This is a genomic window from Burkholderia sp. BDU5 (assembly GCF_001522845.1).
In the GTDB taxonomy this organism is placed as follows: domain Bacteria; phylum Pseudomonadota; class Gammaproteobacteria; order Burkholderiales; family Burkholderiaceae; genus Burkholderia; species Burkholderia mayonis.
The window spans coordinates 55793-171135 of the sequence record NZ_LOWC01000159.1; the positions used below are offsets into that span (position 1 = coordinate 55793).

97 protein-coding genes and 2 pseudogenes (1 of these 99 cut by a window edge) are annotated in these 115343 nt (G+C 66.6%); 37 read left to right on the forward strand and 62 right to left on the reverse strand.

Going from position 1 to position 115343, the window contains the following annotated elements:
• The 6 genes from gcvP to WS69_RS25380 form a co-directional block, all read left to right on the forward strand.
• Positions 1-1273, forward strand: partial view of an aminomethyl-transferring glycine dehydrogenase gene (gcvP, locus tag WS69_RS25350; protein WP_059473405.1) — the end only. The gene continues 1655 nt to the left of window position 1, outside the view; the window shows 1273 of its 2928 coding nt (coding positions 1656-2928); its start codon lies beyond the left edge, outside the window; its stop codon occupies positions 1271-1273.
• 151 nt (positions 1274-1424) lie between these two features.
• Positions 1425-2543 carry an alginate lyase family protein gene (locus WS69_RS25360; RefSeq protein ID WP_059473407.1) on the forward strand — a complete coding sequence of 373 codons (1119 nt, stop codon included), beginning with the start codon at positions 1425-1427 and terminating at the stop codon, positions 2541-2543.
• Between the two features lie 33 nt (positions 2544-2576).
• On the forward strand, positions 2577-3965 hold the full coding sequence (locus tag WS69_RS25365; RefSeq protein ID WP_059473408.1) for an L-serine ammonia-lyase: 1389 nt from the start codon (positions 2577-2579) through the stop codon (positions 3963-3965).
• Between the two features lie 439 nt (positions 3966-4404).
• Positions 4405-5103: an endonuclease/exonuclease/phosphatase family protein gene (locus WS69_RS25370; RefSeq protein WP_159082848.1), complete on the forward strand. Its 699-nt coding sequence runs from the start codon at positions 4405-4407 to the stop codon at positions 5101-5103.
• Positions 5104-5198: 95 nt separating this feature from the next.
• Complete coding sequence (locus tag WS69_RS25375; protein WP_059473410.1) at positions 5199-6902, forward strand: thiamine pyrophosphate-binding protein; 1704 nt, start codon at positions 5199-5201, stop codon at positions 6900-6902.
• Positions 6903-6931: 29 nt separating this feature from the next.
• Entirely contained in the window at positions 6932-7996 is a 1065-nt protein-coding gene (locus tag WS69_RS25380) for a glycosyltransferase family 9 protein (protein WP_059473411.1), read from the forward strand.
• Positions 7997-8277: 281 nt separating this feature from the next.
• On the opposite strand, the gene WS69_RS25385 is transcribed toward WS69_RS25380, so the two are convergent.
• The gene (locus WS69_RS25385; RefSeq protein WP_059473412.1) at positions 8278-9303 is read right to left on the reverse strand and encodes a helix-turn-helix domain-containing protein; all 1026 of its coding nucleotides are present in this window, start codon (positions 9301-9303) and stop codon (positions 8278-8280) included.
• 305 nt (positions 9304-9608) lie between these two features.
• Between WS69_RS25385 and adh the strand changes: the two genes are divergently transcribed.
• Entirely contained in the window at positions 9609-11129 is a 1521-nt protein-coding gene (gene adh, locus WS69_RS25390) for an aldehyde dehydrogenase (RefSeq protein ID WP_059473569.1), read from the forward strand.
• Positions 11130-11457: 328 nt separating this feature from the next.
• Here the strand turns inward: adh and WS69_RS25395 are convergent, their stop codons facing one another.
• Positions 11458-13026 (reverse strand): MFS transporter, encoded by a 1569-nt coding sequence (locus WS69_RS25395; RefSeq protein ID WP_156438397.1) that lies wholly within the window; start codon positions 13024-13026, stop codon positions 11458-11460.
• A gap of 169 nt (positions 13027-13195) precedes the next feature.
• Here WS69_RS25395 and WS69_RS25400 point away from each other — a divergent pair, with 169 nt between their 5' ends.
• Together WS69_RS25400 and WS69_RS35380 are read left to right on the forward strand one after the other, a co-directional pair.
• Positions 13196-14086 (forward strand): LysR family transcriptional regulator, encoded by an 891-nt coding sequence (locus WS69_RS25400; RefSeq protein ID WP_059473413.1) that lies wholly within the window; start codon positions 13196-13198, stop codon positions 14084-14086.
• Positions 14087-14303: 217 nt separating this feature from the next.
• Entirely contained in the window at positions 14304-15395 is a 1092-nt protein-coding gene (locus WS69_RS35380; protein WP_059473414.1) for a bifunctional transcriptional activator/DNA repair enzyme AdaA, read from the forward strand.
• Between the two features lie 82 nt (positions 15396-15477).
• Here the strand turns inward: WS69_RS35380 and eutC are convergent, their stop codons facing one another.
• The 3 genes from eutC to eat are packed head-to-tail and all read right to left on the reverse strand — an operon-like array spanning position 15478 to position 19126.
• Entirely contained in the window at positions 15478-16263 is a 786-nt protein-coding gene (gene eutC / locus WS69_RS25410; protein WP_059473415.1) for an ethanolamine ammonia-lyase subunit EutC, read from the reverse strand.
• Positions 16260-17657, reverse strand: a complete 1398-nt coding sequence (locus WS69_RS25415; protein ID WP_059473416.1) for an ethanolamine ammonia-lyase subunit EutB — start codon at positions 17655-17657, stop codon at positions 16260-16262. The genes eutC and WS69_RS25415 overlap by 4 nt, the downstream gene beginning before the upstream one ends.
• Before the next feature lie 56 nt (positions 17658-17713).
• Positions 17714-19126 (reverse strand): ethanolamine permease, encoded by a 1413-nt coding sequence (gene eat, locus WS69_RS25420; protein ID WP_059473417.1) that lies wholly within the window; start codon positions 19124-19126, stop codon positions 17714-17716.
• Between the two features lie 463 nt (positions 19127-19589).
• Between eat and WS69_RS25425 the strand changes: the two genes are divergently transcribed.
• Complete coding sequence (locus tag WS69_RS25425) at positions 19590-20699, forward strand: acyltransferase family protein (protein WP_059473418.1); 1110 nt, start codon at positions 19590-19592, stop codon at positions 20697-20699.
• Positions 20700-20723: 24 nt separating this feature from the next.
• Here the strand turns inward: WS69_RS25425 and WS69_RS25430 are convergent, their stop codons facing one another.
• Positions 20724-21062, reverse strand: coding sequence for an antibiotic biosynthesis monooxygenase family protein (locus WS69_RS25430; protein WP_059473419.1), 339 nt, complete (start codon positions 21060-21062; stop codon positions 20724-20726).
• A gap of 55 nt (positions 21063-21117) precedes the next feature.
• Positions 21118-21732 (reverse strand): LysE family translocator, encoded by a 615-nt coding sequence (locus WS69_RS25435; protein ID WP_059473571.1) that lies wholly within the window; start codon positions 21730-21732, stop codon positions 21118-21120.
• Between the two features lie 84 nt (positions 21733-21816).
• Here WS69_RS25435 and WS69_RS25440 point away from each other — a divergent pair, with 84 nt between their 5' ends.
• The gene (locus WS69_RS25440) at positions 21817-23145 is read left to right on the forward strand and encodes an aminotransferase-like domain-containing protein (RefSeq protein ID WP_059473420.1); all 1329 of its coding nucleotides are present in this window, start codon (positions 21817-21819) and stop codon (positions 23143-23145) included.
• 107 nt (positions 23146-23252) lie between these two features.
• Here the strand turns inward: WS69_RS25440 and WS69_RS25445 are convergent, their stop codons facing one another.
• The 3 genes from WS69_RS25445 to WS69_RS25455 form a co-directional block, all read right to left on the reverse strand.
• Entirely contained in the window at positions 23253-24716 is a 1464-nt protein-coding gene (locus WS69_RS25445; protein WP_059473421.1) for a mechanosensitive ion channel, read from the reverse strand.
• A gap of 695 nt (positions 24717-25411) precedes the next feature.
• The gene (locus WS69_RS25450; protein WP_059473422.1) at positions 25412-25813 is read right to left on the reverse strand and encodes a zinc ribbon domain-containing protein; all 402 of its coding nucleotides are present in this window, start codon (positions 25811-25813) and stop codon (positions 25412-25414) included.
• Positions 25814-25825: 12 nt separating this feature from the next.
• Positions 25826-28591 carry a heavy metal translocating P-type ATPase gene (locus tag WS69_RS25455; protein ID WP_442854924.1) on the reverse strand — a complete coding sequence of 922 codons (2766 nt, stop codon included), beginning with the start codon at positions 28589-28591 and terminating at the stop codon, positions 25826-25828.
• An 81-nt stretch (positions 28592-28672) separates the two neighbouring features.
• Here WS69_RS25455 and cadR point away from each other — a divergent pair, with 81 nt between their 5' ends.
• Together cadR and WS69_RS25465 are read left to right on the forward strand one after the other, a co-directional pair.
• Positions 28673-29104, forward strand: coding sequence for a Cd(II)/Pb(II)-responsive transcriptional regulator (cadR, locus tag WS69_RS25460; protein ID WP_059473423.1), 432 nt, complete (start codon positions 28673-28675; stop codon positions 29102-29104).
• Positions 29105-29204: 100 nt separating this feature from the next.
• Positions 29205-29825 (forward strand): PadR family transcriptional regulator, encoded by a 621-nt coding sequence (locus WS69_RS25465; RefSeq protein WP_059473424.1) that lies wholly within the window; start codon positions 29205-29207, stop codon positions 29823-29825.
• Positions 29826-30089: 264 nt separating this feature from the next.
• Here WS69_RS25465 and WS69_RS32245 read toward each other — a convergent pair.
• From WS69_RS32245 to WS69_RS25495, 4 genes and pseudogenes are all read right to left on the reverse strand, one after another.
• A pseudogene (locus tag WS69_RS32245) lies at positions 30090-31160 on the reverse strand (FAD-binding oxidoreductase); the annotation flags it as partial.
• Between the two features lie 7 nt (positions 31161-31167).
• Positions 31168-31962, reverse strand: a complete 795-nt coding sequence (locus WS69_RS25485; protein WP_059473428.1) for an ABC transporter substrate-binding protein — start codon at positions 31960-31962, stop codon at positions 31168-31170.
• A gap of 54 nt (positions 31963-32016) precedes the next feature.
• Complete coding sequence (locus tag WS69_RS25490; RefSeq protein ID WP_059473429.1) at positions 32017-33171, reverse strand: pyridoxal phosphate-dependent aminotransferase; 1155 nt, start codon at positions 33169-33171, stop codon at positions 32017-32019.
• Between the two features lie 424 nt (positions 33172-33595).
• Positions 33596-34294: a TetR/AcrR family transcriptional regulator gene (locus WS69_RS25495; protein WP_059473573.1), complete on the reverse strand. Its 699-nt coding sequence runs from the start codon at positions 34292-34294 to the stop codon at positions 33596-33598.
• A 46-nt stretch (positions 34295-34340) separates the two neighbouring features.
• Between WS69_RS25495 and WS69_RS25500 the strand changes: the two genes are divergently transcribed.
• Together WS69_RS25500 and WS69_RS25505 are read left to right on the forward strand one after the other, a co-directional pair.
• Positions 34341-35981: an acyl-CoA dehydrogenase family protein gene (locus tag WS69_RS25500; protein ID WP_059473430.1), complete on the forward strand. Its 1641-nt coding sequence runs from the start codon at positions 34341-34343 to the stop codon at positions 35979-35981.
• 73 nt (positions 35982-36054) lie between these two features.
• Complete coding sequence (locus tag WS69_RS25505) at positions 36055-37575, forward strand: class I adenylate-forming enzyme family protein (RefSeq protein WP_059473431.1); 1521 nt, start codon at positions 36055-36057, stop codon at positions 37573-37575.
• A 281-nt stretch (positions 37576-37856) separates the two neighbouring features.
• Here WS69_RS25505 and WS69_RS25510 read toward each other — a convergent pair whose 3' ends face one another.
• Positions 37857-38996 (reverse strand): branched-chain amino acid ABC transporter substrate-binding protein, encoded by a 1140-nt coding sequence (locus tag WS69_RS25510; RefSeq protein ID WP_059473432.1) that lies wholly within the window; start codon positions 38994-38996, stop codon positions 37857-37859.
• Between the two features lie 84 nt (positions 38997-39080).
• The gene (gene putA, locus WS69_RS25515; protein ID WP_059473433.1) at positions 39081-43010 is read right to left on the reverse strand and encodes a trifunctional transcriptional regulator/proline dehydrogenase/L-glutamate gamma-semialdehyde dehydrogenase; all 3930 of its coding nucleotides are present in this window, start codon (positions 43008-43010) and stop codon (positions 39081-39083) included.
• A gap of 283 nt (positions 43011-43293) precedes the next feature.
• Here putA and WS69_RS32260 point away from each other — a divergent pair, with 283 nt between their 5' ends.
• Positions 43294-43464 carry a hypothetical protein gene (locus WS69_RS32260; RefSeq protein WP_082716472.1) on the forward strand — a complete coding sequence of 57 codons (171 nt, stop codon included), beginning with the start codon at positions 43294-43296 and terminating at the stop codon, positions 43462-43464.
• 4 nt (positions 43465-43468) lie between these two features.
• Here the strand turns inward: WS69_RS32260 and WS69_RS25520 are convergent, their stop codons facing one another.
• On the reverse strand, positions 43469-45736 hold the full coding sequence (locus WS69_RS25520; RefSeq protein ID WP_059473574.1) for a primosomal protein N': 2268 nt from the start codon (positions 45734-45736) through the stop codon (positions 43469-43471).
• A gap of 440 nt (positions 45737-46176) precedes the next feature.
• Complete coding sequence (gene hemE / locus WS69_RS25525) at positions 46177-47271, reverse strand: uroporphyrinogen decarboxylase (RefSeq protein WP_059473575.1); 1095 nt, start codon at positions 47269-47271, stop codon at positions 46177-46179.
• Between the two features lie 139 nt (positions 47272-47410).
• On the opposite strand from hemE, the gene WS69_RS25530 reads away from it, so the two are divergent.
• Positions 47411-48190 carry a transporter substrate-binding domain-containing protein gene (locus WS69_RS25530; protein ID WP_059473434.1) on the forward strand — a complete coding sequence of 260 codons (780 nt, stop codon included), beginning with the start codon at positions 47411-47413 and terminating at the stop codon, positions 48188-48190.
• A gap of 157 nt (positions 48191-48347) precedes the next feature.
• Here WS69_RS25530 and WS69_RS25535 read toward each other — a convergent pair whose 3' ends face one another.
• From WS69_RS25535 to WS69_RS25670, 30 genes and pseudogenes are all read right to left on the reverse strand, one after another.
• Positions 48348-48788 carry a CoA-binding protein gene (locus WS69_RS25535; RefSeq protein WP_082716474.1) on the reverse strand — a complete coding sequence of 147 codons (441 nt, stop codon included), beginning with the start codon at positions 48786-48788 and terminating at the stop codon, positions 48348-48350.
• 221 nt (positions 48789-49009) lie between these two features.
• Positions 49010-49205, reverse strand: a pseudogene (locus WS69_RS35565) (hypothetical protein).
• Between the two features lie 41 nt (positions 49206-49246).
• Entirely contained in the window at positions 49247-50974 is a 1728-nt protein-coding gene (locus tag WS69_RS25540; protein ID WP_059473436.1) for an AMP-binding protein, read from the reverse strand.
• A 199-nt stretch (positions 50975-51173) separates the two neighbouring features.
• Positions 51174-51599: a F0F1 ATP synthase subunit epsilon gene (locus WS69_RS25545; protein ID WP_059473437.1), complete on the reverse strand. Its 426-nt coding sequence runs from the start codon at positions 51597-51599 to the stop codon at positions 51174-51176.
• A gap of 706 nt (positions 51600-52305) precedes the next feature.
• On the reverse strand, positions 52306-53700 hold the full coding sequence (atpD, locus tag WS69_RS25550; RefSeq protein WP_059473438.1) for a F0F1 ATP synthase subunit beta: 1395 nt from the start codon (positions 53698-53700) through the stop codon (positions 52306-52308).
• Positions 53701-53804: 104 nt separating this feature from the next.
• A complete protein-coding gene (atpG, locus tag WS69_RS25555; RefSeq protein ID WP_059473439.1) occupies positions 53805-54680 on the reverse strand; it encodes a F0F1 ATP synthase subunit gamma in 876 nt (291 codons plus the stop codon).
• Positions 54681-54751: 71 nt separating this feature from the next.
• Positions 54752-56293, reverse strand: a complete 1542-nt coding sequence (atpA, locus tag WS69_RS25560; RefSeq protein ID WP_010107219.1) for a F0F1 ATP synthase subunit alpha — start codon at positions 56291-56293, stop codon at positions 54752-54754.
• Positions 56294-56341: 48 nt separating this feature from the next.
• Positions 56342-56881, reverse strand: coding sequence for a F0F1 ATP synthase subunit delta (locus tag WS69_RS25565; protein ID WP_059473440.1), 540 nt, complete (start codon positions 56879-56881; stop codon positions 56342-56344).
• 2 nt (positions 56882-56883) lie between these two features.
• Positions 56884-57354, reverse strand: coding sequence for a F0F1 ATP synthase subunit B (locus WS69_RS25570; RefSeq protein WP_059473441.1), 471 nt, complete (start codon positions 57352-57354; stop codon positions 56884-56886).
• 133 nt (positions 57355-57487) lie between these two features.
• Positions 57488-57757 carry a F0F1 ATP synthase subunit C gene (atpE, locus tag WS69_RS25575; RefSeq protein WP_025990054.1) on the reverse strand — a complete coding sequence of 90 codons (270 nt, stop codon included), beginning with the start codon at positions 57755-57757 and terminating at the stop codon, positions 57488-57490.
• Between the two features lie 75 nt (positions 57758-57832).
• Positions 57833-58684, reverse strand: coding sequence for a F0F1 ATP synthase subunit A (atpB, locus tag WS69_RS25580; protein WP_059473442.1), 852 nt, complete (start codon positions 58682-58684; stop codon positions 57833-57835).
• Positions 58685-58799: 115 nt separating this feature from the next.
• The gene (locus WS69_RS25585) at positions 58800-59327 is read right to left on the reverse strand and encodes an ATP synthase subunit I (protein WP_059473443.1); all 528 of its coding nucleotides are present in this window, start codon (positions 59325-59327) and stop codon (positions 58800-58802) included.
• Positions 59328-59597: 270 nt separating this feature from the next.
• A complete protein-coding gene (locus WS69_RS25590) occupies positions 59598-60731 on the reverse strand; it encodes an SLC13 family permease (protein WP_059473444.1) in 1134 nt (377 codons plus the stop codon).
• Positions 60732-60738: 7 nt separating this feature from the next.
• The gene (locus WS69_RS25595; RefSeq protein WP_059473445.1) at positions 60739-61626 is read right to left on the reverse strand and encodes a ParB/RepB/Spo0J family partition protein; all 888 of its coding nucleotides are present in this window, start codon (positions 61624-61626) and stop codon (positions 60739-60741) included.
• A gap of 35 nt (positions 61627-61661) precedes the next feature.
• Positions 61662-62432: a ParA family protein gene (locus WS69_RS25600; RefSeq protein ID WP_059473446.1), complete on the reverse strand. Its 771-nt coding sequence runs from the start codon at positions 62430-62432 to the stop codon at positions 61662-61664.
• A gap of 52 nt (positions 62433-62484) precedes the next feature.
• On the reverse strand, positions 62485-63180 hold the full coding sequence (gene rsmG / locus WS69_RS25605; RefSeq protein ID WP_082716475.1) for a 16S rRNA (guanine(527)-N(7))-methyltransferase RsmG: 696 nt from the start codon (positions 63178-63180) through the stop codon (positions 62485-62487).
• The gene (gene mnmG, locus WS69_RS25610; protein ID WP_059473448.1) at positions 63177-65150 is read right to left on the reverse strand and encodes a tRNA uridine-5-carboxymethylaminomethyl(34) synthesis enzyme MnmG; all 1974 of its coding nucleotides are present in this window, start codon (positions 65148-65150) and stop codon (positions 63177-63179) included. The genes rsmG and mnmG overlap by 4 nt, the downstream gene beginning before the upstream one ends.
• 162 nt (positions 65151-65312) lie before the next feature.
• Positions 65313-66068, reverse strand: coding sequence for an ABC transporter ATP-binding protein (locus WS69_RS25615; protein WP_059473449.1), 756 nt, complete (start codon positions 66066-66068; stop codon positions 65313-65315).
• Positions 66068-67852, reverse strand: coding sequence for a branched-chain amino acid ABC transporter ATP-binding protein/permease (locus tag WS69_RS25620; protein WP_059473450.1), 1785 nt, complete (start codon positions 67850-67852; stop codon positions 66068-66070). Before WS69_RS25620 ends, WS69_RS25615 begins: the two co-directional genes overlap by 1 nt.
• Positions 67853-67856: 4 nt before the next feature.
• Positions 67857-68912: a branched-chain amino acid ABC transporter permease gene (locus WS69_RS25625; protein WP_059473451.1), complete on the reverse strand. Its 1056-nt coding sequence runs from the start codon at positions 68910-68912 to the stop codon at positions 67857-67859.
• Between the two features lie 298 nt (positions 68913-69210).
• Positions 69211-70368 carry an ABC transporter substrate-binding protein gene (locus WS69_RS25630; RefSeq protein ID WP_059473452.1) on the reverse strand — a complete coding sequence of 386 codons (1158 nt, stop codon included), beginning with the start codon at positions 70366-70368 and terminating at the stop codon, positions 69211-69213.
• 297 nt (positions 70369-70665) lie between these two features.
• Positions 70666-71808: an ABC transporter substrate-binding protein gene (locus tag WS69_RS25635; protein WP_059473453.1), complete on the reverse strand. Its 1143-nt coding sequence runs from the start codon at positions 71806-71808 to the stop codon at positions 70666-70668.
• 473 nt (positions 71809-72281) lie between these two features.
• Positions 72282-73256 carry a branched-chain amino acid ABC transporter permease gene (locus WS69_RS25640; protein ID WP_059473576.1) on the reverse strand — a complete coding sequence of 325 codons (975 nt, stop codon included), beginning with the start codon at positions 73254-73256 and terminating at the stop codon, positions 72282-72284.
• Positions 73256-74140, reverse strand: a complete 885-nt coding sequence (locus WS69_RS25645; protein WP_059473454.1) for a branched-chain amino acid ABC transporter permease — start codon at positions 74138-74140, stop codon at positions 73256-73258. Before WS69_RS25645 ends, WS69_RS25640 begins: the two co-directional genes overlap by 1 nt.
• Before the next feature lie 127 nt (positions 74141-74267).
• A complete protein-coding gene (locus WS69_RS25650; RefSeq protein WP_059473455.1) occupies positions 74268-75464 on the reverse strand; it encodes a beta-hydroxybutyrate-binding protein in 1197 nt (398 codons plus the stop codon).
• A 69-nt stretch (positions 75465-75533) separates the two neighbouring features.
• Positions 75534-76289, reverse strand: a complete 756-nt coding sequence (locus tag WS69_RS25655; protein WP_059473456.1) for an ABC transporter ATP-binding protein — start codon at positions 76287-76289, stop codon at positions 75534-75536.
• Positions 76286-77065: an ABC transporter ATP-binding protein gene (locus WS69_RS25660; protein ID WP_059473457.1), complete on the reverse strand. Its 780-nt coding sequence runs from the start codon at positions 77063-77065 to the stop codon at positions 76286-76288. Before WS69_RS25660 ends, WS69_RS25655 begins: the two co-directional genes overlap by 4 nt.
• 219 nt (positions 77066-77284) lie before the next feature.
• On the reverse strand, positions 77285-77476 hold the full coding sequence (locus WS69_RS33795) for a hypothetical protein (protein WP_156438401.1): 192 nt from the start codon (positions 77474-77476) through the stop codon (positions 77285-77287).
• Between the two features lie 91 nt (positions 77477-77567).
• Positions 77568-79253 carry a GMC family oxidoreductase gene (locus tag WS69_RS25665; RefSeq protein ID WP_059473458.1) on the reverse strand — a complete coding sequence of 562 codons (1686 nt, stop codon included), beginning with the start codon at positions 79251-79253 and terminating at the stop codon, positions 77568-77570.
• A 164-nt stretch (positions 79254-79417) separates the two neighbouring features.
• Positions 79418-80941, reverse strand: a complete 1524-nt coding sequence (locus WS69_RS25670; RefSeq protein ID WP_059473577.1) for a CoA-acylating methylmalonate-semialdehyde dehydrogenase — start codon at positions 80939-80941, stop codon at positions 79418-79420.
• A 161-nt stretch (positions 80942-81102) separates the two neighbouring features.
• Here WS69_RS25670 and WS69_RS25675 point away from each other — a divergent pair, with 161 nt between their 5' ends.
• Together WS69_RS25675 and WS69_RS25685 are read left to right on the forward strand one after the other, a co-directional pair.
• Positions 81103-82002, forward strand: coding sequence for a LysR family transcriptional regulator (locus tag WS69_RS25675; protein WP_059473459.1), 900 nt, complete (start codon positions 81103-81105; stop codon positions 82000-82002).
• 368 nt (positions 82003-82370) lie between these two features.
• A complete protein-coding gene (locus WS69_RS25685; RefSeq protein WP_059473461.1) occupies positions 82371-82901 on the forward strand; it encodes a class IV adenylate cyclase in 531 nt (176 codons plus the stop codon).
• Between the two features lie 78 nt (positions 82902-82979).
• On the opposite strand, the gene WS69_RS25690 is transcribed toward WS69_RS25685, so the two are convergent.
• On the reverse strand, positions 82980-83471 hold the full coding sequence (locus WS69_RS25690; protein ID WP_010107250.1) for an Lrp/AsnC family transcriptional regulator: 492 nt from the start codon (positions 83469-83471) through the stop codon (positions 82980-82982).
• A gap of 140 nt (positions 83472-83611) precedes the next feature.
• Here WS69_RS25690 and phhA point away from each other — a divergent pair, with 140 nt between their 5' ends.
• Together phhA and WS69_RS25700 are read left to right on the forward strand one after the other, a co-directional pair.
• The gene (phhA, locus tag WS69_RS25695) at positions 83612-84505 is read left to right on the forward strand and encodes a phenylalanine 4-monooxygenase (protein WP_059473462.1); all 894 of its coding nucleotides are present in this window, start codon (positions 83612-83614) and stop codon (positions 84503-84505) included.
• A gap of 83 nt (positions 84506-84588) precedes the next feature.
• Positions 84589-84894, forward strand: coding sequence for a 4a-hydroxytetrahydrobiopterin dehydratase (locus tag WS69_RS25700; protein ID WP_010107252.1), 306 nt, complete (start codon positions 84589-84591; stop codon positions 84892-84894).
• A gap of 82 nt (positions 84895-84976) precedes the next feature.
• Here WS69_RS25700 and WS69_RS25705 read toward each other — a convergent pair whose 3' ends face one another.
• On the reverse strand, positions 84977-85207 hold the full coding sequence (locus tag WS69_RS25705) for a DUF3717 domain-containing protein (protein ID WP_059473578.1): 231 nt from the start codon (positions 85205-85207) through the stop codon (positions 84977-84979).
• 120 nt (positions 85208-85327) lie between these two features.
• On the opposite strand from WS69_RS25705, the gene WS69_RS25710 reads away from it, so the two are divergent.
• Entirely contained in the window at positions 85328-86020 is a 693-nt protein-coding gene (locus WS69_RS25710; protein ID WP_004195796.1) for a response regulator transcription factor, read from the forward strand.
• 116 nt (positions 86021-86136) lie between these two features.
• Positions 86137-87603: a sensor histidine kinase gene (locus WS69_RS25715; RefSeq protein ID WP_059473463.1), complete on the forward strand. Its 1467-nt coding sequence runs from the start codon at positions 86137-86139 to the stop codon at positions 87601-87603.
• A 373-nt stretch (positions 87604-87976) separates the two neighbouring features.
• Here the strand turns inward: WS69_RS25715 and WS69_RS25720 are convergent, their stop codons facing one another.
• The 4 genes from WS69_RS25720 to WS69_RS25740 all read right to left on the reverse strand — a co-directional run bounded on the left by WS69_RS25720 (position 87977) and on the right by WS69_RS25740 (position 91450).
• Complete coding sequence (locus WS69_RS25720) at positions 87977-88483, reverse strand: SET domain-containing protein (protein WP_059473464.1); 507 nt, start codon at positions 88481-88483, stop codon at positions 87977-87979.
• A gap of 291 nt (positions 88484-88774) precedes the next feature.
• A complete protein-coding gene (locus WS69_RS25730) occupies positions 88775-89887 on the reverse strand; it encodes an NADH:flavin oxidoreductase/NADH oxidase (protein WP_059473465.1) in 1113 nt (370 codons plus the stop codon).
• 171 nt (positions 89888-90058) lie between these two features.
• Positions 90059-90769: a glutamine amidotransferase gene (locus tag WS69_RS25735; protein ID WP_059473466.1), complete on the reverse strand. Its 711-nt coding sequence runs from the start codon at positions 90767-90769 to the stop codon at positions 90059-90061.
• Between the two features lie 39 nt (positions 90770-90808).
• On the reverse strand, positions 90809-91450 hold the full coding sequence (locus tag WS69_RS25740; RefSeq protein ID WP_059473579.1) for a MarR family winged helix-turn-helix transcriptional regulator: 642 nt from the start codon (positions 91448-91450) through the stop codon (positions 90809-90811).
• On the opposite strand from WS69_RS25740, the gene WS69_RS32285 reads away from it, so the two are divergent.
• Complete coding sequence (locus tag WS69_RS32285) at positions 91403-91666, forward strand: diguanylate cyclase (RefSeq protein WP_082716480.1); 264 nt, start codon at positions 91403-91405, stop codon at positions 91664-91666. The genes WS69_RS25740 and WS69_RS32285 overlap by 48 nt on opposite strands.
• Positions 91667-91963: 297 nt before the next feature.
• Here WS69_RS32285 and WS69_RS25745 read toward each other — a convergent pair whose 3' ends face one another.
• The 3 genes from WS69_RS25745 to mnmC all read right to left on the reverse strand — a co-directional run bounded on the left by WS69_RS25745 (position 91964) and on the right by mnmC (position 97048).
• Positions 91964-93079 carry a YbdK family carboxylate-amine ligase gene (locus tag WS69_RS25745; RefSeq protein WP_059473467.1) on the reverse strand — a complete coding sequence of 372 codons (1116 nt, stop codon included), beginning with the start codon at positions 93077-93079 and terminating at the stop codon, positions 91964-91966.
• A 44-nt stretch (positions 93080-93123) separates the two neighbouring features.
• Positions 93124-94338 (reverse strand): cation:proton antiporter, encoded by a 1215-nt coding sequence (locus WS69_RS25750; protein WP_059473468.1) that lies wholly within the window; start codon positions 94336-94338, stop codon positions 93124-93126.
• Positions 94339-95080: 742 nt separating this feature from the next.
• Positions 95081-97048, reverse strand: coding sequence for a bifunctional tRNA (5-methylaminomethyl-2-thiouridine)(34)-methyltransferase MnmD/FAD-dependent 5-carboxymethylaminomethyl-2-thiouridine(34) oxidoreductase MnmC (gene mnmC, locus WS69_RS25755; RefSeq protein WP_059473469.1), 1968 nt, complete (start codon positions 97046-97048; stop codon positions 95081-95083).
• 390 nt (positions 97049-97438) lie between these two features.
• On the opposite strand from mnmC, the gene WS69_RS25760 reads away from it, so the two are divergent.
• Positions 97439-97717: an HU family DNA-binding protein gene (locus WS69_RS25760; protein ID WP_010100512.1), complete on the forward strand. Its 279-nt coding sequence runs from the start codon at positions 97439-97441 to the stop codon at positions 97715-97717.
• Between the two features lie 103 nt (positions 97718-97820).
• On the opposite strand, the gene WS69_RS25765 is transcribed toward WS69_RS25760, so the two are convergent.
• Together WS69_RS25765 and WS69_RS25770 are read right to left on the reverse strand one after the other, a co-directional pair.
• The gene (locus WS69_RS25765) at positions 97821-99131 is read right to left on the reverse strand and encodes a GTP-binding protein (RefSeq protein WP_059473470.1); all 1311 of its coding nucleotides are present in this window, start codon (positions 99129-99131) and stop codon (positions 97821-97823) included.
• Between the two features lie 307 nt (positions 99132-99438).
• Positions 99439-99915 (reverse strand): lytic transglycosylase domain-containing protein, encoded by a 477-nt coding sequence (locus WS69_RS25770; RefSeq protein WP_059473471.1) that lies wholly within the window; start codon positions 99913-99915, stop codon positions 99439-99441.
• Between the two features lie 386 nt (positions 99916-100301).
• Between WS69_RS25770 and gspD the strand changes: the two genes are divergently transcribed.
• Genes gspD through gspF form a run of 3 tightly spaced genes read left to right on the forward strand, consistent with a single transcriptional unit; the run spans position 100302 to position 105290 of the window.
• Positions 100302-102578, forward strand: a complete 2277-nt coding sequence (gene gspD / locus WS69_RS25775) for a type II secretion system secretin GspD (protein ID WP_059473472.1) — start codon at positions 100302-100304, stop codon at positions 102576-102578.
• Positions 102575-104068: a type II secretion system ATPase GspE gene (gene gspE, locus WS69_RS25780; RefSeq protein WP_059473473.1), complete on the forward strand. Its 1494-nt coding sequence runs from the start codon at positions 102575-102577 to the stop codon at positions 104066-104068. Before gspD ends, gspE begins: the two co-directional genes overlap by 4 nt.
• Before the next feature lie 4 nt (positions 104069-104072).
• Complete coding sequence (gspF, locus tag WS69_RS25785) at positions 104073-105290, forward strand: type II secretion system inner membrane protein GspF (protein ID WP_059473474.1); 1218 nt, start codon at positions 104073-104075, stop codon at positions 105288-105290.
• 70 nt (positions 105291-105360) lie between these two features.
• On the opposite strand, the gene WS69_RS25790 is transcribed toward gspF, so the two are convergent.
• Positions 105361-105771, reverse strand: a complete 411-nt coding sequence (locus tag WS69_RS25790; protein ID WP_059473475.1) for a hypothetical protein — start codon at positions 105769-105771, stop codon at positions 105361-105363.
• 155 nt (positions 105772-105926) lie between these two features.
• Between WS69_RS25790 and gspG the strand changes: the two genes are divergently transcribed.
• The 8 genes from gspG to WS69_RS25830 are packed head-to-tail and all read left to right on the forward strand — an operon-like array spanning position 105927 to position 112194.
• Positions 105927-106379: a type II secretion system major pseudopilin GspG gene (gene gspG, locus WS69_RS25795; RefSeq protein ID WP_059473476.1), complete on the forward strand. Its 453-nt coding sequence runs from the start codon at positions 105927-105929 to the stop codon at positions 106377-106379.
• A 41-nt stretch (positions 106380-106420) separates the two neighbouring features.
• Positions 106421-107059, forward strand: coding sequence for a GspH/FimT family pseudopilin (locus WS69_RS25800; protein WP_059473477.1), 639 nt, complete (start codon positions 106421-106423; stop codon positions 107057-107059).
• Positions 107056-107466 carry a type II secretion system minor pseudopilin GspI gene (gene gspI, locus WS69_RS25805; RefSeq protein ID WP_197419317.1) on the forward strand — a complete coding sequence of 137 codons (411 nt, stop codon included), beginning with the start codon at positions 107056-107058 and terminating at the stop codon, positions 107464-107466. The genes WS69_RS25800 and gspI overlap by 4 nt, the downstream gene beginning before the upstream one ends.
• Entirely contained in the window at positions 107444-108172 is a 729-nt protein-coding gene (locus WS69_RS25810) for a PulJ/GspJ family protein (protein WP_059473479.1), read from the forward strand. Before gspI ends, WS69_RS25810 begins: the two co-directional genes overlap by 23 nt.
• Before the next feature lies 1 nt (position 108173).
• Positions 108174-109400: a type II secretion system minor pseudopilin GspK gene (gene gspK, locus WS69_RS25815; protein ID WP_059473480.1), complete on the forward strand. Its 1227-nt coding sequence runs from the start codon at positions 108174-108176 to the stop codon at positions 109398-109400.
• A 24-nt stretch (positions 109401-109424) separates the two neighbouring features.
• Complete coding sequence (gspL, locus tag WS69_RS25820) at positions 109425-110861, forward strand: type II secretion system protein GspL (protein ID WP_059473481.1); 1437 nt, start codon at positions 109425-109427, stop codon at positions 110859-110861.
• Entirely contained in the window at positions 110858-111361 is a 504-nt protein-coding gene (gene gspM / locus WS69_RS25825; RefSeq protein ID WP_059473580.1) for a type II secretion system protein GspM, read from the forward strand. The genes gspL and gspM overlap by 4 nt, the downstream gene beginning before the upstream one ends.
• Before the next feature lie 41 nt (positions 111362-111402).
• Positions 111403-112194, forward strand: a complete 792-nt coding sequence (locus WS69_RS25830) for a type II secretion system protein N (RefSeq protein WP_059473482.1) — start codon at positions 111403-111405, stop codon at positions 112192-112194.
• 264 nt (positions 112195-112458) lie between these two features.
• On the opposite strand, the gene WS69_RS25835 is transcribed toward WS69_RS25830, so the two are convergent.
• Both WS69_RS25835 and WS69_RS25840 read right to left on the reverse strand, forming a co-directional pair.
• Complete coding sequence (locus tag WS69_RS25835) at positions 112459-114060, reverse strand: efflux transporter outer membrane subunit (RefSeq protein ID WP_059473483.1); 1602 nt, start codon at positions 114058-114060, stop codon at positions 112459-112461.
• A 210-nt stretch (positions 114061-114270) separates the two neighbouring features.
• The gene (locus WS69_RS25840) at positions 114271-114552 is read right to left on the reverse strand and encodes a hypothetical protein (protein WP_059473484.1); all 282 of its coding nucleotides are present in this window, start codon (positions 114550-114552) and stop codon (positions 114271-114273) included.
• 203 nt (positions 114553-114755) lie between these two features.
• Here WS69_RS25840 and WS69_RS25845 point away from each other — a divergent pair, with 203 nt between their 5' ends.
• On the forward strand, positions 114756-115250 hold the full coding sequence (locus WS69_RS25845) for a MarR family winged helix-turn-helix transcriptional regulator (RefSeq protein ID WP_059473485.1): 495 nt from the start codon (positions 114756-114758) through the stop codon (positions 115248-115250).
• Positions 115251-115343 lie beyond the last annotated feature (93 nt).

The following is a 115343-nucleotide window of genomic DNA, read 5'->3' on the forward strand; positions in this document are numbered from 1 at the left end:
GCCCGCCGAGCAGACGGTCGGCTATCGCGAGATGATCGGCCAGCTCGAAGAAATGCTGGTGGCGGCAACTGGCTACGCAGCCGTGTCGCTGCAGCCGAACGCCGGCTCGCAGGGCGAGTACGCGGGCCTCTTGATCATCCACGCGTATCACGAATCGCGCGGCGAAAGCCACCGCAACATCTGCCTGATCCCGGCGTCCGCGCACGGCACGAACCCGGCGTCCGCGCACATGGCGGGCATGAAGGTCGTCGTCGTCGCGTGCGACGCGCAGGGCAACGTCGACATCGCCGATCTGAAGGCGAAGGCCGACGCGCATTCGAACGATCTCGCCGCGATCATGATCACGTATCCGTCGACGCACGGCGTGTTCGAGCAGAACGTGCGCGAAATCTGCGAGATCGTCCACGCGCACGGCGGCCAGGTGTACGTCGACGGCGCGAACATGAACGCGATGGTCGGCCTGACCGCGCCCGGCCAATTCGGCGGCGACGTGTCGCACCTGAACCTGCACAAGACCTTCTGCATCCCGCACGGCGGCGGCGGCCCGGGCGTCGGCCCGGTCGCGGTCGGCGCGCACCTCGCGAAGTTCCTGCCGAACCAGCGCTCGACCGGCTACGCGCGCGGCGACGAAGGCATCGGCTCGGTGTCGGCGGCGCCTTACGGCTCGGCGTCGATCCTGCCGATCTCGTGGATGTACATCGCGATGATGGGCGCGAAGAACCTGACCGCCGCGACCGAAACCGCGATCCTCAACGCGAACTACATCGCAAAGCGTCTCGCGCCGCACTACCCGGTGCTGTATTCGGGCCCGGGCGGGCTCGTTGCGCACGAGTGCATTCTCGACCTGCGTCCGATCAAGGACGCGAGCGGCATCAGTGTCGACGACGTCGCGAAACGCCTGATGGACTACGGCTTCCACGCGCCGACGATGAGCTTCCCGGTGCCGGGCACGCTGATGGTCGAGCCGACCGAATCGGAATCGCAGGAGGAACTCGACCGCTTCATCGCCGCGATGATCGCGATCCGCGACGAAATCCGCGCGGTCGAGGAAGGCCGCGCCGACCGCGAGGACAACCCGCTGCGTCACGCACCGCACACGGCAGCCGTCGTCACCGCGAACGACTGGCCGCATGCGTACTCGCGCGAAGAGGCCGCGTTCCCGGTCGCATCGCTCGTCGCGAACAAGTACTGGCCGCCCGTCGGCCGCGCGGACAACGCATATGGCGACCGCAATCTGTTCTGCTCCTGCGTGCCGGTCTCGGAATACGCATGACGCGCCGGCGCGGCCTGCGCGCCGTGCCGTGTTCCTTTCATCGGCGACGCGCCGTCCGCAATATGCTGTTGCGGACGGCGCGCGCGTTCGCATTCGCCCGCAAGTCCGGCTAACATCTCACACCGCGATCCAGCCATTAAAGGAGTTCTGCATGGTGCGTCAGACGTTTCCGGGCCGCGCGCAGGCGACGCGGCGGCGCTTGAGCGCGCTCGCGCCGGCGCTTCTCGCCGCCGCCGCGCTGACGGCGGCCGGCCCCGCCCGGGCGGCGATGAATTTCTGCGCCGCGCCCGCGCTGCAGAGCAGCGAGGCGACGCACGCCGAGCCGGGCGTGCAGGCGCTCATCAAGAGCGTCGACGCGCATCTGAACGACGAGCCGAAGGCGTTGCCGCACGTGCACACCGAAGGCACGCTGCCGCACGAAGGCATCTACGACCAGAGCGCCGAGGCGCTCAACGACATGGAGCTGATGCGCAACGCGGCGCTCGCGTGGCGCGTGACGAACCAGAGCCGCTATCTGGCGCTCGTCGACCGCTTCCTGTCGGCGTGGGTGAACACTTACCGTCCGAGCTTCAATCCGATCGACGAGACGCGGTTCGAAAGCCTGATCCTCGCGTACGACATGACGGCGAGCGTGCTGCCCGTGAAGACGCGCAACGCGACGGCCGCGTTCATCGCGTCGCTCGGCAACGGCTACGTGCAGCAGATCGACGCGCAGAAGCGCCCGCTCAACGGCACATGGCGCAACAACTGGCAAAGCCACCGAATCAAGCTGATCGCGCTCGCCGCATTCACGCTCGGCGATCGCAAGATGATGAACGCCGCGCAGCGGCTCTTCGTCGAGCATCTCGCCGACAACGTCGAGCCGGACGGCACCACGTACGATTTTCTCGAACGCGACGCGCTGCACTACGCGGTCTACGATCTGCAGCCGCTCGTGACAGCGGCGCTCGCCGCGCGGCGCTTCAACCGCAACTGGCTGCGCGAGCGCGCGTCGAACGGCGCGACGCTCGCTGCCGCGCTCGACTGGCTCGTGCCGTACGCGCGCGGCGAAAAGACGCACGAAGAATTCGTCCGTTCGCCGGTGCCGTTCGATGCAAAGCGCCGTGAGGCGGGCCTGCCCGGCTATTCGGGCATGTGGGAGCCGAAGAACGCGACCGAGCTGTTCCACCTCGCCGCGCGCCTCGACGGCCGCTACACGAGCGTCGCCCAACAACTCTCGCCGATGCCGCCTGCGTGGCTGGCCGCGTGCTTGCCGCTGCCGGCGCGGTGATCCCCCAATACTTCTAGCAATTCAGGAAAGGAAATGGCAGTCAGCGTGTTCGATCTTTTCAAAATCGGCATCGGTCCGTCGAGCTCGCATACGGTCGGTCCGATGCGGGCCGCGCTGATGTTCGCGCAAGGGCTCGAACGCGACGCGCTGCTCGCCGCGACCGCGAGCGTGAAGGTCGAGCTGTACGGCTCGCTCGGCGCGACGGGCAAGGGCCACGGCACCGATCGCGGCGTGATGCTCGGCCTGATGGGCGACGCGCCCGACACCGTCGAGCCGTCGACGATCGCCGCGCGGCTCGACGCCGTGCGCGACTCGAAGACGCTCGCGCTGCTCGGCACGCATCCGGTGCCGTTCGTGCCGAAGGAGCACGTCGCGTTCTACCGGCAGGCGCTGCCCGAGCATCCGAACGCGATGAAGCTGCGCGCGGCCGACGCGAACGGCGCGGTGCTGCGCGAGGCGATCTATCTGTCAGTGGGCGGCGGCTTCGTCGTCACCGCGGGCGCACCGAACACGAAGGTGCTCGCCGCCGTCGAGCAGATGGCGCATCCGTTTCGCACGAGCGCCGAGCTGCTCGCGCTCACCGAATCGACCGGCAAGTCGATCGCGCAGCTGATGTGGGAAAACGAGCGCGCATGGCACACCGAGGAGGAAACGCGCACGGGCCTCCTGAAGATCTGGGACGCGATGCAGTCGTGCGTCGCGCGCGGCTGCGGCATCGACAACCCGGACGCCGACGGCAACCTGCCCGGCCCGTTCCAGGTCAAGCGCCGCGCGCCGCAGCTCTATCGGACGCTCACGGGCAACCCGGAGCAGGCGCTGCGCGATCCGCTGTCGATGATCGACTGGATCAACCTGTACGCGATCGCCGTCAATGAAGAGAACGCGGCGGGCGGACGCGTCGTCACCGCGCCGACCAACGGCGCTGCAGGCATCATCCCGGCCGTCCTCCATTACTACACGCGTTTCACGCCGGGGGCGAACGAGCAAGGCGTGATCGACTTCCTGATGACGGCGGCGGCGATCGGCATCCTGTACAAGCTCAACGCGTCGATCTCGGGCGCCGAAGTCGGCTGCCAGGGCGAAGTCGGCGTCGCGTGCTCGATGGCGGCGGGCGCGCTCGCGGCCGTGCTGGGCGGCACGCCGCAACAGGTCGAGAACGCGGCCGAAATCGGCATGGAGCACAACCTCGGCCTCACCTGCGATCCGGTCGGCGGGATGGTGCAGATTCCGTGCATCGAGCGCAACGCGATGGCGTCGGTGAAGGCCGTCAACGCCGCGCGCATGGCGCTGCGCGGCGACGGCACGCACTACGTGTCGCTCGACTCCGTGATCAAGACGATGCGCGAGACGGGCGCGGACATGAAGACGAAGTACAAGGAAACGTCGCGCGGCGGGCTGGCGGTGAATATCGTCGAGTGCTGATGCGGGGGCGGCCGAACGCCGCCTCCCGGTTTTCTTCGCGCCGCGCTCGCGGCCATCCGGCCACGCAACTCGCGCGGCGCATGGCCGGCTCACGTGCGGCGAAGCGGCGCGCTTACGGCATTTTTACGCGTCCACAACCGGTACTCGGCGTATCTCGCTCTTGCCGCAAGCAGCGCTCGGATCTCTCCCCTACCTCAAGCAACACCCTAACGACAAAAAAACCGCCTGCCGCCCGTGGCACCAGCTCGCGAGCGCGCAATGCCGACCAGCGCGCAGCGCGTCGACGCCGCCGCGCGCCTACCATTCCTGTCAGTATCGCGCCCGCCCGCCAATCGATATCTTGATCGGCGGGACTACCGTCCGAGCGGCCGCGTCGCCCGACGTTCGCCGCCGCAGCCGTGCTCGTCTCCGACTCCCCATGTCGCTCAAAGGAGAAAAAATGATCATCGCTACGTGGAACATGCTGGGCGCAACCAATGCCGTCTATTTGGACCCGGTACTGCAACAAACCCGCGCAAACGTGCTGTGCCTGCAGGAATGCGGGTCGAACTTCGCGACGTTGCTGGAGGAAAGGGCGCCGATCATCGGCAACGACGGCGCAATCATCGGCTACACGGGTAACTTCAGAGTCCGCGCGGACTTCATGGAATGCGTGTACTGGGAAGCGCCCCAAGACCGGCTCGGCCTCGCCGTGCTCAGCAACATCGCCCCGAGCGAGCGCCATATCCTGATGCCCGCCGCCGCGGGCTTCAATCCGAACAGCCCGCGCGCGATGCCGTGGTGCACGGTCACCGATCCCCAAACGCGTAACGCCATCACGATTTATTCGATTCACAGCCCGCCGGTATCCCGCAACGTCACGCTGGCCAATGTCTGCACGTGGAACAATGCGCAGATCGGACAGATCAGTCAGCTCGGCGGAACCTGGGCATGCGTCGGTGACTTCAATGCGCCGCCGAATGCGGCGGGATTCGTTCCACCGCCGCAAGGCGCCGTCGTGAGCAGCAACCGCGCGACGCAACAAGGCGGCGGCATTCTCGACTATGCGATCACCAACGCGCCTGGATTCACCTTTTCTCAGGCCGGAACTCAATTGGTCGGCGCATCGGATCACTACCCGCAGTCGTTCCGCTGGTAATCGCCATCGGGCGCGCCATAGGTAATGGCGCGCCTTCCGCCACCTTCCCTTCCGGCGTAAGCTGTACGTCCCGCCACGAAGGGAGTCCGTCTTACATGTCGATTTCCCCGGACCTCGAGCAGCGCGCCACCACCGGCGCACGCCTGCTCGTCGACGCCCTGCTCGCGAATCACGTCGAGCGCGTGTTCTGCGTGCCCGGCGAGAGCTTTCTCGCCGTCCTCGATTCCCTCGCCGACGAAACCGAACGCATCCAGACCGTCGTCTGCCGGCACGAAGCCGCCGCCGCGAACATGGCGGAAGCGGTCGGCAAGCTGACCGGCCGGCCAGGCATCGCGTTCGTCACGCGCGGCCCCGGCGCGACGCACGCATCGATCGGCGTGCACACCGCATTCCAGGATTCGACGCCGATGATCCTCTTCATCGGCCAATGCGCGCGCGAGCATCTCGATCGCGAGGCATTCCAGGAAATCGACTATCGGCGGATGTTCGGCCAGCTCGCGAAGTGGGTTGCGCAGATCGACGATCCGCGCCGCATCCCCGAATATCTGAGCCACGCGTTTCACGTCGCGATGTCGGGCCGGCCTGGCCCCGTCGTGCTCGCGCTGCCCGAGGACGTGCTGTCCGAGTCGTGCGCGCCGCAACCCGTCGCGCCCGCGGCGAAGCGCATCGCCGCTGCGCCGTCCGCCGCGCAGATGAACGAGCTGCGCGAGCGGCTCGCGCGCGCCGAGCGGCCGCTCGTGGTCGCGGGCGGCAGCGGCTGGACGCCCGAGGCGGGCGCGGATCTGCGCACGTTCGTCGAGCGCTGGCAGTTGCCGATCGCGTGCGCGTTCCGCTATCAGGACACGTTCGACAACGAGCATCCGCAATACGCGGGCGACGTCGGCCTCGGCGTGAATCCGGCGCTCGCGCGCCGCATCCAGGATGCGGACCTGCTGTTCGCGCTCGGCCCGCGACTCGGCGAAGCGACGACGGGCGGCTATACGCTGATCGACATTCCGAAGCCGAAGCAAGTGCTCATTCACGCGCACCAGGGCGCGGACGAACTGGGGCGGGTCTATGCGGCGGATCTGCCGATCGCGTCGGGGATGCCCGAGATCGCCGCGCAGCTCGCCGCGCTCGAGCCGCCGGCATCGCCCGCGTGGACGGGCAGCGCCGCCGACGCGCATCGCGCCTATCTCGACTGGCGCACGCCGCGCCCGATGCCGGGCGGCGTGCAGCTCGGCGAGCTGATGCTGCAATTGCGCGAACGGCTGCCGCACGACGCGATCGTCACGAACGGCGCGGGCAATTACGCGGCGTGGCTGCATCGCCATTTCGCGTACCGGCATTTCCGCTCGCAGCTCGCACCGACGAGCGGCGCGATGGGCTACGGCGTGCCGGCCGCGCTCGCGGCGAAGTCGCTGTATCCGCAGCGCACGGTCGTCGCGCTCGCGGGCGACGGCTGCTTCATGATGGCGGGCAGCGAGCTCGCGACCGCGATCCAATATGGGCTCGCGATCGTCGTACTCGTCGTGAACAACGGTCATTTCGGCACGATCCGCATGCATCAGGAGCGCAACTATCCTGGGCGTGTGCACGGCACGGGGCTGACGAACCCGGATTTCGCCGCGTACGCGCGCGCGTTCGGCGCGCACGGCGAAACGGTCGAGCGCACCGCAGATTTCCTGCCCGCGCTCGATCGCGCGCTCGCGAGCGGGCTGCCCGCGCTGATCGAGATCCGCGTGCCGCAGGACGCCTGCACGCCCGCCGCGACGCTCGAGCAGGTGCGTGAGCAGGGCCTGCGTGCGCGTCGCGCTTGACGCGTCGTCCTGCACCGCACCCCGCATCGATGACGACGCACGCCGCAGCCACGTTGTCGCCCGCCGACGCGCTCGCCTACCCCGGCACGCTGCTCGCGCCGGACGGGCGGCTCGTCGCGCCATACGATCTCGAGCGCACGGCGGCCGACGCGCACGGCTACGTCGGCGCGGCGGCCCGCCTCGGCCTGTTGCACGCGGCAAGCCGTCCGTTCACGCTCGATTACGCGACGTTATCGACCGTTCACGTGATCAACGGGATGGGCGTCACACTCGGCGACTCGGTGATCGGCCTCACGGCGCTCGCGGCGATCGAGACGCGTCACCCGCACGCGCGCTTCGTGCTGTACCGGCCCGCGCATGCGCCCGCCTACGTCGACGCGCTGTACCGGCTCGCGGCCGACGTGATCGCGCCGATCCGCCCGCTGCCGTGGCCTGCCGCCGCGCTGCCGGCCGGCGACACGCGCATCGATCTCGGCAATCACCTGTACTGGCCCGCGTTCGCGACACTGCCGATGATCGACTTCTTCCTCGCGGCGCTCGGCGTACCGCCCGAATCGGTCGCCGCCGGCGCGAAGCGCAATCATTGGCTCGCCCGGCTGGCGCTGCCCGAGCCGCCGCGCGAATGGCGCGGCCGGCGCTACGCGCTGTTCTGCCCGCAGGCAAGCACCCCGCTGCGCAGCATTCCGCCGGCACTGCGCGCCGCGCTCGTCGACCGGCTCGCGCGGACCTACCGGCTGCCCGTGGTCGGCTTCGAGCCGATCGATCATCCGGATTACGTCGACGTGAGCGACCACTCCGGCGATACCGCGCAGTTCATTCGCTGGGTCAAGCACGCGAGCGTCGCGCTGTGCGCGGACACGTCGGCCGTACACATCGCGGCCGGGTTCGACGTGCCGACGCTCGCGTGCTTTTCCAGCATCGCGCCCGACTTGCGGGTGCGCGACTATCCGTTCTGCACGGCGATCGCGCTCGACGTGCCGGAGACGCTGCGCAATCGCCACAAGAGCGACGCGGCCGGCGATATCGCACTGGTCGAGGCTGCGTATCGGCGGGTCGATTGGGACGCGATCGCTTGGCCGCCGGCGCGGGGGTGAGCGCGGCGAAGCCGTTGAGCAAGCGGTAAGCGGAAGTGGTAAGCGATGAGCACGGAGCAGCGCGCGGGCGCCGGTACGCACGGTCGGGCACGCTTGCGATAGTACTTGCTTGCCGCCTTTCCACAAGCGCCATGCGATCCGCTGCTGCCGCGCTTCGTCGCGCAAGTGACGGCAATCCGCCGACATCTCACTCGCCCGGCATCGCAAGCAAGCCGCCGCATCGTGCGATGCCGCGTCAAGCCGGCACAAGCGCCAGCCGCCCCGCTCGCAACCGTCCTTTTTCAGCAAGCGAGCGCGTCGCGCAAGGTCTCGGACGGCCGCGCGCCGAACATCCGCCGATAGTCGGTCGCGAACTGGCTCAAATGCCAGAACCCCCACGCGGCCGCGACGTCCTGCACCGAATCCGCCGCGCGTCCGCGCAGGTCGCGCCGCACGCCGTTCAGCCGCAGCGCGCGCAGGTAGGTCGCGGGCGCCATCCCGAGCACGTCCTGGAAGCAGTACTGCAGCGTGCGCCGGCTCACGTGCAGCTGCTCGCACAGCTCGGGCACGCCGACGGGCCGCGAACGATGCGCAAGCACGTAGTCGCGCGCGGCCGCGACGATCTTGCGCCGCCGCGACGAATGCTCGACGGTCGCGTCGGCGGCAGGCGACACGCACAGGTCGAACAGCGCCGCGAGCACTTCCGCCTGCAAGTCGTTGCGCGCGCAGTCGGACAGCGGCGCGCCCGCCGCGCTCATCGCGTCCGCGTCGTCGAGCCGCTGGGCGAGCAGCGCGCAAAGCCGCGTGAGCCGCGCCTCGCCGACGCGCACGACGGGCACGAGCGGCAACCGCTCGTCGAGCCCGCAGCGCTCGACCTCCTCCGCGTAGCGGCGCAGCACCGCACCGCGCACGACGAGCCCGTAGATCGAGAATTGCGCGGGCGTCAACAGCTCGAATTCGACGTTGCCGGGCCGGAACGCGAGCGCATCGGCGGCGATCGGCCGCGCGTCGATGCGCGCCGCGCCGTCGCGCGCGACCGGAATGCCGAACCAGTACGCGTCCCCGCGCACCTCGCACGCCTGCCGCAGCGTGTGGCTCGTCGTCTCCCGAAACACCTTCATCGTGTCGAGCGGCAGCTCGGTCAGCGTGCCGACGAAGCGGCCCGCCGCGAGCTGGTCGTAGGTCTGGCGCCAGCCGATCAGGTTGCGCGCCTGCTCGTCGGCGTCGTGCGCGACGCTGACGACGGCGCGCCCGGCCGTGCCGTCGCCGTCCGCGCTGCGCCCCGTGTCCTCCGCCGTCGTCTCGGCGCCGGTGTGCTCGTGATCCATCGCGCCCTCTTTTGCGTCGCTGAAGCTGAAACGATCCGTTCGATTACGCAATTCCCATGCCGAAGCGTAGCGTCGCCAAAATCGCCGGTCTCGTCTTCGCGCTGCGCCGCATTTGAACAATCCGCATGCGGCGGCTGTTCAACGACGGCGCAGTCGCGCGCGCCAGGCGGCGGCGCCCGCGCGCCGAGCCCCGCGCCGGGGCCCCGATGCACCGCCGCGCAGCCGGCTGGCACGGTTTTGGCGTAACGACGGGCGTCGCGCACGTCGCGCGACGCATCACCGATACCGACATGCGAGGAGCAACGATGAATCACGCGGACATGCAACACCTGAACATCGAATTTCCGTACCGCAAGCAATACGGGAATTTCATCGGCGGCGAATGGGTCGCCCCGGTCGGCGGCGAGTATTTCGACAACGTCTCGCCCGTGACCGGCCAGCCGTTCACCGCGATCCCTCGCTCGCGCGCAGCGGATGTCGAGCTCGCGCTCGACGCCGCGCACGCCGCGAAAGCCGGCTGGGCCGCGGCGAGCGCGGGCGAGCGCGCGAACGTGCTGCTCAAGATCGCCGACCGGATGGAGGCGAACCTCGCGCGTCTCGCGGTCGCCGAGACGATCGACAACGGCAAGCCGCTGCGCGAGACGACCGCGGCCGACGTGCCGCTCGCGATCGACCACTTCCGCTACTTCGCGGGCTGCATCCGCGCGCAGGAAGGCTCGATCGCCGACATCGGCGGCGACATGGTCGCCTATCACTTCCACGAGCCGCTCGGCGTCGTCGGCCAGATCATCCCGTGGAACTTCCCGCTCCTGATGGCCGCGTGGAAGCTCGCGCCCGCGATCGCGGCCGGCAACTGCGTCGTGCTGAAGCCGGCCGAGCAGACGCCCGCGTCGATCCTCGTGTTCGCCGAGCTGATCCAGTATCTGCTGCCGCCCGGCGTGCTCAACATCGTCAACGGCTTCGGGCTCGAGGCAGGCAAGCCGCTTGCATCGAGCAAGCGGATCGCGAAGATCGCGTTCACGGGCGAGACGTCGACGGGCCGCCTCATCATGCAGTACGCAAGCGAGAACCTGATCCCCGTCACGCTCGAGCTCGGCGGCAAGAGCCCGAACATCTTCTTCGCCGACGTGATGGACCGCGACGACAGCTACTTCGACAAGGCGCTCGAAGGCTTCGCGATGTTCGCGCTCAACCAGGGCGAGGTCTGCACGTGCCCGTCGCGCGCGCTCGTCGAGGAGAGCATCTACGAGCGCTTCATGGAGCGCGCGCTCAAGCGCGTCGAATCGATCAAGCAAGGCCACCCGCTCGACGCGCAGACGATGATCGGCGCGCAGGCGTCGTCCGAGCAGCTCGAAAAGATCCTGTCGTACATCGACATCGGCCGCAAGGAAGGCGCGCAGTGCCTGACGGGCGGCGAGCGCAACGTGCTCGGCGGCGAGCTGTCGGAAGGCTATTACGTGAAGCCGACCGTGTTTCGCGGCCACAACAAGATGCGCATCTTCCAGGAAGAGATCTTCGGGCCGGTGCTTGCGGTAACGACGTTCAAGTCCGAGGAAGAGGCGCTCGAGATCGCGAACGACACGCTGTACGGCCTGGGCGCGGGCGTCTGGACACGCGACGGCAACCGCGCATACCGCGTCGGCCGCGGCATCCAGGCGGGCCGCGTGTGGACGAACTGCTATCACGCGTATCCGGCGCACGCGGCGTTCGGCGGCTACAAGCAGTCGGGGATCGGCCGCGAGACGCACAAGATGATGCTCGACCACTACCAGCAGACGAAGAATCTGCTCGTCAGCTACAGCGAGAAGCCGCTCGGGTTCTTCTGATCCCGCACGCGGGCGATGCGCGACCGATACGCGTCGCATGAACGGCTTGGCCCGGCTCGGTGGATTCGCGTCTCGATGCGGATCCGCCGGGCGTTCTTGCGACTGGGATGTCGAATCGGTCGAGCGGGCGAGCGGCTCGCGCGTCGTCACATCGTCGCGTCGTCGCGTCGCGGCACTAGGCGCGACTCGGCGCAGTGCGACGTAGAGTCTCATCTCGCGCACCTCGTTCGCAGGGCGCACGTCTTCCATCGTCGCGTCAATCGTCGTCGCATCATTCATTGGCCGCACGCTCTTCACACCAAGTCGGCCGGGCGATCGTCGCGTCGACTCAACCGCATTCGCGATCGAGCGTCAGCGTGCGCGGCTGCCGAGCGGGTCCGGCCGCCGGCTCTTCATGCGCGCGGGTCCGGCTCAGGAACGCGAACGCGGCGAGCGCGCACAACAGCGTGACGACCGTCAGCCCTTCGAGCACGCTGCCGAACGCTGCCGCATAGCTTTGCCGCAGCGTCGCGCGCGCGACGCCCGGCAACAGTGCGGCTGCATGCGCGAGATCGCCCGTCGCGAGCCGCGCGGCGGCCTCGTGCACGGCGGCCGGCGCGGCGAGCGACGCTGTCGCCGAACACACGTGCGACTGCGCGAACGTCGCCAGGATCGCATTGACGATCGCGAGCGCGATCCCCTCGCCCGCGACCCGCGTCGTGCTGAAAATCCCCGTCGCCATCCCGGCGCGCGCCTTCGGCACGACGCTCACCGACAAGCCGTCCATCAGCCCCCACGGCATCCCCGCGCCGACGCCGATCGCAAGCATCGGCGCGATCGCCGCGGGACCCGCGCCGTCGTGCAGCGCGCGGCCCAGCCACCAGAGGCCCGCGGCGGCGATCACAAGGCCGATGCCCGAGATCACGCCCGCCGACATCCGGCGCGTGAGCGTCGCGGCGATCATCGGCACGACGAGCATCGGCGCCGACAGCGCGAGCATCAGCCAGCCTGCGTCGACTTCGCTGAAGCCGTCGACGCCGATGAAGCGCAGCGGCAGCACGACGAGCAGCACGATGTAGCAGCAGCAGGTCGCGATCGGCAGCACCTGCACGCCAACGAAGCGCGGGTAGCGAAACAGCGCCAGGTCGAGCATCGGCCGCGCGACGCGCGTCTCGATCGCCGCGAACGCGATCGCGAAAAGCGCCGCGCCCGCGAGCAGCCCCGCGACGAGTGGGCTCGCCCAGCCGCTTTCAGGCGCCTGGATCACGCCGAACGTGAGGCTCGACAGCATCGCGGTGAACGCGAGCGTCCCCGCCCAGTCGAGGCCTTGCGCGTTCGGATCGCGCGATTCGCGCATCCGCGGCACGCCGACCGCGAGCGACAGCGCGCCGGCCGCCGCGCCGGTCGCGAAGATCGCGCGCCAGCCGAAGCGCTCGATCAGCACGCCCGCGAGCACCGGCCCGAATGCAAGCCCGAGCCCGAACGTCGTGCCGAGCAGGCTGAACGCGCGGGTGCGCGCGGCGCCGTCGAATTCCTGCGCGAGCGCGGCCGTGCCGCCCGCGAGCGCCGCCGCCGCCGCGACGCCTTGCGCCGCGCGCAGCAGATCGACGACGACGATCGACGGCGCGAAGCCGAGCGCGAGCGAGCACGCGGTGAAGCCGCCGACGCCGAGCGCGAACACGCGCTTGCGGCCGAACTGGTCGGCGAGCGCGCCCGCCGCCATCAGCAGGCTGCCGAACGTCAGCATGAACGCGTTCGTGATCCAGCTCATCGCGATCGGGCCGCCGCCGAGATCGCGGCCGATCGCGGGCGTCGCGACCGCGCCGCCCGAAAAGCCGAGCGGCAGCGCGAGCGCGGCAAGACAGACGGCCGCGAGTATCGCGAGCCGCGCGGCAGAAAAAGATCGATCCATCGTCATCGCTCCGTTCGGAAAGCGTCGGTCGTCGCCGCGCCGCGGCGGGCGCGGCGAGCAAGCCGGCAGAGCGACGAACGATAATCCGGATTCAATCGACGAAAAACAACGCAAGATTCCGTATATTGCGGATTTCAATTCCTGAATTTCAGCGAACGAAGAGACTCGGAGCGATATGGACAACCTGAATGGCATCGTCGCGTTCGTGCGCACGGCGGAGACGCTCAGCTTCGTCGCGGCCGGGCGCAAGCTCGGCGTGTCGGCGTCGGCGGTCGGCAAGACGATCGCGAAGCTCGAGCGCACGCTCGGCGTGCGGCTCTTTCACCGGACGACACGCAAGGTCATGCTGACCGACGAAGGACGCCACTTCTACGAGCGCTGCCACCGCGTGCTCGAAGAGCTGCGCGACGCGGAGGCGACCGTGTCGCAGAGCGCGCAGACGCCGCGCGGCCGGTTGCGCGTGAGCCTGCCCGTGATCGGCTACCGGTTCCTGCTGCCCGTCTTGCCGGAATTCAAGCGCCGCTATCCGGACGTCGAGCTGGATCTCGATTTCAACGACCGGCTCGTCGACGTCGTCGAAGGCGGCTTCGACGCGGTGATCAGGAGCGGCGCGCTCAGCGATTCAAGCCTGATGTCACGCCGCCTCGGTCCGTTCTGCTTCGTGCTGTGCGCATCGCCCGCGTATCTCGCGCTGGCGGGCACGCCGCGCACGCTGCGCGACCTCGACGCGCACGCGTGCGTGCGCTACCGCTTTCCGACGACGGGCAAGCTGCAGCCGTGGGCGCTGCTCGCCGACGGCTGCGAGCCGCCGAACCTGCACACGGCGATGACGTGCAACAACATCGAGGCGCTGCGCGCCGCGGTGATGGCGGGATTCGGCATCGGCTACATGCCGGACTTCCTCGCACGCGACGCGCTCGCCGAAGGTGCGCTCACGACCGTGCTCGACGATTATCGGATCGGCCCCGGACAGTTCTCGATCCTGTGGCCGTCGAATCGGCAGTTGTCGCCGAAGGTGAGAGTGTTCGTCGATTTCGTCTGCGAACGGCTGTTTCGCGACGCGTGATGCACGACGCACGACATCCGACGCCTGACGCCTGACGCCTGACGCCTGACGCCTGACGCCTGACGCCTGACGCCTGACGCCTGACGCCTGACGCCTGACGCCAAAAGCGTGACACATCGGACGCCGTCCGGCCCGAAAAAATACTCGTCCGATTTTCGGTTGCCGCCCGCGCGCGACGCGCGCTATCGTCGTTCCATCGCATTCGCTGGAGCCTGCCATGCGCATCGCCGACCCGCGGCGGATCGACGTCTATTACCGTGCGCTCGTCGAACGGTCGCCCGAATACGCGGGCACGTTCTTCGTCGGCGTGAAGACGACGTCGGTGTTCTGCATCTCGACCTGCCGCGCGCGCAAGCCGAAGCGCGAGAACGTCGAATTCTTCACGACGCTCGACGACGCGCTCGCGGCCGGCTATCGCCCGTGCAAGATCTGCCGGCCGACGCGCCCGGCGAGCGAGCCGCCGCCCGCCGTCGCGCGGGCGCTCGCGCTCGTCGATGCGCATCCGCACGAACGGATCTCCGACGACGCGCTGCGTGCGCACGGCATCGGCCCGGAAAGCCTGCGCCGCTGGTTCGCGCGGCACTACGGGATGACGTTTCACGCATACCAGCGGATGCTCAGGATCGACGCCGCGCGACAGACGATGCGGGACGGCGCCCGCACGACCGATGCCGCAGTCGACGCCGGCTACGGCTCGCTGAGCGGCTTCGCACACACGTTCAGGAAAATTCTCGGAGACACGCCGATGCAAGGCGCTCATACGAACACGATCGTCACTGCCCGCTTTACGACGCCGCTCGGCCCGATGTTCGTCGGCGCGACGGACAAGGGCGTCTGCCTGCTCGAATTCGTCGATCGCCGCACGCTCGCGGCCGAATTCGCCGATCTCGAGCGTTTGCTCGGCGCGCGCGTGCTCGTCGGCGAGAATCGGCACACGCGGCAAGCGCAGCGGGAGATCGCCGAATACTTCACTGGCAGGCGGCAGCGCTTCGACGTCGCGCTCGACGCGCCCGGCACCGCGTTCCAGCGCGCCGCGTGGCGGCAACTGCTGACCGTGCCGTACGGACGCACCGCGGCGTATCAGCAGCAGGCGCGCAAGCTCGGCAGCCCGCTCGCCGTGCGCGCGGTTGCCGCGGCGAACGGCGCGAACCGCATCTCGATCATCGTGCCGTGCCATCGGATCATCGGCAAGGACGGCTCGCTCACGGGCTACGGCGGCGGAATCGAGCGCAAGCGGTGGCTGCTCGAGCACGAGCGGCGGCATGCGGATGTGCCGGTCGAGACAATCGAGGCAAGCGCGGCGGGATAAGGCCGGCGCTTCCGCGCGCGGGCGCAGCCGCACCGCCCTCTGCCGGCGCCGCACGAGCGCGTTTCACCGCACCACGGCCGAACTACGCCGCCGCGATCCGCTCCGCGTCCGCCGAAGACAACAACGCATCGCTGTCGTCCTTGAGTCCGACGCCCGTCAGCCCGAGCCGCCGCGCATGCGTCATCAGATAGTGCAGCTTGTGCGCGGCCGCATCGTGCGGCAGCCCTTCGGGACGCACGTTCGAGATGCAGTTGCGCTGCGCGTCGTGGCAGCCGACCTTCGGCGCGTACGTCAGATACACGCCGAGGCTGTCGGGCGAGCTCAAACCCGGCCGCTCGCCGATCAGCATCGCGACGAGGCCCGCGCCGAGCAGCTCGCCGATCTCGTCGCCGAGCGCGACGCGCGCCTGCCGCGCGACGACGACAGGCCCGATCCGCCAGCCGTCGAGCTTCGGCCGCATCGCATTCAGGAGCGGCAGCGCCTGCTTCGCGGCCGCGAACGCCGACAGCCCGTCGCCGACGACGAACACGACGTCCGGCGCGGCGTCGAGCGCCGCGCCGTAGCCGGCGAGCAGCGCGCGGCCGTCGTCGGACAGCTTGCGGCCGAGGTCCGGCCGGCGCAGGTAATGCTGCCGGTCCGGCGCGGCGCTCTGCACGCCGAGCGTCGGGAGTCCGGCCGCTTCGATCTCGCGCCGCAGCGCGTCGGCGTCGAGCGGCTGGTGGACGGCATCGCGCGCCTGCGCGTGCGACAGGTTGAACGCAAGGAGCGGCGCGGTCGGCAAGCTGTTACCCGCGCGTCCGAGCGCGATCCGCGCGTTCGTGAACGTCTTGAGCTGCCCCCACGGGTTCTTTTCGACCGCGTCGCTCATGCGGAAAGCCCCATCCAGTCGTTCGCGCCGGCGAGGAGCGGCACGCGCGCCGACGCGGCGCGCAGCGCGCCGTGCGCATCCGCGATCTCCATCGCCTCCAGCCATTCCTCGAACTCGGGCGCGCGGCGCAGGCCGAGCACCTCGCGCACGTAGAGCTGATCGTGAAACGACGTGCTCTGGTAGTTGAGCATCACGTCGTCCGCGCCCGGAATGCCCATGATGAAGTTGATGCCCGCGGCGCCGAGCAGCGTCAGCAGGTTGTCCATGTCGTCCTGGTCGGCTTCCGCATGGTTCGTGTAGCAGATGTCGCAGCCCATCGGCACGCCGAGCAGCTTGCCGCAGAAGTGATCCTCGAGCCCCGCGCGAATGATCTGCTTGCCGTCGTACAGATATTCGGGGCCGATGAAACCGACCACCGTATTGACGAGAAACGGCTCGTACGCGCGCGCGACCGCGTAGGCGCGCACCTCGCAGGTCTGCTGATCGACGCCGTGATGCGCGTTCGCCGACAGCGCGCTGCCCTGACCCGTCTCGAAGTACATCAGGTTGTTGCCGACCGTGCCGCGCTCGAGCGCCAGCGCCGCCTCGCGCGCTTCGGCGAGCAGCGACAGCGAAATGCCGAAGCTCGCGTTCGCCTTCTCGGTACCCGCGATCGACTGGAACACGAGATCGACGGGCGCGCCCTTCTCGATCGCCGCGATCGTGTTCGTCACGTGCGTGAGCACGCACGACTGCGTCGGCACGCGGTAGCGCTCGCGGAACGCGTCGATCATCGCGAGCAGCTTCGTGATCGCGGCGAGGCTGTCGGTCGCCGGATTGATGCCGATCATCGCGTCGCCGCAGCCGTACATCAGGCCGTCGAGCATCGAGGCGGCGATCCCTTTCACGTCGTCGGTCGGATGGTTCGGCTGCAGCCGCACCGACATCCGTCCCGGCAGCCCGACCGTGTTCCGGAAGCGCGTGACGACGCGGCGCTTTCTCGCGGCCGCGATCAGATCCTGATTGCGCATCAGCTTCGACACCGCCGCGACCATCTCCGGCGTGAGTCCCGGCGCGATCCGCTCGAGCGCGGCCGAATCGGCGGCGCTCGACAGCAGCCAGTTGCGAAAATCGCCGACGGTCAGATGCGAGATCTCGGCGAATGCGTCGCGCGAATGCGTGTCGACGACGAGGCGAGTGACCTCGTCGTCTTCGTAAGGGATCACCGCCTCGTTGAGGAATGCGGCGAGCGGCACGCTCGCGAGCGCCATCTTCGCCGCGACGCGCTCTTCCTCGGTCGCGGCCGCGACGCCCGCAAGCTGGTCGCCGGAACGCAAAGGGCTCGCCTTCGCGAGCAGCATCTTCAGGTCCGCGAAGCGGTAAGTGCGCGAACCGATCGTCTCCGTATATCGCATCTGGACTCCTTGTCGTAACGGCCGTGCGCCGCCCTCCGGCGCGCGGCGCACGCTTCCTACTCCTCGAGCAGCGCGTCGGCGGGCGCGGCCGCACGCTGCGAGCGCGTCGCGAGGAAGTAGCCATACCCGAGCGCGACGAACGCGACGAAGATCGACGCGACGAGCGCGTTGAAGTACACCATCGTGCCGAGGCACACGATCGCCGCAACGAGCGCGAACGCCGGGAAGAACGGATACAGCGGCGCGCGGAACGGGCGTTCCATCCGCGGCTGCACGCGGCGCAGCTTGAAGAGCGCGGCCATGCTGACGATGTACATCACGATAGCGCCGAATACGGACATCGTCACGATGTTCGCGGTGAGCGTCTGGCCGCCGAACTGGATCAGCTCGTCGCTGTAGATCGCGACGATGCCGACCACGCCGCCCGCGAGAATCGCGCGATAAGGCGTCTTGAAGCGCGGATGCACCTTCGCGAGCCATTCGGGCAGATAGCCTTCGCGAGCGAGCGCGAAGATCTGGCGCGAATAGCCGAGGATGATCCCGTGGAACGACGCGACGAGGCCGAACAGGCCGAGCCACACGAGCATGTGCATCCAGCCGCTGTTCGCGCCGACGATGTACTTCATCGCCTGCGGCAGCGGGTCGTTGATGTTCGCAAGCTTGGTCCAGTCGCCCGCGCCGCCTGCGAACACCATCACGCCGATCGCGAGCGCGACGAGCGTCAGGATGCCGGCGACGTACGCGATCGGGATCGAGCGCTTCGGATGCTTCGCTTCCTCCGCCGCCATCGCGACGCCTTCGATCGCGAGGAAGAACCAGATCGCGAACGGAATCGCCGCGAACATCCCGTGGAACGCACCGACGCTGAAGTGATCGGCGCCGGACCAGCCGCCCTTCATGAAGTTGCTCCACGCGAAGCCCGGCGACACGACGCCCATGAACACGAGCAGCTCGAAGATCGCGAGCAGCGTGACGACGAGCTCGAACGTCGCGGCGATCTGCACGCCGACGATGTTGAGCGCCATGAACACGAGATACGCGCCCATCGCCGCGTGCTTCGGTTCGAGCCCCGGAAACTGCACGTGCAGGTACGCGCCGATCGCGAGCGCGATCGCGGGCGGCGCGAACACGAACTCGACGAGCGTCGCGACGCCCGCGAGATAGCCGCCTGCCGGGCCGAACGCACGCCGCGCGTACGCGAACGGGCCGCCCGCGTGCGGGATCGACGTCGTGAGCTCGGTGAAGCTGAAGATGAAGGTCGTGTACATCGCCGCGACGAACAGCGCTGTGATGACGAAGCCGAGCGTGCCCGCGCTCGCCCAGCCGTAGCTCCAGCCGAAGTATTCGCCGGAGATCACGAGACCGACCGCGATGCCCCACAACTGCCAGGTGCCGAGGGTTTGCTGCAGCGCCGGCTGCGCTGCCTTGCCGCCGCCCGCGCCGGGACGGCCATTCGACTCTGTCTGCATGAATCTCTCCTCGAAGGGGCGGAGCCCGGCGTCGAGATCGGCCCGCCCCGCAACTGAGAATCGATGCTAGTGAGTCAATAATTGACGTGTTATCGAAAATCGGCAAACGTCCGCGCTTTCATTTCGCATACGGAAATATTTCCGACGGCTGAAGCGGGCGCATGCAGGGATCGGTGTGCACGCGCGCGTTGCGACTTGCTGCATCGCAACGCACGGCGGATGCGGCGAATGCGACCGGCGGCATGCGTCGCATCGGATGCGCGCGTATCCGCACGCCGGCCTCCTCGCGTGCCGCCCGCCGAGCATCCGCATCCGCCGCACGACACGACAGCGAACTTGTGTCGCCCGACACACAGATCGCCGGCGTGCAAGCCCCTACATTGTGGTCACGCAGTGAGCGTCCCGCGCGCCGTCTTTCCGGCGACGCGCGGCCCAGCGATCGACCATTCCAATCATTCAGAGCATGCGGGACTCCTATCTCGATACCGCTCGGGGCGCAGGCATCATCCTCGTCGTGTACGGCCACGCGCTGCGCGGCCTGTTCGCCGCCGGCCTCGTGCCGGCCGGTTGGCCGAGCGCTCTGCTCGCCGCGACCGACTACACGATCTACACATTCCACATGCCGCTCTTCTTCCTGCTGTCGGGGCTGCACGTGCCGAAGTCGCTGCAGCGCGCGGGCGACGGCTTCCTGCTCGCGAAGCTGCGAACGATCGTCTATCCGTACTTCGTCTGGTCGCTGCTGCAAGGCGCGGTGCAGCTCGCGCTGTCGACGCGCGGGATGAATCATGCGTTCACGCCGAACGATCTGCTCGCGATCGGGTGGCGGCCGTTCGGCCAGTTCTGGTTCCTGTACGCGCTCTTCATCTGCATGCTGATCGCATGGGGAGGGTCGATCGTCGCGCCCGGCATCCGTGCGCACGACCGCGCGGCGTCCGGACGTGCGCTCGCATCGCTTGCGGCGCTCGCGATCGGCGGACTCGCGGTCGTCGCGCTCGCCGCCGGCTCGTCGACGCAATGGGGCATTGTGTCGATGACGCTCACGTACCTTCCGTTCTTCGTGCTCGGCATGCTGATCGGCGACAAGCTGCCCGCGCTCGTCGAACGCGCGTCGAGCGGGCGCTCACTCGTCGCCGTTGCCGTGACGTTCGCCGCGGCGGTCGCGCTCGCGCATCGCTTCGGCGAACCGGACAGCGTCTGGGCCTTGCCCGCCGCGCTCGCGGGCTGCGCGCTCGTGCTGCTCGTCGCGGATCGCGCGGCGCGACGCGGCGACGCCGCGCCCCGGCTCGCGCGCCGTCCGACGTGGCTCGAGCACATCGGCTTCGCATCGATGCCGATCTATCTCGCGCATATCCTCGCGACGGCCGCCACGCGCATCGCGCTCGTCAAACTCGGCGTCGTCGACGTCGGCGTGCAACTCGCGCTCGGCACGCTCGCGGGAATCGTTTGCCCGATGCTGCTCTACGTACTCACGCTGCGTTCGGGAACGGCGCGGCTCGTCGGCTTCCCGCCACTGCCGGCCGGTTATGCGCGCGCGCCGGAGAAAGGCCGGATCGGCAGCGCGGATGTCGCTTGATCGTCGGCACGATCGTTGGACATGCTAATCGATCTGCTCTCGCCGCGAATCCGGAACGAGATGCTGAAATGAACCGTCGCCGTATGCGCGCTCGACCTTCGAAACAACGACGTGATACCCGTCGTACCACTTGCGGAACCCGCGCTTCGCATCGAGGTGCTTCGGATGCGCCGCGAACGCGCGCAGCGTCGCCTCGTCGCGCCAGTAGTAGCTCGCGTTGAACATCAGCCCGTCCGTCGAGCGCCACGACTCCATGCCGACGAAGCCGGGCAGGCTCATCGCGACGTCGTCGATCGACGCGGTCAGCCGCCGGAATTCGTCGTCGAAGCTGCCGGGCCGGTAGATGAAAGCGGCAATGTACATCGGAAGTTCTCCTATCGATGACGCGCGCATGCGCCGTGTGCACCGTGTGCGTCGCTCACGACAGCCTCGACATCGTCGCAAGGCGCACCGCAAGCAGCACGAATAAGGCCGCGAGCCAAGCAGATGCCGTGCGATGCCCGACGAACCCGCGCACCGCATGGCCGGCCGCGCCGAGCAGCGCGTGAAACGTGATGCTGATCGCGGTCAGCACGCAGCCGAGCGCGACCAGTTGGCCGGCGATCGACGCGCCGTGACGATCGACGAACTGCGGCAGAAAGACGATGAAGAACAGCAGCGCCTTCGGATTCGACAGGCTGTTCAGCATCGCGCGCATGCCGACCGACCAGAGCGACCGCTCAGTTGCGGCGGCCTTGCCGAGCGAACCGGGATGGCGCACCGCCTTGTACGCCATCCAAAGCAGATAGGCCGCGCCCGCATAGCGGATCAGGTCGAACGACGGCGGCCACGCGGCGACGATGGCCGCGACGCCCGCCGCCGTCAGCGCGGTGAGCACCAGATCGGCGGCGCCGACGCCGAGCGCCGCGGCGATGCCGCCGCGCAGCCCGTACGCCGCGCCGTGCGCGATCACAAAAGCCATGTTCGGGCCCGGCGACATCAGCAATACCATCACGGCCGCGATGAAGACCGACAGAGTGGACGTCTGGATCATGTTGGCGAATGTTTGCGTGAACGACACGCGCAGCGTAATCTGCGCCATCCGATACAAACAAACAATTGTTCTAGATACAACGCGATGGCCGAATCACGCTACCAGACGATCGTCGACGACTTCGCCGCCCGCATCCGCGCCGGCACGCTCGCGCCCGGCGCGCAGTTGCCGACGATCCGCGCGTTGATGAAGCGGCACGGGATCGCGCTGGCGACAGCGTCGCGCGTCTACGCGGCGCTTGCGGAAGCGGGATTGATCGTCGGCGAGACCGGGCGCGGCACGTTCGTGCGCGACACGTCGCTGCCGCGCGGGCTCGGCCTCGAGCAGCATCCGGCGAAGGCGGGCGCGATCGATCTGACGTTCAACTATCCGTCGCTGCCGGGCCAGGTCGAACTGCTGCGCAGCGGTCTGCGCGGCCTCGCCGCGTCCGGCGATCTCGACGCGCTGCTGCATTCGGCGCCGCAAGGCGGCCGCTGGCACGAGCGGCAGACCGTCGCGAGGCATCTGCGCAATCGCGGCATCCGCGTGCCGGGCGAGCAGGTGCTGATCGTCAACGGCGCGCAGCAGGGGCTCGCGGTGACGCTGATGGCGACGATGAAGCCGGGCGAAATCCTCGCTGTCGACGCGCTGACGTATCCCGGCATGAAAGCGCTCGCGCTCGCGCACCGAATCGTGCTTGCGCCGCTGCCGCTGTCGGCAGAGCAGAACCTGGATCTCGACCGGCTCGACGCGCTCTGCAGAAAGCGCCCGGTGCGCGCGGTCTACACGATGCCGACGCTGCACAATCCGCTCGGCTCCGTGATGTCCGCGCAGAGTCGCATGCGCCTTGCCGAGCTCGCCGAGCGTCACGATCTGCTCGTCATCGAGGACGGCGCATACGCGTTTCTCGCCGAGCCCGCGCCGAAGCCCGTATTCACCCATGCGTCCGATCGCACGGTCTACGTATCGGGGCTGTCGAAGAGCGTCGCGTCGGGATTGAGACTCGGCTTCGTGGCCGCGCCGGAGCGCATCGTGCCGGCGCTCGAGCACGCGATTCGCGTGTCGACGTGGAATACGCCGTCGCTGACGGTCGCGCTGGCGTGCCAGTGGATCGACAGCGGAATCGTCGACACGCTCGAGGAACGCAAGCGCAAGGATGCGCGACGCCGGCAGACGCTCGCGCGACGGATATTGCGAGACGGCGACGTCGTCTCACATCCGTCTTCCTACTATCTGTGGCTTGCGATGCCCGAGGAACTGCGCGCGGACCGGGTCGCGGCAGAACTCGAGCGCGAAGGCGTGCTCGTGACGACGGCCGAGCCGTTCTCGACCGCGCCGAGCGCGCCGCATGCGCTGCGGATCGCGCTCGGCTCGATTGCGCTCGAATCACTCGAAGACGCGTTGCGGAAGGTTCGAAGCGCGGTAATCGGGTGACGTTCGCGTCGAAGTCCGGCACGCGAAAACGGCGCCCGGTGCCACACCGGCGCGCCACCGCGGAAACCGCGCCGATGCACGGGCGATCGTCGCGCGTCATCCGCGCGTCAGTCCTGCTTGCCGCGCTGGTTGAAACAGCGGTCAAGCAGCTTGCCCGCGGCTTCGCGGCCGCCAAGACCGAACGACAGCGCGACCGCGACAGCGATCGCGCCGAGCACGAGGCCGAACGCGAGCTGCACGATCTCGTTCGCGATGCCCATCGCGCGCAATCCCATCGCGAACACGAGGCCGAGAATCGCGAACTGCGCGATGCGTGACAAGAGCCGGCTGTGCTCGCTGTCGGTCTGCTCGATCACGCGGCGCGCAAGGCCCGCGAGCCAGAAGCCGATCACGAGGATCACGCCGCCCATCAGCACGTGCCCGCCGAACTCGATGAACAGCGTGACGACGTCGCGCACCTGCGTGAAGCCGAGCCGGTTCGCGGCTTCGACGGTCGCGAACAGCATCGCGAAGAAAATCACGAGCCGGCCGGCCAGCACCGAAGGCTGCAGCATCCCGGTGAACACGCGCTCGACGCCGAGCACGGCGGGCAGGCCGTCGACTCCCGCGGCGACGAGCAGCTTCTGCACGAGCGCGCCGACGAAGCGCGCGACGTAAAACGTGACGAGCACGATCACGACGGCCGCGAAGATGTCGGGCACCGCGTTGAGGAACTGGCCGAGCAAGTCGGTCGCGGGCCGCGAGATCGCCTCGATCTTCAGCGCGTCGAGCGCGGAGATCAGCGTCGGCACGAACACGAAGATGAAGACGACCGTGCCGATGAGGCTCGAGATCTTCACGGGCGCCGGGCTCTCGACGCTTTGCGTGAGCCTGTCGGCGCCCGCCGCGATGAGCAGGTTCGTGACGAGCCCGCGCAGAATGCGCGCCACGAGCCAGCCGACGAAGCCGATCACGGCCGCGGCGAACACGTTCGGCACGATCGCGAGGATCTTGTCGATCATCCCCTGCACGGGCGACAGCAGCCCGTTCAAATCGAACGCGGCGAGGATCGCCGGGATGAACATCAGGATCACGAGCCAGAACAGCACGTCGCCGAGGTACGAGCTCATCGGCCGCATCCCTGCCGTTTCCGACAGTTTGCTGTCGATCTTGCTCGCTTTCAGCGTCTTGTCGGCGAGGCTGCGCAGCAGCGATGCGATCAGCCACGCGACGAGCGTGAGCGCCGCGCCGCCGAGCAGGTTCGGAAGATAGTTGATGATCTTCGTGACGAGAAGCGAGAACGGATTCGATACCGCGTAGAGGTTCAGCACGTTGAAGATGCCGACCGCGGTCACGAGCAGGATGAGCCAGAACAGGCCGCCCGCGATGATGCGCTCCACTTGTGCGCCTTGGCCGGTGCTTTCGGCGATGCGCGCATCGACCTTCAGCGCACTCAGCAAGCGCCGCACGCCCGCCCGGACGATCACGGCGATCAGCCAGCCGACGACCAGGATGCCGAGCGCGCCCGCGATCTTGGGCAGATAAACGCCGAGCGTGCTCTGCATCGACGTCAGGAAACTGGATGAATCCATATGTTCTCTCCCGAAAAGCGTGATGTTGCGTTGGACCTCGACGAACAACCTGCGGACTCCGAAGAAAAACCTGGCTCCGCAGCGGCGACCTTACACGGGGAACGATGACGGCTTCAATCGTGCTTCACTGTACTCGAACTTTATTCTAAGGGATCGATCCTGCTAATAAAAATCGTGCGCACGGACGTTGCGCGCGTCGCGAAATGATGCGGCACACGGCGCGCGTTCGTGTCGGCGAGTCGCAAGCATGAAACAGACGGGATGATTGATGGAAGAATGTGAACCGGCTTGCGCAAGACGCTTTCGTTCGCTATGGCAGGCCCGGGATTTGCTGTGCGGGGCGTCGGACAGACAGGGGGCGATTTGGGTGCGCCGTGCGCGCTGAACAACGGCTGCCGTGGGCAAGTTTGGCCGTGTCGCGGCTGAGTCGGCGGATTCGCTTCGCTGCAGATAGGGCAGCGAGAAAACGAACGGGTTCGGACGCTCACCGCGACTGGATTGCGTCGAACCACTGCATCAAACATATCGACGCTTGCTTACTTGTGCACCGAACGAACGGGTCGACTCGAATATATCGACCCGAATAGCGCGCCTGAAATCTCACGCACGCAATCGCGAACTTGCTTAGCAGCGCTATCGGAATGCGCGCGCCGACGCATCGCATGGCAACCGCCCGCACCCCGCCCCGCCTCGCGTCACGCGCGCGCCTTCGAGACTGCCGTCCCGCATTGCGGGCAGTAGCGCGCGGATGCATCGAGCAGCGCGCGACATCCACCGCACGCGGCCGGTGCCTGCGATACGCCGCACTGCGCGCAGAACTTCGCATCCGCTCCGTTGATCGCGCCGCACTTCGCGCATGCGGCGCGCTGCACGGGCCCGCTCGTCTCCCTTTGAGGCGGAACGCCGCTACGTTCTCGATCCCGGCCGTCGTCACTCGGTGCGTCCCGGCGGCCCCAACCGCGGCCGCCGGGACTGTCGGAGCCCCAGCCGTAGCCGCGGCCATGACCGTGCCCGCCGCCCGCCCCGCCACCGTGATGGTTGCGACGGCCGCCGTTTCCATGATGCCCACCGCCGACGATCCGCTTGAGCCAGTTCATCGTCTCCTCCGTTCACTGTCCGCGGCGCAGCAGTCGCAAGCCATTGCCGACGACGATCAAGCTCGCGCCCGCGTCGGCGAACACCGCCATCCACATCGTGCCCATCCCTGCGACCGTCAGTCCGACGAACACCGCCTTCACGGAGAGCGCGAACATGATGTTCTGCACGAGCACACGATGCGTCGCGCGCGACAGCTGCACGAATGCCGGGATCTTCCGCAGGTCGTCGTCCATCAGCGCGACGTCGGCCGTCTCGATCGCCGTGTCGGTGCCCATCGCGCCCATCGCGAAGCCGATATCGGCACGCGCGAGCGCGGGCGCATCGTTGATCCCGTCGCCGACCATGCCGACCGCGCGGCCGCCTGTCGCGAGTTCGTCGACGGCGGCGAGCTTGTCCTGCGGCAACTGGTTGCCGCGCGCGTCGTCAATGCCGACCTGCTGCGCGATCGCCTCCGCGGTGTGCGGGTTGTCGCCCGTCAGCATCGCAGTCTTGATGCCGAGCGCGTGCAGCTCGGCGACCGCCGCGCGGCTCGTGTCCTTCACCGTGTCGGCGACCGCGAAGAGGCCGAGCACGCGCGTGCCGTCGATCAGCATCACGACCGTCTTGCCCTGCCGCTCGAGCTCGTCGAGGCGCGCTTCGAGCGCGGGCGTGCAGCATTCGAGTTCTTCGACGAGGCGGTGGTTGCCGAGCCAGTACAGCGTGCCGTCGATCGCACCGCGCACGCCGCGGCCCGGAATCGCCTCGAAGTCGGCGACGTCGAGGAACGACGCGTCCCTGCCGTTGCCGACGCCGCCCGCGCCGCCTTCGGCTACGCCGGCCGCCGCGACCGCCTGCGAAACCGGATGGTCCGAGCGCGCGGCGAGGCTCGCGGCGAGTCGCCGCACACGGGCGACGTCGATGCCGGCCGCGCGCATCTCGAAGTCGGTCTGCACCGGCTTGCCGCGCGTGATCGTACCCGTCTTGTCGAGCGCGAGCCACGCGAGCCGGCGGCCTTGCTCGAGGTACGCGCCGCCCTTCACGAGGATGCCGCGCCGCGCGGCCGCCGCGAGACCCGACACGATCGTCACGGGCGTCGAGATCACGAGCGCGCACGGGCACGCGATCACGAGCAGCACGAGCGCGCGATAAATCCAGTCGCGCCATGCGCCGTCGAACACGAGCGGAGGCGCGATCGCGACGATGAGCGCGATCGCGAAAACGATCGGCGTGTAGATGCGCGCGAAGCTGTCGACGAAGCGCTGCGTCGGCGCCTTCGCCCCCTGTGCTTCCTCGACCGCGTGGATGATCCGCGCGAGCGTCGTGTTGCCCGCGACCGCCGTCACACGATATTCGAACGAGCCGGCTTCGTTGATCGTGCCCGCGTACACCGGGTCGCCGTCGCCTTTCTCGACGGGCAGGCTCTCGCCCGTGATCGGCGCCTGATTGACGGTCGAGCGGCCGGCGGCGATCTCGCCGTCGAGACCGATCCGCTCGCCGGGCTTCACGCGCACGACGGCGCCGAGCGCGACCTGCGCGGCATCGATCGTCCGCCACGAGCCGTCGGGCTGCTTGACCGTCGCGGTGTCGGGCGCGAGCCGCATCAGGCTCTGGATCGCGTTGCGCGCGCGATCGAGCGAGCGCGCCTCGATCAGCTCGGCGACGGTGAAGAGCACCATCACCATCGCGGCCTCGGGCCACTGGCCGATCGCCATCGCGCCCGTCACCGCGATGCTCATCAGTGCATTGATGTTCAGATTGCCGTTCGTGAGCGCGATCCAGCCTTTGCGGTACGTCCCGAGGCCGCAGGTCGCGACCGCGGCGAGCGCGAGCGCGGCGGCAAGCCATACGGGAAGCTGCAGCCACGTGACCGCCTCGGACGCGGCCGCCGCGCCGCCCGCGATCGCGAGCGGCCACCACGGCCGCTGCGCTTCGGCCGGCACGGGCGACGCGCCGCGGCCCGTCGCGCCAGTGTCGGCCTGCTCGGGCGTCATCCCGAGCGAGCGGATCGCGCCGACGATGCCCGCCTCCGCGCCCGGCGCGTGCTCGACCGTCAGCATCCGCTGCATCAGGTTGAATTCGAGCGCCGCGACTTCGGCCATCCCGCCGAGCTTCTTGCGGATCAGCGTTTCTTCGGTCGGGCAGTCCATCTGCATGATCCGGAACGCAGAGCGCACGCGGCCGTCCGCTGCCTTCCGCGCGCCAGGCAGCGGCGCGAACGCGGCGGGTGCGGGTGCGCAGCAGTCGGCATCGGCATCAGCGTGGGAGTGGGAGTGCTGACGATCGTCGTCGGCTCGCGCATCGTGGCCGCAACCAATCGAACCACGCTCGTGAGACTGGGCTCCACGGTTTGCAAGCGCGTCGATATCGCCGTGCTGGTGGTCGTGCGAACAACAACCGTCGGCGCGTGACTGAGCGTGACCATCGGCGCGAAGCAGAACTTCACCGTTCGCTCCTTCACCATTCGCTCGCGCGCCGGAGTCCGCATTGCGTCGATCGGGATGGTGATCGCGTTCGCGAGAATGGGCATTGCCATGCGCATGGCCTTCGGCGTCACGGTGCGCGCAACCCTGGTGTCGAGCGCCGTCCTTTCGGTTCGGGTCGGCCGCATCCGCCAGCTCGCGCCCGCGTGAACGCCCGTCCTGACCGTACGCGTACGCCGCGGCACCATCAGGGGCGTGCACGTGCGAATGCGAGCGAGCGTCGACGGATGCCGGATCGCGCACATCGTTCGGATGCGCGCAGTCGCGATCGGTTTCGGGCGTACGCGGCCGGTTTTCGGCCCGGGTGGCCTCGGTCATGGCAACTCCTCTGTGACTGACGATGTACAGTTAACACCTTGAAGTCACTACAAGGTCAACCCTTTTTGTAAGGAGATTCGAATGAAAATCGGCGAACTTGCGAAAGCGGCCCGGTGCACGCCCGAGACGATTCGTTTCTATGAAAAAGAGGGGCTGATGCCCGACGCGGAACGGACCGGCTGCAACTACCGCAACTACACCGGCGCGCACGTCGAGCGGCTGCGCTTTATCCGCAATTGCCGCGCGCTCGACATGACGCACGACGAGATCCGCGCGCTGCTGCGCTTCACCGACGATCCAGCGGACCGCTGCGATTCCGTCAACGCGCTGCTCGACGCGCACATCGGCCACGTCAACACTCGCCTCGCAGAACTCGAGCAGTTGCGCGCGCAGCTGATCGAATTGCGCGAGCGGTGCCAGGGCGAGCATGCGGTCGAGGACTGCGGGATCGTGCACGGGCTCGCGACGATGGAAACGCCGGACATGCCGGGCAAGCGCTCGCACGTCGGCTGACATGCGGTGTCCGCCGATGTCCGAGCGGCGGGCGTTGCGGCGCTTGCGTTCATTTATATCTAGTCATAATATAACTAGAAATTAATTAACTACTCATGTTATGGCTCGATATTCTCCACTTGCACTCGTCGTGCTCGCGATGCTCACCGAAGCGCCGATGCATGCGTACCGAATCCAGCAACTCGTGAAGCTGCGGGGTAAGGACGAGATCGTCAACGTCAGGCAGCGCAACAGCCTCTACCAGACGATCGAGCGCCTGCAGCGCGACGCGCTGATCGCCGTACGCGAGACCGAACGCGACGGCGCGTTTCCCGAGCGCACGGTCTACGAAATCACCGATGCTGGCCGCGACACCGCCCGCATGTGGCTGCGTGAGCAGCTCGCGCGACCGGCGCGCGAATTTCCGTCGTTTCCGGCCGCGCTGTCGGTGCTGCCGCTACTGTCCGCCGACGACGCGCGCCGCCAGCTCGAAGCGCGTGCCGCCGCACTCGAAGCCGAGCTCGCCCGTCTCGACGAAACGCACGACGCCGCGCTCGCGATGCAGATCCCGCGGCTCTTTCTGCTCGACGGCGAACTGATGCGGGTGACGCTCGAAGCCGAGCTCGATTGGGTACGCTGCATCGTCGAGCATCTGAAGGTTGGCGCGCTCACCTGGAGCGAGGCTTGGCTGCGCGAGGTCGCCGCGCGATTCGCGCAGGCCGATTCGCCAGATTCGGAATGAATGGGCGAAGCGCCATCGCGAGAGTCGAGCCGTCGCTTCTTTCTCTGACCGACAGTGCCGGCTTCATTGCCGGGCGTGCTGCGTGCTGCGTGCTGCGTGCTGCAGCGGCAACGGCAACGGCAACGGCAACGGCAACGGCAACGGCAACGATGCTACGCAGATTCGCGTCGTCCGCAACAACGTCCAGGGCACGAGCAGAAACGACGACGCACCGCCTCCAGCGGAAACCGCTCGCACACCGCACCTCACCCCGTCCAGCCGCGACTACAGCATCTTCCCGGGATTCAGGATCCCGAGTGGATCGAGCGCGCTTTTCATCGCCCACATCACGCCGATCTCGGCAGCGCTCCGCGAGTACCCGAGATATGGCCGCTTGAGCACGCCGATCCCGTGCTCGGCCGAGATCGACCCGCCCATCGTCCGCACGATTTCGTAGACGACGTGCTCGACGCCGTCCGCGCCATGCGCGGGCGGATCGGCGAGCGACACGCCGATGTGCACGTTGCCGTCGCCGACATGCCCAAAGCACAGACACACCGCATGCGGCCAGCGCGCACGCAGCGCGGTATCGCAGCGCTCGGCGAACACGCCGAGTTCGGCGACGGGCTAGCTCACGTCGAAATTGAGCAGATGCGGCAGCGCGTCGATCGCGAGTCCTTCGCGCAGCGTCCACATGTCGCGCGTCTGCCGCTCCGACGCGGCAAGCGCCGCATCGCTCACGAGCCCTGCATCGAAGCACGCGCCGAGACGCTGCTCGAGCGTGTCGCGCGCATCGATGCGCGGATCGCTCGCCGCGCATTCGATCATGACGACGAAATCGTCGTCCGCATCGAACGGCGGCGTGACGCCCGGCGTATACGCGACGACGTAGCGATAGAACGCCAGCCACATCGCCTCGAAGCTGACGACGCACGGCAGTGTCGCGCGCACGTCGCGCCAGAACCGCACGAGCGTGTCTTAGTCGCGCACGCGGCATAGCGCCGTCGCAGGCGCCGCGAGCGGCGGATGCAGCCGCAGCACCGCGCGCGTGATGACGCCGAGCGTGCCTTCGCTGCCGATGAAGAGCTGCTTCACGTCATAGCCGGCGTTGTTCTTCAGCATCCGGTTCAGCGACGTGACGACCGTCCCGTCCGCGAGCACCGCTTCGATGCCGAGCGTCTGCTCGCGCATCTTCCCGAAGCGGATCGCGCGCGTGCCGCCCGCGTTGGTCGCGAGCATGCCGCCGATCTGGCACGAGCCGCGCGCGCCGAGATCGACGCCGAACGCGAAGTCGGCCGCTTCCGTCGCGTCCTGCACAGCTTGCAGCGTCGTGCCCGCGCGCGCGCTCATCGCACCACATCCTTCACTTCGTCGAGACGTCGATGTCGCCGAAGTACTTCCGGCCTAGCGTCTTCACGGTGCCGTCCGCCTTCAGCTTGTCGATCACGGCGTCCAGGCGCGCCTTCAGCGCATCGTCGCCCTTGCGCAGCCCGAACGCGATGCCACTTCCCAGAATCTTGTCGTCGCGCACCGGCTGCCCGACGAATGCGAAACCCTTCGCATCCGGCCGCGACAGGAATCCGCGCTGGCCCGCGGGCGCGAGCACGAGCGTGCCGTCGAGGCGGCCTGCCGTGAGATCCGCGTATGCCTGGTTCTGGTCCTGATACGCGACGACCCGCACGCCCGCGCCCACCCAGTGCGCATTCGCGTACGCTTCCTGGATCGAGCCCTGCAGCACGCCGACCCGCTTGCCCTTCAACGATTCCGGCGTCGGCACGAGGCCGCTGTCCGCGCGTGCGATCAGTTGCGTCGGCACGCGGTAGATCACCGTCGTGAAGTCGATCGCCTGACGTCGCTGGTCGGTCGCGTTCATCGCCGAATTGATCGCGTCGAACTTGCGCCCCTGCAGCGCGGGAATCAGCCCGTCGAACGACGTCTCGACCCACTTGCACGCGAGCTTCGCCTCTTTGCAGACGGCGTTGCCGACGTCGATGTCGAAGCCTTGCAGCTCGCCGTTCGCCGCCTTCGATTCGAACGGCGGATATTGCGCTTCGAGACCGAAGCGCAGCGTTTGCGAAGCCTCGGCGCGCGCCGCGCCCGAGCCCGTGACGACGCCCAATGCGCATGCGAGCGCCAGGCAGATTTGCAGTCGTTTCATCGATGATTCTCCTTGAGGTCGGGGTCGTGTCCGGTCATCGGCGCGATGCACGCGTCAGAGGCTGCGCAGACGCCGCGCGCCTTCGATCAGCGTCGCGTCGTCCTTCGAAAAACTGAGGCGGATGCAGCCGGTGTTCGTGCCGTCCGCATAGAACGCGGATAACGGAATCGTCGCGACACGCGCGTCGCGGATCGCGCGCAGCACGAAATCGGCGTCGGATTCGTCGGAAAAATGCCGAAAGCGCGCGAGCATGAAGAACGAGCCCTCGCTCGACAGCAGCTCGAAACGCGAGCCGGAAAGCTCACGCACGAGCAGATCGCGCTTGCGCTCGTAGAACGCACCGAGCTCGAGATAGCTCGACGGCTCGGCGAGCGCTTCGGCGAACGCGTGCTGCATCGGCGTGTCCGCCGCGAACGTCATGAATTGATGGACCTTGCGCAGCTCGCGCGTGAGCTCGGCCGGCGCGAGGCAGTAGCCGACGCGCCAGCCCGTCACGTGATACGACTTGCCGAACGACGACACGATCACGCTGCGCTCCGCGAGCACGCGATGGCGCGCCATGCTGTGATGGCGCGCGCCGTCGAACACGACGTGCTCATACACCTCGTCGGACAGCACCACGATGTCGGTGTCCGCCGTGAGTTGCGCGAGGCGCGCGATGTCGGCGTCGCCGAAGATCGTCGCGGTCGGGTTGTGCGGCGTGTTGAGGATCAGCATCCGCGTGCGCGGCGTGATGTTGGCGGCCACTTCGTCCCAGTTCACGCGAAAGCCCTCTGCCGACAGCTTGATCGCGACGGGCGTCGCACCCTGCAGGCGGACGATCGGCGCGTAGCTGTCAAACGACGGCTCGAAGTAGATCACCTCGTCGCCCGGATGCACGAGCGCGCTGATCGTCGCGTAGAGCCCTTCGCTTGCGCTCGCGACGACGGTTATTTCGGATTCCGGATCGTAGCGTCCGCCGTACAGGCGCTCGGTCTTGACGGCGAGCGCCTCGCGCAGCGCGGCGACGCCCGCCATCGGCGCGTACTGGTTGTGCCCATCGCGCATCGCGCAGGCGACGCGCTCGACGAGCGCCGGATCGGGCGCGAAGTTCGGCGCGCCCTGCGACAGATTCAGCGCCCGATGTTCGACGGCGAGCTGGCCGATGACCGTGAAGATCGTCGTGCCGACGTCGGGCAGCTTCGAACGGGGCGCGGCGGCGCTCTGCATGGGTCTTCCTTTCTCCTGGAATGGCGCGCCGGTCATCTCCGACGCATGGGTCAACGACGCGGATTTGGCCTGAGCCAATTTCTCGCGGCAATCGAAAGTTCGTCATGGCAGGCATGACGAAAACTCATAACGCGGGAGAGCGGGCGACGCGGGACGGCGGAGGCTATGTTGTTCGATGCAGGCTGGAGCGTTGGTGGAAGGCGTCGCGTGATCGATGCCGGTGACGCGTGGCCGCTGTCATGGGGCCTATCCAGACGGCTGACTCAGCGGTTCAGCGGTTCGCAGCCTGACGGGTCTGCCGATCACCAGTTCGACGCATACGAAGCCTGCGGGAAGCTCATCGACATCGACGAGAAAAGCGCTGCGACCGCACGGCAGCGCCCGTCGGCATTCGCAACATCGGCGGCGAGACATCCGGCCCGGCTCAACCAGAAACCGCGCCGCCGCCGACACCGACATCCGCCCCCGCCGCGAGATACGCGTCCACAGCCCGATGCAGTTCGCCGCGCAACTGCGCGACATCGACGGCCGCACCCTGCGTCAGCAGCGATTGCGACACCCACCCGTAGCACAACGCATGCGCGACACGCGCCGCCACGTCGAGCCGCACATTCGCCGGCGCATCGCCCGCTCCCGCGAGCGCGTCGCGCCACAGCGCGACGTAGTCGTCGTAATGCCGGCGATACGCGTCGATCGGCGAGACCTTGCGCTCGAGCGTAAAGATCGCGGCCCATACGCGCGCGTCCTGCTCGATCACATCGACCTGCGCGTCGACGAGCGCGGCCGCGATCGCCCTGCAACCCGCGCCGCGCCGTACATCGACGACGCCGCGCATCCGCGCCGCGAGCGCCTTCACGTAGTGGTGGATCGTGAGCGCCGCGAGGCTCTCCTTGTCGCCGAAATACTCGTAGAACGTGCCGACGCTCACGCCCGCAACCGCGGCGATCTCGCGAATCGTCGCCTTCGCGTAGCCGCGCTCGAGCCAAACCCGAACAAACGCCTGCTGCAGCGCCTCCGAGCTCGCGTGCGCGCGCCGCTGCCGCGGACGGCGGCGCAAGGCCGGCTGCGGCTGCGCGATCGTCTTGTCGGGATGCGCGGAAACCTGAACATGTCGCGAAGTCATCTTTGCTAACCTGATCGAGCCGAACAACGACACGGAGACGTCCATCATGGCCTGGTCGACCCACGCGGTGAGCAACCAGTTCGACGAATTGATCGACTATAACCTCTTCGCGACCGACCCTGCGCTCGGCGAAGCGCTCGAACGCGCGGGCGCGTCGTGGGCCGCGCCGCAGCTCGACGCGTACGGCGCGCGGCTCGGCGCGCGCGACACCGCGCAGCAGGCCGAAGACGCGAATCGCCATGTCCCCGAGCTGAATGCGTTCGACCGCCGCGGCCGCCGGATCGACCGCATCGATTTCCATCCGAGCTGGCACGCGCTCCTCGGCCTCTATCGTGAACAGGGCCTGATCTCGCTCGCGTTCCGCGACGCGCGCGCAGGCCGCTGGGCGGCGAACGCGGCGGGCTTCTATCTGCACGGCCAGATCGAGGCGGGCACGCTGTGCCCGGCGACGATGACGCAGGCGAGCATCCCAGTTTTGCAGAAGGAGCCCGCGCTGTGGGCACAACTGAAAGACAAGCTCTACAGCAACGTCCATGATCCGCGCGACGTGCCGATCGACGCGAAGCGGTCGATCACGCTCGGCATGGGGATGACCGAAAAGCAGGGCGGCTCGGACGTGCGCGCGAACACGACGGTCGCAGCGCCCGTCGGCGCGGGCGGCCGCGGCGGCGACTATCTGCTGCGGGGTCACAAGTGGTTCTTCTCCGCGCCGATGTGCGACGCGCACCTCGTCGTCGCGCGCACCGAGTCGGGCGGCACGTCGTGCTTCTACGTGCCGCGCTGGCGGCCGGACGGCACGAAGAACGCGGTGCTCGTCCAGCGGCTGAAGAACAAAGTCGGCAATCGCAGCAACTCGAGCAGCGAGGTCGAGCTCGACGACGCGTGGGGCGTGATGCTCGGCGAAGAAGGCCGCGGCATTCCGACGATCATCGAAATGGCGACCTACACGCGCCTGAACTGCGTGCTCGGCAGCGCGGCAATCCTGCGCCAGGGGCTCGTGCAGGCGATCGCGTATACGCGGCAGCGTCACGCGTTCGGCCGCGCGCTCGCTGAGCAGCCGCTGATGCGCGCGGTGCTCGCCGATCTCGCGCTCGAGAGCGAAGCGGCGCTCGCGCTTGCGATTCGGCTCGCGCAGGCGTTTGAGCGCGGCGAGCCGGCGTGGACGCGCATCGTCACGCCGGCCGCGAAATTCTGGGTCTGCAAGCGAGCGGTCGAGGCGGCGGGCGAAGTGATGGAAGTGTTCGGCGGCAACGGCTATGTCGACGACGGCCCGATCGCGCGACTGTTCCGCGAGGCGCCCGTCAATTCGATCTGGGAAGGCTCCGGCAACGTGATGTGTCTCGATGTGATGCGCGCGATCTCGCGCGAGCCGGACGCGGCGCACGCGCTCGTCGACGAACTGCACGCGCTCGGCGGCCGCGATGCGCGGATTCGTGCGGCGCTCGACGCGCTGCGCACGCTGCTCGGCACGCCGCCCGATGCGCTCGAAGCGCTCGGCCGCGTGCTCGCGCAGCACATCGCGCTCGTCGCGCAAGCGTGCCTGCTGCTCGACGCGGCGCCCGCCGCCGTCAGCGACGGCTTCATCGCGACGCGCTTCGGCGAACCGGTGTGGGGCCGCGTGACGGGCGCGCTCGATTCGCGCCGCGTCGACGTCGCCGCGCTGCTGCAACGCGCGTACGCCGCATAACCGCGCGCGGCGCCGCCGCTCGCGCGCCGCGCTTTTCCGCGCCACGTCCGCCGCAAGCAAGGAATCCGAAGCGATGAACCTGATTGCCGCTCTCGACCGCGCCGCGCGCGCGACGCCCGACAAGCCGTTCCTGCGCTACGACGGCGCGACGACCACGTATTCACAGATGGATCGCCGCTCGCGGCGCGCGGCCGAGGTGCTCGCCGCGCTCGGCGTCGCGCCGGGCGATCGCGTCGCCGCGATGTGCTTCAACACGCCGGCGTTCTTCGATCTGCTGCTCGGCGCGTGGCGCATCGGTGCGGTCGTCGTGCCGATCAACCACAAGCTGCAGGCGCCGGAAGTCGACGCCATCCTCGGCCACAGCGCGAGCCGCGCCGTGCTGTTCGACGCCGCGCTCGCGCCCGTGCTCGCGAAAGTCGACCACGACGCGCATCGCCTCGTGACCGAAGGCGATGCGAGCAGCGCCGCGTCGTTCGACCGTCTCGCCGCCGACGCGGGCGGCATCGCGTCCGGCACGCCCGACGACGCGGCGCTCGCCGAGATTCTCTACACGTCGGGCACGACGGGACGCCCGAAGGGCTGCCTGCACAGCCATCGGACAGTCGCGCTCGCCGCCATGACGAGCGCGCTCGCGCTGTCGATGACCGAGCGCGAGCGCACGCTGATGGCGATGCCGATCTGGCACGCGTCGCCGCTCAACAACTGGTTCGGCGGGACGCTATATGTAGGCGGCACCGTCGTGCTGATGCGCGACTATCATCCGCTGCACTTTCTGCAGACGGTCGAGGCCGAGCAGGTGACGCTGTATTTCGGCGCGCCGGTGTCGTACACGCTGCCGCTCGATGCGATCGCCGACTTCGCGTCGTTCGATCTCACCAGCGTGCGCGCATGGCTGTACGGCGGCGGGCCGATCGGCGCGGACATTGCGCGCCGGCTGATGCGCGCGTATCGCAGCGAGGCGTTCTATCAGGTGTACGGGATGACCGAGACGGGCCCGGCCGGCACGGTGCTCCATCCATTCGAGCAGACCGTCAAGACGGGCTCGATCGGCCGGCAGGGCACGCCTGGCGTCGACGTGCGGGTCGTGACCGCGTCGGGCGACGACGCACGGCCGGGCGAGATCGGCGAAATCCGGTTGCGCGCGGACAGCATGATGCTCGGCTATCTCGACGATCCCGACGCGACGCGCGCGGCGTTCGCGGACGGCGGCTGGTATCGGAGCGGCGACGTCGCGCGCGTCGACGACGACGGCTATCTGTTCGTCGTCGACCGGATCAAGGACATGATCGTGACAGGTGGCGAGAACGTCTATTCGAAGGAGGTCGAGGACGTGCTGACCGCGCATCCGGCCGTCGCGGAAGCCGCGGTGATCGGCCGTGCGCATCCGGAATGGGGTGAGACCGTGATCGCGCACGTCGTGCTGCGCACGGCGAGCGGCGCGGATGGTGCGGTCGATGCCGACGCGCTGCGCGCGTTCTGCGCGAAGCGGCTCGCCGCGTACAAGATCCCGCGCGAATACGTGTTCGCCGAGCGTCTGCCGCGCACGCCGACGGGCAAGCTGCAGAAGCACTTGCTGCGCGCCAGCGGCGCGTAATGCGGCGGCGGCGGCGGCGACGGCGACCCTTCGGCATCCGAACCTCACGACGCTCGAACGCCGTGACTCACTGGCTCGGCACACCGCGCACCGCGCACCGCGCACTGCGCGCCGATGCCGATGCCGATGCCAACTCAATCGCAAGCATCGCCCCGTGCGACGCGCCGCCGGGCATCCGTCGACAAAACAAAGCCCCGAACCTGCTTGCGCAGATCCGGGGCCCGTCGATATCGAAGCGCGAAACGGACGCCGCTACGCGACGCCCGCGCCACGCGCGACGCTTACTTGCCGCCGATGCTCTTGAGCGGCTTCCACTCGCCCTTCTCGACCTTGTAGATCGTGATGCCGCCGTTGCGCAGGTCACCCTTCGTGTCGTACGCGATGTGCGTCGACGTGACGCCCGCCATGTCGGTCTTCGACAGCAACGGCAGATACTTCGCCGGATCGGTCGAGTTCGCCTTCTTCATCGCGTTGAACATCGCCATCGCGCCGTCGTACGCGTACGGCGAGTACGTCTGCACGTCTTCGCCGAAGCGCTTCTTGTACTTGTCCGCGTACGTCTTGCCGCCGGGCATTTCGCCGAGCGGCAGGCCGGCGAGCGAAGCGATCGAGCCTTCGGCCGCGTCGCCCGCGATCTTCAGGAAAGTCGGCGTGTGCACCATCTCGCCGCCCATCAGCGGCGCCGCGACGCCGAGCGACTTCATCTGCTTGGCCATCGGCGCGGCCTGCGAATCCGCGCCGCCGTAGTAGACGAGATCCGGCTTCGACGCCTTCAGCTTCGTCAGGATCGCCTTGAAGTCGACTGCCTTGTCGTTCGTGAATTCACGGTCGACGATCGTCGCGCCCGCCGCCTTCGCCGCCTTCTCGAACTGATCGGCGAGACCCTGGCCGTACGCCGTGCGATCGTCGACGATCGCGATCTTCTTCATGCCGAGATCCTTCACCGCGAACGTGCCCGCGACCGAGCCCTGCTGCGTGTCGGACGTCATCATCCGGAAGGTCGTCTTGTAGCCTTGCTGCGTATATTCCGGCGCGGTCGCCATCGCGATCTGCGGGATACCCGCGTTCGCGTAGATGCGCGAAGCCGGGATCGTCGTGCCCGAGTTGAAGTGGCCGAGCATGCCCTTGATGCCGTCGTCGACGAGCTTCTGCGCGACCGTCGTGCCGGTGCGCGGGTCAGCCTGGTCGTCCTGCGTGTCGAGCATGAACTTCACCGGCTTGCCGCCGATCATGGGCTTCGTCGCATTGAAGTCCTCGATCGCGAGCACGATGCCGTTCTGCATATCCTTGCCGTAGTGAGCCTGCGCGCCCGTCATCGGCGCTGCGAAGCCGATCTTGACGTCATCCGCGTGCGCCGCCCCCGCGAGCGACATGACCGCGACGAACGTCGCGCCTGCCAGCTTTTTCATCGTGTGTTGCATATCTTCTCCTAGTACCAGGGTAAATGGAGCGACTTCGGGTTCGCCTTGCCGCTTCCGTTTCTTGAGGCGAAGGGCAAGGATTGCTCAGCCAATCGTCATCAAATTCGCATTGCCGCCCGCCGCCGCGGTATTCACGCTCACCGAGCGCTCCGTCAGGAGCCGCTCGAGCGCGTAGTCTTCGTCGTCGCCGTTCTCGAACGCGCCCGCCGCGACGCCCTGCACCGATACGATCGGCCCCGGACGCTGCGCGACTTCCTTCACGAGCGCGAGCAGCTCGTCGCTGTCGCCTTCGAACAGCACCGCATCGAATGCCGCGTCCGCCTGCTTGCGCACGCTCGCATGCGACTTCAGCGATGCCGGCAGCGCCGCCGCGAGCGCCTCGCCCGCCGCGCCCGCGAAGAGCGCGCGGTTGCCGGTCGCGAGCACGGCGGCGAACTGCGCGCGCGCGCCGCTTGGCGTCGCCGCGATGCACAGCACCGTGCCGCGCGCGCCGAGTGTATACGTATTGCGTTCGCCCGTCGGCCCTGCGAGCACCGCCGTCGCACCGGCCAGCACGTGCGACAGATAGCCGTCGCAGCGCGCGGCGAGCGCCGGCTCGCGCTGCTCGATCAGCCAGTCGCGCAGCGCAGTCAACGCGGCGGAGGGATTATCGCGCGACTCGCCGTCCTGCGGCGCATCGACGACGAGCGACGCCTCGAGCGACTTCGGCAGACCGGCCGGGCGCGTCGCGAGGAGGCGCTGCAGGTAGAGCGCGCCGCCTGCCTTCGGCCCCGTGCCCGACAGCCCTTCGCCGCCGAACGGCTGCACGCCGACCACCGCGCCGATCACGTTGCGGTTCACGTAGATGTTGCCGACGTGCGCGCGGCCGATCACGTGCGCGATCGTCTCGTCGATCCGCGTGTGGATGCCGAGCGTGAGGCCGTAGCCCGTCGAGCGGATCTGCTCGAGCAGCTTGTCGAGCGCGCTTCGGCGATAGCGGACGACGTGCAGCACCGGGCCGAACACTTCGCGCTTCAGCTCGTCGACGCTGTTGATCTCGACGATCGTCGGCGGCACGAAGGTGCCTTGCGCGCACGCTTCCGGCATCGTCAGCTGCGTGACCGCATGGCCCTTGTCCGTCATCGCGGCGACGTGCGTGTCGATCGTGCGCTTCGCGTCGGCGTCGATTACCGGGCCGACGTCCGTCGACAGGCGATCCGGATTGCCGAGCGCGAGCTCGCGCATCGCGCCCTTCAGCATCGTCAGCGTGCGATCGGCGACGTCGTCCTGCAGGCACAGCACGCGCAGCGCGGAGCAGCGCTGACCGGCCGAGTCGAACGACGATTGCAGCACGTCGGCGACGACCTGCTCGGCGAGCGCCGACGAATCGACGATCATCGCGTTCTGGCCGCCCGTTTCGGCGATCAGCGGAATCGGCTTGCCGTCCGGATCGAGGCGCGACGACAGCGTCTTGTTGATGAGGCGCGCGACTTCGGTCGAGCCGGTGAACATCACCGCGCGCGTGCGGGGATCGGCGACGAGCGCCGCGCCGACCGTCTCGCCGTTGCCGGGCAGGAGCTGCACCGCGCCCGCCGGCACGCCGGCGTCGCGCAGCAGGCGCACCGCCTGCGCGGCGATGAGCGGCGTCTGCTCGGCTGGCTTCGCGAGCACCGTGTTGCCGGCCGCGAGCGCGGCGGCCACCTGGCCCATGAAGATCGCGAGCGGGAAGTTCCACGGGCTGATGCAGACGACGGGGCCGAGCGGACGGTGCGTGTCGTTCGAGAACTCGTCGCGGATCTGCGCCGAGTAGTAGCGCAGGAAATCGACCGCCTCGCGGATTTCGGCGATCGCGTTCGGCAGCGACTTGCCCGCTTCGCGGACGATCAGGCCCATCAGCGTGTGCATCTGCGCTTCGAGCAGGTCGGCCGCGCGCGCGAGGCAGTCGGCGCGCGCGTCCACGGGCGTCGCCTGCCAGATCGGCGCGGCCGCGACGGCGTGCGCGAGCGCCGCGCTCACCTGCTCGGGCGTCGCCTCGCTGACCGTGCCGACGACGTCGCGCAGGTCGGCCGGATTGCGCACGTCGCGCGCGGGGGCGTTCACGAGCGCGTCGTCGGCGAGCATCGGCGCGGCGCGCCACGGATGATGCGCGCTCGCGAGCAACGCCGACGACAGCGACGCGAGCCGATGCTCGTTCGACAGATCGAGGCCCATCGAATTGAGGCGCGGCGCGCCGTACAGCTCGCGCGGCAGCGGGATCTTCGCGTGCGGCGCGCCAAGCGGCGCGACCTGCTCGGCTTCCTCGACCGGGTCGGCGACGAGCGCCTTCACCGATACCGACTTGTCGGCGATCCGGTTCACGAACGACGTGTTCGCGCCGTTCTCGAGCAGGCGGCGCACGAGGTACGCGAGCAGCGTCTCGTGCGTGCCGACGGGCGCGTACACGCGGCACGGGCGGTTCAGCTTGTCGCGGCCGGTGACTTCTTCATAGAGCGGCTCGCCCATTCCGTGCAGGCACTGGAATTCGTACTGGCCGGGGTAGTAGTTCTGGCCCGCGAGGTGATAGATCGCGGAGAGCGTATACGCGTTGTGCGTCGCGAACTGCGGATAGACAGCGTCCGGCGCGGCGAGCAGCTTCTTCGCGCACGCGAGGTACGACACGTCGGTGTAGATCTTGCGCGTGTAAACCGGATAGCCTTCGAGGCCGTCCACTTGCGCGCGCTTGATCTCGGAATCCCAGTACGCGCCCTTCACGAGCCGCACCATCACGCGATGGCGGCTGCGGCGAGCGAGGTCGATCAGATAGTCGATCACGAACGGGCAGCGCTTCTGGTACGCCTGCACGACGAAGCCGATGCCGTTCCAGCCGGCGAATTCCGAATCGAAACACAGCGCCTCGAGCAAATCGAGCGACAGCTCAAGCCGGTCCGCTTCCTCGGCGTCGATGTTCAGGCCGATGTCGTAGCGGCGCGCGAGCAACGCGAGCGAGCGCACGCGCGGCAGCAGCTCGCTCATCGTGCGCTCCTGCTGCGAGCGCGAGTAGCGCGCGTGCAGCGCCGACAGCTTGATCGAGATGCCCGGGCCCTCGTAGATGCCGCGGCCGCCCGCTGCCTTGCCGATCGCGTGGATCGCCTGCTCGTACGACGCGTAGTAGCGCAGCGCGTCCTCTTCGGTCGACGCCGCCTCGCCGAGCATGTCGTACGAGTAGCGGAAGCCGCGCGCTTCGAACTTGCGGCTGTTCGCGAGCGCTTCGGAAATCGTCTCGCCCGTCACGAACTGCTCGCCCATCAGGCGCATCGCCATGTCGACGCCCTTGCGAATCAGCGGCTCCCCGCCCTTGCCGATCAGGCGCGTCAATGCCGACGACAGGCCCGCTTCGCTGTTCGTCGTGACGAGCTTGCCCGTGATCATCAGGCCCCAGGTCGCCGCGTTGACGAACAGCGACGGTGCATGGCCCACGTGCGAGCGCCAGTCGCCCTTGCTGATCTTGTCGCGAATCAGCGCGTCGCGGGTCGCGCGATCGGGGATGCGCAGCAGCGCTTCGGCGAGGCACATCAGCGCGACGCCTTCCTGGCTCGACAGCGAGAATTCGTGGATCAGTCCTTCGACGCCGCCACCCGAGCTCTTCTCGCGCAGCGCCTCGACGAGACTCGCGGCCATCGACTGGACGTCCGACGCGAGGCTCGCGGGCAGCCGCGCCTCGCCGATCAGGAACGGCACGCATTCCGGCTCCGGACGCCGGTACGCGGCCGTGATCGCCGCGCGCAGCACGGATTGCGGCTGCACGTTCTGCGCGAATTCTAGGAACGGGTGCGGCACGCCGTCTTCATCGCCGTCGGCGTGGCCGTCGGACAAATCGGCGACGCCCGTGTGGCCGGACAGTTCCGGCGGCAGTTGACCATGCTCGATCCGCTCGAGATACGCGAAGATCGCCTGCTTGATCAGCCAGTGAGGAGTGCGCTCGAGCCGCGACGCCGCGTCCTTCAGACGCGAACGGAGCAGATCGTCGACTTTGACGCCCAGTGTGGTGCTTGCCATGATTTTCTTCTGGGGCCAGCCCGATGCCGGCCAAGGACTTTAAAAGATCGCAAAATCGTAAGACACCCAATAAAAAGGTGCAACCAGATTGCGCAATTGGTTGCACCTCACAAATCCCGTTTAATATCAATGCGTTATCAAAAAATGTGAATCGCACGCACCAATTTGATCGATCAGTATTTTCCCTGATCCTGTCAATTTTGCCGGCTCGATTTTCGCAACGATCTGACGTGATATCTGATTTGCGTGCGCCCGCTGCCCGCGGATGCGAAGGAGAAACGAGATGGACGGATGGGTAGTGATCGGCATCGTGCTCGCGGCCTGGATCGCGGGCGCGATCGTATTCGTACACCGCGCGTCGGCGGTGTTCTTCCAGGCGCTAGGGCGCGCGCACGACGCCGACGCATGCGAGCGCGACGCGCCGCTCGCCACGCTGCGCGAAGCGCACGAATGATGCGTCAGATGTCGAGCGGATCGACTTCGACGCTCCAGCGCAGCACGCCCTTCAGCTCGCGCAACAGCGGCTGCCACGCGCGCAGCGTGTGCTGAAGCACCGCGCGCGACGCGCTCTCGATCAGCAGTTGCGCCCGATGGACGTTCGCGACCTTGACGATCGTCATCGGCACGGCGTCGTAGACCGTCACGCGGTCCGCGCCCGGCAGCGTCGAAAACGCGTCGGCCGCCTGCTGCAGGAACGCGAGCGCCGCATCGAGCGTGCGCCCGTCGGCGCGTAGCAGCGCCTGATAGACGAACGGCGGCAGATGCGCGTCGCGCCGCTCGCCGAGCGTCGAACTCGCAAAACCGACGTAATCCTGCCGCGCGAGCGCGTGATACAGCGCGTGGCGCGAATAGCGCGTCTGGATCAGCACCTCGCCCGGCAGCCCCGCGCGCCCTGCGCGGCCGCTCACCTGCATCAGTTGCGCAAACAGCCGCTCGCTCGCGCGGAAATCGTGCGAAAAGAGCGCGGTATCGGCATTCAGCACGCCGACGAGCGACACCCGCTGGAAATCGTGCCCCTTCGCGATCATCTGCGTGCCGACGAGGATGTCGACTTCACCCGCGTGCACGTCCGAGAAGAGCGCCTGCGCGCTGCCCTTGCGGCGCGTGCTGTCGGCGTCGATGCGCAGGATCCGCGCGCCGGGCACCGCCTGCGCGAGCGTCTCCTCGACGCGCTGCGTGCCGCGGCCGAGCGGCGCGATGTCGACGTTCCCGCATTCCGGGCACGACCGCGGAATGCGCGCCTCCCATCCGCAGTGATGGCAGCGCACCGCGTGCTCGGGCTTGTGCATCACGACATACGCGCTGCAGCGCGGACAGCCGGCGACCCAGCCGCATGCGTCGCACGCGAGCGCGGGCGCGTAGCCGCGCCGGTTCAGGAACACGAGGCTCTGCTCGCCGCGCTCGAGCCGCGCCTTCAGCGCGGCGACGAGCGGCCCCGACAGCCCGCCCATCGACGCGCGGCCGCGCCGCCGCTCCTCTTCCAGATCGACGAGCCGCACCGACGGCAGCACGGCGTCGGCGACCGCGCGCTTCGACAGCGTGAGCCGCTTGTAGCGGCCCTGCTCCGCCTGCCACCAGGTCTCGAGCGACGGCGTCGCCGAACCGAGCACGACCGGAATCGCGAGCTGCTTCGCGCGCCAGACGGCGAGATCGCGCGCCGAATAGCGCAACCCTTCCTGCTGCTTGTAAGCCGGTTCGTGTTCCTCGTCGACGACGATCATCGCGAGCGACGGCAGCGACGCGAGCACCGCGAGCCGCGTGCCGAGCACGATCCGCGCGCGGCCGGTGTGCGCGGCGATCCAGTGGCGCGCGCGCTCGCCTTCGGCGAGACCGCTATGCAGCGTGACGATCGCGTCGGCGGGCAGCATCGCCGCGAAGCGCGTACGAAAAGCCGCCTCGAACTGCGGCGTCAGGTTGATCTCGGGCACGAGGACGAGCGCCTGCGCGTCGGGCCGCCGCTCGAGCAGCGCGGCGAGCGTCTGCAGATAGACCTCAGTCTTGCCGCTGCCCGTCACGCCATGGAGCAGGAACGGCGCGAAGCCGTCCGCCGACGTGATCGCGTCGAGCGCTTCGGCCTGTTGGTCGGTCAGTTGCGGCGGCGTCGCCACCGCGCGCCGGCCGGCGGCGGGCGCCGGGTTATCCACAAGCTGTGCGTCGGCGTCCGTGATCGCGATTTCGTCGCACGCGGCCCAGCCTTGCGCCTGCCACTCGTCGAGCACCGCGACGGCCTTCGGATGCAGCGCGCGAACTTCGGCGAGCGACAGCACGGGCGCGTCGGCGAGCGCCTGCGCGAGCCGGCGCAGCGCCGCCCCGCGCGCGGGCAGCGCGTCCGGCAGCGCGGCGCGCCCGGCGTCGAGCAGCCGGAAGCGCAACTCGGGCGCAAGGAGGCGTCCCCAGCGCGACACGTCGCGCAGTGCCTGCGGCAGCGCGGGCAGCGCGACTTCGCCGAGCCCACGCTGATAGTAGTCGGCCGCGAACGCGACGAGGTCGAGCCAGTGCCGCGACAGCGACGGCAGCTCCGCGCACACCGCGTCGACCGCCTTCAGCCGGTCGGCGGGCACGTCCGTGTGAGCGGTCACTTCGCATACGAGCCCGACTGCGCTGCGCCGGCCGAACGGCACCTGCACGAGCATCCCCGGCATGGCCGGGACGTCGGCCCGATAGCGGTAATCGAACAGCGTCGGCAGCGGATGGTCGAGCGCGACGCGCACGAACGCGTCAGTCATCGGTGCGGCGCCGCCGAACGCCAGAATGCCCGGCATACCAGACATCCGCGACGTCCGCGAAGTTAAAGTAAAACGTCACTTTCGGCGCTAAGTTTTGGATTCTCATTAAGAATCGCGGCGCGACCGCCGATCCTGTGGATAACTTTGTTGAGAACTCGCCCTCGATGACCCCGCAAAGGCGCTGCCTACGGCCATCCACTGCTTTTTCCGGATCGGACAGCCCGGCCGCGAAGCCTTATCCCGCAAGGCTGCTATCCAATTTCCGACGCCATAGCGCAGCCCATTCGCCGATAAAGCCCTCTACCGCGCTGCAACGTGGAAAATGTGCATAAGTCAAGTCTTGACAAGCATAAGAACGCCATTGGACGGGCGCTTGCGCCCTGTTTGGTCGCGATTGCGCAAATTCGCCGCATCGCGCCGCAGCAACGGGCCGCTTGCGATCATGATCCCGATCCGCTGCGGATCGCGCGGCTATGGCGATGCACTTCGTCGACGAGCTCCGCGACGTGCTCGGGCGGCGTGAACTGCGAGATCCCGTGGCCGAGGTTGAACACGTGCCCCGGATGGTTGCCGTAGCTGTCGAGCACCGCGCGCGCTTCGGCGCGGATCGTCTCGGGCGGAGCGAAGAGGATCGTCGGATCGAGGTTGCCCTGCAGCGCGACGCGGCCCGCCACGCGCTCGCGCGCGCGGCCGAGGTTGACCGTCCAGTCGAGCCCGACCGCGTCGACGCCCGTCGCCGCGATGTCCTCGAGCCAGAGCCCGCCGCCCTTCGTGAACGCGATCGACGGCACGCGCGCGCCGTCGTGCTCGCGCTTCAGCTGCGAGACGACGCGCCGGATATAGTCGAGCGAGAAGCGCTGATACGCGCCGTCGGCGAGCGCGCCGCCCCACGTGTCGAAGATCATGACGGCCTGCGCGCCCGCTTCGATCTGCGCGTTCAGATAGGCGGCCACCGCCTGCGCGTTGACGTCTAGAATCCGGTGCATCAGATCGGGCCGCGCGTACGCCATCAACTTCACCGCGCGGAAATCGTCCGAGCCGCCGCCCTCGACCATGTAGCACGCGAGCGTCCACGGGCTGCCCGAGAAGCCGATCAGCGGCACGCGCTGGCGGCCCCGGCCGTCGGTGAGCGCGCGGCGGATCTCGCGCACCGCGTCGGTCACGTAGCCGAGCGTCGCGCCGATGTCCGGCACCGCGAGCTTCGCAACGTCGGCCTCGGTGCGCACCGGATGCGCGAACTTCGGCCCTTCGCCCGCTGCGAAATCGAGGCCGAGCCCCATCGCGTCGGGGATCGTCAGGATGTCGGAGAACAGGATCGCGGCGTCGAGCGGGAAGCGCTCGAGCGGCTGCAGCGTGACTTCGGTCGCGTAGTCGGGGTGCTTCGCGAGCCCGAGGAAGCTGCCCGCGCGCGCGCGCGTCGCGTTGTACTCGGGCAGGTAGCGGCCCGCCTGGCGCATCAGCCAAATCGGCGTGTAGTCGGTCGGCTCGCGCAAGAGCGCACGCAGGAAGGTGTCGTTGATGAGAGTCTGGGCCACGATGAATGCGACGAAGCGAAACGCAAAGGGGCATTCTACCGGACGCGGCGCCGCGCTCAGCGTTCGCGGCCATATGACGCTCGCCGCCGCTCCGTTATGATCCGGCGTTCCGACCGGCCACACGTATCGAGGAGACACGATGAAGAAGACGTTGCTCGCGCTCGCCTGCTGGGCGGGCTTCGCCCATGCGCAGACCGTGCCGCAGCCCGCCGCGCCGGCATCGCGGCTCGACGACGTGCTAGCGCGCGGCACGCTGCGCGTCTGCACGACGGGCGACTACAAGCCGTACACGTATCGCCGCGAAGACGGCGCATTCGAAGGAATCGACATCGACATGGCGGCATCGCTCGCGAAGTCGCTCGGCGTGAAGACGGCGTTCGTGAAGACCACGTGGCCAACGCTCACGAACGATTTCGTCGCGAAATGCGACGTCGCGGTGGGCGGCATCTCGACGACGCTCGAGCGGCAAAAGCGCGCGTTCTTCACGCAGCCGTACGTGACCGACGGCAAGACACCGATCGTGCGCTGCGCGGATGTCGAGCGCTACCAGACGATCGCGCAGATCGACCAGCCGCAGACGCGCGTGATCGTGAATCCGGGCGGCACGAACGAGCGCTTTGCGAAGCAGCACTTCACGCACGCGCGGATCACCGTTTTTCCGGACAACGTCACGATCTTCAAGCAGATCCTCGCGGGCAATGCCGACGTGATGGTCACGGACGCGTCGGAGACGCTGTTGCAGCAAAAACTGAATCCGGGCCTGTGCTCGGTGCATCCGGACAAGCCGTTCCAGTTCGGAGAAAAGGCGTACATGGTGCCGCGCGGCGACGTCGTGTTCCAGCAGTACGTCGATCAGTGGCTGCACCTCGCGCGTGAAACGGGCGAGGTGCGGGCGATCTCGGATAAGTGGCTCAAGTGAACGCGATGCGGATGGCGGTGCGATGCGCGCGTGCGGACGTTGCGCCGCAGCACGCGGCGTCGTGCGCCGGCGCGCCCGCCGTGCGCGGATGTATCGGCGCCGCGGTTGCGCGCCGCGGCGATGCTTGCGCTGCGAACGCCACGCCTGCGCGACGTCGCTAATCGATCAGCCGACGATGCTCGATCTTCACGCACCGATCGACGACGACGTCGAGGCCCGCCGCGCGCGCCTTCGCAACGGCGGCGTCATGCACGACGCCGAGCTGCAGCCAGACCGAACGCGCGCCGATCTCGATCGCCGCATCGACGACAGGCGGCACGTCCGCCGACTTGCGGAATACGTCGACCATGCCGATCTCGGCGCCTTCGGCCGCGAGCGCCGCGCGCGCGTCGGCAAGCGACGCATGAACGGTCTCGCCGAGCACCTTCGTGCCGGCGAGCAGCGGATTGACGGGTACGATCCGATAGCCGTTCCGCTGCATGTATCCAGCGACTTCATGACTCGGTCGATAGGGTTTATCCGAAAGGCCAACTACCGCGATCACCCGATCGCGTTTCAAAATCTTTCTCAGGACTGTGTCAGTCGATATCGCTGTCATTTCGATGCATGTTTGATGGCGCCCGAAAGCTTGACCGGTCCAGCCTAGCACATCGTAAAAGGGGCCTGGCGGACCTCGAAGGCGCCGTTTTTCGATGCGGTAAAAATGACATCTCGCCCCTTTCAAAACAGCAAAAAATCCCGCAAAGCCTTATCCGACGGGGGTTACAACCTGAAACACTTTGTTACCGCGACGGTGGGGTAATTCGCCCAAAATGCCTCTCACGGTTTCAACACGGATGCGGTCTCGTGTGCAGCGTGTGAGCGAACACAAGCACAAACAAACGAGCCCGTCGGTTTCGTACCGAATCCCTTCCCAGGGGCATCCTTGTTGGAGTCGTCGTCGGCCCACGCCGATGCGTTCCACCTTTGGTCTCCTCGCGCTAACCCCGTAGCGTGTGGTTTTTAGCGGGCTCATCAGCCCGCTTTTTTTCGTCCATCGAAAACGTGCACGACGCCTCACGCCGTCTTCTGCATGCTCAATCCCAGTTCGTCGATCATCCGTTCGCGCATCACGAACTTCTGCACTTTGCCCGTCACCGTCATCGGCAGCTCGTCGACGATGCGCACGTAGCGCGGCACCTTGTAGTGCGCGATCTGGCCGCGGCAGAACTCGCGCAGCTCGTCTTCCGTCATCGTCTCGCCTGCGCGCAGCACGATCCACGCGCACACCTCTTCGCCGTACTTCGAATCGGGGACGCCGAACACCTGTACGCTCTGAATCTTCGGATGCCGAAACAAGAACTCTTCGATCTCGCGCGGATAGACATTCTCGCCGCCTCGGATCAGCATGTCCTTCAGGCGTCCGACGATGTTGCAGAAGCCTTCTTCGTCGAGCGTCGCGAGATCGCCCGTGCGCATCCAGCCGTCGACGACCGCCTCGCGCGTTCTCGTCTCGTCGTCCCAATAGCCGAGCATCACCGAATAGCCGCGCGTGCACAGCTCGCCCGTCTCGCCGACAGGCACGATCGCGCCCGTCGCGTCGACGATCTTCGCGTCCAGATGCGGTTGGATGCGGCCGACCGTCGTCGTGCGCTTCTCAAGCGAATCGGTCGTCGAGCTCTGGAACGACACGGGGCTCGTCTCCGTCATTCCGTACGCGATCGTCACCTCGGACATGTGCATCTTCGCGACGACGCGCTTCATCGTCTCGATCGGGCACGGCGAGCCCGCCATGATGCCCGTGCGCAGCGTGCTCAGGTCGAAGCGGTCGAAGTCGGGATGATCGAGCTCGGCGATGAACATCGTCGGCACGCCCTGCAGCGCCGTGCAGCGCTCGTCGGAAACCGCCGCGAGCGTCGCGCCCGGCTCGAACGCCGCGCCGGGAAACACCATCTTCGCGCCGGCCGACACGCACGCGAGCACCGACAGCACCATCCCGAAGCAGTGATAGAGCGGCACGGGAATGCACATCGCGTCGGCTTCGGTGAGCTGCATCACGCTCGCGATCGAGCGCGCATTGTTGACGACGTTGCGATGCGTGAGCGTTGCGCCCTTCGGGCTGCCCGTCGTGCCGCTCGTGAACTGGATGTTGATCGGATCGCGGCGGTCGAGCGTCGCGCCGATCGCATCGAGCCGTGCGGGATCGAGCGCCGCGCGGCCGCGCGCAAGCATCTCGGCGAAGCTCAGCATGCCCGCCGGCGCGACGTCGCTCATCGTCACGACCGTGCGCAGGCTCGGCACGCGCGCTGCGTGCAGCTCGCCGCTCGTGTGCGTCGCGAGCTCGGGCGCGAGCTCGACGATCATCTCGGTATAGGCGGACGTCTTGAAACGCTCCGCCGCGATCAGCAGCTTGCAGCCGACCTTGTTCAGCGCGTATTCGAGCTCGGCGAGCCGATAGGCGGGATTGACGTTGACGAGCACCGCGCCGATGCGCGCGGTCGCGAATTGCGTGAGCAGCCATTCGGCGCGATTCGGCGACCAGATGCCGACCCGATCGCCCCGTTCGACGCCGAGCCCGATCAACGCGGCCGCGAGCACGTCGACTTCGTGTGCGAACGCCTGCCACGTCCAGCGAATGCCCTGCTCGCGGAACACGACCGCGGGCCGCTCGGGAAAGCGCGCGACCGTGTCGAGCAGAAACTGCCCGATCGTCACTTCGCTCAATGGGACCTCGGTCGAGCCGCGCACGTACGAAAGCCCGTCCTGCGGCGCGATCAGCGCGCCGACGCCTGAATCTGCTGCCATGAGAGTGTCTCCGCCAATGGAACGTTTGATCGTTTTGGACGTATTTCTGTAAATTATTCTGCCATCCGCTTACGACACTCTGACATCAAGTGTTACCCGCAAAGCGCGGCGCGCGTCCAAAACGAAAAAAGCAGCCCGAAGGCTGCCTTTTCGATGCAAAAGCGCGAATCGAACGCGCGCGATGAGGCGCGCGAACGCTTCAGTGCTTGCCGCGGATCTTCGCGAGACGCTGGATCGCTTCGAGCTGCGCCATTGCGGTCGCGAGTTCCGACTGCGCCTTCGCGAGATCGAGGTCCGACTTCGCGTTCTGCAGCGTTTCCTCTGCGCGCTTTCTCGCTTCCTCGGCCTTCGCCGCGTCGAGATCCTTGCCGCGAATCGCGGTGTCGGCGAGCACCGTCACGGCGCCCGGCTGCACTTCGAGAATGCCGCCCGCGACGAACACGAACTCTTCGTCGCCGCTTTCGGCCTCGATGCGCACCGCACCCGGACGAATCCGCGTGATGAGCGGCGTGTGACCCGGCAGGATGCCCAGCTCACCTGCTTCGCCCGGCAGCGCGACGAACTTCGCCTGGCCCGAGAAGATCTGCTCTTCCGCGCTGACGACGTCTACTTTGATGGTTGCCATATCGACTCCTGTCGATCGGAGTTAGCGCTTTAGCGCTTACTCCGATCCCATGCCGTGGTTGGCCAGCGTCAGCGCTTCAGCGCTTACTCTGGCCCCGCGGCGGTCGATCGGAGTTGGCGCTTTAGCGCTTACTCCGACCCCATGCCGTGGTTGGTCAGCGTTAGCGCTTCAGCGCTTACTCTGGCCCCGCGGCGGTCGATCGGAGTTGGCGCTTTAGCGCTTACTCCGATCCCATGCCGTGGTTGGTCAGCGTTAGCGCTTCAGCGCTTACTCTGGCCCCGCGGCGGTCGATCGGAGTTGGCGCTTTAGCGCTTACTCCGATCCCATGCCGTGGTTGGTCAGCGTTAGCGCTTCAGCGCTTACTCTGCCCCCGCGGCGGTCGATCGGAGTTGGCACTTCAGCGCTTACTCCGATCCCATGCCGTGGTTGGTCAGCGTTAGCGCTTCAGCGCTTACTCTGCCCCCGCGGCGGTCGATCGGAGTTGGCACTTCAGCGCTTACTCCGATCCCATGCCGTGGTTGGCCAGCGTCAGCGCTTCAGCGCTTACTCTGCCCCCCCGGCGGTCGATCGGAGTGAGTGCCTCAGCCCTCACTCCGATCCCATGCAAGGCACGGTTGAGCGTATTACGTAGGCGCCCGTCCGCGACACGCTGCCAAAGCAGCAGTCATCGCGGACGCACGGGCGCCCGCTGCGTTACACCCGACCTTTACTGGATCTTCTTGGCCTTCTCGAAGGCTTCGTCGATCGTGCCGACCATGTAGAACGCCTGTTCCGGCAAGTGGTCGCACTCGCCGTCGACGATCATCTTGAAGCCACGGATCGTTTCCTTGAGCGGCACGTACTTGCCCGGCGAACCCGTGAACACTTCGGCGACGTGGAACGGCTGCGACAGGAAACGCTGGATCTTACGCGCGCGAGCGACCGACAGCTTGTCTTCCGGCGACAGTTCGTCCATGCCCAGAATCGCGATGATGTCGCGCAGTTCCTTGTAGCGCTGCAGCGTCTGCTGAACGCCGCGCGTGATCGAGTAGTGCTCTTCGCCGATCACGTTCGGATCGATCTGGCGCGACGTCGAGTCGAGCGGGTCCACCGCGGGGTAGATACCGAGCGAAGCGATGTCACGCGACAGCACGACCGTTGCGTCCAGGTGGCCGAAGGTCGTGGCGGGCGACGGGTCGGTCAAGTCGTCCGCAGGGACGTACACGGCCTGAACCGACGTGATCGAGCCTGTCTTTGTCGACGTGATGCGCTCTTGCAGCTTGCCCATTTCTTCAGCCAGCGTCGGCTGATAGCCCACCGCCGACGGCATACGGCCGAGCAGTGCAGACACTTCGGTACCGGCCAGCGTGAAACGGTAGATGTTGTCGACGAAGAACAACACGTCGAGGCCTTCGTCACGGAAGTGCTCGGCCATCGTGAGGCCCGTCAGCGCGACGCGCAGACGGTTGCCCGGCGGCTCGTTCATCTGGCCGTACACCAGCGCGACTTTGTCGAGAACGTTTGAGTCCTTCATTTCATGATAGAAGTCGTTCCCTTCGCGGGTACGCTCGCCCACACCGGCGAACACGGAGTAACCGCCGTGCTCCTTCGCGATGTTGTTGATCAGTTCCATCATGTTCACGGTCTTGCCGACGCCCGCACCGCCGAACAGACCGACCTTGCCGCCCTTCGCGAACGGACAGATCAGGTCGATGACCTTGATGCCCGTTTCGAGCAGTTCGGTCGACGGCGACAGTTCGTCGAACGCCGGCGCCTTCTGGTGGATCGAGCGCGTGTGCTCGCTTTCGATCGGGCCAGCCTCGTCGATCGGACGGCCGAGCACGTCCATGATGCGGCCGAGGGTCGGCTTGCCGACCGGCACCGAGATCGGCTTGTTCGTGTTCTTCACCACGAGGCCGCGGCGCAGGCCGTCGGAGGCGCCCAGACAGATGGTGCGGACCACGCCGTCGCCCAGTTGCTGCTGGACTTCGAGCGTCAGTTCCGAGCCGTCGAGAATGAGCGCGTCGTAAATCTTCGGCATGCTGTCGCGCGGGAATTCCACGTCGATAACGGCGCCGATGCACTGTACGATCTTGCCTTCTACCAAAGCAGTAGTACTCATCGCATTTCCTTTAAATACCTGATTCTTTACTCGCGCAAAGGCGCAGTTTCGAGTCGCCCGGACAGGGTTGCCCGAGCGAGGAGCATCTCGGCTCGCGCGCCCGCTTAAACGGCGGCGGCGCCGCCGACGATCTCCGACAATTCCTTCGTGATCGCTGCCTGACGACTCTTGTTGTACGACAGTTGAAGCTCGCTGATCACCGTCTTCGCATTATCCGAAGCGGCCTTCATCGCGACCATCCGCGCCGATTGCTCCGACGCCATGTTTTCCGCGACGGCCTGGTACACCAGCGCCTCGACGTAACGCACGAGCAGCTCGTCGACCACCGCCTGCGCATCCGGCTCGTAGATGTAATCCCACGACGTGGCGGGCATGCCGTCGCTGCTGTCGAAATGTTCGGTCGACAGCGGCAGCAGCTGCTCGATCACCGCTTCCTGCTTCATCGTGTTGATGAAGCGCGTGTACGCGAGATAAACGGCCGACAGCTTGCCTTCCGAATACAGATCGAGCTGCACCTTCACCGCGCCGATCAGCTTGTCGAGGTGCGGCGTGTCGCCGAGATGCACGACCTGCGAGATCACCTTCGCGCCGAAACGGTTCAGGAAGCCGAGGCCCTTGCTGCCGATCGCGGTGGCTTCGAGCTTCTGGTCCTTGTCGTCGAGCTCCTTGAACTTCTGAATCGACGCACGCAACACGTTCGTGTTCAGACCGCCGCACAGACCCTTGTCGGTCGTGACGAGGATGATGCCCGCGGTCTTCGCGCCATCGTTCGCCACCATGAACGGGTGACGGTACTCCGGGGTCGAGCGGCTCATGTGCGCGGCGATGGCGCGGACCTTGTCGGCATACGGGCGGGCAGCGCGCATGCGTTCCTGAGCGCGGCGCATCTTCGATGCGGCCACCATCTCCATCGCCTTCGTGATCTTGCGCGTGTTCTGCACGCTCTTGATCTTGCCGCGAATTTCCTTCATTCCAGCCATTGCTTGCTCCTTGACCGAAGCGGGGCGAGCGCTTTACGCAACCCGCACCACTTCAAGGTGTCCCTCGCGGATCAATAGGCACCCGACTTCTTGAAGTCCTTCAGAGCGGCGTGCAGCGCGCTCTCGTCGTCCTTCGACAAGTCTTTCGTGTCTTCGATACGCTTGATGAGGTCAGCGTGGCTCGTCTTCAGATATTCGCGCAGGCCTTTTTCGAACGGCAGGACGTCCTTGACTTCGAGGTCGTCGAGGTAACCGTTGTTCGCCGCGAACAGCGACACGGCCAGCTCCCACACCTGCAGCGGCTGGTACTGCGGCTGCTTCAGCAGTTCCGTCACGCGACGGCCGCGCTCGAGCTGCTTGCGGGTCGCTTCATCGAGATCCGACGCGAACTGCGCGAACGCCGCCAGTTCACGGTACTGCGCGAGGTCGGTACGAATACCGCCGGAGAGCTTCTTCACGACCTTCGTCTGCGCGGCACCGCCCACGCGCGACACCGACACGCCCGCGTTGATTGCCGGACGGATACCCGCGTTGAACAGGTCGGTTTCCAGGAAGATCTGGCCATCGGTGATCGAGATCACGTTCGTCGGAACGAACGCGGTCACGTCGCCTGCCTGCGTTTCGATGACGGGCAGCGCCGTCAGCGAGCCGCTCTTGCCCTTCACTTCGCCGTTCGTGAACTTCTCGACGTACTCTTCCGACACGCGAGCCGCACGCTCGAGCAGACGCGAGTGCAGATAGAACACGTCGCCCGGATAGGCTTCGCGGCCCGGCGGGCGGCGCAGCAGCAGCGAGATCTGGCGATACGCCCAAGCTTGCTTGGTCAAATCGTCATAGATGATGAGGGCGTCCTGGCCGCGATCGCGGAAGTACTCGCCCATCGTGCAGCCGGCGTACGGCGCGAGGTATTGCATCGCGGCCGATTCCGAAGCCGAAGCGGCGACGACGATCGTGTATTCGAGCGCGCCGGTTTCTTCGAGCTTGCGCACCACGTTCATGATCGACGAAGCCTTCTGGCCGATCGCGACGTAGATACAGATGAGATCCTTGCCCTTCTGGTTGATGATCGTATCGATCGCCACCGCAGTCTTGCCGCACTGACGGTCGCCGATGATCAGCTCGCGCTGGCCGCGGCCGATCGGCACCATCGAGTCGATCGACTTCAGGCCCGTCTGCACCGGCTGCGACACCGACTTACGCCAGATCACGCCCGGGGCGATCTTTTCGATTGCGTCCGTCAGCTTCGCGTTGACCGGGCCCTTGCCGTCGATCGGATTGCCGAGCGCATCGACCACGCGGCCGACGAGTTCCGGACCGACCGGGACTTCGAGAATGCGGCCCGTCGTCTTGACGATGTCGCCTTCGGAGATGTGTTCGTATTCGCCGAGAATCACCGCGCCGACCGAGTCGCGCTCGAGGTTCAGCGCAAGACCGAACGTGTTGCCCGGGAATTCGAGCATTTCGCCCTGCATCACGTCGGACAAACCGTGGATGCGCACGATACCGTCGGTCACGGAAATCACGGTGCCCTGGTTGCGAACGTCCGCGCTCGCTTCAAGGCCCTGGATCCGGCTCTTGATCAGCTCGCTGATCTCAGAGGGATTGAGTTGCATTATTCGCTCCTGATATTCAATTCTGTTGCGTGCCGGCCGCTTAGGCGCTCAGGCGGTCAAAGCCACCTGCATGCCGGCGAGCCGCGCGCGGACCGAGGTATCGAGCACTTCGTCGCCAACCGTCACGCGCACGCCGCCGATCAGCGACGCATCGACTTCGATCGTCGGCTTCAGCTTGCGCTTGAACCTGCGCTCAAGGTTTCCGACGAGTTCGGCAAGCTGCGCGCCTTCCAGCGGGAACGCGCTGACGATCAGCGCATCCGCCGCGCCTTCGCGCGCATTCTTCAGCTCGTCGAACTGCGCGGAGATTTCCGGCAACAGCGCGATACGATGATTTTCGACCAGCATCCCCACGAAGTTCTTCGCTTCCGCGCTGGTCGCGAGCGGCGCCTTCACCGCGGCGAGCAGCAGCTCGCTGACTTGCGCGCGGCTTACCCTGGGGCTTGACGCGACGGACAGCACTTCGGGCAGGTGCGCAACCTGTGCCAGCTCTTGCACGAGCGTGGACCAGGCGGCGATGTCACCACCCTCGGCCACGCGGAACAGCGCTTCTGCGTAAGGGCGGGCGATGGTTGCAAGTTCGGCCATGATCAGAGCTCGGCTTTCAGTTGATTCAGCAGTTCGGCGTGGGCCGTATGATCGACTTCGCGCTTCAGGATCTGCTCGGCGCCCTTCACGGCCAGCGAGGCGACTTCGCCGCGCAGCGTTTCACGGGCCTTCACGATTTGCTGATCGGCATCCGCCCTCGCCTGAGCGATGATGCGGGCCGCTTCGGCCTGCGCGTTCGCCTTGATTTCTTCGGCGACCGCCTGCGCGCGCTTTTCAGCTTCGGCGATGCGCTGCTGGCCTTCGTTGCGGGCCTGCGCGAGTTCCTGGTCGACGCGCTTGTGCGCCGCTGCGAGTTCCGCCTGCCCCTTTTCCGCAGCCGAAAGGCCGTCGGCAATTTTCTTCGAGCGCTCGTCGAGGGCGTTGATCAACGGCGGCCACACGAACTTCATCGTGAACCACGCGAGGATCAGGAACACGACCATTTGCGCAAACAGGGTTGCGTTGAGATTCACGGTGTTTCCTTAATCTGCTATTCCGGAAAAATGAAACGACGAGGAGCGCACCGAAAAAAACTTTCGAGTCGCGCTCACTTTCCGTTCCGCCCTGCGCCGGCAAGCCTGACGCATTTGTATTTCCGAGGAACCCTTAGCCCGCGAGCTTCGACAGGAGCGGGTTCGCGAATGCAAACAGCATGGCCACACCCACGCCAATCAGGAACGCCGCATCGATCAGACCAGCCAGCAGAAACATCTTCGTTTGCAGCGGGTTGATCAGTTCCGGCTGACGTGCGCAAGCTTCGATGTACTTGCCGCCCATCAGGCCGATACCGATACAGGCGCCGATTGCACCCAGGCCGATGATGATACCGATACCGATAGCGGTCAGACCTTGGATGTTGGCGATGAAAGCTTGCATGATCACTCCTTTGAGAAAAGACTTGGAACTGGAATTAAAAAACTGAAAACAAACTTGCTTGATTGTCCGGCACGCTTAGTGCGACTCGTGCGCCTGACCGAGATACACCAGCGTCAGCATCATGAAAATGAACGCTTGCAGCAGAACAATCAGGATGTGGAAGATCGCCCAGATACTGCCTGCGAGGACATGACCGATGAAGCCGAGTATCGATGCGTCCGCGCCGAAGCCCCACATGCTGCCGAGAAGGGCGATCAGCAGGAACAGCAACTCACCCGCGTACATGTTGCCGAACAGCCGCATGCCGAGCGACACGGTCTTCGCGACATATTCGACGATGTTCAACGCAAGGTTCGGAATCCACAGCAGCGGATGCGCACCGAACGGGGCCGACAGAAGCTCGTGCGCAAAACCGCGCGGCCCCTTGATCTTGAGGCTGTAGTAGATCATCAGCACGAACACGCCGAGCGCGATGCCGAGCGTGCCGTTCAGGTCGGCCGTCGGCACGATGCGATGATGCGAAATGACTTGCGACAGGCCCAGCCAGCCGATCACGCGGCCCGGCAGGTCGACGGGAAGGAAGTCGAGCGAGTTCATCAGCGCGACCCAGACGAACACGGTCAGCGCGAGCGGCGCAATGAAGGTGCGATTGCCGTGAACGACCGCCTTCGACTGGTCTTCGACCATTTCGACGATCATTTCGATCATGCACTGGAAGCGTCCCGGCACGCCCGGCGTCGCCTTGCGCGCGGCCAGACGCAGGATGAGGATGGTGACGATGCCGCAGACGATCGACCAGAACAGCGTGTCGAGATTCCAGACGTGGATATCGAAGATCGACGTCTGATGCGCGGTGGAAAGGTTTTGCAAGTGGTGCGCAATGTACTCGGACGGATCCAGAGCACGCGTTCCTTCGCTAGCTGCCATAATCGTTGATGTCACCCAAATTGTCGAAAATCGGTATATCCGCTTCGCCGCAATGGTTCATTGCGGGAACGGGCCAGCGCGGGAACTGTCGAATCCACGCGCGGCACTTAATGCCTTATCGCCAGGCGAGCGCAATCCAGTACGTCTTCAGCACCAGCAGATACGTGACGAGCAGCGGCACCCAATGCGCGCCGGGGTACCCCCACGCGACGGCAACGAACATTGCAATCGTCGCGCCCATCTTGAGTACTTCGCCGATCACCCAGCCCATCACGGTATCCGCGCCTTTTTGCCTCAGACGCGCCGCGAACAACGCACTCGGCACCCAGCCGATCGCTCCACCCAGAAATGCCGATTGAGCAGCGGCGCCCGGCGACTTGGAAAACAGCCACCACGCCAGTGTTGCAACCAGGGACAAGACCATTTGCGCCATCACGACCCGATAAGGCGTGACGCGCGATGGCCGGCTCACTTCAGGACCGAACAGCGCTTCCGCCTCGGCCCGCGTGAGCGGAGCGACATCAACTTCCTGCTGTTCGACATCCCAGTCGTCTGCGGCGGATTCGCGCCGCCCGACGGCTCCCGAAACGGTGCGTTGCGCTCGCCGATCTTCGTGCCTTTTATCCGGCGCTCGATCCGCCATCGCAGTTATTTCCGCTCAATCCCTATTCGGCCCTAAAGCTTTCCGAAAGCTTTCAGGGGTGCCTAACTAACAAATCCGGGCGATTGTAAGCGATAGTTGCAGGTGATTCAAGGCTTTAGACGCGACAAAAATCCGTATGAAACGGCGCTTCATGATGCGAAAAGTTCGTGAATTTTTGGCGTCCGGCGGCAGTTGTAAGGTGAGTTTTTTTGATCGCTTGCGCGCCGTGAAACACGCTCTCCCCGGCCCCGGTCCGGCACATTCGGCTGCTCAAAAATAATGCAGCACGAGCGCGCCGAGCACGGCGCTCGCGACGCCGAACGGAATGCTCACGAGATGGAACGGCAGCCACATCCCGCGCGCCCGCGACAGCCGGATCGCGATCAGGTTGGCGAGCGAGCCGATCGCGACGCCAAAGCCGCCGACGCTCACGCCGAACGCGAGCGCGCGCCAGTCGCGCGTGAACTCCGACAGCAGGATCGCAGCAGGCACGTTGCTGATCCCTTGCGACAGCAGCACGCCCGCCGCATACGCGCGCAGCGGTGTGTCGAGGCCGATGCCGGCGATCGTCCGATGGACCGCCGGCAGCGTCGCCGCACTGCGCAGCACGACGAACATCAGCACGAAGATCAGCAGCAGCAGCCAATCGATCTTCAACACCGCGTCGCGCCTCACGATCAGAAAAAGCGCCGCGAGCGCGAGCGAGCCGACGAGCGCATGGTGCGCGTCCGCGAGCAGCACGAAGCCCGCGAACAGCGCGACGGTCGCGAACGCATGTGCGCGATCGACCGGCCGTTCGATGCGGTCCTTCGACAAGTCGAGCGGACGGCTTTCGAACGCGCATGCGGTCATGGCGAGCAGCAGCACCATCAGCACGAGCGCGAGCGGCCCGAGCGCGATCACGAAATGGCCGAACGAGACGCCGCTCAATTGCCACAGAAACAGGTTTTGCGGATTGCCGAGCGGCGTCGCGATCGCCCCCGCGTTTACCGCCAGCGCGATGTAGATCACGAGGCGCTTGAACGGCAACGGCGTCAGCTCGCGCAGCGACAACACGAGCGGGATCACGACGAAGAGCGCGACGTCGTTCGTCAGCCACACCGACAACGCTGCGGCGAACATGACGAGCAACGCGGCAAGCGCACGCTCCGAACGCACGCGGTGAACGATTCGATGCGCGAGCCACATCAGGAAGCCCGACAGCTCAAGCGCCTTCGTCAGCATCAACAGGCCGGCGAGCGTCGCGACCGTCTGCCAGTCGACGAGCCGCGCGAGCGCAATCGCCGATTGCGGGTGCGCGAACTGCAGCGCGATCAGCGCCGCAATGAGAATGGACAGGACCGGCTCGTGCAGGATGAACGCGATGATGCGCGCCGGCGCACGGCCGCCGACCAAATTCGACACGTCTCCGTTACGCAGTGACGTTGCCGCGCAATCGCGCGAGGATGCCTTCGAGCGCGTCGAGGTCGCCGAAATCGATCGTCAACTGACCGCGCCCGCGGCGACCGACCTTGATCTTCACGTTCGATGCGAGCAGATCCGACAGCTCTTCTTCGAGGCGCCGCGTGTCGCGGCCGCCGTCGTCCTTCGCACGCGCCTTCACCGTCGGTTCGGCCTTCGTCGTGTGCGTGACCAGCTTTTCCGCCTCACGCACCGACATCCGCTTGTTGACGACCTGATGCGCGAGCGTGATCTGCGTCGCGGCATCCACCGCGAGCAGCGCACGCGCGTGGCCCATGTCGAGATCGCCCGCTAGCAGCATCGTCTGCACCGGCGTCGCGAGGTTCAGAAGGCGCAGTAGGTTAGACACCGCGCTGCGCGAGCGGCCGACCGATTCTGCCGCCTGCTCATGCGTGAAACTGAATTCGTCGAGCAGACGCTGGATGCCGTGCGCCTCTTCAAGCGGATTCAGATCCTCGCGCTGAATGTTCTCGATCAGCGCCATCGCGGCAGCGGCCTGGTCGGACACGTCCTTCACGAGAACCGGCACCTCTTCGAGGCCCGCGAGGCGCGCGGCGCGGAAACGCCGCTCGCCCGCGATGATCTCGTATTTGTCAGATGAAATAGGTCGCACGAGGATCGGCTGCATCACGCCCTGCGCGCGAATGCTCGCGGCAAGCTCCTGCAGGCTGCCCTCGTCCATTCGGGTACGCGGCTGATACTTGCCGGCCTGCAGCTTGCCGAGCGCGAGCACGTTCGGCGCGCCGTCGATCTTCACCGCTTCGGTGATGTCGGCACTGCCGCCGAGCAGCGCTTCCAGGCCGCGTCCCAAACCCTTTTTCTTCGCTACCGCATTCATGTTCTGTTCCCTCGATTCTCGTCTGGAAGGCCGACTCAAAGCGCGCGCACCCGCTCGATCATTTCCGCACCGAACTGAATGTAGGCTTGAGCGCCGCGCGAGCCACGATCGAACACCACACCGGGAAGTCCGTAGCTGGGCGCCTCGGCAAGCCGCACGTTGCGCGGAATCACTGCGTCGAACACCTTGTCGCCGAAGTGCGCCTTCAGTTGATCAGAAACCTGCTGCTGCAGCGTGATCCGCGGATCGAACATCACGCGCAGCAAGCCGATCACCTTCAGGTCGCGATTCAGGTTCGCATGCACTTGCTTGATCGTGTTGACGAGGTCGGACAGCCCTTCGAGCGCAAAGTATTCGCACTGCATTGGGATCACGACGCCGTGCGCCGCGCACAGACCGTTCAGCGTCAACAGCGACAGCGCGGGCGGACAATCGATCAGCACGAAGTCATAGTCGTCCGCAACCATCGCAAGCGCGGCCTTCAGCTGGCGCTCGCGGTTCTCCACGCTCACCAGCTCGATTTCCGCGCCGGCGAGCTCGCGGTTCGCCGGCAGCACGTCGTACTTCACCGCTTCGGGACGCACGCGCGCGTCGGCAACCGTGACACCGTCGACCAGCACTTCGTAGACAGTCGACTCGCATTCGGCCTTGTCGATGCCGCTGCCCATCGTGGCATTGCCCTGCGGGTCCAGATCGATCAGCAGCACGCGTTGCCCCTGCGCCGCGAGGCTCGCGGCAAGATTGACCGTCGTCGTCGTCTTGCCGACGCCGCCCTTCTGGTTCGCCACGCAGAAGATCTTTGCCATCGTTGGTGTGTTCCTTCTCTTCAAATGGTCCGGGCGCCTCACGGCGCGCCGGTTAAATTGCTTCGCCGAGCTCGACTTCGATCAGATGCCGCTCCGCATCGAGCGACGGAACCGTCAGACGGATCGCTTGCTTGACGCGCGCGCCGGCGGGCAAGCGGCCGATTTCATCGTCGGGACGCACGCCCTTCATCGCCCAGATCGAACCGCCCGGCGCAACGAGGTGCCGGGCAAGTGTAACGAAGTCCGCCAGATCCGCGAATGCCCGCGACACGATCACGTCGAATTTCCCCGGGACGTCGCCGCCGGGACGCAGCGTTTCGACGCGCCCCGTCACGACCGACAGATTGCCGAGCTTCAGCTCGGCCTTCGCCTGGGTCTGGAATGCGGATTTCTTGTGGACGATGTCGTTCAGCGTCACCTGCCATTCAGGCAGCGTGATCGCGAGCACGATGCCCGGCAGACCGCCGCCGGAGCCGACGTCCAGCGCGGTCGCGACCGCGCCGTGCGCGCCGAGATGCGGAACGATCGACAACGAATCGAGGATGTGTTGCACCAGCATCTGTCGCGGATCGCGAATCGCGGTGAGGTTGTAGACCGCGTTCCATTTCGCGAGCAGCGCGACGTAATCGAGCAGCGCGCCGTGCTGCGCATCGCTCAACGCAACGCCCAACGCTTCCGCACCTTCCGACAGCAATGCTCCCAGCGTTTCCCGGCTGGCAATCGGGGCTTGACGACGTTGCGCCGTCATTGCTGCGCCGCGGCGTTTTTGGCCTCCGCATCGGCATTCGAGGCGCCGTCGGCGCCCTTCCGCCGGCCGAGCCCGCGTTTCTTTAGATGGACCATCAGCAACGAGATTGCAGCGGGCGTCACGCCCGAGATCCGCGATGCCTGCCCGATCGTTTCCGGGCGGAACTGATTCAGCTTCTGACTCACCTCGAACGACAGACCGCGCACGTCCGTGTAGTCGATACCATCGGGCAATCGCGTATTTTCGTTCGCACCGTTCCGTTCGATCTCGCCGGCCTGGCGCTCGATATAGCCCTGATACTTGATGCCGATCTCGATCTGCTCCTTGATCTGTGCAAGCAGGATCTCGTCGTCGGTCAGCGGTTCGGTCGGGCCGCACTCGCCGCCGTGCAGCGCGCACACGCCTTCATAGCTGACGCCGGGCCGGCGCAACAGCTCCGCGAGACTATATTCGTGATCGATCGGCTTGCCGAGCAACGCGATCGCCTCTTCGGCAGGCAGCGTCTTCGGCGTCATCCATGTCGTGCGCAGCCGTTCGGTTTCACGTGAAACAGCGTCGCGCTTCCGGTTGAACGCGTCCCATCGAACGTCGTCGACGACGCCCAGTTCGCGCCCGATTTCGGTCAGACGCATGTCCGCGTTGTCTTCGCGCAGGCTCAGTCGATATTCGGCGCGGCTCGTGAACATTCGATACGGCTCGGACACACCGCGCGTGACCAGATCGTCGACGAGTACGCCGAGATATGCCTGGTCGCGCCGCGGACACCACGCCGCTTTCTCCTGTGCATAGCGGCCTGCGTTGATGCCAGCCAGCAAACCTTGCGCCGCTGCCTCTTCGTAGCCGGTCGTGCCATTAATCTGGCCCGCAAAAAATAGGCCATTGATCGCCTTGGTTTCCAGTGACGACTTCAGCGCGCGCGGATCGAAATAGTCGTACTCGATCGCATAGCCGGGGCGCAGGATGTGCGCCTGCTCAAGGCCGCGCATCGAGTGCACGAGCTCGAGTTGCACGTCGAACGGCAAGCTGGTTGAAATGCCGTTCGGATAGAACTCGTTGGTCGTCAGCCCTTCCGGCTCGAGGAAGATCTGGTGCGAATCCTTCGACGCAAAGCGGTGAATCTTGTCCTCAATCGATGGGCAATAACGGGGCCCGACGCCCTCGATGACGCCTGTATACATCGGCGAACGATCCAGGCCACTGCGAATGATGTCGTGCGTGCGCTCGTTCGTGTGCGTGACCCAGCACGGCAGCTGCTGTGGGTGCTGCTCGGCCCGCCCGAGGAACGAGAACACCGGAATCGGATCGAGATCGCCCGGCTGTTCTTCGAGCTTCGAGAAGTCGATCGTCCGGCCGTCGATACGCGGCGGCGTACCGGTCTTCAGCCGCCCTTGCGGCAGCTTCAACGCCTTCAGGCGCGACGATAGGGACACCGCAGCCGGATCGCCAGCGCGGCCGCCTGTATAGTTGTTGAGCCCGACGTGGATCTTGCCGTCCAGGAACGTGCCGGCCGTCAGCACGACTGCACGCGCCCTGAATCGAACGCCGACCTGCGTGACCGCGCCGACCACCCGATCCCCTTCGACCATCAGATCGTCGACCGCCTGCTGGAACAGCCACAGATTCGGCTGATTCTCCAGACGATGACGAATCGCCTGCTTGTACAGCACGCGATCGGCCTGCGCACGCGTCGCGCGGACAGCCGGTCCCTTCGACGAATTCAGGATACGGAACTGGATGCCGCCTTCATCAGTGGCGGCCGCCATCGCACCGCCGAGTGCGTCGACTTCCTTGACCAGATGGCCCTTGCCGATGCCGCCGATCGACGGGTTACAGCTCATCTGGCCGAGGGTTTCGATGTTGTGCGTCAGCAGAAGCGTCTTCGCGCCCATGCGAGCGGAAGCCAACGCGGCCTCGGTGCCGGCGTGACCGCCGCCGACGACGATGACGTCAAATTCAATGGGATAAAGCATTGCGGACTTCGCGCAGGACGACGCACGAACCTATCAGAGAAATGTATGGGCCGAATTATAGCGGGTTAGCTTTTGACTCGAATCTCGTTCGAACGGCCGATCAACAAAAAACGGCGTGTTTCACGTGAAACACGCCGCCGGTGAGAGCACGCGAAGCGGCCGCTAAACCGCTTTCTTCGCGAGTCCGAGATAGGTTTCGATGACCTGGGGATTCCGTGCGAGTTCGCCCGCCGGACCGTCGAGGGCGATCTCGCCGGTCTCGAGCACATAACCGTAATCGGAAATCTGCAGCGCCGCGCGCGCGTTCTGCTCGATCAGCAGCGTCGCCACGCCCGTTCCACGCAGCGCACTGATGATATGGAAAATCTCCTTCACGATCAGCGGCGCGAGCCCAAGGCTCGGCTCGTCGAGCATCAACAAGTCCGGCTTGCCCATCAGCGCGCGCCCGACAGCGAGCATCTGCCGCTCGCCGCCCGACAGCGTCCCCGCCACTTGCTTGCGCCGCTCCTTCAGCCTCGGAAACAGCGCGAAAACTGGCTCGAGCTGGTCGAGAAAATTCGCGTCGCCGGCCATCTTCCGCCGGTACGCACCCAGCACGAGGTTATCTTCGACTGACATTGTACCGAACAGCTCCCGCTTTTCCGGCACGAGACACATGCCACGCGACACGCGCTGCTCGACCGGCAACGCGCTCACGTCATCGCCGCGATAGCGGATTGTGCCGGCTGCATGGCCGTGCGTCGGCAATGCCCCCATCACCGCGTTGAGCAGCGTCGACTTGCCCGCACCATTCGGGCCAATCACTGTGACGATCTGCCCCGCTTCGACCTTCAGCGCCGCGCGATGCAGCGCCTCGACCTTGCCGTAACGCACCGACAAATCCCGCACCTCGAGAACCGGCGTCGTCGACTGATCCATCACTCCACCCCGCCGAGGTAAGCTTCCAGCACCGCCGGATCCTTCTGCACATCCTGCGGCAAGCCTTCTGCAATTCGTGCGCCGAACTCCATCACGACCAGCCGATCGGTCAGGTTCATCACGAAATCCATGTCGTGTTCGACGAGCAGCACGCTCATTCCCTCCGCCTTCAATTTGCGCAACAGCTCGGCCAACTGCTGTTTCTCCTGATAACGCAGGCCCGCTGCGGGCTCGTCGAGCAGCAATAGCGTCGGATCGCTGCACAGCGCGCGGGCGATCTCGAGAATCCGCTGCTGGCCGAGCGCGAGGCTGCCAGCCTCGTCATACATGTGCGCTTCAAGCCCGACGCGCCGGATCTGCTTCGCCGCTTCGGCCATCAGCCGCGCCTCCTCGTTCGCATTCAGTCTGACGATGCTGCGCCAGATGCCGGCCGTGCCGCGCAAGTGCGCACCGATCGCGACGTTCTCCAACACCGTCATTCCAGGCAGCAGTTTTACGTGCTGGAATGTGCGGCCAATGCCCCTCTTCACGATTTCACGTGAAACAAGTTCGTCGATCCGCTCGCCGCGGAACGTGATCTCTCCGCTCGTCGGCCGTAGCACGCCCGTCACGAGGTTGAACGTCGTCGACTTGCCTGCGCCGTTCGGGCCGATCAAGCCGAGGATCTGCCCCGCCAGCACGTTGAAGCTCACGTCGTTCACCGCGACGAGCCCGCCGAACTGCTTGCGCACATTTTCGACGACGAGCAGCGCTTCGCCGGCCTGCGGCCGCGCGCGCTGCGGCAGCGGCTTCGCATGCTCCGGCGCCCGCGCGACCGGCTCGTGCGGAAAGCGCCGCGCAACGAAGGGCCAAACGCCGTGCCGCGCGTACTGCAGCAGCAACACCATCAGCACGCCGAACACGATGATCTCGAAGTTGCCTTCGACGCCGAGCAGCTTTGGCAGCAGCGTCTGCAGGTAGTCCTGCAACACGGTGACGATCACCGCGCCGATCACCGCGCCCCACACGTGCGCGACGCCACCGACCACCGCCATGAACAGGAACTCGATTCCGTGATTCAGCCCGAACGGCGTCGGATTCACCGCACGCTGCAGATGTGCATACAGAAAGCCCGAGATCGACGCGAGCACCGCCGCATAAACGAAGATCGCAACGCGCATCCATCCGGTGTTCACGCCCATCGCCTCAGCCATCACGCCGCCGCCGCGCAGCGCGCGGATCGCGCGTCCGGGTCGGCTATTAAGCAGATTCTGAACAGAGACGATCGCCGCGAGCACGACGATCCAGATCACGTAATAGAGGCTGCGGCCCGTATCGAGCGTTTGACCGAACACGGCGAGCGCGGGGATGCCGTTGATCCCGTCGTACTTGCCGAGCCAATCGAGATTGCCAAACAGGAAGAACAGCGCGAGCCCCCATGCGATCGTCCCGAGCGGCAGGAAATGACCGGACAGACGCATCGTGACGGCGCCCAGCACGAGCGCAACGAGCGCCGTCAGCGCGATGCCCGCAATCAGTCCGAGCCACGGCGACGCACCGTACGTCGTCGTCAGATACGCGGTCGCGTACGCGCCGATGCCGACGAACGCCGCCTGCCCAAAACTCGTCATTCCGCCGATCCCGGTCAGCATCACGAGCCCGATCGCGACGATCGCATAGAGCCCGATATAGTTCAGCAGCGTGATCCAATACTCAGGCACGCGCACCGCGCCGGGCAGCGCCGGCAGCACGAACAGCACGACGAGAAACAACCAGAACGCCTTGTTGCGTAAGATCGCCTTCATCGCGTCACGCCTCCTCGTCTTCCGTTTGCGGCGCCGCAAGGCTGCGCCACAGCAGCACCGGCACGATCAACGTGAAAACGATCACTTCCTTGTACGCGCTCGCCCAGAACGACGAATACGATTCGAGCACGCCGACGAGCAGCGAGCCCGCAGCCGCAAGCGGATAGCTGACGAGCCCGCCGATGATCGCGCCGACGAAGCCCTTCAGGCCGATCAGGAAGCCCGAGTCGTAGTAGATCGTCGTCAGCGGCCCGACGAGCACGCCAGACAGCGCACCGAGCCCCGCCGCGAGCGTGAACGCGAGCCGCCCGGCCTCGGACGTGCCGATGCCGACGAGCCGCGCGCCGAGACGGTTCACCGACGTCGCGCGCAGCGCCTTGCCGGACAGCGTGCGCTCGAAATACAGATAGAGCGCGGCGATCAACACAAGCGCGGCACCGACCACCCAGACGCTCTGCCTCGAGACCGACAAGCTGCCGAGCCCGAACGATGCGTCGGAGAACGCGGTCGTACGCGAACCTTCCGCGCCGAACATCACGAGCCCGAGTCCGACCAACGCGAAATGCACGGCGACTGACACGATCAGCAGCAGCAGCGTCGTGCCTTCGGCGATCGGCTGATACACGAGCCGATAGATGAACGGTCCGAGCGGCACGACGATCGCGAGCGTGAGCGCGATCTGCGCAATCATCGGCAGCGGCTGCGCGGCGACGCTTCTCGTCACCGAGTAGATCGCGAGCGGCAGCAGCACGTAGCGGCTCGCGAGCGTCGTCAGCGTGCGGGCGACCTGGTGACGACGGGCGCGATATCGGATCAACCCGCCTACTTCGAGCATGAAGCACGCGATGCCCGCGACGAACAGCAGCCAGCAGGTCGCCGGAAACTTCTGAGCTTGCAGCGCCGCAAGCGTCAGCGCGCCGTAGGTGACGAATTCGCCCTGTGGGATGAAAATTACGCGCGTGACGGAGAAGACGAGCACGAGCGCGAGCGACAACAGCGCGTAGATCGCGCCCGTCGTGATGCCGTCCTGCGCGAGAATCGCCGCGATAGAGAAATCCATGTGGTCTCTTCGGTTGAGAATGCGTCGACGGAAAAAACGGAAATCCGGCCTGCACGACAGGCGCTGTCGCAAAGCGGCGCGACTCGCCGCCGTGCCGGACGACTTCCATCATCCGGCAAACGGACGGGGCGCGCCGCTCGCCCATATCGGAGCGACGTGAAACCAATGCAGCAGGACGCGATACGCCAAGCGAGGCCCATGAGCCCCCTCGCCGCCGCGCGTGCTGCCCTACGTCCCGCGCAGCACGCACGATGCGCCGCGCGCCACGCTACCCCGCAGCGGCAGCCGCAACCGCAATTTAATCAGCCTGCAGCTTCCACTTGTCGCCGACGATCTGCACGATCACGCGAGCTCGCGCATCGAAGCCGTTGTGATCGGCGGGCGTCGTGTTGATCACGCCGTGCGACACCGGCAGATCCTTGACGTTCTCGAGCGCCGCCCGCAACGCTTCGCGGAACGCCGGCGTCCCGAGCTGCGCCTTCTTCAGCGCGTCGGGAATCGCGCGCTGAAGCATCAAGCCTGCGTCCCACACGTGGCCGCCGAATGTCGACACCGCACCCGCGCCGTACGCCTTCTCATACGCGGCCTTGTACGCAAGCGCCGGCTGCTTCGCCGGATTCGAATCGGGCAGCTGGTCGGCGACGAGCACGGGCCCCGCCGGCAGCAGTTCGCCATCGCAATCCTTGCCGCATACGCGCAGGAAATCGTTGTTCGCGACGCCGTGGGTCTGATAAACCTTGCCCGTGTAGCCGCGCTCCTTCAGCGTCTTCGCGGGCAGCGCAGCCGGCGTGCCCGCGCCCGCGATCAGCACCGCGTCCGGACGCGCGCCCAGCGTCTTCAGCACCTGGCCCGTCACCGACGCGTCGGTGCGGTTGTAGCGCTCGTTCGCGACGATCTTGAGCCCGTTCGCCGCCGCGGCCGCGCTGAATACGCCATACCAGCCGTCGCCGTACGCATCGGCGAAGCCGATGAAGCCGACCGTCTTCACGCCGTGCTTCGCCATGTAGCCGGCGAGCGCGTCGGCCATCAAGCGGTCGTTTTGCGGTGTCTTGAACACCCATGCGCGCTTCGCGTCCATCGGCCCGATGATGTGCGCGCTCGCGGCAAGAGAAATCGTCGGCGTCTTGCCTTGCGCGACGACGTCGATCATCGCGAGCGCATTCGGCGTGATCGACGAGCCGACGATCGCGTCGACATGATCCTCGTCGATCAGCTTGCGCGTGTTCTGCACCGCGCGGCTCGTGTCCGACGCGTCGTCGAGCACGATGTACTCGATGCGCTTGCCGCCGATCTCCTTCGGCAGCAGCGCGACTGTGTTCTTTTCGGGAATGCCGAGCGACGCGGCGGCGCCCGTCGCCGACACCGTGACGCCGATCTTCACCTGCGCCGACGCGAGCGTGGCGGTACATAAGCAGCCGGCCGCAAACACGGCCTCGATCCATCGATTCATTTTCATTGTGTGTCTCCAAACGCTGCGCGAAACGCGATCGATCGCGCCGCTGCGACACGGCGCGCCGATCGAACCTGCACGCCACCGCGGCCGGTTTCACGTTCCACCGTGAATCGACGCGGGGCGCGTTCTGTTGCGCTCCCCTGCGCGCGCATATCGCACGCGCCCATCTGCTGCTACTGCGGCAATCGTCCGACGGATCCCGCCCGCCGCGCGCGGTTACAAAAAAGCGCGGCCGATCGCACGCGCCTTTCGCCGCCCTGTCCGCCGCGCAATGCCCCGCGCTCGGTTCCGGATGCGCTTTCACTGACCGCCGGCGATCTCGACCTTCACGCGCGCACGTTCGTCGAGACCGGCGTGGCCGGCGGCGCTCACGTCGAACACGCCGTGCGGGCCGGCGACGTCCTGTGCGTTCTCGCGCGCCATGCGCAGCGCGCTTCGAAATCCCGGCGTGCCGGGCTGGCCGCTCTCCAGCGCGATCGGAATCGCGCGCTGCAAAAGCAGCGCCGCGTCCCACGCGTGGCCGCCGAGCGTCGACACCGTGCCGTCGCCGTATGCGTTCTCGTACGCGCGCTCATACGCGAGCGTGGACGGCTTGACGGGATTCGAATCAGGAAACTGATCAGCGACGACGATCGGGCCGGCGGGCAGATACGTGCTTTCGCGGTCCTTGCCGCATACGTGCAGGAAATCGTTGTTCGCGACGCCATGCGTCTGATGGATCGCGTCCGTGTAGTCGCGTGCCTTCAGCGTCTTCTGCGACAGCGCGGCCGGCGTGTCCGCGCCCGCGATCAGCACCGCATCGGGCCACGTCGATAGCGCCTTCAGCACCGGCCCCGTCACCGACGTGTCAGTGTGCGCGAAACGCTCGGTCGCGACGAGCGCGGTCCGCTTCACGGCCGCGGCCTTGCCGAATTCCTTGAGCCAGCGCTCGCCGTATGCGTCGCCGAAACCGACGAACGCGACCGTCTTCGCGCCGCGCTTCGCCATGTGCCCGGCGATCGCGCTCGCCGTCAGGCTGTCGTTCTGCGGCGTCTCGAAGACCCGTGTGCGCTTCGCATCAAGCGGCTCGACGATCGACGCGGACGACGCCATCGAGATCGTCAGCGTCGATGTCTGCGCGGCGACGTCGGTCATCGCGAGCGCGTTCGGCACGATGGTCGAGCCGATCAGCGCGTCGACCTTGTCCTCGCTCGTAAGCTTGCGAGCGTTCTTCACAGCCTGCGTCGAATCGGTCGCATCGTCGAGAACGACGTAGCTCATTTTCTTCCCGCCGATTTCCTTCGGCAGCAGCGCGATCGTGTTCTTTTCGGGGATGTCGAGCAACGTGGCGGGGACGATGGCGGAGACAGTGCCGCCGATCTCGACGTCCGCGAACGCGGGGCCCACGACGGCCGCCCATGCGACTGCCGCGCCGAATCCCCAGAATCGCCACGCCTCTTTCATCGAGTTCGTCTCCGTGTCTTGCGCTCGGCCAGTCCCGACCGATGGGTCGGGGAACGGCGAGTGTAGCGGACGCGTTGCGCGCGCGGCAACCGGGTTAGCCCGCAGCGGCAGCGGCCATCCAGTGCTCGCGAACGGCCAGGGACGGCAACGGAATCGGCGTTATTTGGCGAAGACGAGGCTTCGGGCAACCGCGAACGCGCAAATAAAAAGCGCTGTTGGAACGAATCCAACAGCGCTTTGGGTCGGGCACTCAGTGCCTCGAATGTCTCCTCGTTCTCCACCTGCAAATTCGTTTCGCGGTGCATCAGAACTGAGACGAAGGTTAATGCAAGCCTGCACAGCGCGACAACCTAGCATTTACCCCTATGGTGCATCGCCGCACGAAATTGGGGCACGTCACAGCCAGGCTGGATCCGTGTTTGCCGTTCATATTAGATCGGATTCCAAACGATCGTTGCGCACCGCACGATCGCTCAGGACGCCCGCAGCGGCCGCACTCGAGCGATCACCTCGCCGACGATCCCGCGCCGGAACGCGAGCACGCACGCAATGAAGATGAGGCCCGTGACGATCGTTGCGGACTCGCCGAGGGAGCGGAACCAGTCGATGCCCGTCGCCGACGCGAGCCAGCCGCCGATGTCGCCGAGCCGATCCTCGAGCGCGACGATCAGCGCCGCGCCGACGAGCGGGCCGAACAGCGTGCCCATGCCGCCCACGAGCGTCATCAGCACGACGAGGCCCGACATCGTCCAGTATGCGTCGCTCAGCGTCTCGAAGCCGAGCACGACGACCTTCAGCGCGCCCGCGAGGCCCGCAAGCCCGGCCGACAGGATGAACGCGAGCAGCTTGAAGCGATCGGTATCGTAGCCGAGCGACGTCGCGCGGGGCTCGTTCTCCTTGATCGCGACGAGCACCTGCCCGAACGGCGAATGCACGATGCGCACGATGAAGAAACATGCGCACGCGATCACGACGAGCACGACGTAATAGAGCACGAGATCCGACGACAGATCGAGGAGTCCGAACAGTCGGCCGCGCGGCACGCCCTGCAGGCCGTCCTCGCCGTGCGTAAACGGCGCCTGCAGATAGACGAAGTACACCATCTGCGCGAACGCGAGCGTGATCATCGCGAAATAGATGCCCTGCCGCCGGATCGCGAACAGCCCGACGACGAGGCCGAGCAAGGTTGCCGCCGCGGTGCCCGCGAGCACGCCGAGCTCGGGCGTCGTGCCGAGCGACTGCATCGCGTAGCCCGTCACGTAGCCCGCGGTCGCGAGGAACATCGCGTGGCCGAACGACAGCAGGCCCGTGAAGCCGATCAGCAGATTGAACGCGGCCGCGAAGAGCGCGAAGCACAGCACCTTCATCACGAACAGCGGATACGCGCCGACGAACGGCGCGACGAGCAGGCCGATCAGCAGCAGCCCATAGAGCGCTTTTCTCTGCATCATCTTTCCTTGCCGAATAAACCCGCCGGACGGATCAGCAGCACGATCGCCATGATCACGAAGACGACCGTCGCCGACGCTTCCGGATAGAACACCCGCGTCAAACCCTCGATCACGCCGAGCATCAGGCCCGTCAGGATCGAGCCGAGAATCGAGCCCATCCCGCCGATCACGACGACCGCGAACACGGTGATGATCATCGGCTGCCCCATCAGCGGCGACACCTGGATCACCGGCGCGGCGAGCACGCCGGCGAATGCGGCGAGCGCGACGCCGAAGCCGTAGGTCAGCGTGACCATCATCGGCACGTTGACGCCGAACGCCTCGACGAGCTTCGGATTCTCGGTGCCCGCGCGCAGGTACGCGCCGAGCCGCGTCTTTTCGATGACGAACCACGTCGCCATGCACACCGCGAGCGACGCGACGACGACCCATGCACGATAGTTCGGCAGGAACATGAAGCCGAGATTCGTCGCGCCGGACAGGAGCTCGGGCACGTCGTACGGCTGCCCGGACGAGCCGTAGATCGCGCGGAACACGCCTTCGACGACGAGCGTGAGCCCGAACGTCAGCAGCAGGCCGTACAGGTGATCGAGCTTGTAGAGCCAGCGCAGCATCGAGCGTTCGATCAGGATGCCGAACAGCCCGACGATGACGGGCGCGAGCACGAGCATCGCCCAGTACGGCAGGCCGAGATACGTGAGCCCCATCCACGCGAGCATCGCGCCCAGCATGAAGAGCGCGCCGTGCGCGAAGTTGATCACGTTGAGCAGCCCGAAGATCACCGCGAGCCCGAGGCTCAGGATCGCGTAGAACGAGCCGTTGACGAGTCCGAGCAACAACTGGCTCAGCATCGCCGACATCGGAATGCCGAAGATGTCCATCGAATCTGCCGTCAGTCAGTCAGGTTTGAATCGTTGCGCATGCAACCAAATGGGCGCAACGGCCGCGTTGGAGCCGCCGTTGCGCGTGCGTTCGCCGCGCCGAAACGCGCGCGGCGAACGCGCCACATCACTTCCACAACGCGCAGCGCGTCTCCTGCTTCGTCGTGAACGCCTGCTCGCCCGGGATGGTCGCGACAACCTTGTAGTAGTCCCACGGCTCCTTCGACTCGGACGGCTTTTTCACTTCCATCAGATACATGTCGTGAATCATGCTGCCATCCGTGCGGATGTAGCCCTTCGCGTAGAAGTCGTCGATCTTCATCTTCTTGAGCTGCGCCATCACCTTGTCGGAATCGGTCGAGCCCGCCGCCTGCACCGCCTTCAGGTACGTCGTCACCGACGAATAGTCAGCCGCCTGCAGGCTCGACGGCATCTTCTTCATCTTCGCGAAGTAGCGCTGCGCCCATTGCCGCGACGCCTGATCGCGATTCCAGTACCAGCTGTCCGTCAGCACGAGACCCTGCGTCGTCTCGAGGCCGAGTGCGTGGACATCGTTGATGAACATCAGCAGCGCAGCCAGCTTCATCGTCTTCGTGATGCCGAACTCCTTCGCCGCCTTGATCGCGTTCACCGTATCGCCGCCCGCGTTCGCGAGACCGAGGATCTGCGCCTTCGACGACTGCGCCTGCAACAGGAACGACGAGAAGTCCGACGCCGACAGCGGATGCCGCACTTCGCCGAGCACCTTGCCGCCGTTCGCCTTCACGACTTCCGCGGTGTTCTTCTCGAGCGCCTTGCCAAACGCGTAGTCGGCGGTCAGGAAGAACCACGTCTTGCCGCCCTGCTTCACCACGGCCGAGCCCGTGCCTTTCGCGAGCGCCATCGTGTCGTACGCGTAGTGGACCGTGTACGGCGTGCACTGCTCGTTCGTCAGCGTATCCGCGCCCGCGCCGATGTTGATGTAGACCTTCTTCTTCTCGGCGGCGACCTGGTTCATCGACAGCGCCGTCGCCGAGTTCGTGCCGCCGACGAGCAGATCGAGCCCGCCGCGGTCCATCCATTCGCGCGCCTTCGACGCGGCGATGTCCGCCTTGTTCTGGTGATCGGCGTACACGACTTCGATCGGCTTGCCGTTGACCTTGCCGCCGAAATCGGCCACCGCCATCTTGATCGCCTCGAGGCCGCCCTGTCCGTCGATGTCCGCATAGAGGCCGGACATGTCGGTGATGAAGCCGATCTTCACGGTGTCCGCGGCCTGCGCGGCGCCCACCGACCACGCGGCGGCGACGGCGAGACATGCATGCGCGAGGGTCTTCGATTTCATTGACGTCTCCTGGTGTAGTGCGTTGTGGTTGTCAGGTTATGTACATCGGGGGACCGGCAAAGCGGCGCGCTAAACGCCGAGCAGATCGTGCAGCACAGGCATCTTTCCCTCGAGCTCGGTCGCGCCGAAATGCTCGACGATACGGCCGTGCTCCATTACGTAGAAGCGATCCGCGAGCGGCGCCGCGAAACGGAAGTTCTGCTCGACCATCACGATCGTGTAGCCGCGCGCCTTCAGCGTGACGATCATCTTCGCGAGCGTCTGCACGATCACGGGCGCGAGGCCTTCGGAGATCTCGTCGAGCAACAGCAGGTTCGCGCCCGTGCGAAGGATCCGCGCGACGGCGAGCATCTGCTGTTCGCCGCCCGACAGCCGCGTGCCCTGGCTGCTACGGCGCGACGCGAGGTTCGGGAACATCTCGTAGATGTCTTCGAGCGACATCGCACCCTGGCGATCGCCGAGCACGGGCGGCAGCAGCAGGTTCTCCTCGCACGACAGGCTCGAGAAGATCCCGCGCTCCTCCGGGCAATAGCCGATGCCGTAATGCGCGATCTTGTGCGTCGGCAGATCGATGGTCTCGTGGCCGGCGACCTTGATCGAGCCGCTGCGCCGGCCCGTGAGCCCCATGATCGCGCGCAGCATCGTCGTGCGGCCCGCGCCGTTGCGGCCGAGCAGCGTGACGACCTCGCCTCGGTGCACGGTCAGATCGACGCCGTGCAGGATATGCGATTCGCCGTACCACGCTTCGAGCCCCGCGAGCGCGAGCGCGGGCGTACCGCTTTCGACATTGTTCAACTCGCGCTCTTCCCGTTCGCTGTGGTTCATGCGTGCGCCCCCACGAGCGCCGCGTCGGCGCTGCCCATGTACGCCTCGACGACGAGCGGATTCTTCGACACCTCCGCATACGTGCCTTCCGCGAGCACTTCGCCGCGCTGCAGGACAGTGATCGTGTCGGAGATGCCCGCGATCACGTTCATGTTGTGCTCGACCATCAGGATCGTGCGGCCGCTCGCGACCTTCTTGATGAGCGCCGTCACGCGATCGACGTCCTCGTGGCCCATCCCCTGCGTCGGCTCGTCGAGCAGCATCAGCTCCGGCTCCATCGCGAGCGTCGTCGCGATCTCGAGCGCGCGCTTGCGGCCATACGCGAGCTCGACCGTCGGCACGTGCGCGAAATCGGTGAGGCCGACCTGTGTGAGCAGATCCATCGCGCGATCGTCGAGACGCTTCAGCGACCGTTCGCTACGCCAGAAATGGAATGCGGTGCCGAGCGGGCGCTGCAGGCCGATGCGCACGTTCTGCAACGCCGTCAGATGCGGAAACACCGCGGAAATCTGGAACGAACGGATCACGCCGCGCCGCGCGATCTGCGCGGGGCGCTCGTCGGTGATATCGATGCCGTTGTAGACGATCTGACCCGCGGTCGGCTTCAGGAATTTTGTCAGGAGATTGAAGCAAGTGGTCTTGCCAGCGCCGTTCGGCCCGATCAACGCATGGATCGAGCCGCGCCGCACGCGCAGGTTCACGCCGTTCACCGCGGTGAAGCCCTTGAATTCCTTTGTGAGTCCGCGTGTTTCGAGAATCGTGTCGCCGAGAATCATGTTCCCTTCCTACGAAGTGAGGCGAAGCGCTGGGAGATCTCGCGCAAGCGGCCACGATGCATTCAGCGGATGAGAGGCGGCCCCCGAGCTTTATGTCATTGCGTCGAGGCTGGTCTCCTCACACAAGTCGCAGATTCAGACTGCGTGTCATTGTCGCGCCGTTGGTGCAGTGCATTCATCGGGATTTGCACTTATAGGACGCGACGGCCATCAGCATTTTTACACGCTTTTTTTGTCGTGCAGATCAATGCGTTCGCGCATTGCCGCGCCGCCTGTCTGCTCGCGCGAAACCGTTTCCGACCTCACGCAAACCCTGACGACATGCGTATTTCTTCTACGCGCGGCGAAAAGTTCTTCGAAGAAAAAACGCGTTCCGGCACGAATCGAAACAAACGCCGCGATCGAGTACATGCAAGATGCTTCGTCGCGTTTTTTTGGGTTAACCCTCGGCCGCTTTTTTATTTCGATTCATTGCCGATTCTTTCAACGGATCGTGTCATTTTTACGTCGGCAGCACGGCTTCGGCGCGCGCAGCCGCGCCGCGCTCCGACGTGCCGCGACGATCCGCGCGAATCATGTCGCTCGCGCGCTCGGCGATCATCAGCGTCGGCGAGTTCGTGTTGCCCGACGTGATCGTCGGCATCACCGACGCGTCGACGACCCGCAGCCCCGTCACGCCGCGCACGCGCAGGCGACTATCGACGACCGCGTCCGGATCGTCCGCGCGCCCCATCTTGCACGTGCCGACCGGATGGAAGATGGTCGTGCCGACGGCGCCCGCCGCGGCGATCAATTCTTCTTCGCTCCGATACTGGACGCCCGGCAGGATTTCTTCAGGCGCATAGCGCGCGAGCGCGGATGCGGCGGCGATCCGGCGCGTCAGGCGCAGCGCGTTTGCCGCGACGTGGCGATCGTAATCGGTCGATAGATAGTTCGGCGCGATCGACGGCGCGCGCATCGGGTCCGGCGACCCCGCGTGAATGCTGCCGCGCGACGTCGGCCGCAGATGACAGACCGACGCGGTGAACGCATTGAAGCGATGCAGCGGCTCGCCGAAACGCTGGAGCGACAGCGGCTGCACGTGATATTCGAGATCGGGCCGCGTGAGCGCCGGATCGTTCGGGTCCGATTTCGCGAACGCGCCCAGTTGCGACGGCGCCATCGACATCGGCCCGCGCTGCATCAGCGCGTATTGCGCGCCGATCATCAGCTTGCCCCACCAGTGCGCGGACAACGTATTCAGCGTGCGCACGCCGCGCACGCGAAACGCCATCCGCAGTTGCAAGTGATCCTGAAGGTTTTCGCCGACGCCGCGCAGATCCACGACGACGCCGATGCCGAGCGCCTGCAACCGGCCGCCGCCGCCGATGCCGGACAGCTCGAGCAACTGCGGCGAATTCACGGCGCCCGACGCGAGCAGCACTTCGCCGCGCGCACGCGCGACGTAAGGCGCGCCGCCGCCGCGATACCCGACGCCCGCGCAGCGCTGGCCGTCGAACACGAGCCGCTCGGCCTGCGCGCCGGTGATCACGGTCAGGTTCGGCCGCGCGAGCGCGGGACGCAGGAACGCCTTCGACGCGTTCCAGCGGATGCCGCGCTTCTGGTTGACTTCGAAATAGCCGACGCCCGTGTTGTCGCCGCGGTTGAAATCGTCGGTGGCCGGAATGCCCGTCTGCTGCGCGGCCTGCGAGAACGCCTCCAGGATCTCCCAGCGCAGCCGCTGCTTCTCGACGCGCCACATGCCGCCCGCGCCGTGCGCGTCGCTCGCGCCCGCGTGATGATCTTCGCTGCGCTTGAAGATCGGCAGCACCGCGTCCCACGACCAGCCGTCGTCGCCCGTCGCGCGCGCCCAATCGTCGTAATCGCCGCGCTGGCCGCGCATGTAGATCATGCCGTTGATCGACGACGAGCCGCCCAGCACGCGCCCGCGCGGATACGACAGCGCGCGGCCGTTCAGCCCGGCTTCGGGCTCGGTCTTGTAGAGCCAGTCGGTGCGCGGATTGCCGATGCAATACAGATAGCCGACCGGGATGTGGATCCAGTGATAGTCGTCCTTGCCGCCGGCTTCGAGCAGCAGCACGGTTACGTCGGGATCTTCGGTGAGCCGGTTCGCGAGCACGCAGCCGGCCGTGCCGGCCCCGACGATCACATAATCGAATTCGCCTTCGAGCATCCGTTCGGTAGCCACTGTCTCTGTCTCCTCGATTCTGGTGCGTCGGTCTTGCGCGGACCGTCGTCATGCGCCGCGGCGCAGGCCGCGCAACAAGCATCGATGCGCGCCGTTAAAGCATAGACCGCGCGGCCCCTTTGCGGGAGCCGCGCGGCGTCGTCAAAACAACGGTTGCGATTGCGTCACTTAGCGACGGGCATCGTGAACTCCGCCCCCTTCGCGATGCTGTCCGGCCAGCGCTGCATCACGCTCTTGTAGCGCGTGTAGAAGCGCACGCCCTCCTCGCCGTACGCATGGTGATCGCCGAACAGCGAGCGCTTCCAGCCGCCAAACGAATGCCACGCCATCGGCACCGGAATCGGTACGTTGATGCCGACCATCCCGACCTGAATCTGCCGCGCGAACGCGCGCGCGATGCCGCCGTCGGACGTGAAGCACGACACGCCGTTCGCAAATTCGTGCGCGTTGATGAGCTCGACCGCGCTCGCGAAATCCGGCACCCGCACGACGGCCAGTACCGGCCCGAAGATCTCCTCGCGGTAGATCGACATGTCGGTCGCGACGTCGTCGAACAGCGTGCCGCCGAGGAAGAAACCGTTCTCGTATCCGTCGACGACGTGATTGCGCCCGTCGACGACGAGCTTCGCGCCCGCCGCGACGCCCGCGTCGATGTACGCGGACACCTTCGCGCGATGCGCGGCCGTCACGAGCGGCCCCATTTCGACGTCGCCATCCATTCCGTTACCGATCTTCAACGTCTTCGCACGCTCGGCGAGCCGCTCGACGAGCGCGTCCGCGACGCCGCCCACGGCGACCGCGACGGAAATCGCCATGCAGCGCTCGCCGGCCGACCCGTACGCGGCGCCGATCAGCGCGTCGACGGCCTGATCGAGGTTCGCATCCGGCATCACGACGAGATGGTTCTTCGCGCCGCCCAGCGCCTGCACGCGCTTGCCGCGCCGCGCGGCTTCCGTGTGAATGTACTCGGCGATCGGCGTCGAGCCGACGAACGACAGCGCGGCGACGTCAGGATGCGCGATCAGCGCGTCGACGGCCGTCTTGTCGCCGTGCACGACGTTGAACACGCCGTCGGGCAGCCCCGCTTCCCTCAACAGCTCGGCGAGCCGGACCGACGCCGAAGGATCGCGCTCCGACGGCTTCAGCACGAACGTGTTGCCGCACGCGATCGCGACCGGGAACATCCAGCACGGCACCATCATCGGAAAGTTGAACGGTGTGATCCCGGCAACGACGCCGAGCGGCTGGCGCAGGTTCCAGTTGTCGATGCCGCCGCCGATCTGGTCGGTGAAACCGGTCTTCAGCAGGTTCGGAATGCCGCATGCGAACTCGACGACCTCGATCCCGCGCATCACTTCCCCCTTCGCGTCGGAGAACACCTTGCCGTGCTCGCGGGTGATCAGCTCGGCGAGCTCGTCGTGATGGCGATCGAGCAGTTCCTTGAACTTGAACATCACGCGGGCGCGCTTGAGCGGCGACATCTCGCTCCACGCGGGGAACGCCTCGGCCGCGGCTGCGACGGCCGCGTCGACTTCCGCGACCGTCGCGAGCGGCACGCGCGCCGTCACCTTGCCGAGCGCCGGGTCGAACACGTCGCCGTAGCGGTCGCTCGCGCCGTCGACCGCGCGGCCGCCGATGAAATGGGTCAGTGCGCGCACGCGCGAATCGTTCGAATGGGTATCGGTCATGTCGTCCTCCGTGTTTGCCGTTGCCGCTTTCCGCTTTCCGCTTTCCGCTTTGCGTGTTGCACGCGAATCGCATGCTTCGGGGATGAAGCGTACCCGCGAGCCCCGTTCGCGATCCAATGAGTTATGCTCAATTGCGTTATAAGCCGCGCTAATATTGCTCGATGGACCTGACTCTGCTCCGCGCGTTCGTCGCGGTTGCGCGCGAGGGCAACCTCACGCGCGCGGCGACGCACCTGCATCTGACGCAGCCCGCCGTCAGTCTGCAGATCAAGAATCTGCAGGACCTGCTCGGCGTCGCGCTGTTCGTGCGCACGGCGCGCGGACTCGTGCTCACGCGCGACGGCCAGGCGCTGCTGCCGCATGCGGAGCGTGCGCTCGACGCGGCGGCAGACGTGAAGCGCGCGGCCGCCGCGCTGCGGCACGAAGTGCGCGGGCGGCTGCGGATCGGCACGATCCTCGATCCAGAATTCCTGCGGCTCGGCGGCTTCCTGAAGCGGCTCGTCGAGACCTATCCGCAGATCGAGACGGCGCTCCGGCACGGGATGTCCGGCTGGGTGCTCGACCAGGTCCGCGCGCGCGAGCTCGACGTCGGCTACTACATCGGCCGGCCGGAAGAGGACGATCCGCGCGACGCCGAGCGCTTCCACACGGTGACGCTCACGCAGTTCCGCTATCGCGTGCTCGCGCCCGCCGGCTGGAAGGAGCGCGTGCAGCGCGCGCGCACGTGGCGCGAGCTCGCCGCGCTGCCGTGGATCTGGACGCCCGCCGCGTCCGCGCACCAGCGGCTCTTGTCGCGCCGCTTCTCCGATGCCGGCGTGCAGCCCGTCAAGGTCGCCGAAGTCGATCAGGAGACGTCGATGCTCGATCTCGTCAAATCGGGCGTCGGCTTGACGCTCGCGCGTGACTCGGTCGCGCTGCGGGAAGCGCATGCGCATGCGCTCACGATCGTCGAGCACGTCTCGGCGCCCGCCGAGCTCACGTTCGTCACGCTCGCCGAGCGGCGCGACGAGCCGGCGATCGCCGCCGCGCTGCGCCTCATCGACGAGCAATGGGCAATATGAGCGCCGCTGATGATGATCGGCGCGGCGGCTTCGATATAAAGGGTTGGAGAATGACTCGCTGACGCCGCGTGCGTCGGCACGACGCTCGCGCATTCGCGCCGGATTCGAGCCGCACGGCTGCGGCTCAATGCCGCATCGGTGAAGGCCGCCGCGCTGCATCGCGCCGCCCCGCAGCTTTCGGCGGCACGCTGCATCGGCAACCGCCCATCCCGGCACCGCTCGCGCCGCGCGAACGCCCGCGGCACAACCGTATCCGCCGCGCGCGGCTCGCCGTCTTCCGCGTCGCGTCAAAGCGGCTCGTGCCCCGATAGAATGGGGGCTTCCGGATAGTTCGTCCGGACCCGCAAACGCTCTTCACAGGAGACCCCATGGCCCGCAACATCGAGATCAAAGCCCGCGCGCGCGAATTCGAACAACTGCGCGAACGGGCCGCCGAGCTGGCGACCGAGGCCCCCCTCTTCTATCGGCAGCAGGATTTCTTCTACGACGTGCCGCGCGGCCGCCTGAAGCTGCGCCGCTTCGAAGACGGCACGCCCGCCGAGCTGATCTTCTACCAGCGCGACGACCAGGACGGCCCGAAGGCGTCGTATTACACGTGCAGCCCGGTGACGAACCCGGACGCGATGCACGCGCTCCTCGCGACTGCGCTGACGACCCGCGGCATCGTGACGAAGGAGCGGCACGTCTACCTCGCGGGCCGCACGCGAATCCATCTCGACCGTGTCGACGGCCTCGGCGACTTCGTCGAGCTCGAAGTCGTGCTCGCGCCGGACGATGACGAGGAAGGCGGCCACGCGGAGGCGCAAGCGGTATTCACGAAGCTCGGCGTGCCGAGCGACGATCTCGTCGCGGTCGCGTACGTCGATCTGCTCAACGCGCAGGCCGAACCGGCCGCGTGAGACTCGTCGGCGCTCCAGGCCGGCCGTCGGGACCCGCGCGCCAACCGGCCATCGACGGCCGGCCTCCCGCCCGTCGCGTCACGCAGCGGGCGTGCCGGACGCCAGATGGCCGAGCGGCAGCGGCCCGTTGCGCTTGAACGTCGTGAGCACGATGTTCGATCGCACGCTGTCGACGCCCGGCACCCGCATCAGCTTTTTCATCACGAACGACGACAGCGCGTTCAGATCCGGCGCAACGATCCGCAGCAGATAATCGGCATCGCCGACCACCGCATGACATTCGAGCACTTCGGGCAGCACGTCGATCTGCTGCTGGAACTGCTCGATGATCGAATCGCCGTGATGCTTGAGCTTCAGGCTCGTGAACGCGGTGACGCCGAGCCCGAGCCGCTCGGGCCGCAGCACGACGCGGTAGCCGTCTATCACGCCCGCCGCCTCGAGCCGCTGCAGCCGCCGGCCGATCTGCGACGGCGACAACGGCACCTCTTCGCCCAGTTGCTGGTGCGTCGCGCGGCCGAAGCGCTGCAGCACATCGAGCAGCGCCAAATCGAAGTGATCGAGTTCCACCATGAAGATTCTCCGCGTAATTCTGCGTTGTGATGCTAGATTATCGCATTTATAACCAAATACTCGACAACTTCGCGCCCAATCCGCGTGGCACCCGCCCTACACTTGCATGCATCCCAACCGATGCGAAGCAAGCGTTCACCATGTCCATCGTCGTCACCGCGAAACTGAAGGAACAGTTCGACGCGGGTCTCGAAACCCGTGCCGATTTCACCATCGATCAGCCGCTCGCCCGCTACGGCGAAGTCGACCACGCGGTGTGGAAGCAGCTCTATACGCGCCAGGCGTCGTTGCTGCGCGGCCGCGCGTGCGATGCATTCGTCGACGGCCTCGCGCGCATCGACTTGTCGCCCGAGCGCGTGCCGTCGTTCGCCGACGTGAACCGGCAGCTCCAGCCCGCGACCGGCTGGCGGATCGTCGCCGTCCCGGGCCTCGTGCCGGACGCCGTGTTCTTCGAGCATCTCGCGAACCGGTGGTTTCCAGTCACCTGGTGGATGCGCCGGCCGGACCAGCTCGACTACCTGCAGGAGCCGGACTGCTTCCACGATCTGTTCGGCCACGTGCCGCTCTTGATCGATCCCGTCTTCGCCGACTACATGCACGCGTACGGCCGCGCGGCGCTCGCCGTCGCCGACGATCCGCGCGCGCTGGCGCTGCTCGCGCGCCTCTATTGGTATACCGTCGAATTCGGCCTGATCCGCGACGCGCGCCGGGAAAGCGAGCTGCGGATCTACGGCGCGGGCATCGTGTCAAGCAAGGGCGAGACGCTCTACAGCCTCGAAAGCGCCGCGCCGAACCGGATCGGCTTCGATCTCGAGCGCGTGATGCGGACCCGTTACCGGATCGACACGTTCCAGAAGACCTACTTCGTGATCGACGATTTCGCGCAGCTCTTTGCGCTCGCGCATGTCGACGCGCGCGCGCTCGCCGCCCGGCTCGCCGACGCGCCCGAGCACGCGGCGGGCGCGGTGCTGGACGGCGATCACGTGCTCACTCGCGGCACTGGCGAAGGCTGGGCAATCGATGAAGACGTTTGACGAACAAATATGAAAGAATGGCCGATACGGCACCTCGCCGCGCGAAGGCGCGCGGCCGCGCCGCTATCGGACGAGGTATGAAAATGATTCACAAGCTCACATCGGAAGAACGCAAGACGCAACTCGAAAGCCTGCCTCACTGGACGGCCGTGCCGGGCCGCGATGCCATCCAGCGTAGTTTTCGCTTCGCCGATTTCAACGAAGCGTTCGGCTTCATGACGCGCGTCGCGATCAAGGCCCAGGAAGCGAATCACCACCCCGAGTGGTTCAACGTCTATAACCGCGTCGACATCACGCTGTCGACGCACGACGCCGACGGTCTCACCGAGCGCGACATCAAGCTCGCGCATTTCATCGAGGAAGTGGGCAAGCACGCAAAGGCTGCGTAATTACCCTGATGGAGATTCGAAATCGGATCGTCAACGTATCGCTTTCAGTAAGCGTTTTCTATGCTGAATGAAGCGAAAGCCTTCAGCTTTCCAAGCCGTCGTTAAGTCGAACGTAAGCGTCCCATGCGTTGCGTGCCTTAGGGTCCAATCCTTCCAGTTGCAGTGCACTTTGGCGCTGTACAATCAGCAACGCATACGGTTTGGAAAGCGCGCTAGCCTCTTCGCAGAGTTCGAGTTCGTCGCCGCTCGCCGGCGAGCGGGCCCGCCAGAAATTGATCGCGGCTTCGAGTTCGTGGATCGAAATGTCGGACATGATCGAGATGTTCGTTGCTGGCCGTCCTGCTTGTCGCCGGGCATGCGACGTTTTCGTGGAAACGGCGTCGTGCTGTCCCGCGTGCCTGAACCGCCAACCCATTGTACTTGAGCGAATCTCATGCGACTCCTTCTGATCGAAGACGACCGCCCCATCGCACGCGGCATTCAAAGCAGCCTCGAACAGGCGGGCTTCACCGTCGACATGGTTCACGACGGCATCTTTGCCGAGCAGGCGCTCGCGCAAAACCGCCACGAACTCGTGATCCTCGACCTCGGCCTGCCCGGCATCGACGGCATGACGCTGCTGTCGCGCTTCCGCCAGACCAACCGCCATACGCCCGTCATCGTGCTGACCGCGCGCGACGAACTGAACGATCGCGTGCAGGGCCTCAACTCCGGCGCCGACGACTACATGCTGAAGCCGTTCGAGCCCGCCGAACTCGAAGCGCGGATCCGCGCGGTGATGCGTCGCAGCGGCCCGCACAGCGACATGCCGCGTCCGGAAGTGTCGCTCGGCGGCGTGCGCCTGTCGGGCGTCGATCGCCGCATCTTCAACGACGACAAGCCGCTCGAGCTGTCGCCGCGCGAATTCGCCGTGCTCGAGATGCTGCTGCTTCGCCACGGCCGCGTCGTCAGCAAGGCGCAACTGCAGGATCACCTGACGCATTTCGGCGGCGATCTCGGCGACACCGCGATCGAAGTCTACGTGCACCGGGTGCGCAAGAAGCTCGAGCAGTGCCGTGTCGAGATCGTCACGGTGCGCGGCTTCGGCTACCTGCTGCAGGAAATCCGCCAGACCGCGAGCGTCTGATGGTCTGACGCTGCGCGTGCGGCACGCTGCGGCCGCGCGCGCCGCGCGCCCTACCCGCGCCGCTTCGCGAAGCGGCGCTTATCCTATTCTTTCGCGCGATGTCCCTTGATCCGGCTGTGACCAGCCTGCGCCGCACGCTGCTGCGGCGCCTCGCCGCGCCGCTGTCGATGCTCGCGCTGATGAGCGGCCTCATTGCGTACTGGCTTGCGTGGCAATACACGCAGCACGTCGTCGACCGATCGCTCGCGGATCTCGCGTCGGCCATCTCGAAACAGATCCAGATCGCCGGCCCCGATGCGCCGTTCACGGTGCCGCCGCTTGCGCAGGCGATGTTCTCCGATCCCACCGAACAGCTGATCTACCGGATCAGCGACGGCGAGCACGAGCTCGCCGGCGATCCGAAGCTGCCGCTGCAAGGCACGAGCGTGCGCCGGATGCACGTTGCGTACGTGTTCGAGGCCGAATACGACAACCAGGCGGTGCGGGTCGCGCAAGTGCGCGTCGAGCAGACGGAAAGCGGCAACCCGATGATCGTCGAGGTCGCACAGCCGGTGCGCTACCGCTACCGGATCGCGGCGGAATTCCTCGTCGCGATCATGATGCCGCTCCTCCTGCTGCTGCTCGCCGGCTGGGGGATCGTGTGGCGCGTCGTCAACCAGCAGCTCGGCCCGCTCACGCATCTCGCCGATTCGCTGAACCGGCAGACCCACACGTCGCTCGAGCCCGTCGACGAAACCGAAGTGCCACTCGAAATCCGGCCGCTCACGAGCGCGATGAACGCGTTGCTCGGCCGCCTGAAGACCGCGCTCGACGCACAGCGCAAGTTCATCGCCGACGCCGCGCACCAACTGCGCACGCCGCTCACCGCGATCAAGCTGCACGCGGAGCAGGCGGCCATTGCGCGCGATCCGCAGCAAACGCTGACCGCCGTGCGCGAACTGCGCTCGGCAGCTGACCGTGCGGTGCGGCTGTCGAATCAGCTGCTGTCTCTCGCGCGCGCGGAGCCTGGCGAGCAGGCCGCTCGCTTCGTCGACATCGACCTTGCCGGCCTCGCATTCGAAACCGGCGCCGAATGGGTGCCGCGTGCGCTCGCCGCGCACGTCGATCTCGGCTTCCAGCGCGGCGACGGCCGCGCCGACGACGAGCCGCTCGTCGTGCGCGGCAATCCGGTGCTGCTGCGCGAGGTAATCGCAAATCTGCTCGACAACGCGCTGAAGTACGTGCCGCTTGCGCGACCGCAAGGCGCGCGGATTACGATGGACGTGTCGCAGATCGCGCTCGACGACGGCAAGCAGGCGGCCGAGATCGTCGTCGAGGACAACGGCTCCGGCGTGCCGGCGGGGCAGCAGGCGGACCTCTTCAAGCGATTCTTCCGCGGCGACGCGCAAAGCGGCAGCGGCGTCGAGACAGGCGCGGGCCTTGGCCTCGCGATCGTCCACGACATCATCGCGATGCACGGCGGCACCGTGTCGTACGCAGACGCGCCCGAGGGCGGCTCGCGATTCGTCGTGCGAGTGCCACTCGCCGACAAGCCGTTCGCGCCGGCGCTCCGTTCATCCGAATCGCCGACCACGTCGGTCTGACAAGGTGGCGGCTCGAGCGCAGCCTGTGTCCGCACGAGCCGCGCACGAGCGATGTCCGCGGACGGGCGGCGCGGCTTGCCCGTTTACGCCGCGTCTGCGCAGCGAATCGATATCGTCGAATGATGACCGCTCATGCGGCCCGATCGAGACCGCGCCGAACAGCGTTCGCACGCGACGTTGCGCAACGCGTTCACGAATGCCCCATCGACGACACGACGCAAATGGCGCGCGCCGACCCTGCGAAGGATCGCAGCCACAGCCTGATTAGTTGGGATTGGAAAGCATCGGGACGGCCGTCTTCGATTCGGCCGCCCGTTCGAACCGGCGAAACCGCGACGTGCGCACAATGGCATCGTGCATCGCCGCGGCGGCGTCACTTCTTCTTATCCTTGCCGCCCTTCTTCGCCTTCTTCTTTTTCTTGCCCTCGTCTTTTTCCGACGTCGCGAGCAGCGTGCCCCGGCAAGTCGCCGCGCCGCAACGGCACGCGTATTCGCGCTTGAGCTTCTTCGTCAGGCGCGCGTCGATCACGAGGCCGTAGTCGTAAAACAGCTCTTCCTGCTCGCCGATGTCGCGCAACGCGTGGATGAACACGCGTCCGTCCACCTCCTCGGCTTCGCAATTCGGCGCACACGAGTGATTGATCCAGCGTGCGCTGTTGCCGTCGATCTTGCCGTCGATCACGCCGCCCTCTTCGAGCGCGAAATAGAACGTGTGATTCGGATCGTCCGGGTCGTGCGGATGGCGGCGCAGCGCCTCTTTCCACGAGATCCGCTCGCCCTTGTATTCGACTACGCGCTCTCCCGCTTTGATCGGTACCGCGGCGAATACGCCCTTGCCGTGAACGCCCGAGCGGCGCACCACGATCCTGCGTGAACTCATCGAACGAATCCTTTGAAGACGACTTGAAACTGAAACGAACGCGCGGCGCATGTTGCTCGCGCCGCTTCGTCGATCGCGGCGCAAGCGGCATTGCATGCCATGCGCCGGCCGAGTGCGAATCACCCGAATCCTACACGTTAGGGATTGCTTCGTTCAACATCGAACAGCCGCTCGACGCACGAAATCGAGTGAAATCACACGAAATCACGCGACGCCGATCGAATCGGCGCTCGGTTCGGCGCTCGCGCCGATCATCCGCCACGCGCCGCATATGCGACGCACACGCAGCGCTTAACGCTGGCCGAACGACACGTCGCCGAACAGCGCCTTGTGCTCGCGCGGCTGCGAACGCCAATACTGCGGCGGCGCACTGACCGTCGCGCCGAGCTTCGCGGCCGCGTGCCACGGCCAGCGCGGATCGTAGAGCATCGCGCGCGCCATCGCGACGAAGTCCGCATCGCCCGCTTCGATCAGGCGATTCGCGTGCTCGGGATCGGAGATGAGGCCGACGGCGACCGTCGGCATGTCGACCGCGCGCTTGACCGCCTGCGCGAACGGCACCTGATAGCCGGGCGACAGCGGAATCTTCTGTAGCGGCGACACGCCGCCAGACGACACGTCGATCCAGTCGCAGCCGCGCCGCTTCAGCGCGTGCGCGAAGGCGATCGTATCGTCGAGCTCCCAGCCGCCCGGCACCCAATCGGTCGCGGACACGCGCACGCCGACCGGACGATCGTCCGGAAACGCCGCGCGCACCGCGTCGAATACTTCGAGCGGAAAGCGCATCCGGTTCTCGAGCGAGCCGCCGTACGCGTCGGTGCGATGATTCGCCAGCGGCGACAGGAATTGATGCAGCAGATAGCCGTGCGCCGCGTGGACTTCGAGCGCGTCGATGCCGAGACGCGCCGCACGCCTCGCCGATTCGACGAACGCATGACGAATGCGCTCGAGCCCGGCCGCGTCGAGCGCGAGCGGCGACGGTTCGTTTTCCCGATGCGGGACCGCGGACGGCGCGAACGGCTGCCAGCCGCCCTTGTCGACCGAAATCAATTGCCCGCCGCTCCACGGCACGTCGCTCGACGCCTTGCGGCCCGCGTGCGAAAGCTGCATCGCGACGCGAATCGGCGAATGCTTGCGAATCGCCGCGAGCACGGGTTCGAGCGCGGCTTCGGTCGCGTCGTTCCACAGGCCGAGGTCCGCGGGCGAAATGCGGCCATCGGGCTCGACCGCCGTCGCTTCGATGCAGAGAAGTCCCGCGCCCGACAGCGCAAGATGGCCGAGGTGGATCAGGTGCCATGCACGCGCCTCGCCGTTTTCGGCGGAGTACTGGCACATCGGCGAAATCACGATGCGATTGGGAAGCGTCACGCCACGCAGCGTGAACGGAGAAAACAACGCACTCATGGCAGCCGCTCTCGCGAAGAAAGTCGAGCGATCGAGGTTAGCACGCGGCGCGCAGGCTTGCCGCGAGCACGACGACTCACGCGATGGAACGAATATGGAAACGGCACCGGGATCGGTGACGAACCCGGAACCGTTTCGTTTCGAACGAACGCAATCGCAGCCGACCGGCCGCTACAACCCAACCGAATCGAGCCACTCGCCGAACATCTTGCGCGCGGCGCATTCGAGCGTCGGACCGAGCTGCGCGGTCTGCTCGCGCAATCGTTTCGCGTCGATCCCGGGCGTCGCCGCGATCTCGCCCGCATGGCCGATCAGCCAGGGCTCGAAGCGGTCGGCGCGGATCTCCGGATGGCATTGGAGCGCGAGCACGTGCGTGCCCCACGAGAAGGCCTGGTTGCGGCACGCCGGCGTCGACGCGAGATGGATCGCGCCCGCAGGCAGATCGAACGTGTCGCCGTGCCAGTGCATCATCGACGTGATCGCACCGTCGACGTATCGCAGCGGCGACGCGCGCCCCGCTTCCGTCAGCGTGAGCGGTATCCAGCCGAGCTCCTTCGCCGCCGCCGGATACACGCGCGCGCCGAGCGCACGCGCGATCAGCTGCGAGCCGAGGCAGATGCCGAGCGTCGGCAAGCCGGCTTCGATGCGCTTGCCGACGAGCGCCGCGAGCAGCGCCGTCGTCGGATACAGCTCGTCGTCGTACGCGCTGATCGGCCCGCCGAGCACGACGAGCAGCGAAGGCTCGAGCGCGTCGAGCGCCTCGACGCGAGAACCGCCGACGTCGACATAGCGCACGCGCCGCCCGCGTTCGCCGAGCACCTGCTCGAAGCTCCCGAGGTCCTCGAAATGCACGTGGCGAATCGCAACGGCTTCAGCATTCATCGGCACCTCCGGCCCGGACGAGCCCCCGCTCGACGCGCATTACGCCTGCGCGAACAGTTTCCAGGTCTTCTTCTGCGTCAGGGCGTCCGCTTCCTCGTGCACCGTGCAGTCGAGACGCAGGTCGCTGTCCGCCATCGTCATGTCGAGCAACGAACAACGGTAGGTCGGCTTGCGCGCCGCCTTGCCCGGCTGGAAGTGCTTGCACGTCACGCACATCCGGTGCGGCGGAATGTCGCCCTTGACCTGCAGCTCGCGCAGCGTCTTCAGCAGCGCGCGATACAGCACGCCCTGCTCGTCGCCGCCGAGCGTGCCGACCGCTTTCGACAGGAAGTCCGGCCACTGCAGCGCCTTCTTCGCCGCCGTGCGGCCGCGCGCGCTCAAGCGCACCGCGAGCGCGCGGCCGTCGTCGAGCGCGCGACGCTTCTCGACAAGCCCCTTGTGCTCGAGCGTGCTCACCGCATCGCTCGTCGTCGCCGCGGTCAATTGCGTTTCGCGCGCAATCTCGCCCAGCCGCATCGGCCCCTTGCGTTGAAGCAGCAGCACGAGGATTTCACCCTGCGTCGGCGTCAACCCCGCGCCTTCCGCCCAATCCCATGCCTGGCTCCGCATAGCCGTGCTCAACCGCAACAGGCTGTGGGTCACTCGCCCCGCAGCCTGGTTCCCGTAAACACCTTCGCTCATAGTCTTTTCGCTGTTGCCGGCCATCTTTTGAAGGCGGCCGTTTGTGGGGAGATCAGGTCTCGATCTCTGTCTCAAAAGGGCGCACCCGGACGAGCGCGTCCGACATGTTCGCCGCGAGGCACACGCCGCGAACCTGCACGCGGTTTCAGCACCCCCGTCGGCGCTGACCACCGCGAAGCCGACATTCTAAGCGAGAGCGGAAAATCGCACAGCTAAGTTATCCCACCATACCTGTGGATAACGACTGAATAAGCACAGTAACGAACTGTGCGTCGTTTCTTGACAACTTGTGGCACAGGCTCGCCGAAAAATTTTCCGTCCCGAGCCGTCCGCCGGAATTCTCACTCGATTCGCATCGTTGTCAATGCCACAGGCCTTTGACTTTGTGGCGAAATATCAAGTTATCCACAGAATCGGCAGGGGCTTGTTAACTACTACTACGTTTACATACGTATACGTTGGGGTAAACCTAAACCCGCGCCCGTCAGATGCGACGATTTGAAAAACTATTTTTCATTCCCGCCAGCGCAGACACTGCTGGCGCACAGTTTCGTTCAGCGATTTTTCCTGCTTGAAGATCGTCCGGAGCCACGACGCGTCGTTGACGCGCGCCTTCGCGAGCGCGCCGATCTCGTCGAGCGCCGCACGCGAGCCGAGTGCTGCCGCATGCGGCGCAATGCGATCGAGCGTGTCGAGGATGTCCTCGGCGATCGTCCGGCGCTCACCCGTCTGCGGATTCACGCAAGTGCCCTCGAGCCCGAAGCGGCATGCCTCGAAACGGTTGAACGTGTAGACGAGGTAGTCGTCCTCCGACAGCGTCAGCGGTCGGTCGATCAGCAGATAGCGCGCGAGCGTCTGGATGTAGCACGCGATCGCGGCCGCGCGATCGACCGACAGCGGCGTATCCATCACGCGCACTTCGATCGTTCCGTAGCCGGGTTTCGGGCGGATGTCCCAGTAGAAATCCTTCATGCTGTTGACGACGCCCGTATTCACCATCTTAGTGAAGTACTCCTCGAAGCCGTTCCAGGTGAGCACGAACGGCGCGCGGCCCGACAGCGGAAACGCGAACACGGAATTGAGGCGTGCCGAATGAAAGCCGGTGTCGACGTTCTGCACGTACGGCGACGACGCCGACAGCGCGATGAAATGCGGAATGAAGCGCGACATCGAGTGCAGCAGGAACAGCGCGCTGTCGGCGTCCGGACAGCCGATGTGCACGTGCTGGCCGAACACCGTGAACTGTTTCGCGAGATAGCCGTACAACTCGGAAATGTACTGGAAGCGCGGCGCGTCGAAGATCTGCCGCTCGCTCCATTGCTGGAACGCGTGTGTGCCGCCGCCGCAGAGGCCGACGTTCAGCTGGTCGGCCGCGCTGACGAGCGTGTCGCGGATCGCGTGCAGTTCGCCCAATGCTTGATCGTGCGTCCTGCATATGCCCGTCGACAGCTCGATCATGCTTTCGGTGATCTCCGGCGTGATGTTGCCGGGAAATTTCGCATCCTTGATGAGCCGCATCAAATCGGACGACGCTTTCGTCAGATCGTAGTTGTGCGTATTGACGATCTGAATTTCGAGCTCGATGCCGAACGTGAACGGTTCGGAATTGACAAAGGTTTCGAGTGCCATGGCGTGGTTCCGGATAACGGGGCGGGAAGCGGCGAACGCGCGGATCAGTTGGCGTCGCGCCGTTCGCCGACAGCCGACAGGCTACGATAGACGATGAGCGGCCCGATCAGCTGCAGTACGACGATCGAGCACATGATGACCGCGCGCAGGCGCGGATCGAAATTCGGGTAAAGCTGGTACGTGTCGTCGACGAGCAGATACGCGAGCGCCGACATCGGCACGAGCGAGAAGCCGAGCGCGACGCCCTGCTTCACACCGAGGCCGCTCGGCTTCGCGAACACGAGCACGCCGACGAGCTTCGCGACGAAGCGCGTCGCAATCAGCGCGCCCGCGACGAGTCCGCCCGCGATGATGTCCTGCGAGGCGAACGACGTGAGCGTCAGCACGAACAGAATCACGGTGAGCAGCCACCCGGCGGTGCCGAAATGCTCGGGCCACAACTGCGGACGCGCTTCGAGATTCTTCACGATGATGCCGGCGAGCAGGAGCGTGAGCATCGTCGACAACTTGAGCACCTGCGCGACCGCGATCGCGAGCACGACGAGGCCGAACAGTGCGACGAACGAATGTTCGTCGCGCATCGTCGAGGCAACATGCCGGAACAGATAATTGCATGCGCGAGCGAACAGATACGCGACGATGAACGAGCCGGCGAGCAGATAGATCGGCTGCAGGATCGTCGCGAACACGTTGCCGTACGCTTCCTGATGCAGCCAGCTCGTGACGAGCTTCGTCAGCACGACCGCGTAGACGCTGTTCAGCGCGGACAATGTGATGAGCCGCTGCGACACCTGCCCTTCCGCGCGCAATTCCGTCTTCAACTGGATCACCATCGCGGGCGACGTCGAGATCGCGATCGCCGCGAGCACGAGCGCGATCATTCCCGGCACCTTGAGCACCAGCAGCACCGCGAGCACGAGCACGAACGTGAGCGTCGCCTCGGCGAGACTCGACGCGATGAGCCAAGGATTGCGGCGGATCCAGCGTAAGTCGAGCCGGCTGCCGAGCTCGAACAGCAGCAGCCCGAGCGCGACGTTCACGAGGAGCCGCGACGTGTCGTCGGTGCTCGCGTCGATCACGCCGAAGCCGAACGAGCCGGCGATGAGCCCGATCACCGCGTAGCCGGTGATCCGCGGCAGGCGCCACGCGCGATAGCAGAGCTCGCCGCAAAGACCAGCGGCGAAGAGTGCAAAGCCGGCCCAAAAAATCGCATCCGGGACGAGGGGCCAGTTGGGTAGAAACGAGAACGCTGACTTCATCGTGGTGACTTCTCCTTTGGAAGGCAACCTCCGGCGACGCGGATCGAGCGAGTCGAGCGAATGATGCGCGCTGGATGAGTGGTTGCCCCGTCGTTCGTTGTTCTGTACGACCAGTAGGACATGGGGTAAGCCCGCGTCGCCGAAAAGGGTGCGACGGTCAGTCGGGCTTGCGGCCGATCTGGGGTCGGCCTGGCGCGTGTGAATGGGCAGCGCGATCTCAAATCCTCAGATTCGAATTCGAGCTGACCGTTCCGTTGATGCACGCGTGGCGCAGCGCCATGACATGCGTGAAGGAAACCGATTGTGCCACAGCTATTCCGGACCGGACCGAATTCGGGCAAAGGGTTGGCCGATCGCCAAGGTTCGCCCGTTTACTCTGAGGTAAACCTGTATACATACATAGTAGAAGTTAACAAAGCGGCCGAATTTCTGTGGATAACCGGCGTTTACGCCGATGGATCATGAACTTGCGCGTCGCATAACAGGATGTACAGCCTGTTTGCCCGCACAGGGTTTCGATGAGCAACTTTTTCGGATCTGTGCGGCTGTGTGAAGTTGCCCCGTTTACGTCCACATCGGTTGCACAGGGATTGCGCTGGGAATGCGTGCGGTTATCCACAGGGCTGAGTGGATAACTGATCGGCGATTCTGTGTGCGGCGTCCACGTTGGGTTTGAGAATGGCGCGGCGACACGCAAGAAAGGCAAGGCGCCGCCGCCCAGATGGTGGGTCGGCCGAGTGAGTCAGTCGACGCGCCCGTGCCGTAATGCGCGGACGAGAAAGCGGGCCGGGTCGATCGCTTCTGCGAGTTCGCGCTCGAGCGGCCACGGCTCCCCTTCGATCTGCGCGGCGATCAACTCGGCGCCGAGCGCCGCCCAGACCAGTCCGCGCGAGCCATAGCCGAATGCGCCGTACAGGCCCGCCGCGCGCGGAATGTCGCGCAGCTTGGCGCCCGTCAGTGCCGCCGCATTGCGGGCGGCCGCCGTCTCATCGCCCAGTTCGCCGACAAGTGGCAACCGGTCGCTCGCGACGCAGCGAAAGCCGACGCGGCCCGTCAGCAGCGTGCCTGCATCGAGCGTGGCCGCAGAAAATGCAGGCAGCAGCCGTTCGAGCCGTTCGAGGTTTTCGCGATGGCCCGCTTCGCGCAGTGTCGCGTCCGCATCGTCCGGCTCGTACGTCGCGCCCGTCAGCGTGACGCCGTTGGCAAGCGGTACGACGTAGCCGTCGCCGATCACGGGCACCGGCACGGCCGGCGCGCTGCCCGGCGGCAGCAGCGTGAGCTGGCCGCGCACGCGCTGCGTCGGCGCATGCCGCAGACCGGCGATGCGCGCGGCATCGGCCGCGTTCGCGACGACGACGACGCTCGCCTGCGCAAGCGTTGCGCCCGATGCGTCGAGCGCGCGCCAACGGCCGTCGTCGCCGCGCTCGAGCCGCGCGACTTCGATGCCGACGATGCGCGTGAGCTTTTCGCCGGCCGCCGCGCATTGCGAAGCCGCGAGCGCGGCGGGGCTGATCGAGCCGCCTTGAGGAAACAGCCATCCGCCGTACGCGACGTCCGTTCGCAACAGCGCTCGCGCTTCGTCGCGCGACAGCGTCGACGCGAGTTCGGCCGGCACGCCGAGCGTATCGATGCTCTCGCACATCCGCTCGAACTCGTCGTCCGATGTCGCGAGCTGCACAAGGCCTTGCGTGCTGCGCGCAAACGTGTGGCCCGCGCGCTCGAGCGCGCGCCAGCGGTTCAGCGCATGAAGGAAGCCGGCGCGCGACAGGCGGGCCGCGAGGTTGTCGTCGCGCGCGATCATCGGGTGGAACACGCCGGCGGGATTGCCTGATGCTTCGCTCGCGATCTCCGCGTGCCGCTCGATCAGCGTCACGCGCCAGCCGCGCGCGGCGAGCCGCTCGACGACGGCGCAGCCGGCGAGCCCCGCGCCGATCACGAGCGCATCGCGCGGCCCGAAGGCGCGCGCGCGCGGCGGCTCATGGCGCCGCACGCGCCAGCGCGGCGCGAATTCGCCGACGAGCATCGCGCGCTTGCCGGCGAAGCCTTCGGCTTTCCGATACGTGAAACCCGCTTCGTCGAGCGCACGCTTGACGGTGCCCGCGCTCGTGTAGGTCGCGAACGTCGCATGCTCGTCGGCGAGCTTCGCGAGCGACTTGAAGATCGCGGGCGACCACATGTCCGCGTTTTTCGACGGTGCGAAGCCGTCGAGATAGAACGCGTTTGCGCGCAGCACGAGATTCGGCAGCACGTCGAGCGCATCGCCGAACACGAGCGTGAGCGTCACGCGGCCGTCGTCGAATTCGAGACGGTGGACGCCCGGTGTGAGCGAGGGCCATGCGTTCGCGAGTTCGTCGACGAGCGGCTCAATAGTTGTATATGCAACGATATGCGCGGCAGCGCGACGCAGGTCGTCGTGCGCGAACGGGTGCTTTTCGACCGACACGAAGTGAAGCCGCTCGCCGTGCAACGGATCGGCGCGCCATGCGGCCCATGTCGCGAGAAAGTTGCAGCCGATGCCGAAACCCGTCTCGACGATCGTGAAAGTTCGCTTGTGCTGCCAGCGCCGCGGCAGGTCGTTGCCGCGGATGAACACGTGGTCGGCCTGGGCAAGCGCGCCTGCTGCGCTATGGTAGATGTCGCCGTAGAGGGGCGAGACGACGGTGCCGTCTTCGCGGAAGACGAGCGTCGCCGGAACGATTCGATCGGGCATGCGAAACAAAAAAGAAGGCGGCGAAATTGCGACGAACCGCCGCGCGAGCCCCGTCCCGCAAGGCGTTGGCAAAATCCAACGGAACGGTGCGCCGGCTTCGGACGCGCCGCGGCGAAGCCGGATCGCGCGGCTCGGAAACCGCACGGGAAGCATCTAACTCGACAAAATTCGCTCGAAAATCTTTGAAACCCTTGTCGTTATTGGGTTTGCGCTGCGCTATCATAGCAAGCGCCGTATCGCGGAGCTGCCAGGAGGCACACCCGGCGGTGCGTTGCGCGGCGCAATACTTTGCGCTGTGCCGTCGCCACACACTATAGACGGCACGGTTCGCGCACGTATAATCGGCGCGTTCGCGCTGTTCGTGTCAACCTAACCTGGAAAGGAACCTTAATGAACAAACAGGAACTGATCGACGCCGTCGCCGCCCAGACGGGCGCCAGCAAGGCTCAAACCGGCGAAACGCTGGACACGCTCCTCGAAGTGATCAAGAAGTCTGTGTCGAAAGGCGACTCAGTTCAACTGATCGGCTTCGGCAGCTTCGGTTCGGGCAAGCGCGCAGCGCGCACTGGCCGTAACCCCAAGACGGGCGAGACCATCAAGATCCCGGCAGCCAAGACGGTCAAGTTCACGGCTGGCAAGGCGTTCAAGGACGCAGTGAACAAGCGCTGAGACGAACTGTTCGCGAACGAAAAACCCGCTGGTGCCAGCGGGTTTTTTTCTTTTCGGCGCGGCTTTTTTGCCACGCCGCATGGTCTTTTTCAATCTTTGACGATCAGTGGCGATGGACGATTTCGGCGTCGTCGCCGTGGTCATGATCGTGCTCATGTTCGTCGACGTCCCATGCCGGGAACGGATCCGCGTAGCGCGTCCAAGCGTTCTTGTCTTGCGCGTACTCGGCGTCGGTGAGCAGACACGCGTCGAACTTCGCGCGCCACGCGAGCGCGTCGAGCTCAATGCCGATCAGCACGAGCTCCTGCCGACGGTCGCCGATCGACGTATCGGCGAGGTCGCCGTGCCAGTCGGCGACGATCTCTTTGTACAGCTCGTCGCCCTCTTCCGGCCATTCCGAGCGGTCCTGCGCCGCCCACCAGTGCCCGGCCGGACCGTGCCGGCACACGCCGCCCGCCTGAGACAGCGAGCCGGCGATGTCGTCGCGCGTCGCGAGCCAGAAGAATCCCTTGCTGCGCAGCACGCCCTTCCACTCTTCGTGCAGCAACGCCCAGAGCCGCTCCGGATGAAACGGCCGGCGCGCGCGGTAGACGAAGTGGCCGATTCCGTATTCGTCGGCTTCGCTGTGCACGTGCGCATCGCCGGGGGCGTGCCCGTCGTCTTCGTTTTCGTCATGGCGATGCTCGAGCGACGCGAGCCAGCCCGGCGCGTTCGCGGCCGCTTCGAAATCGAAGAGCCCGGTGTCGATCACGTCGGCGAGCGGCACGTCGCCGAAGCGGCTGACGATTTGCCGCGCGCGCGGATTCAGATTCGCGAGGATGCGCTGCAGGCGCGCGAGCGCGTCGGCATCGACGAGATCCGCCTTGTTGATGACGAGCACGTCGCAGAATTCGATCTGCTCGATCAGCAGCTCGACGAGCGTGCGGTCGTCTTCTTCGGTCGCGGCGAGGCCGCGCTCGGCGAGCGCGTCGTCGCGGCCATAGTCTTGCAGGAAGTTGAACGCGTCGACGACCGTGACCATCGTGTCGAGGCGCGCGACGTCTGCGAGCGTCGAGCCGTCGTCGTCGACGAATGTGAAGGTCTCGGCAATCGGCATCGGCTCGGCGATGCCGGTCGATTCGATCAGGATCGCGTCGAAGCGGTTTTCGGCCGCGAGGCGGCGGATCTCGACGAGCAGGTCGTCGCGCAGCGTGCAGCAGATGCAGCCGTTCGACATTTCGACGAGACGCTCCTCGACGTGCGACAGCTCGGCCGCGTCGCGCACGAGCGTCGCGTCGACGTTGACGGCGGCGAGGTCGTTGACGATCACGGCGACCTTCAGGCCGGCGCGATTCGCGAGGATGTGATTGAGCAGCGTGGTCTTGCCGGCGCCGAGGAAGCCGGACAGCACAGTGACGGGCAACGGCTGGTTCATTGCGGTGCGCACCAACGAAAAAAAAGCGGGAAGCAAGCCGCCGTGCCCCGGAAAACGGGGCGGCACCGGCGAGCGGCCGGCGCGGACAAGCGGCGGGAAAGCCGCATTGTGCATCAAATATAGACAGACGGCCGTGCGCGACGGCGAGCCGTCGGCGATTTCATGATGCGTGCGGCGTGAACGAGATGGACGGAGGTGTTTGCACGCGGTGCGAGCGTTGGACTCGCACAAGCGCGGTCCGCCGATGTGCTCTCGCTATGTCTATATATGTTCCGCGGCCGGGCTTCTTTCGCGGCCGGGCCGCCGGTTAGCGTTGCGCGCTCTGCGCATCCTGTACAACCGGCGCCGGCATCAGCCTCCATCGAACGAGAATGTCGGCAATCTGCTTTGCGTACTTGTCGCGCAGCGACGGCGTCTCCGAATGGTAGGCGCCGACCGCCTGCCAGGTGTTGCCGTACTTGTCCATCTTGCGGCGCAGATGCCACGCGGCGATATAGACGCTCTTGCACGGCTCCATCAGCGTGTCCTTCGTGATCCCGTAGCGGGACAGCGTCGGCAGATGGATCGAGTTGATCTGCATGAGGCCGTAATCGGTCGAGCCGTTCGTATTCTTGTTGAGCGCCTCCGGCCGATTGTGCGATTCCTGCCAGGCGATCGCGCGCAGGATCAGCGGATTCACCTTCTGGTACTTCGCGGCTTCGTCGTAACAATCGGCGCGTGCAGGCGCGCTGGCGAACCAGGCGCCGGCGGCAAACGTCGCGACAATAACGAACCGCATCCTCATATGGAAGGAAATGAACCTGTGAATTGTTTTACGCTTTGCAGAAAACCGGGAAAACCCGCACGCGCTTTTCGCGCGAAGCCGCTCCGGCCGCCCGTATCATACCTGCACCCGAACGGTTCGCAATGCAGGGAGGCCGTTCGGTTGGTTCGGACTACGGCGTTTGCCAAGCACGTTTATACCGCATTATCGTGTTGGTTCTTCTCGAGATTTCGCATGGGAAAACTTACATGCGGCATACGCATTCAATTTTTTTATGGCGTATGTGAGACAGTTCTCAGTTCAATGTGATATTTCGGACATGAAAAACTGCTAATGTCTGCTTTTTTGACATCGACCTTACGTCATACCATCGGACACGGCCGCCGCCGGCATCGATCCATTACTCCATGACAAGAACTCGCTTTGCTTTGCGGCGCGTCGCGACGGCGCTCGTCGTCGCCGGAATCGTCGTCGCGCAGGCCGCTCACGCTCAGGTCACGCTCAATTTCGTCAATGCGGACATCGATCAGGTCGCGAAGGCGATCGGCGCCGCGACGGGCAAGACGATCATCGTCGACCCGCGCGTCAAGGGTCAGCTGAACCTCGTTTCGGAACGCCCCGTACCGGAAGATCAGGCGCTGAAGACGCTGCAGTCCGCGCTCCGGATGCAGGGTTTCGCGCTCGTCCAGGATCACGGCGTCCTGAAGGTCGTGCCGGAAGCCGACGCGAAACTGCAGGGCGTGCCGACTTACATCGGCAACACGCCGCAGGCGCGCGGCGACCAGGTCGTCACGCAAGTGTTCGAGCTGCGCAACGAATCGGCCAACAACTTGCTCCCGGTGCTGCGTCCGCTGATCTCGCCGAACAACACGATCACCGCGTATCCGGCCAACAACACGATCGTCGTCACCGACTACGCGGACAACGTGAGGCGGATCGCGCAGATCATCGCGGGCGTCGACAGCGCGGCGGGCTCGCAAGTCGCCGTCGTGCCGCTCAAGAACGCGAATGCGATCGACATTGCCGCGCAACTGACGAAGCTGCTCGATCCAGGCGCGATCGGCAACACCGACGCGACGCTGAAAGTCACCGTGCAGGCCGATCCGCGGACCAACGCGCTGCTGCTGCGCGCGTCGAACGCGCAGCGCCTCGCCGCGGCGAAGAAGATCGCGCAGCAGCTCGACGCGCCGAGCGGCGTGCCGGGCAACATGCACGTCGTGCCGCTGCGCAACGCCGATGCGGTGAAGCTCGCGAAGACGCTGCGCGGAATGCTCGGCAAGGGCGGCGGCGAAAGCGGCTCGTCGGCGACCTCGAACGATGCGAATGCGTTCAATCAGGGCGGCTCGCAGAGCGGCTCGAGCTTCTCGACGGGCACGTCGGGCACGCCGCCGCTGCCGTCTGGATTGTCGTCGTCGAGTTCGTCGGGCGGCACGGGCGGCACGATGGGCGGCGGCGGTCTCGGCACGGGCGGTCTCCTCGGCGGCGACAAGGACAAGAGCGACGAGAACCAGCCGGGCGGCATGATCCAGGCCGACGCGGCGACGAACTCGCTCATCATCACCGCGTCGGACCCGGTGTACCGGAACCTGCGCGCGGTCATCGATCAACTCGATGCGCGCCGCGCTCAGGTCTACATCGAGGCGCTGATCGTCGAACTGAACTCGAATACGGCCGGCAACCTCGGGATTCAGTGGCAGGTCGCGAACAATGCCCTCTATGCGGGCACCAATCTGGCGAGCACGGCGGGCAGTGTGGCCGCCAACAGCATCACCAATCTGACGGCCAACGCGACGAACCCGCTTAACGTGCTGAATGCGCTCACGCCGGGACTCAACATCGGCTGGCTGCACGACATGTTCGGCGTCAAGGGACTCGGCGGGTTGCTACAGTATTTCGCCGGCGTGAGCGATGCGAACGTGCTGTCGACGCCTAACCTCGTGACGCTCGACAACGAAGAAGCGAAGATCGTCGTTGGCCAGAATGTGCCGATCGCGACGGGCTCGTATTCGAACCTGACGGGCGGCACCTCGAACACGTCGGCGTTCAACACATACGACCGCCGCGACGTCGGCCTCACGCTGCACGTGAAGCCGCAGATCACCGACGGCGGGATTCTGAAGCTGCAGCTTTATACCGAGGATTCGTCGGTCGTCAGTGGCACGACGAACACGACGTCGAACCCGGCTGGCCCGACGTTCAACAAGCGCTCGCTCCAGTCGACGGTGCTCGCCGACAACGGCGAGATCATCGTGCTGGGCGGCCTGATGCAGGATAACTACCAGGTGTCGAACCAGAAGGTGCCGCTGCTGGGCGACATCCCGTGGATCGGCCAGCTGTTCCGCTCCGAGACGAAGCAGCGTCAGAAAACCAACCTGATGGTGTTCCTGCGCCCCGTCATCATCGGCGATCGCGAGACCGCGCAAGCGGTGACGTCCAACCGCTACGACTACATCCAGGGCGTGACGGGCGCGTACAAGTCGGACAACAACATCATGCGCGACAAGGACGACCCCATCGTCCCGCCGATGCCGCTCGGCCCGAGCCAGGGCGGTTCGCCTGCGATGAACCTGTTCGACATCGACAAGATGCGGCGTCAGCAGGCCGCTCCGCCCGCGCCCGCCAGCGCACCCGCGCCCGCGGCGGCGAGCGATGCCGGCGCCGCGTCGCCAGGAGCCCGTCCGTGACGCAAGCGCTCGCGCAAGCCACCCAGGACCAGCCGGCGGGCTGCGCGCCGTCGCCGCTCGCCGCGCGGCTCTTGCCGTACGGGTTTGCGAAAACCGGCCAGATCCTGATCGCGCACCAGCACGCGGACACGCTCGAAGTGTGGATCAGCGAGCGCACGAATGCGGCTGCGCTGGCCGAAGTCGCGCGCAATTTCGGCGCGATCTCGGTGCAGCGCGTATCGGCCGACGAGCTCGCGCAGGCGATCAACCAAGCCTATGCGCGCCAGGACGGCAGCGCGGCGCAGATCGTCGGCGAGGTCGAAGGCGAAGTCGACCTGTCGCGGCTGATGCAGGACATCCCCGAAGTCGAGGATCTGCTCGAGTCCGAAGACGACGCGCCGATCATCCGGATGATCAACGCGCTCCTCACGCAAGCGGCGCGCGAGCAGGCGTCCGACATTCACATCGAGCCGTTCGAGAACGCGTCGGTCGTGCGCTTTCGCGTCGACGGCACGCTGCGCGACGTCGTGCGCCCGAAGAAGGCGCTGCACGGCGCGCTGATCTCGCGGATCAAGATCATGGCGCAGCTCGACATCGCCGAGAAGCGTCTGCCGCAGGACGGCCGGATCACGCTGCGCGTCGGCGGCCGGCCCGTCGACGTGCGGGTGTCGACGCTGCCGACCGGGCACGGCGAGCGCGCGGTGCTGCGTCTCCTCGAAAAGGACGCGCAGCGCCTGAACCTCGAAGCGCTCGGGATGGGCCGCGACACGCTCGTGAAATTCGACAAGCTGATCTCGCGCCCGCACGGCATCGTGCTCGTCACGGGCCCGACCGGCTCGGGCAAGACGACGACGCTGTACGCGTCGATGTCGCGTCTCGAGACCGCGACGACCAACATCATGACGGTCGAGGATCCGATCGAATACGACCTATCCGGCATCGGCCAGACGCAGGTGAACGAGCGGATCGGGATGACGTTTGCGCGCGCGCTGCGCTCGATCCTGCGGCAGGATCCGGACATCATCATGATCGGCGAAATCCGTGATCTCGAAACCGCGCAGATCGCGGTGCAGGCGTCGCTGACGGGTCACCTGGTGCTCGCGACGCTGCACACGAACGACGCCGCGTCGGCCGTCACGCGTCTGACCGACATGGGCGTCGAGCCGTATCTGCTCGCATCGTCGCTGCTCGGCGTGCTCGCGCAGCGGCTCGTGCGCCAGCTCTGCCCGGCGTGCAAGGAAGAGCGGCACGAGGATGGCCGCACCGTCTGGCATCCGGTCGGCTGCGACAAGTGTGGGCATTCGGGCTACACCGGCCGGCGCGGCGTCTACGAGTTGCTCATGGTTGACGATCCGATCCGCTCGCTGATCCACCGTAACGCGGCGGACGCCGAGATCCTCGCGACCGGCCGCGCGAACGGGATGCGCACGCTGCGCGACGACGCCGAGCGCTGGCTCGCGGCGGGCGCGACGTCGCTCGAGGAAGTGTTGCGCGTGACGGGAGGCGCATAGCGTCATGCCGGCCTTCCGTTTCGAAGCGATCGACTCAGCGGGGCGCGCGCAAAAGGGCGTCATCGAGGCCGACAGCGCGCGCAATGCGCGCGGCCACCTGCGCACGCAAGGGCTCACGCCGCTCGTCGTCGAACCGGCGGCGAGCCGCAAGCGCGGCGAACGCAGCCAGCGCCTCGCGCTCGGCCGCAAGCTGTCGCAGCGCGAGCAGGCGATCCTGACGCGCCAGCTCGCGAGCCTCTTGATCGCCGGGCTGCCGCTCGACGAGGCGCTCTCGGTGCTGACCGAGCAGGCGGAGCGCGACTACATCCGCGAGCTGATGGCGGCGATTCGCGCCGAGGTGCTGGGCGGACACTCGCTCGCGGTCGCGCTCGCCGAGCACCCGCGCGATTTCCCGGAAATTTATCGCGCGCTCGTCGCGGCGGGCGAGCACACCGGCAAGCTCGGGATCGTGCTGTCGCGGCTCGCTGACTACATCGAGGAGCGCAACGCGCTCAAGCAGAAGATCGTGCTCGCGTTCACGTATCCGGCGATCGTCACGGTGATCGCGTTCGGCATCGTCACGTTCCTGTTGAGCTACGTGGTGCCGCAGGTCGTCAACGTGTTCGCGAGCACGAAACAGCAACTGCCGATGTTGACGATCGTGATGATGGCGCTGTCCGATTTTGTCCGGCACTGGTGGTGGGCGATCCTGATCGGGATCGCGGTCGTCGTCTATCTGGTGAAGGCGACGCTGTCGCGCGACGGCCCGCGTCTCGCATTCGACCGGTGGCTCCTGACCGCCCCGCTCGCGGGCAAGCTCGTGCGCGGCTACAACACGGTGCGCTTCGCAAGCACGCTCGCCATCCTGACCGCGGCGGGCGTGCCGATCCTGCGCGCGCTGCAGGCGGCGGGCGAGACGCTGTCGAACCGCGCGATGCGCGGCAACATCGAGGACGCGATCGTGCGCGTGCGCGAAGGCTCGGCGCTGTCGCGCGCGCTCAACAACGTGAAGACGTTTCCGCCCGTGCTCGTGCACCTGATCCGTTCGGGCGAGGCGACGGGCGACGTGACGACGATGCTCGACCGCGCGTCGGAAGGCGAATCGCGCGAGCTCGAGCGGCGTACGATGTTCCTGACGAGCCTGCTTGAGCCGCTGTTGATTCTCGCGATGGGCGGCATCGTGCTCGTGATCGTGCTCGCGGTGATGCTGCCGATCATCGAGCTCAACAACATGGTGCAGTGACGGAAGATCGGCGCGGCCCGCGGTGGCGGGCCGCCCGAGACGAGGCGGCCCGCTCGGCGGCGCGGCGCTTCTAGCGGACGTAGATGGCGGGAGACGGCGTGTTGGCGGGCAGGAAGATCTCGGAGCGCGCGCCGTTGCGCTCGACGACGATCGAGCGGTCGCGCACTTCGGCGAGCTTCGCGCCCTGCGCGATCTCGCCGCCGAGCGACACCGCGTGCGGTGCGTCGCCGCCGATGCCGACGATGGCCGCCGCGCCGCGCTGCAGCGCGAGGATGCCGAACAGGTGGATGTCCTGTATCGGATTGCGGGTCAACTGCCCGCCGAAGAGCGCGGCGGCGTCCTCCGTGCGCACCGGCGTGTGGGCGGCGGCGGCAGGTAGCGGAGCCTGATGCGCGGACAGCGTGACGAACCAATAGGTGGTCGTCGCGCAGAACACCGCGAAGAGGGCGAGGGAAAGGAGCCGGATCGATAGCGCGTTCATGCGCGTTATTGTACGGAGGAATATGAAATTTGCGTTGAGTGGAAGCCCGAAGCGAGTCGCGCCTTACAATGCGGCTTCACGCAGCGGACGCCGAGCGGCTTGCGCCGCGCGCGTCACTCACTCACCGCTCATTTTTGAAGAAGAGGTAGTCACTCATGCAAACGTGGATCACTCGCCGTTCTCAGGCAGCACGCCGTCAACGCGGCTTCACGCTGATCGAGATCATGGTCGTGGTGGCGATTCTCGGCATTCTCGCGGCGCTCATCGTGCCGAAGATCATGAGCCGTCCCGATGAAGCGCGCCGGATCGCAGCGAAGCAGGACATCGGCACGATCATGCAGGCGCTCAAGCTGTATCGCCTCGACAACGGCCGCTATCCGACCCAGGATCAGGGCCTGACCGCGCTGATCCAGAAGCCGTCCACCGATCCGATCCCGAACAACTGGAAGGACGGCGGCTATCTCGAGCGCCTGCCGAACGATCCGTGGGGCAACGCGTACAAGTACCTGAACCCGGGCGTGCACGGCGAGATCGACGTGTTCAGCTACGGCGCCGACGGCAAGGAAGGCGGCGACGGCAACGATTCCGACATCGGCTCATGGCAATGAGCCGCTGACGCCACTCTCACGCGCGACGCACGCACGCTTCGATGTACGCACTGCCCGGCACGTCTTCCGTTTTCGGTACGCGGCGTCACGCGGGGGGTTCCCGCGGTCGATTCGCGGGGGCTTTTCTCGGGATTTCCGTAGAGGCTTCCTTCGGTCGCTCGACGGGGACTTCGTTCGGGCATGCCACGGGGGCTTCCTCCGATCGCCGCACGGTGACTTCCTTCGGGCGCCGCGCGCGGGGCTTCACGCTGCTCGAAATGCTCGTCGTGCTCGTGATCGCGGGCATCCTCGTGTCGGTCGCGTCGCTGACGCTCAGGCGCAACCCGCGCACCGATCTGCGCGAGGAAGCGCAGCGCGTCGCGCTCCTGTTCGAGACGGCGGGCGACGAGGCGCAGGTGCGCGCGCGCCCGATCGCGTGGCGCGCCACCGATCACGGCTTTCGCTTCGACATCCGCACAGGCGACGGCTGGCGTCCGCTGCGTGACGACGTACTGCGCGCGCGCAACTGGGACGGCGGCGTGACGGGCGCCGCGATCGACTATCCCGGCTCCGACACGCACACCGACGCCGTCGTGTTCGGCACCGAAAGCATCGACGTGCCGGTGCGCGTCACGCTCTATTCCGCAGTCGGCAGCGCGACGATCGTCGGCACCGGCAACGGCCGCTACGAGGTGCGCTGACGATGCGCGCCCATGCTCTCCCCCGCTCGCCCGCGCGTTCGCGCGGCTTCACGATGATCGAGGTGCTCGTTGCGCTCGCGATCATCGCGGTCGCGCTCGCGGCGTCGATCCGCGCGGTCGGCTCGATGGCGACGGGCGCGTCCGATCTTCACACGCGCCTCCTGGCCGGCTGGAGCGCGGACAACGCGCTCGCGCAGCTGCGCCTCGCGCACGCGTGGCCCGACATCGGCACGCAGACGTTCGACTGCTCGCAGGGCAACGTCGCGCTCACCTGCACGCAGCGCGTGAGTTCGACGCCGAATCCGGTGTTCCGGCGCGTCGAGATTGCGGTGTCGATGAACGGCCGCGCCGGCGTGCTCGCGCAGATGGTCACGGTGGTCGCGAATGAAACCAGCCGTTCGCTCTGAGCGCCGCGCGCCCCGCGGGCGGCCTCCTCAGGGGAGGCGGCGCGCATTCCTAGGGGGCGCGCCTCGGGACGTCCGCGGCTTCACGCTGATCGAAATGATGATCGCGATCACGATCCTCGCGGTGATCGCGATCCTGTCGTGGCGCGGGCTCGACCAGATCATCCGCGGCCGCGAGAAGGTGTCGGCCGCGATGGAGGACGAGCGCGTGTTCGCGCAGATGTTCGACCAGATGCGCATCGACGCGCGCCGCGCCGCGACCGACGACGAAGCGGGCCAGCCCGCGGTGCGCGTCGCGGGCGACACGCTGCAGATCGTGCGCGAGCTCGACGCGCCGGGGGCGGCGCCGCGTCTGCAGGTCGTGCGCTACCGGATCTCGAACGGCCGCGTCGTGCGCTACGCGTCGCCGCCGATCGGCGACGTCAACGCGTTGCGCGACGCGGTGCGCGGCGGCGACATCGAAGGCTGGAGCTCGGTGCCGCTGATGCGCGGCGTCGGCATGATCAACGCGCGCCTGTACGTACCGAAGGTCGGCTGGACGACCAGCATGCCCGACGCCGACAGCGCGCTCGAGCAGAACAACAACGCGCTCAAGGTGCCGCTCCTCGGCAATGCGCCGCCGCCGCGTGCGGTGACGGGGCTCGAGGTCAGCATCGGCGCGACGTCGCTGCGCGTGCCGATCACGCGCATCTTTCTGATCGGGGAGTGACATGCGCGCGTCCGCCCTCCTCGCTCGTCTTGCTTCGCTTCGCCGCGCGCGCGCGCCGCGCGCGGCGCATACCGCGTGCACGTCGCGCGCGCCACGGTTGCCGAGCGGCGCGGGTGTCCGAGCGGGCAAGCGCACCCGCGCAGGCAACCGCGCCGGCGCCCGCCGCGAGCGCGGCGTCGCGATCATCAACGCGCTTCTGGTCGTCGCGCTGTCGGCGATCCTCGTGTCCGGGATGCTGTGGCGCCAGCAGGTGCAGGTGCGCCGGATCGAGAACCAGCGGCTGCTCGCGCAGGCGCAATGGGTCGCGCGCGGCGCGCTCGACTGGACCCGGATGGTGCTGCGCTCCGAAGGCGACACCGCGCCCGGCATCACCTATCTCGGCGGGATCTGGGCTGTGCCGATCGCGAAGACGAAGCTGTCGGATTTTCTCGGCCGCATCGGCGTGACCGACGCGGCCGAAGGCGCGGACACCTATCTGTCCGGCTCGATCGAGGACGCGCAGGCGAAGTTCAATCTGCGCAACCTCGTGTCGTCGCCCGCGCCCGGCGCGTTGCAATTGAACGCGGCGCAGGTGCAGACGTTCCAGCGCCTTCTGTCGACGCTCGGGCTCGACCAGCAGCTCGCGAAGATCGTCGCGCGCCACGTGCGCGCGGGGCTCAAGCAATCCGCGACGCGCTTCCAGGCGGCCCAACTGCCGGGCGCCGCGAGCGGCGTGCCCATTCCGCTGCCGGACGGCGGCACCGAGAGCGGCGGCAATTTCACCGATGAGCCGGGCCTCGCGGGCGGCGAAGGCCGCGGGCCCGCGCCGCTGATGATGACGAGCGTCGATTCGCTGCTCGACGTCGAAGGCTTCACGCCGGAAATGGTCGAGCGGCTGCGCCCGTTCGTCACCGTGCTGCCGACGGTGACGCCCGTCAATCTGAACACCGCGCCCGCCGAGGTGATCGCGGCGCTCGTGCCGGGGATGTCGGTGTCGTCCGCGCAGGCGCTCGTGTCGCGGCGCGAGACCGTGTTTTTCCGCAATGTCGGCGATGTGCAGCTCGCGCTGCGCGGCGCCGGCGCGCCGAATGTGAGTCTCGAATCGAGCCAGATCGACGTCACGTCCAGCTATTTCATCGTGCATGGCCGGATCGAGCACGATCGTGCAGTCGTCGATCGCACGTCGCTCGTGTATCGTGATCCGACCACGCACACGACGCGCATCGTGCGCATTCGCGATCAGCTATAACAACGCCATTCGGGAGAGGAGCTCTTGAGCACGTTGATTGTCCTATTGCCGCCGCGCGAGCCGGCCGTGCCGTTGCAGGAATGGCAATGGCCCGAGCTGCCGTTCGCGCTCGTCGACAAGAGCGGCCACACGCAGCGCGCGGGCCGCGCGTCGCTGTCGCTGCTGCCGCAGGCGACGACGACGGTGCTCGTCGTCGCCGCGCGCGACCTACTGATGCTCGAGCAGACCGTGCCGCCCCTGAAGGGGCCGAGACTGAAGCAGGCGCTGCCGAACATCATCGAGGATCAGTTGATCCAGGATCCGCAGGGTTGCCACATCGCCGTCGACCCGGCGGCGCTCGACGGCGGACGCCGCGTGCTCGCCGTGATCGATCGCGCGTGGTTCAAGTTCATCGTCGACGCGTTCACCGCGGCGGGACATCGCCATCTGCGCGCGGTGCCCGTCACGCGCTGCCTGCCGCTGCCGACGCGGCGCGAAGCGGCGGAGGTCGTGGCCGAAGCCGAGATCGCGCACGAGCTGCAAGCGGGGCATGAAGCTGCCGCCGGCAAGGCGAGCGACGGCCACGCAGCCGCCAAAGGCGCGGCGGCGGACGCCGTGAAGCCGCCCGAATCGATCGTCGCGGTCGCGCTCGGTCTTGCCGCGACGGCGAGCGCGCCGTCGCTCGCCGAAGAGTCGGCGACGCTGCTGCCGGAAACGGCCGCCGCGCCGCGCGTCGAGCTCGCGCTCGCGCTCGCCCGCGGCGCGCTCGGCGAGGGCTTCGCCGCGCCGGTGTCGACCGCGGTGATGACGCTCGAGGCGCTCGCGAACGGCACGCCGCTCGAGCTCTACGAGTTGGGCGAGCCGGGCGCCGAGCCGCAACTCGCGTCGGTGCGGCCGCTCGACGACAAGCGTCTGTTGCCGGGCGCCGCGATCTGGCCGTTCGACGCGCTCGTGCGCCGCGCGCTCGATGCGCGCTTCGACCTTTGCCAGTTCGAATTCGAGTTCGCGCCGTGGCGCTTCGACCGCGCGACCCTCACGCGCGTGCGCGTGCCGCTCGCGCTCGCGGCGGTATCGCTCGCGGTCGCGGTGATCGGGATGAACGCGCACTGGTGGAAGCTTGCGCGCGAACGCGACGCGCTGTCCGCGCAGATCACCGAGACGCTCTTGTCAGCGTTCCCGAAGACGACGACGGTGCTCGATCCGGCCGCGCAGATGACGCGCCAGCTCGACCGGCTGCGGATCGCGGCGGGCGAGCTGTCGCCGAACGATTTCCTGTCGCTCGCGAGCGGCCTCGCGCGCTCGCTCGGGCCGCTGCCGCCGAACGGCATCGCATCGCTCGATTATCACGATCGCCGGCTCGACGTCGGCTTCAAGCCCGAGATCAAGGTCGATCCGGACTTCGCCCAGCGCCTCGCGCGCAACGGCCTGTCGGGCGAGATCGACAGCAGCACGGGCAAGTGGACCATTCGGAGCCGCTCATGAAAACGGAATTGAACGAAACGCTGACCCAGTTCTGGGAGGGCCGCACCGCGCGCGAGAAGCTGCTGCTCGGCTGGGGCGGAGCGGCGCTCGTCGTCGTGATCGCGTATTCGGTGCTGTGGTCGCCCGCGCAGGAAGGCCGCGCGCAGATCCAGCGCCAACTGCCGACGATGCGCCACGAGCTCGCGGAGATGACCGCGCAGGCGAACGAGGCGCGCTCGCTCGCGGCCGCCGCGCAGGGCGTCGCGCCGACGGGCATCGCGCTGAAGGATGCGCTCGCCGCGTCGCTGTCCGATCACGGGCTCGCCGCGGCGGCGCCGCAAATCGTCGGCGGCGGCGTGCAGATCCAGCTGAAGAACGCGTCGTTCCCCGCGTGGACGCAGTGGCTCGACGACGTGCGCCGCCAGTTCAAGGCGCAGGTCGTCGAAGCGCACGTGACCGGGCTCAAGGAAGACGGTCAGGTCGATCTGACGGCGGTGCTGCAGCCGGCGTCGGTCAAGTGAGCGACGTCGATGCCCGATGTGGCCGACAAGGCGGAGTGCGGATGCCGATGACCTGGCCGATGCGCATTCGGCGCCTCGTGCCGTGGGCCGTCGTCGGCGGCCTCGCGATTTTCGTCACGCTCGTCGCGTTGCTGCCCGCGTCGTGGGTCACGCCGCGGTTCGCCCGGGCGACGGGCGGCCACGTCAATCTCGTCGACCCGGACGGCTCGCTCTGGCACGGCTCGGCGACACTCGTCCTCGCGCCCGGCGCGGATCGCAGCGCATCGACACTGCTGCCGGGGCGCGTCGAATGGCGCACGCAGTTCTGGCCGCTCTTCACGGGGCGCGTGCGGATGCGGCTGCGCCAGACCGATGCGATGCCCGACGCGGTCACGCTCGACGCGACGCTGCGCGGCGCGGTGCTGTCGTCGGGCTCGATGGCGGTGCCGGCGTCGCTGCTCGCGGGCCTCGGCACGCCGTTCAACACGCTCGATTTGCAAGGCAGCGTGCGGATCGACTGGACCGACTGGCGGCTCTTCGGCAACGACGCGTTCGGCCAGTTGACCGTGACGATCACCGACATGAGCTCGCGCGTGTCGCGCGTGAAGCCGCTCGGGTCGTACCGCGCGGTGATCGAGGCGCGCGGCGCGAATTCGGCGCTCGATCTGTCGACGTTGAAGGGGCCGCTGATGATGTCGGGGCAAGGGAATTTCGGCGCGATGGGCGCGTCGTTCCGCGGCACCGCGAGCGCCACGCCCGAGCAACGCGACAACCTCGCGGGTCTCTTGAATCTGCTCGGCCACCCGATCGGCGACGGCGCGGTGTCGTTGATCTATGGCGACGCGTCGCGCTGAGCGCGCGGTCTAGGCTGCGTCGAGTCGCGCGTCGTCATGGGCGCGGGCGATGCGGCGAAGCGAGCGGGTCGGGTCGCTTGATTTCGAGCGGCGGTTCCGGCAACGCACTGAAGCTGCGGTCGATGCCGGGCGGCCGCGACGCGAGATCGATCCGGCGGCGCCGGCCGTTTCGCCGGCGTGCCGACGGCAACCGTCGCGCCGGATGCGACGAGGCCGAGATCGTGACCGCGAGCGTCGCGGGCCGTCGGCAGGCGCCATCGCGTTTCAGGGTTGCGCGGCCGTCGTCGTCGGACCGCCGCCGGTTGCGGCCTGCGCAGCGGCAGCCGCTGCCGGTTGCGTCGCCGCTGGCGTCGGCGCTCCCGCAGGCGCGGACGCCGGCACCGGCGCGGGCGCTTGCATGCCGCCCGTCTCGCGCGTGATCTGCGCGACGTCCCAGCCCCCGCCCAGCGCCTTCACGAGCCCGACTGACGACACCATCCGCTGCCCGGAGATCGTCGCGAGCTTTTGCCGCGCGCTGAACGCGGTCGTCTGTGCGGTCAGCACGTTCAGATAGCCGACCGTGCCCGCCTTGTACTGATTGAGCGTGATGTCGAGCGCGTGCTGCGCGGACTCGACCGCCTGTCGCTGCACGCCGATCTCCTGTTCGAGGATCCGCTGCGACGCGAGGTTGTCCTCGACGTCCTGGAACGCGGACAGCACGGCGGCCCGATACGTGGCGACGTCCTGATCGTAGGTCGCGCGCGCGGCCTCCGTCTGCGCGGCGCGCAGGCCCGCGTCGAACAGCGTCGCGGCGAGCTGCGGGCCGACCGACCAGAAGCGCGCCGGCAGCGTGAAGAGCTGTGACCACACCGAGCTCTGGAAGCCGCCCGACGCCGACAGCGTGAGCGTCGGGAAGAACGCGGCGATCGCGACGCCGATCTGCTCATTCGCGGCGGCCGCGCGCCGTTCGGCGGCGGAGACGTCGGGCCGCCGCTCGAGGATCGCCGACGGCACGTCGATCGGCATCGCGGGCGGCTCGGCCGTGAGCGGCATCGGCGACAGCGAGAACGTTGATGCGGGCTCGCCGACGAGCGTCGCGATCGCGTGCTCGTATTGCGCGCGCGCGATTCCGTTGTCGATCGCGGATGCCTGCGCCGATTGGAGCTGCGTCTGCGCCTGGATCACGTCCGAGCGCGCGGCGACGCCCTGCGCATACTGATTCTGCGTCAGCTGCAGCGATTTCTGGTACGACGCGACGGTGTCGTCGAGGAGCTTTTGTGTCGCGTCGGCGGCGCGCAGCTGGAAATAGGTCTGCGCAAGCGTCGCCTGCGCGGACAGCCGCGCGTTCGCGAGATCGGCGGCGGCCGCCGCTTCGCTCGCCTTCTGCGCGCCGACCGTGCGGCTCACCTTGCCCCACAGGTCCGGCTCCCACGACGCGTCGAGGCCGACGCTATACGTGTTGCCGATCGTGCGCGTCGTGCTGCGCGACGCCGAGCTGCTCGACGACAGCGCGCTCGACGCGCGCGATTCGCTCGCCGTCAGCCCGAGCGTCGGGAAATACGACGCGCGCGCCTCGGCGACGAGCGCGCGCGCCTGCCGATACGCGGCCGCGTATTGCGCGACGGTCTGGTTCGACGTGTTGAGCTTGTCGATCAGCGCATTCAGTTGCGGATCTTCGTAGATCGTCCACCACGGGCCGCGATCCGCGCGGTCGGCCGGTTGCGCGACCTTCCAGCCGGGCGGCGCTTCCTTGTACGCGGCGGGGATCGCTGCGTCGGGACGGTGATAGTCGGGCCCGACCGCGCAGCCGGCGAGCAGCGCGGCGGCCGCGACGGCGACGGCGGTGCTCAGCGCGCGGCGTGCGCGCGGGTGTGGGACTTGCGACATGTTCTGGATTCCTGTCGAAGGAGGCGGCCGCCCGTGGACCGGGCGAGCAGGCGATGCGGCCGAAACGCCGAAGGCGTGGCCGAAATGGTAACTGACGGATGCGGGAATGCGCAGACGTTAGGTTAAAGCGCGGACGGGGCCGGATGTGTTACCGGCGTGGAGCGCCGGTTTACCGTATGTTACGCACCGATGCTGCGTGCCGGCGGTTTGTTATGAGCAGCGGACGGGATCGCCCTGCGGGGCGGCGAGGCATAGCTGCCGCGCCGAAGGCTCCTGAGCCGACGTGGTCCGGCCGCCGCCGTTGCGCGCGGCGCGGCGCCGCCGCTGATCGAACCATGCGAACCCGAGTACCGCGAGCGAGCCGCCCGGCACGATCAGCAGCGCGGCATACAGCGCGATCTTCCAGCCGCGATGCGGACCGGAAAACGTGTGGCGAGCGGTATCGTACAGGTTGCGGCGCAGTGCGCCGGCAGCATGTTTCAGGAACGGCATGGGAAATCCTCGGGACGCACGCCGAACGAACGCGGCTGCGTGGGCAAAGCGGTCTGGGTCAGAACATCGTCTCTGGCGGCGCATTAAGCGCAGAACTCATTGCCTGAAATAATATTGACTATGCAATAAATATTCAAGATACTGGCGGCGTTTTTCCTGGAATGCACTGTTGCGGTTCGTGCAATCGAACGGACAGCTAGACGATGAGCGGCCTTTACGACCCCGAGCACATCGAGCTCGAATCGAGCCTCGGCTATTACCTGACGAAGGCGCGGCAGGCGCTCGTCGAGCGGCTGGATCGCGCGCTCGGCCCGCTCGACCTGACCGCGCAGCAGATCGGCGTGATCCTGCTGCTCGCGCGCGGCTTTGCGCGCACGCCGTTCGAGCTGTCGCGCAAGATGTCGTACGACAGTGGCTCGATGACGCGGATGCTCGACCGGCTCGAGAAGAAGGGTTTCGTCGTGCGCGCGCGCAGCGAATCGGACCGCCGCGTGATCGAGCTCGCGCTGACCGAGCGCGGCGCGCACGCCGCGCAGGCGCTGCCGGGCTTGATCGCGACCGAGCTGAACGCGCAGCTCGTTGGCTTTTCGCCCAGCGAGCTCGCGCTCCTGACGGACCTGCTACGGCGCTTCATCGCGAATGCGCCGGGCGCGGCCGACACCGCGTGCGCGGCGGCGTTGCGGTCGGACGACGATTGACCGGGAATGACATTGGGTAGCCACTGGATCGCGACTCGTAGGTCGCGTATTTATCTGTCTGGGCAGAGGCTGACAAGTCACTTACTGTCGGTC

Bases quoted from the DNA above. Each gene is read 5' to 3' on its own strand.
- WS69_RS25510 (WP_059473432.1), bottom strand. From the start codon at position 38,996: ATGCAACACACGATGAAAAAGCTGGCAGGCGCGACGTTCGTCGCGGTC.
- WS69_RS25585 (WP_059473443.1), bottom strand. From the start codon at position 59,327: ATGGCGGATCGAGCGCCGGATAAAAGGCACGAAGATCGGCGAGCGCAA.
- WS69_RS25400 (WP_059473413.1), top strand. From the start codon at position 13,196: ATGGACAACCTGAATGGCATCGTCGCGTTCGTGCGCACGGCGGAGACG.
- WS69_RS25720 (WP_059473464.1), bottom strand. From the start codon at position 88,483: ATGAGTTCACGCAGGATCGTGGTGCGCCGCTCGGGCGTTCACGGCAAG.
- WS69_RS25840 (WP_059473484.1), bottom strand. From the start codon at position 114,552: ATGCCGTTCCTGAAACATGCTGCCGGCGCACTGCGCCGCAACCTGTAC.
- WS69_RS25385 (WP_059473412.1), bottom strand. From the start codon at position 9,303: ATGGATCACGAGCACACCGGCGCCGAGACGACGGCGGAGGACACGGGG.
- WS69_RS25660 (WP_059473457.1), bottom strand. From the start codon at position 77,065: ATGATTCTCGGCGACACGATTCTCGAAACACGCGGACTCACAAAGGAA.
- WS69_RS25465 (WP_059473424.1), top strand. From the start codon at position 29,205: ATGGCTCGATATTCTCCACTTGCACTCGTCGTGCTCGCGATGCTCACC.
- WS69_RS25535 (WP_082716474.1), bottom strand. From the start codon at position 48,788: ATGACAGCGATATCGACTGACACAGTCCTGAGAAAGATTTTGAAACGC.
- WS69_RS25450 (WP_059473422.1), bottom strand. From the start codon at position 25,813: ATGAACTGGCTCAAGCGGATCGTCGGCGGTGGGCATCATGGAAACGGC.
- gspK (WP_059473480.1), top strand. From the start codon at position 108,174: ATGCGCGCGTCCGCCCTCCTCGCTCGTCTTGCTTCGCTTCGCCGCGCG.
- phhA (WP_059473462.1), top strand. From the start codon at position 83,612: ATGTCCATCGTCGTCACCGCGAAACTGAAGGAACAGTTCGACGCGGGT.
- WS69_RS25505 (WP_059473431.1), top strand. From the start codon at position 36,055: ATGAACCTGATTGCCGCTCTCGACCGCGCCGCGCGCGCGACGCCCGAC.
- atpB (WP_059473442.1), bottom strand. From the start codon at position 58,684: ATGGCAGCTAGCGAAGGAACGCGTGCTCTGGATCCGTCCGAGTACATT.
- WS69_RS25485 (WP_059473428.1), bottom strand. From the start codon at position 31,962: ATGAAACGACTGCAAATCTGCCTGGCGCTCGCATGCGCATTGGGCGTC.
- WS69_RS25375 (WP_059473410.1), top strand. From the start codon at position 5,199: ATGTCGATTTCCCCGGACCTCGAGCAGCGCGCCACCACCGGCGCACGC.
- cadR (WP_059473423.1), top strand. From the start codon at position 28,673: ATGAAAATCGGCGAACTTGCGAAAGCGGCCCGGTGCACGCCCGAGACG.
- WS69_RS25365 (WP_059473408.1), top strand. From the start codon at position 2,577: ATGGCAGTCAGCGTGTTCGATCTTTTCAAAATCGGCATCGGTCCGTCG.
- adh (WP_059473569.1), top strand. From the start codon at position 9,609: ATGAATCACGCGGACATGCAACACCTGAACATCGAATTTCCGTACCGC.
- WS69_RS25645 (WP_059473454.1), bottom strand. From the start codon at position 74,140: ATGGACATCTTCGGCATTCCGATGTCGGCGATGCTGAGCCAGTTGTTG.
- WS69_RS25710 (WP_004195796.1), top strand. From the start codon at position 85,328: ATGCGACTCCTTCTGATCGAAGACGACCGCCCCATCGCACGCGGCATT.
- WS69_RS25750 (WP_059473468.1), bottom strand. From the start codon at position 94,338: ATGAAGTCAGCGTTCTCGTTTCTACCCAACTGGCCCCTCGTCCCGGAT.
- WS69_RS25700 (WP_010107252.1), top strand. From the start codon at position 84,589: ATGATTCACAAGCTCACATCGGAAGAACGCAAGACGCAACTCGAAAGC.
- WS69_RS25615 (WP_059473449.1), bottom strand. From the start codon at position 66,068: ATGGATCAGTCGACGACGCCGGTTCTCGAGGTGCGGGATTTGTCGGTG.
- eutC (WP_059473415.1), bottom strand. From the start codon at position 16,263: ATGAGCGACGCGGTCGAAAAGAACCCGTGGGGGCAGCTCAAGACGTTC.
- WS69_RS33795 (WP_156438401.1), bottom strand. From the start codon at position 77,476: ATGTACTCGATCGCGGCGTTTGTTTCGATTCGTGCCGGAACGCGTTTT.
- WS69_RS25675 (WP_059473459.1), top strand. From the start codon at position 81,103: ATGGACCTGACTCTGCTCCGCGCGTTCGTCGCGGTTGCGCGCGAGGGC.
- WS69_RS25810 (WP_059473479.1), top strand. From the start codon at position 107,444: ATGAAACCAGCCGTTCGCTCTGAGCGCCGCGCGCCCCGCGGGCGGCCT.
- WS69_RS25495 (WP_059473573.1), bottom strand. From the start codon at position 34,294: ATGACTTCGCGACATGTTCAGGTTTCCGCGCATCCCGACAAGACGATC.
- WS69_RS25565 (WP_059473440.1), bottom strand. From the start codon at position 56,881: ATGGCCGAACTTGCAACCATCGCCCGCCCTTACGCAGAAGCGCTGTTC.
- WS69_RS25435 (WP_059473571.1), bottom strand. From the start codon at position 21,732: ATGATCCAGACGTCCACTCTGTCGGTCTTCATCGCGGCCGTGATGGTA.
- WS69_RS25670 (WP_059473577.1), bottom strand. From the start codon at position 80,941: ATGACCGATACCCATTCGAACGATTCGCGCGTGCGCGCACTGACCCAT.
- WS69_RS25765 (WP_059473470.1), bottom strand. From the start codon at position 99,131: ATGAACCAGCCGTTGCCCGTCACTGTGCTGTCCGGCTTCCTCGGCGCC.
- WS69_RS25530 (WP_059473434.1), top strand. From the start codon at position 47,411: ATGAAGAAGACGTTGCTCGCGCTCGCCTGCTGGGCGGGCTTCGCCCAT.
- WS69_RS25835 (WP_059473483.1), bottom strand. From the start codon at position 114,060: ATGTCGCAAGTCCCACACCCGCGCGCACGCCGCGCGCTGAGCACCGCC.
- WS69_RS25380 (WP_059473411.1), top strand. From the start codon at position 6,932: ATGACGACGCACGCCGCAGCCACGTTGTCGCCCGCCGACGCGCTCGCC.
- mnmC (WP_059473469.1), bottom strand. From the start codon at position 97,048: ATGCCCGATCGAATCGTTCCGGCGACGCTCGTCTTCCGCGAAGACGGC.
- WS69_RS25740 (WP_059473579.1), bottom strand. From the start codon at position 91,450: ATGAGCGAAGGTGTTTACGGGAACCAGGCTGCGGGGCGAGTGACCCAC.
- gspG (WP_059473476.1), top strand. From the start codon at position 105,927: ATGCAAACGTGGATCACTCGCCGTTCTCAGGCAGCACGCCGTCAACGC.
- WS69_RS25830 (WP_059473482.1), top strand. From the start codon at position 111,403: ATGCCGATGACCTGGCCGATGCGCATTCGGCGCCTCGTGCCGTGGGCC.
- WS69_RS25640 (WP_059473576.1), bottom strand. From the start codon at position 73,256: ATGCAGAGAAAAGCGCTCTATGGGCTGCTGCTGATCGGCCTGCTCGTC.
- WS69_RS25370 (WP_159082848.1), top strand. From the start codon at position 4,405: ATGATCATCGCTACGTGGAACATGCTGGGCGCAACCAATGCCGTCTAT.
- WS69_RS25520 (WP_059473574.1), bottom strand. From the start codon at position 45,736: ATGACTGACGCGTTCGTGCGCGTCGCGCTCGACCATCCGCTGCCGACG.
- putA (WP_059473433.1), bottom strand. From the start codon at position 43,010: ATGGCAAGCACCACACTGGGCGTCAAAGTCGACGATCTGCTCCGTTCG.
- WS69_RS25845 (WP_059473485.1), top strand. From the start codon at position 114,756: ATGAGCGGCCTTTACGACCCCGAGCACATCGAGCTCGAATCGAGCCTC.
- eat (WP_059473417.1), bottom strand. From the start codon at position 19,126: ATGCAGACAGAGTCGAATGGCCGTCCCGGCGCGGGCGGCGGCAAGGCA.
- WS69_RS25490 (WP_059473429.1), bottom strand. From the start codon at position 33,171: ATGCAGAGCGCCGCCGCGCCCCGTTCGAAGCTGCCCGACGTCGGCACG.
- WS69_RS25635 (WP_059473453.1), bottom strand. From the start codon at position 71,808: ATGAAAGAGGCGTGGCGATTCTGGGGATTCGGCGCGGCAGTCGCATGG.
- WS69_RS25620 (WP_059473450.1), bottom strand. From the start codon at position 67,852: ATGAAGGCGATCTTACGCAACAAGGCGTTCTGGTTGTTTCTCGTCGTG.
- WS69_RS25395 (WP_156438397.1), bottom strand. From the start codon at position 13,026: ATGACGATGGATCGATCTTTTTCTGCCGCGCGGCTCGCGATACTCGCG.
- WS69_RS25730 (WP_059473465.1), bottom strand. From the start codon at position 89,887: ATGAGTGCGTTGTTTTCTCCGTTCACGCTGCGTGGCGTGACGCTTCCC.
- gspD (WP_059473472.1), top strand. From the start codon at position 100,302: ATGACAAGAACTCGCTTTGCTTTGCGGCGCGTCGCGACGGCGCTCGTC.
- WS69_RS25415 (WP_059473416.1), bottom strand. From the start codon at position 17,657: ATGCGATATACGGAGACGATCGGTTCGCGCACTTACCGCTTCGCGGAC.
- WS69_RS25360 (WP_059473407.1), top strand. From the start codon at position 1,425: ATGGTGCGTCAGACGTTTCCGGGCCGCGCGCAGGCGACGCGGCGGCGC.
- atpD (WP_059473438.1), bottom strand. From the start codon at position 53,700: ATGAGTACTACTGCTTTGGTAGAAGGCAAGATCGTACAGTGCATCGGC.
- WS69_RS35380 (WP_059473414.1), top strand. From the start codon at position 14,304: ATGCGCATCGCCGACCCGCGGCGGATCGACGTCTATTACCGTGCGCTC.
- WS69_RS25500 (WP_059473430.1), top strand. From the start codon at position 34,341: ATGGCCTGGTCGACCCACGCGGTGAGCAACCAGTTCGACGAATTGATC.
- atpE (WP_025990054.1), bottom strand. From the start codon at position 57,757: ATGCAAGCTTTCATCGCCAACATCCAAGGTCTGACCGCTATCGGTATC.
- atpG (WP_059473439.1), bottom strand. From the start codon at position 54,680: ATGGCTGGAATGAAGGAAATTCGCGGCAAGATCAAGAGCGTGCAGAAC.
- WS69_RS25430 (WP_059473419.1), bottom strand. From the start codon at position 21,062: ATGTACATTGCCGCTTTCATCTACCGGCCCGGCAGCTTCGACGACGAA.
- atpA (WP_010107219.1), bottom strand. From the start codon at position 56,293: ATGCAACTCAATCCCTCTGAGATCAGCGAGCTGATCAAGAGCCGGATC.
- WS69_RS25685 (WP_059473461.1), top strand. From the start codon at position 82,371: ATGGCCCGCAACATCGAGATCAAAGCCCGCGCGCGCGAATTCGAACAA.
- WS69_RS25735 (WP_059473466.1), bottom strand. From the start codon at position 90,769: ATGAATGCTGAAGCCGTTGCGATTCGCCACGTGCATTTCGAGGACCTC.
- gspM (WP_059473580.1), top strand. From the start codon at position 110,858: ATGAAAACGGAATTGAACGAAACGCTGACCCAGTTCTGGGAGGGCCGC.
- rsmG (WP_082716475.1), bottom strand. From the start codon at position 63,180: ATGACGGCGCAACGTCGTCAAGCCCCGATTGCCAGCCGGGAAACGCTG.
- mnmG (WP_059473448.1), bottom strand. From the start codon at position 65,150: ATGCTTTATCCCATTGAATTTGACGTCATCGTCGTCGGCGGCGGTCAC.
- WS69_RS25655 (WP_059473456.1), bottom strand. From the start codon at position 76,289: ATGAACCACAGCGAACGGGAAGAGCGCGAGTTGAACAATGTCGAAAGC.
- WS69_RS25445 (WP_059473421.1), bottom strand. From the start codon at position 24,716: ATGGATTCATCCAGTTTCCTGACGTCGATGCAGAGCACGCTCGGCGTT.
- WS69_RS25630 (WP_059473452.1), bottom strand. From the start codon at position 70,368: ATGAAAATGAATCGATGGATCGAGGCCGTGTTTGCGGCCGGCTGCTTA.
- WS69_RS25625 (WP_059473451.1), bottom strand. From the start codon at position 68,912: ATGGATTTCTCTATCGCGGCGATTCTCGCGCAGGACGGCATCACGACG.
- WS69_RS25650 (WP_059473455.1), bottom strand. From the start codon at position 75,464: ATGAAATCGAAGACCCTCGCGCATGCATGTCTCGCCGTCGCCGCCGCG.
- WS69_RS25790 (WP_059473475.1), bottom strand. From the start codon at position 105,771: ATGAACGCGCTATCGATCCGGCTCCTTTCCCTCGCCCTCTTCGCGGTG.
- gspF (WP_059473474.1), top strand. From the start codon at position 104,073: ATGCCGGCCTTCCGTTTCGAAGCGATCGACTCAGCGGGGCGCGCGCAA.
- WS69_RS32260 (WP_082716472.1), top strand. From the start codon at position 43,294: ATGGACGGATGGGTAGTGATCGGCATCGTGCTCGCGGCCTGGATCGCG.
- WS69_RS25545 (WP_059473437.1), bottom strand. From the start codon at position 51,599: ATGGCAACCATCAAAGTAGACGTCGTCAGCGCGGAAGAGCAGATCTTC.
- WS69_RS25455 (WP_442854924.1), bottom strand. From the start codon at position 28,591: ATGACCGAGGCCACCCGGGCCGAAAACCGGCCGCGTACGCCCGAAACC.
- WS69_RS25425 (WP_059473418.1), top strand. From the start codon at position 19,590: ATGCGGGACTCCTATCTCGATACCGCTCGGGGCGCAGGCATCATCCTC.
- WS69_RS25540 (WP_059473436.1), bottom strand. From the start codon at position 50,974: ATGGCAGCAGATTCAGGCGTCGGCGCGCTGATCGCGCCGCAGGACGGG.
- WS69_RS25745 (WP_059473467.1), bottom strand. From the start codon at position 93,079: ATGGCACTCGAAACCTTTGTCAATTCCGAACCGTTCACGTTCGGCATC.
- WS69_RS25705 (WP_059473578.1), bottom strand. From the start codon at position 85,207: ATGTCCGACATTTCGATCCACGAACTCGAAGCCGCGATCAATTTCTGG.
- WS69_RS25595 (WP_059473445.1), bottom strand. From the start codon at position 61,626: ATGAATGCGGTAGCGAAGAAAAAGGGTTTGGGACGCGGCCTGGAAGCG.
- WS69_RS25440 (WP_059473420.1), top strand. From the start codon at position 21,817: ATGGCCGAATCACGCTACCAGACGATCGTCGACGACTTCGCCGCCCGC.
- WS69_RS25690 (WP_010107250.1), bottom strand. From the start codon at position 83,471: ATGGTGGAACTCGATCACTTCGATTTGGCGCTGCTCGATGTGCTGCAG.
- WS69_RS25600 (WP_059473446.1), bottom strand. From the start codon at position 62,432: ATGGCAAAGATCTTCTGCGTGGCGAACCAGAAGGGCGGCGTCGGCAAG.
- WS69_RS25760 (WP_010100512.1), top strand. From the start codon at position 97,439: ATGAACAAACAGGAACTGATCGACGCCGTCGCCGCCCAGACGGGCGCC.
- WS69_RS25770 (WP_059473471.1), bottom strand. From the start codon at position 99,915: ATGAGGATGCGGTTCGTTATTGTCGCGACGTTTGCCGCCGGCGCCTGG.
- WS69_RS25800 (WP_059473477.1), top strand. From the start codon at position 106,421: ATGTACGCACTGCCCGGCACGTCTTCCGTTTTCGGTACGCGGCGTCAC.